Source organism: Vreelandella sp. EE27 (assembly GCF_968206495.1).
The window spans coordinates 3,335,906-3,448,642 of record NZ_OZ309109.1; the positions used below are offsets into that span (position 1 = coordinate 3,335,906).

Sequence of the window (112,737 nt, forward strand, 5' to 3'; positions counted from 1 at the left end):
ATCTGCAGCGCATTTACGATGTGGATACCCGCCAGGCCGGCAACGTGGCGCTGACCGCCAGGCGGCTGTTCGACCAGGTCAAGCGCGCCTGGCGGCTCTCCGATGAGCAGGGCCACTTTTTGCAGTGGGCGTGCCTGGTGCACGAAATAGGGCTTGCGATCTCCCATAGCCAGTTTCACCGCCACGGCGCCTACTTGCTGGAGCACTCGGATTTGGCCGGTTTCTCGCGCCCGGAGCAGCAACTTCTGGCCCACCTGGTGCGCGCCCACCGGCGCAAGTTTCCGGTCAAGGAGTGGCAAAACCTGCCCGCCGCCCAGCGCGATGCCAACGCCAAGCTGGCGCGGCTTCTGCGCCTGGCGGTGCTGATCAACCACTCCCGCCCGGAAGAGACGCCCACCACGCCGAACCTGAGTGCCAGCGAACAGACGCTGACCCTCACCCTGCCGGCAAGCGACGAACCGACGCTTTTGAGCACCGATTTAGAGCAGGAGCAGGCCTATATGCAGGCGGCGGGGTTTGCGCTAAAGCTGGTGTAAAAGCGCTCAAATAGAACGAAGGGCGGCGTCCCGGGCTTCGAGCAGCACCTGGTCTGGCCCGCCCAAAGCGCCCAGGCAGCGCTCGCCGCTCATCACCACGATCACCCGCGGGCGCTGCCAGGGCGGCACTCCCGCCTCCTGCAGCAGTCGCTTGAGATCGCGCCGCCCACGCCGGGCCAGATCGATCACCTCACCGCCCTGGCGAAAGCGCAGCGTCACCGCCTGTAACGGGTTTAGCGACACGCTCAAGGGCCCCAGGGGTGTCGCAACGCCCGCCTCGCCGTTCCACTCCACCTGCCACTCGGGCAGCGCGCCCAGCGGCGCCATGAGATAAAGCCGCCCCCGCCATAACCGCGCCTCGGCGCCGGGCCAGCTCACCTGCACGCGGGCACCCGCCGCCGCCCTTAGCTGGCTCAAAAGACTCATCAAACGCGCCCTGGGCGGGGTGGGAAGCTCGAGCGACTGACAGAGCGTGCGGATCAAAAGTCGCTGGCGGGCCGGCGAATAGGCGCCGAGCGCGGTGGCGTCGACGCATCCGGGTCCGCAGGTGATACGGGCCAGATCCTCGGCGGCGTACTCGCTTAACAGCGTGTCGGCCTCGGCGGCCAGCGCCGCGCTTTGGGCAAGCGCGGCTGGCGCCTGCCAACGCTGCGCCAGGGCGGGCATCACGGTGTGGCGCAGCCGGTTACGGTCGAGCGCGATATCCTCGTTGGTCGGGTCATCGCACCACTGAAGGCCAAGCGTCTGGGCGGCCGCCTCGAAATCGCTGCGCGCCGTATCAAGCCAGGGGCGCAAAAGCGTGCGCCCCTGCCACTGGCGCACGTAAGGCATACCCGCCAGACCGCGCACGCCGCTGCCGCGAAGCGCGGCCAGCAGAAAGGTTTCGGCCTGGTCGTTTTGGTGCTGGGCAAGCCACAGCGTATCCCCCGGAGGCACGTGCGCGGCGAACGCCTGGTAGCGCGCTCGCCGCGCGGCGGCCTCGACCCCGTCGCCCTGAACATCGACGTGGACGGTGGCCACGCTAAGCGCCACCTCAAGGGTATGGCACAGGGCCTGGCAGTGCGCCTCGAAGCCGGCGGCACCGGGCTGTAAGCCGTGGTTGACGTGCAGGGCGTGAAGGGTTCGGCCGGTCTGGCGGCATACCCTGGCGGCCAGGGTGAGCAGTAGCGTGGAGTCCAGCCCGCCGGAGAGCGCCACCCAAATAGAGCGCCCCGGCGCTGTATGCGCCAGGGCGTCGGTCAACAGCCGTTCGAGCGAATCCGAGGGCTTATGCGGTGGGCGCGCCATAGCTCATCAGGCGATCATAACGGCGCTCCAACAGCGCGTCGGTATCCATGCGCTTGAGCCGGTCGAGGCTTTCGCCCAGGGTCTGCTTGACGCGCTCGGCGGTGGTTTGCGGGTGACGGTGAGCGCCGCCCAGCGGCTCCTTGATCAGCTCGTCGACGAAGCCAAGCTCTTTCAAGCGCTCGGCGGTGATGCCCATGGCCTGGGCGGCCTCGGACGCCTTGTCGGCGCTTTTCCACAAAATGGAGGCGCAGCCTTCCGGCGAGATCACCGAGTAGGTCGAGTACTGCAGCATGTGCAGCTCGTCGCACACGCCGATGGCCAGCGCCCCGCCGGAGCCACCCTCGCCCACCACGGTCGAGATGATCGGGGTTTTCAGCCGCGACATGACCGCCAGGTTATAGGCGATGGCCTCGGATTGGCCCCGCTCCTCGGCGTCGATACCGGGGTAGGCGCCTGGGGTGTCGATGAAGGTCAGCACCGGCATTTTGAAGCGCTCGGCCATTTCCATCAGGCGACAAGCCTTGCGGTAGCCCTCCGGGCGCGGCATACCGAAGTTGCGGCGCACCTTCTCTTTGACGTCGCGCCCTTTCTGATGACCGATCACCATCACCGGGGCGTCGTCGAGGCGCGCCACGCCGCCCACCAGGGCCGCGTCGTCGGCGAAGTTACGGTCGCCGTGCAGCTCGTCGAAATCGGTGAAGATCGAGGCGAAGTAGTCCAGCGGATAGGGGCGCTGGGGGTGGCGCGAAATCTGGGATACCTGCCAGGGCGTCAAATCCTTGAAGATCGACTCGGTCAACTTGCGGCTTTTCTCTTCGAGCCGGGTAATTTCGTCGGACAGGTTGACCTGGTTGTCGGAGCTTACCAAGCGCAGCTCCTCAATTTTCGCCTGAAGCTCTGCTATGGGCTGTTCAAAATCGAGATAGTTGGGGTTCATCGGCTCTGCCTGTAAGCTGCCTGTAAAAAAACAAGCCTGATTAAAAACGTCGTCAAACGTGCATTATCGCACCCTAACCGGCGCGCGCAAGGCGCACCGGTCAAACGCTACTTGTAGCGCAGCTGAATACCGACCTGGCCTTCGACGTCGCGAAGGGTTTGCAACAGGTCGTCGCTGGGGGTCACGCTCCAGCTTTCGTCGAGTGCCAGCCACCCGGTAGCATCCGCGTGGCGGTAGTGAAGGTGTATCGGAAGCCCGGCCTCGTCGCGGTACGGGGTTAGACAATCGCGCAGGCTCTCGACCAGCCGACCGTTGATCTGCGCGGCGTCCAGGGCGATCTCCACGCCTTGCCCGTAGCGCAGCCGCGCCGCCACCATCGGCGTGACCTCCTTGCCGCGTAGCTTGAGCCCGCCGGAGAAGTCGTCGCTCGACACGTCGCCTTCGACGATCAGCACCTGGCCGTCGAGGCTCTGGCCTCTAAGCTGCTCGAACAATTCGCCAAAGATCGAGGCTTCGATGCGCCCGGTACGATCGTCCAGGGTGACGAACGCCATGGTGTCGCCGCGCTTGGACTTCATGGTGCGCATGGCGACCACCAGCCCGGCGACCCGCTGGGGCTCCCAGGAGGGCTTGAGCTCGCTGATGCGCGTGGAGACGAAGCGTTTGAGCTCCCGCTCGTACTCGTCGATCGGGTGACCGGTGAGATAAAGGCCGAGAGTATCCTTTTCGCCGGCCAGCCGCTCACGATCGGACCACTCCCGGGCGTGGCGGTATTCCAGGTAGACATCGCTCTCCTGCTCTTCCTCCACCGCAAACGCCTCGCCGAACATGTCCATCATGCCCAGATTCTGGTTGGCGTGGTTTTGGGCCGCCGCCTTCAAGGCGTCTTCCATGGCCGCAAACAGCACCGCCCTGTTGGGGCCGAGATTATCCAAGGCGCCTGAGCGAATCAGCGCCTCCAGGGTGCGCTTGTTCATCCGCTTGGCGTCGATGCGCCGGCAGAAATCGAACAGATCCTTGAACGGGCCGTCCGTCTCGCGGGCCTCGACGATGGCGCCAATGGGGCCTTCGCCGACGCCGCGAATCGCGCCCAGCCCGTAAACCACCCGGGCCTCGATATCCACGGTGAACTTGTAGCCGCCCACGTTGACATCCGGCGGGGTCACGGTAAGCTTTAAGTTGCGACACTCCTCGATCAAGGGCACGACCTTGTCGAGGTTGTCCATCTCGGTGGAGAGCACCGCGGCCATGAACGGCCCCGGGTAGTGGGCCTTGAGCCAGGCGGTCTGGTAGGAGACCAGCGCGTAGGCCGCCGAGTGCGACTTGTTGAAGCCGTAGCCGGCGAATTTTTCTACCAGGTCGAAAATGTTACCGGCCAAGTCCTTGTCGATGCCGTTGGCCGCGCACCCTTCCATGAAGCCGGCGCGCTGCTTGGCCATCTCTTCGGGCTTTTTCTTACCCATCGCCCGACGCAGCATGTCCGCCTGGCCCAGGCTATAGCCCGCCATGACCTGGGCGATCTGCATGACCTGTTCCTGGTACAGGATGATGCCGTAGGTCGGCGAAAGCACCGGTTTCAACAGCTCGTGCTGGTAATCCGGGTGTGGATAAGATACTTCGGCGCGGCCGTGTTTGCGGTTGATGAAGTCGTCCACCATGCCGGACTGCAGCGGGCCCGGACGGAAAAGCGCCACCAAAGCGATCATGTCGTCGAGTGAGTCCGGCAGCAGGCGCTTGATCAGCTCCTTCATGCCGCGGGATTCGAGCTGGAACACCGCGGTAGTCTCGGCGCGCTTGAGCATTTCAAACGTCTTGCCATCGTCGAGCGGGATGGCGTCGATGTTGAGCGAGCCTTGGCCTGCGGCGTCGCGCACCTTGTCGACCATCTCCAGCGCCCAGTCGATAATCGTAAGCGTACGCAAACCCAAAAAGTCGAACTTGACCAGCCCCGCCTCTTCGATGTCGTTCTTGTCGAACTGCACCACCAGCCCCGAGCCGTCTTCGTCGCACAAAAGCGGCGAGAAGTCGGTCAACTTGGTCGGGGCGATGACCACGCCGCCGGCGTGCTTGCCGGTGCCGCGGGTGGTGCCCTCGAGCTTGAGCGCCATCTCCCAGATCTCTTCGGCCTCGTCGTCGTTCTCGATAAACTCCTTGAGCGCCGGCTCCTGCTCGATCGCCTTGCCAAGCGTCATGCCCACTTCAAAGGGAATCAGTTTGGAGAGCTTGTCGCCGAGTGAGTAGGGCCGCCCCTGGGCACGGGCCACGTCGCGCACCACGGCCTTGGCGGCCATGGTGCCGAAGGTGACGATCTGGGACACCGCGTTACGCCCGTAACGATCCGCCACGTAGTCGATGACCCGGTCGCGCTTTTCCATGCAAAAGTCGACGTCGAAGTCGGGCATCGAGACCCGCTCCGGGTTCAAGAAGCGCTCGAATAGCAGATCGTAACCAATCGGGTCGAGATCGGTGATCTTCTGGGCGTAGGCCACCAAGGAGCCGGCGCCGGAACCACGCCCCGGGCCCACCGGCACATCGTTGTCCTTGGCCCACTGGATGAAGTCCATCACGATCAAAAAGTAGCCGGGAAAGCCCATCTGGATGATGATCTCGAGCTCGAAATCTAGCCGCTCCCGGTAGCGCTGGTCGATCTCCTTGTACTCGTCGCTGTCCCGCGGGTAGCGCTCAGCGGGAAACAGAAAATCGAGTCGCTGGGTCAGGCCGTCGTGGGAGACCTTTCTAAAGAACTCGTCCTGGGTCATGCCCTCGGGGATGCCGAACTCCGGCAGAAAGATTTCGCCCAGGCGCACATCGACGCTGCAGCGCCGGGCGATCATTACGCTGTTCTCCAGCGCCTCGGGGATATCCGAGAAGAGCTCGGCCATCTCCTCCGGGGTTTTCAGGTACTGCTCTTGTGAGTAGCGGCGCTCGCGGCGCGGATCATCGAGCGCCTTGCCCTCACCGATCGCCACCCGGGTTTCGTGGGCCCAAAAGTCGTCGCGCTCCAGAAAACGTACGTCGTTGGTGGCCACCACCGGCGTGCCGGTTTCCACGGCAAGCTTCACGCTTGCGTGCACGCAGGCCTCTTCCAGCGCGCGCCCGGTGCGCACCAGCTCAAGATAGAAGCGGTCGGGGAACGCCGCCTGCCACTGCTCCAAAAGCGCCTTCGCCTCGCGCTCGTGCTCGCTCAAAAGGTGACGGCCAATCTCGCCCTCGCGTGCCCCGGAAAGCGCGATCAGCCCGTCGCTTTGCTCGAGCACCCACTGCTTGTCCAGAATCGCGCGGCCCTGGCGCTGGCCGTCGCTCCAGCCTTTGGAGATCAGCTCGGTCAGGTTGCGATAACCCACGTCGTTCATCGCCAAAAGCGTAATACGGTAAGGGTGCGCCGTATCATGAGGGTTCGCCAGCCACAGGTCAGAGCCGATGATCGGCTTGAGCCCTGCGCCCTGGGCGGCCTTGTAGAACTTCACCAGGCCGAACAGGTTCGCCTCGTCGGTCAAGGCCAGCGCCGGCATGGCGCGGCTTTCAGTCGTGCTGACCAGCGATTTCAGCTTCACCAGGCCGTCGACCAGGGAGTATTCGCTGTGCAAACGCAGATGAACGAAGGGAGACGTCATAGGACTTTCACCACTGGATAAATAAATGGGCCGTCGTCAGGCCAGCGCTAGCTGACGCTTGACCGGCGCAAAGCTTACGCGATGTTCACTCAGCGGGCCGTGCGCCGCCAGCGCCGCGAGGTGCTCTTTGGTCGGGTAGCCCTTGTGGCGGGCGAAACCATAGGCCGGGTGGCGCGCATCGAGCGCCACCATCTGGGCGTCCCGGGCCACCTTGGCCAGAATCGAGGCCGCGGCAATCGCCGGGTGGCGGGCATCGCCCTTGACGACGGCCTGGCCGGGAAGCGCGTGGCCGGGTAAACGATTGCCGTCCACCAGCAAATACTCTGCTTGCGGGGCGAGGCCGTCAATCGCCCGACGCATGGCCAGGTGCGTGGCGTGAAAAATATTGAGTGTATCCACCTCCGAAGCGCTCGCCTCGGCCACGCAGTAAGCCAGCGCCTGGGCCCGAATCTGCGCATCCAGCGCTTCGCGTTTGGCCGCACTCAAAGTCTTCGAGTCGTTGAGCCCCTCGATAGGCGCTGCCGGGTCGAGAATGACCGCCGCGGCGACGACGCTGCCCACCAGCGGGCCGCGCCCGACCTCGTCCACACCGGCCAGGTACGCGCCGGCGTAGGGAATCTGCAAAGGCGGGTACTCTTTAGGTGTCTTGATGGCCATACGCCTCCTCGGAATCCTTGGGTAGCGGGCGGCCTTCGGCGACCGCCTCGACGGCCAGCGCCGCGCGAACGCTCGCCCCGCGTTGAAGCGCGGCGTGCATGCTGGCAAAGCGCGCCTCCAGCGCCTGGCGGGAAACGTCATCCTCCAGCAGCGCATTCAGCGCGTCGACAATCGCCTCCGGCGTGGCGGCGTCCTGAACGAGCTCTTCCACCAGCGCCTGTTGGGCGATCAGGTTGGGCAGCGAGATCCAGCGCGTCTTGACCAGCCGCCTGGCAAGCCAATGAGTGGCCGGGGCCATCTTGTAGGCCACCAGCATCGCCCGGTGACAAAGCATCGCCTCGAGTGCGGCGGTCCCGGAGGTCAGCAGCACCAGGTTGCTGGCCACCATGGCCTCGCGGGCGCGACCTTGAATGAGCGTGACCGTGGCCGCGAGCGCCGGGGTGCGGCGTAAAAGCGCCTCGAGCTCCTGGTAGCGCTGCGCGGTGGCGGCGGGAATGACCACGCAAAGCGCTGGATGGCGCTCCTTGAGCCGAGTCACCGCCTCGAGAAAGGTCTCACCCATGAAGCGGATTTCGTTGCCCCGGGAGCCGGGTAGCACCGCCAGCAAGGGGCCCTCCTCGGCAAGCCCGAGCGCCTGGCGGGCGGCGGTGCGGTCGTTTTGAAGCGCCATTTCGTCGGCCAGCGGGTGGCCGACGAAGGCGACCGGTACCTGGTGGCGTTGATAGAACGCCGCCTCGAAAGGCAGAAACGTCAGCATGGCGTCCACGGCGCGGGCGATCTTTTTGACCCGGCCCTGACGCCAGGCCCATACCGAGGGGCTGACGTAGTGGGCGGTCTTGATGCCCGCGCGGCGCAGCTTGAGCTCGAGGCCGGTATTGAAGTCCGGCGCGTCGATGCCGATCATGATGTCCGGCTGCCACTCACACGCCTCAACAAAGAGCGTGCGGCGCACGCGAACGAGTTCGGGCAGGTGCTTGACGACCTCGACCAGCCCCATGACCGAGAGGGTTTCCAGCGGAAAGCGGCTCTGCATGCCCTCGGCCTGCATATTGGGTCCACCGATACCACGAAACTCGACGCCTGGGTGGCGCGCGCGCAGCGCGCGCATCAGCCCGGCGCCCAGCTGGTCGCCCGAGAGCTCGCCGGCGACAAGGTATACACGCGCTAAGGCCATGCTCATCTTCCTGTGGCGTTGGTGGTCACGCCGTGGCAGAGCGTCACCCGGTTCTGATCTAGCGGACGATACCGCGCGTGGAGCGCTCGATCGAGTCGGCGAAGTGCGTGACCTCGGGGATATCGAAGCGCGTGCGCATTTCTTCGAGGGCCTGCTCGACGGTCATTCCCTGCCGGTAGACCAGCTTGTAGGAGGCGGTCAGCGCACTGATCGCCTCGCGGCTGAAGCCGCGGCGTTTGAGCCCCACCAGGTTGAGGCCGCGCGCCTCGGCCGGATTGCCGTTGATCATCATGTAGCAGGGCGTGTCCTTGGTGATGATCGAGCCGCCGCCGGCCATGGCGTAGTCGCCAAAGTGGCAGAACTGATGGACCGCCGAGAGCCCGCCCAGAATCGCGAAGTTGCCGACGGTCACGTGGCCGGCCAGGGTCACCTGGTTGGCAAGAATACAGTCGTCGCCGATCAGGCAGTCGTGGCCGACGTGGACGTAGGCCATGAACAGATTGCGCGAACCGATGGTGGTTTCGCCGCGATCCTGCACGGTGCCGCGATGCAGCGTCACGCCTTCGCGCACGACGTTGTCATCGCCCATCACCAGGCGGGTGGGTTCGCCGGCGTACTTCTTGTCCTGGCACTCCTCACCCACGGAGGCGAACTGGAAAATACGCGTGCGCTTGCCAAGCCTGGTGGGGCCCTTGACCACCACGTGGGGGCCGATCACCGAGCCCTCGTCGATCTCGACATCGGGGCCGATCACGCTGAACGGGCCGACCTCGACGTCGTCGGCAAGGCGGGCCGTTGGGTCGACCAGTGCGGTAGGATGTATCAAGTTACCTTCCTCTCGGCACAGATGATTTCCCCTGCGCAGGCAAGCTCGCCGTCCACCGTGGCTTCGCAGGCAAACTTCCAAATACCGCGTTTGCCACGAATCACGTTCGCCTCCAGGCGCAGCTGGTCGCCGGGCATGACCGGGCGCTTGAAGCGCACGTTGTCGCTGCCCACGAGGTAGTACACGTAGCCGTCGGCGGGCAGTTTGTTGACGGTTTTGAAGCCCAAAATGCCGCAGGCCTGGGCCAGTGCTTCGATCACCAGCACGCCGGGCATGATCGGGTGATGGGGGAAGTGCCCATTGAAGAAGGGCTCGTTGATGCTGACGTTCTTGTACGCCACGATGGATTCGCCCACAGTTAACTGCGTCACTCGATCCACCAGCAAGAACGGGTAGCGGTGAGGCAAGTATTCGCGAATTTCGTTAATATCCATAACCATCGTAACGACCTCAAAAAAGACAAAAAACCTGACAGCGAATCAGGTAAATGCCAGCGTCGACGCTGGCAAAAGGTGGCGAATTATACCCCCGCAGCCGGGTGAAGGGCCACCTGGCGCGAACCTAAAACGCGCCTCTAGTCATCGCGGCGTACTTTTTCCAACTTGTTCAGCCGCTTGGCGATCTCGTCGAGCTGTTTGAAACGCACGGCGTTCTTGCGCCACTGGGTGTTGTTCATCGCCCCGGTTCCGGAGGAGTAAACGCCCGGCTCTAGAATGGAGTTGGTCACCAGGCTCATGCCGGTGACCTGGACGCCGTCGCAGATCGTCAGGTGCCCGGAGAGCCCGACCCCGCCGCCCAGCATGCAGTGCTTGCCGACCTGGGTGGAGCCGGCAATACCCACGCAGCCCGCCAGCGCGCTGTGATCGCCGATGCTCACGTTGTGGGCGATCTGCACCTGGCTGTCGATTTTGACGTCGCGGCCGATCAACGTATCGCCCAGTGCGCCGCGGTCGATACTCGAGCAGCTGCCGACTTCCACGTCGTCGCCGAGCACGACCCCGCCCAGCTGGGCGATCTTGTGCCAGCCCGCGCCGTCGTGGGCAAAACCGAAGCCGTCACCGCCAATCACGCAGCCGCTTTGCAGGATCACCCGCTTGCCGATCACGCAGCCGTGGCAAACGGTGACGTTGGCGTGAAGGCGCGAGCCCTCACCGATCGTGGTGTCCGCGCCGATCATGCTGCCGGCGCCGACCACCACCCGCGCGCCCAGCGTGACGCCGGACTCGATCACCGCGTGGGCCTGAATCGAGACGTCTTCGCCCAGCACGACGTCGTCAGCGACCACCGCGGTTGGGTGAATACCGATCGTGTCACGCGCTTTCACGGGGTCGAACAGTTGGGAGACTTTGGCGTAGGCCAGGTACGGGTTATCGATCTCGAGGCGAGGCACCGGGCAGTTTTTGCCGTGCTCGGGGTGAAGCAGCACCGCCGCTGCCCGGGTGGTCGTCAGATCCTTGAGATAGGCGCGGTTGGCCAAAAAAGCGATCTGGTCGGGCTCGGCTTCCTTGAGCGTTGCCAATCCGCGAATCGGCTGGTCAGCGTCGCCGTCGAAGGCGATGTCCAGGTGGCGAGCGATATCAGCCAGCGTGATGGTGTGAGAAGCGTGCGTCATGGGAGCCCACAATTGCGCGGGTGCGGCAGCGCCGCACCCCATCGATTAGTTTATAGCGAGTCGAAAATCTGCGTAACTTCGTTGGTAACGTTGGGCAGATCCGTCGAGGAGTGCAGTACCCCCTGGGGCTCCACCAGCACATCGATGTTATGACGCGCCAGTACCTGCTCGACGGCTTGCTCGAGTTTGGACTCGGCGCTTTCCAGAAACTGCTGTTCGGAGTTTTGCTGGGCCTGCAGCACGTCGCGGCGCAGCTGCTCGAAGCGGCTGCCCTTCTGCTGAAGCTCGGCAATCAGCGATTCGCGCTGGGCCTGGCCCATGGTCTCGCCTTCGTTTTGCAGGCGCTGCTGAAGCTGCTGGAGCTCGTTACCCAGGCCCTGGGCTTCGCGCTGTTGGCTACCGATCTGACCTTCCAGCTGGCTCAGCGAGGTTTGTGCGGACTGCGTGTTCATCAGCGCAGCGCGCCAATCGAGTACCGCCACCTCGGAGGCAAAAGCGGGAAGCGCCATGCTCCCGAGAAGACATACCGCGGCCGTCAATTTACGCATGCTAACTCCTTTTCTTAAGCTGACGCGGGTCAGGCCGGCAAGCGCCGGCCGACCACGGGCGTATTAGAACGTTTGGCCCAACGAGAACTGGAAGAACTGCGTGTCGTCGCCGCTTTCATCGTTGAGCGGCTTGGCCACGCTGAAGGTAAGCGGCCCAACCGGCGTTAGCCAGGCAAGGCCCACACCCGCGCTGTAGCGTAGATCGCCCAGGTCGACACCAGAGCTGCAGCGCTGGCGTCCGGCGTCTTCGTCCAATACATCGTAGCAAGAGTCCAGGAAGGTGTTACCCGCATCCACGAACAGCGACGGCTGAATCGAGCGCTGATCTTCGACGAAGGGCAGCGGGAAGAGTATCTCGGCGCTGCCTTCCATCAATACGTTACCGCCAAGCGTCCGGTCACGGCCGCCTTCGCGAGCCGGCGTGGTGCGCTGGCCCAGGGTGTTGGAGGTGTAGCCACGCACCGAGCCCAAACCGCCGGCGTAGAAGTTTTCATAGAACGGGAACGGGTCGTTGGTTCCCAGCGTATCGGCGTAGCCCAAATTACCGGTGAACTTCAGCGCCCAGGTTTGCTCTTCGTTGACCGGGAAGAGCTGCTGCGCGCGGGCGCGGGCCTTGTAGTACTGGGCGTCGCTGCCCGGCACGCCGGCTTCCACCGACAGGCGCTGGTAGTTACCCGCGGTCGGCATGACGCCACGGTTCAAGTTGTTGCGGGTCCAGCTGGCGGTGAGCTTCAGACTTTGGGCATCCTTACCCTCCTCTTCCACGTAGCGGCGGATTTCCGAGGCGGTATCGAAGTAGGTCTTGACCGTCAGATCTTCGATGCTGGCGCCGAAGTTGAGCCGTGAAAGCTCGCTGATCGGGTAGCCGAAGTTGATACCCGCGCCGTAGGCGTCGGTGGAGAACGTCGAAATATCGGAGTCGGCGTAGTCGGTCTCGCGGTAGAAAACGTTATAGCCCCGCGAGATGCCGTCCAGCGTCCAGTAGGGGTCGGTGAAGGCGAAGTTGACACTGGTGAAGGTATCGCTTCGCTGAGCGCCGATGTTGACCCGGTTACCGGTACCCAGGAAGTTGTTCTGCGCCAGGCCCACGCCGTAGATGATACCGGCGCTTTGCGAGAAGCCCACGCTTGCCGACACCGAGCCCGAGGGCTGCTCTTCGACGTTATAGGTCACGTCCAGAAGGTCGGGCTGGCCGGGCACCGGCTGGGTGTCGACCTCGACCTGGCTGAAAAAGCCGAGCCGCTCGAGGCGCTGGCGGGACTGAGTGATCGAGTCGGTGGAGGCCGGCGCGCCCTCCATCTGGGTCATCTCGCGGCGCAGCACTTCGTCCTGGGTGGTAGTGTTACCGTAAAATTCGATACGCCGAACATAGGCGCGCTGGCCCGGGTCGACGGCGATCACCAGGTCCACGCTATCGCCGCTGCCGGTTTGCTCGGGCACGCCCTGCACCTCGGCAAAGGCGAAGCCTTCGGCGCCCAGGCGGCTTCGCAGCGCCTCGGTCGAGGCGTTGATCTGACCGCGGGAGAAGACGTCGCCGCTTTCCACTTCCAGCAGCTGACGCGCTTCGCTTTCGCTGATTTGCAGATCACCGGCAAAGCGGATGTCACCGACGCGAAACTGCTCGCCTTCATCCACGTTGAGGGTGATGTAGATGTCGGTTTGTTCCGGGCCGATGGAGACCTGGGTCGAGGTCACGTCGAAATTGATGTAGCCGCGGTCCAGGTAGAACGAGCGCAGCCGCTCGATATCGCCGGCCAGCGCCTCGCGAGAGTATTCGTCGTTGGAGAACCAGCCAAAGATGCGTCCGGGGCGGTCTTCGAGCTCGAACACGCTGCGCAACGTCTCGTCGTCGAAGTCGTCGTTACCGACGATGTTGATTTGGCGGATGGTCGCAACGTCGCCTTCGTTGACGTTGATGTTGACCTGAACGCGGCCTTCGTCGATCTCCTGAACGTCGGTGCTGATGCTCGCACTGTAACGTCCCTGGGACTGATAGACGCCTTCGAGCTCGCGCTGGATCTCTTCGAGTGTCGAGAGCTGCAGCACCTGGCCTTCGGAAAGGCCGGACTGGCGCAAGCCCCGGCGCAGGTCGTCATCGGCGATTTCGCTGTTGCCGGTAATGTTCAAACGCGCGATGGTCGGGCGCTCGACGACCTGGATGACGAGGACGTCACCTTCCCGGGCAAGCGATACGTCTTCGAAAAGGCCGGTAGCGAACAGATTACGCGCCGCCGCCGCCAGCTCCTGCTCGCTGACGTTGTCGTTGGCGCTGACGGGAAAGGCATTGAAGACCGAGGCGGCAGATACGCGCTGCAGCCCTTCTACACGAATGTCCGAAACGTCAAAGGATTGTGCCTGGGCGCTACCCGCCGCCGCCAGCAGGAGTGCCGCCATTCCAAGGGTCTTGATTTTCATGCAGTCAGTTCGCTCGCGTTGGTCTGCCGGTTATTAAACAGGCACCATATACATTTGTGCAGGCGGATGACAAGGCATCTTAGGCGCTACACGCGTCATTACCAAAGGCGCATCAGATCGAAGTAGAGCGCCATTACCATCAGCGTCCCTACAATGGCGAGTCCGATACGCAGCCCCACCGCCTGGGCTTTTTCCGAAACCGGGCGTCCGCGCACGATTTCGATGAAGTAGTAAAGTAAGTGCCCACCATCGAGTACCGGAATAGGCAGAAGGTTCAAAACACCGAGGCTGATGGAAAGGTACGCTAAAAAGCCCAGGAACGCTTCCACCCCCGCCCGAGCGGAATCGCCGGAGATTTGCGCGATGGTGATCGGCCCGGACAGGTTGGACGGCGAAATGAGCCCCACCAGCATCTTGCGAATCGCATCCAGGGTTAGCATGATCATTCCACCGGTGCGCGAAAACGCCTGCCCCACTGCCTCGACGGGACCAAAACGGATCTCGCGCGTGAGCTCTTCGGGCCAATCGATCTGCTCTACCCCTGCGCCAATGTACCCAACCTCGGCGCCGTTCTCCAGTGGTTTGCGCGCCGGTGTCAGCGACAACGCTGCCGGCTCCCCGTCGCGCTCATAGCGTATTTCCAGCGTCTGACCGGCGCTTTCGCGAATGATCGACACAAAAGCCATCCAGTCGGCGATGGGCTCACCGTCGATGGCGATCATCCGATCCCCGGGTTCGAGCCCGGCAACGGCTGCGGCTTCACCGTCGAGCACCGGGCCGAGCACCGCCGGTACGTCCGGGCGCCAGGGGGCGAAGCCTAAACTCTGCAGCGGCTGAGGCGGGTCCTGACGGGCGAGGTAGCGAGTCACCGGCAGAGCGTAGGTGCGCGGTGCGCTGGCGTCGTTGTCTCGTGCCTCGATGGCGAGCTCGCCGCTGTAGCCGATCAGCGAAACGAGCTTTAGGTTGATATCTTCCCAGGAACGCATGGGGTCGTTCTGGACCGCCGTGATCTCCGCGCCTTCGGGGAGGCCGGCTTCAAAAGCGGGCGAGCCCTCGACCACGTCGCCGACGATCGGCATGACCGTGGTCGTACCGGCCACGAACAGCGCCCAGTAGGCCACCAAAGCGAGCAGGAAGTTGGCGACCGGCCCGGCGGCGACGATCGCGATACGCGCCCAGACGCTTTTACGGTTAAAGGCCTGGTCGAGCTGGTCCTCGGGCACCGGCGCTTCGCGCTCGTCGAGCATCTTGACATAGCCACCCAGCGGAATGGCGGCCACGGCGAACTCGGTGCCGTGACGATCCGTCTTCGACCAGAAGGGCTTGCCAAAGCCGACCGAGAAGCGCAGCACCTTGACGCCGCAGCGCCTGGCGACCCAAAAATGACCGAACTCGTGGAAGGTGACCAGCACCCCCAGCACGACGATAACCGCTAAAACGTTCTGAACAAGCCCCACACGCTACTCCTTGGTGATCTCACGCCTCGCGGGTATCCGCGGTTTCGAGCAAGCGTCTTGCTTGCTCCCGCGCCCACTGGTCCGCCGCCAAAATTTGCTCGACGGTGTCCGCGCGGTGCGCGTGCGGCGAGGCCATGACGCCTTCCACCAGCTCGGCAATGGCGCCAAAGCGAAGGCGGCCGTCGAGAAAGGCCTCTACCGCGACTTCGTTGGCCGCGTTCAGCACCGCAGGTGCAGCGCCGCCGCGCTGCATGGCTTCCCGGGCAAGACGCAGGCAGGGAAAGCGGGTTTCGTCCGGCGCCTCGAAATCGAGCCTCGCCACTTGGAAAAGATCGAGCGTTTCCACGCCGGCCTCGATACGCTCGGGCCAGGCAAGCCCATAGGCAATGGGCGTGCGCATATCCGGGTTGCCCAGCTGGGCAATCACCGAGCCGTCGCTGTAAGCCGCCATGGAGTGAATCACGCTTTGTGGGTGCACCACCACCTGAATCTGCTCGGGGGTGGCGTCGAACAACCAGCACGCCTCGATCAGCTCGAGGCCCTTGTTCATCAGCGTGGCGCTGTCGACCGAGATCTTGCGCCCCATCGACCAGTTGGGGTGCGCGCAGGCCTGCTCCGGGGTCGCCGCCATGATAGCGGCGCTCTCCCACTGGCGAAACGGCCCGCCGGAGGCAGTCAGCAAAAGCTTTCGCACACCAAAGCGTTCGAGCCCGCCGCGGTGCTCCACCGGCAGGCACTGATAGATCGCGTTGTGTTCGGAGTCGATCGGCAGGAGCGTGGCGCCGGAGCGCGCCACGGCGTCCATGAAGAGCGCGCCGCTCATCACCAGCGCCTCCTTGTTGGCAAGCAAGATACGCTTACCCGCTTCGGCAGCGGCCAGGGCCGGTAAAAGCCCCGCCGCGCCAACGATCGCCGCCATCACCGTGTCCACTCGGGCATCCCGGGCGACGGCGCACAGCGCCTGCTCGCCAAAACTCACCTGCGTGGTAAGCCCGGCCCCTTCGAGAGCGGCCTCGAGCCAGGCGGCGTCTTCGGCGGTATCGAGTACCGCGGCCTGTGGGTGGTGCACCTTGCACTGCTCGAAAAGCGCCTCTTTCGAGGTGTGGGCGGTTAGCGCGTGGACGCGATAGCGCGCCGGATGGCGGGCGATCACGTCCAGCGTGTTTTTACCGATCGAACCGGTCGAGCCCAGCACCGTGATGCGTTGCGGATTGGCTGAGCTCATAGCGCGGTGACCTGAACGCTAAGCACTTCCACGTAGAGAAGCGCGAACAACGGAACCGCCGCGGTCAGGCTATCGATGCGATCGAGCACGCCCCCGTGGCCGGGCAGCAAATTGCTCGAGTCCTTGATGTCGCGAAAGCGCTTGAGCATGCTTTCCAATAGATCACCCAGCACCGACACGAAGGTCACCAGCGCCGTCATTGCAATCAAGATGAGGCCGCCGGTTACGCCCATCGGCTGCCAAAAAGCAAAGCCGAGCGCCAGAATAGCGGTGGCGGTCAGCGCCCCGAAGACACCTTCCCAGGTTTTGCCCGGGCTGACCCGGGGAGCCAGTTTGCGCTTGCCAAAACGCCGCCCGGCGAAATAGGCCCCGATATCGGCGCCCCACACCAGCAGCAGTACGAACAGTAGCCACACCGCGCCGCTTTCACGCAACACGTTGAAGCCCACCCAGCACGGCAGCAGCACCCAAAGGCCCATGGCCAGCCGCCAGGTGGTACTTTGCCACTGCTGGCGCTTCTCCGGGTAGTGGGCCACCCAGTAGAAGTTGACCGCCCAGCCAAGGGCGGCGACCCACAAGGGCCAGGCGGCAAAAGCCGCCCCGCCTAACCACATGGCCGCCATGAACAGCGCCGTCAACGCCACCAGCTTGAGGCGTTTTGAGCGGCGGGTAACGCCGGCCAGATTGGTCCACTCCCAGGCGCCCAGCAGTACGATGAGCGCGGTGAACAGCGCAAAGGCGCCGCCTTGTAATCCAAACAGGCCGATCAGCGTCAGAGGCGCCAACCAGGCTGCGGTGATGATCCGCTGTCTAAGCACCTTGCGCCTCTATTTGTTCATCGGTCATGCCAAAGCGCCGGCGCCGCGAGAAAAACTCGTCAAGGGCGCTGTCGAACGCCGCGGCACCGAAGTCCGGCCAAAACAAGGGGGAGAAGTAGAGCTCGGCGTAGGCAAGCTGCCAGAGCAAAAAGTTGGAGAGCCGTTGCTCGCCGCTGGTGCGAATACACAGATCCACCGGCGGCACATCACAGGTATTCATCGCCTGACCGAGGCGCGTTTCGTCGATTTCGCTTGGCTCGAGGGTACCCGCCGCCACCTGTTCGGCAAGCGCGCGGCTGGCCCGGGCGATGTCCCAGTGGCCGCCGTAGTTGGCGGCGATCACCAGGTGCATGCCGGTGTTGCTCTCGGTCAGCGTCTCGGCGCGCTGAATATGTTTTTGTATGGCCTGGGAAAAGCCCTGCTGCTCGCCGATCACCGAAAGCCTTATATTGCGCTCGTGGAGCTTTTTGACCTCGCGCTTGAGCGCCATCAAAAAGAGCTCCATCAGCGCATTGACCTCCGCCGCCGGACGCTTCCAGTTTTCGCTGGAGAACGCGAACAGGCTCAGGGTCTTGATGCCGCGTTCGGCGGCGCGCTGGATCACCGCGCGCACGGCTTCTACGCCGGCACGGTGACCGCGTACGCCGGAAAGCCCCCGGGCGCGTGCCCAGCGGTTGTTACCATCCATGATAATAGCGATATGCAACGGGCTCGACTCCCCGGCGTGAGAAGGCAGCGCGTCGCACGGCGCCTGGGTCGGAAACTGCGGCGACGTCATGAGTTCTCGCACCAACGTTCAGTCATAAATAAGCCATACAATCGCCCGGGGCGGCAAACCGCACCGGGCGTAATAAAAGACACGACTACACCTGCATCAAATCCTGCTCTTTGGCGGCCAGGGCCTTTTCGATGTCGGCAATGTACTTATCGGTCAGCTTCTGGATCTCGTCTTCCCCCTGGCGCTGATCGTCTTCGGTGATCTCTTTATCCTTGAGCAGGTTTTTGAAATCGCCGTTGGCGTCGCGACGTACGTTACGAATCGCCACCCGGGTGTTTTCGGCCTCGGAACGCGCCTGCTTGATGTAGCTTTTGCGCGTTTCTTCGGTCAGCATCGGCATCGGCACGCGAATCACGTTACCGGCGCTCGACGGGTTGAGGCCCAAATCGGCGGTCATGATCGCTTTTTCGATCTTGGGCACCATGGGCTGCTCCCAGGGCGTGACGGCCAGGGTGCGCGCGTCTTCGACGTTGACCGAGGCCACCTGATTGAGGGGCACCTGACCGCCGTAATAATCCACGGTGACGGCGTCCAGAATACTGGGGTGGGCGCGGCCGGTACGGATCTTTTTGAAGTTGGTATGCAGCGCGTCGACACTTTTTTGCATGCGCGCGTCGGCATCTTTCTTGATGTCGTTAATCACGTTTTCATCCTCTGTCTATCAGCGTGCCTTCCTTGCCCCCTACGACGAGGTTGAGCAAGGCGCCAGGCTTGTTCATGTTGAATACACGTACCGGCATGTCATGGTCACGTACCAGGCAGATAGCGGTCAAATCCATTACGCCAAGCTTTTGCTCGAGGGCGTCGTCGTAGGTCAACTGCTCGTACTTGACGGCGTCGGCATGCTTGACCGGATCCTTATTGTACACACCGTCTACCTTGGTGGCTTTAATGACCACGTCGACATCGACTTCGATACCGCGCAGGCACGCGGCCGAGTCGGTCGTAAAGAACGGGTTGCCGGTGCCGGCGGAAAACAGCACGACGTCGCCGGAGGTCAAATAGCGAATCGCCGTGCGGCGGTCGTAATGCTCTACCACGCCACTCATGGGAATCGCTGACATCACCCGCGAGCGGATGTTGGAACGCTCGAGGGCGTCACGCATCGCCAGTGCATTCATCACCGTTGCCAGCATTCCCATGTGATCGCCGGTTACACGGTCCATACCTGCTTCGTTGAGCGCCGCTCCGCGAAACAGATTACCGCCTCCGATCACGATCCCCACCTGGACACCGATGCCCACGAGCTGTCCGATCTCCAGCGCCATGCGATCCAGCACCGCCGGGTCGATACCAAAATCGTGCTCGCCCATCAGCGCCTCGCCCGAAAGCTTGAGCAAGATACGCTTGTACTTGGATTTCGATTTATCCATTTTACCGGCGATGGGGTTGGCTTCTTGAACATCACGTGACATGGCATCTCTCCAGGATAAAGAACAAAGGGGGTAGCAGGTCCTTTTAAGGGCCGAACGCAAAGGCCGGATACACAATGGCGTGCGCTTACGCGCACGCCATTATCGAACGGGAACCTGCGACCTTAGCGACGGCCAGCCTGTTCCATTACCTCTTTAGCGAAGTCGACTTCTTCTTTCTCGATGCCCTCGCCCACTTCAAAGCGCGTAAAGCGGACCACTTCACCACCGGCCGCCTTTACGAACTCGGCAACGGTCTGGTTGGGGTCTTTGACGAAGGCCTGCTGGGTCAGGCTGTTCTCGGCCAGGTACTTCTTCAAACGGCCTTGAACCATCTTCTCGGCGATCTGCTCGGGCTTGCCGGCCATGTCGGGCTGGGCCAGGATGATCGCTTTCTCTTCGTCGAGCTCGGCCTGGGGCATATCTTCCGGGTGAGAAACACTCGGATTGATCGCCGCCACGTGCATCGCCACGCCTTTAGCGGTTTCGCTGTCGCCGCCGGTCAGTACGGTCAACACGCCGATACGACCGCCATGGACGTATTCGCCCACCAGACCGCCTTCGACGGCATCGACGACGACGGCACGACGCACGCCGATGTTCTCGCCGATTTTCTGAACGAGCTGCTCACGTTCGGTTTCGATATCGCCTTCGGTGACCGCGGCCACGTCTTCGCTTTTAGCGGCGAAGAAGGCGTCGGCGACCTTTTTAGCGAAATTGATGAAGTTTTCATCGCGCGAAACGAAGTCGGTCTCGGAGTTGATCTCGACCATTACACCGTAGCTGCCGTCGTCGGCAACGCGGGTCACCACGGCGCCTTCGGCGGCGACACGGTCGGCTTTCTTGGCGGCTTTGAGACCCGAGTTCTTGCGCAGGTTCTCGATTGCCACTTCGATATCGCCACCGGTTTCGGTGAGTGCTTTTTTGCACTCCATCATGCCAAGACCGGTACGTTCGCGCAGTTCTTTAACCTGAGAGGCGCTGATAGCTGCCATGAGAAATTCACCTCTGAAAGGATTCTTGAGAGTTAGACGCGCTACAAAGTATAGACAAGGCGTATGACCGCTTTGTATCACTGCCCGTTCAGCGCAGATCATCGTTTGTAGTGCGTATGCCGGCGTCAAACCTGGCGTAATCGGCCCGCCAAGCGGGCAAAAGGGGGCAAAAGCCCCCTTCACGCGATGCGGCTAGACGGCCCGCCGCATCCACCGTGACCGTGTTACTCGGCCGCGGCGTCGGTTTCGGCGGACGCCTGCTCGTCGGTTACTTCAACGAACTCGTCCGGACGACCTTCTTTAGCGCGGCCACACGCGTCGGCAATCGCCTTCACGTAGATCTGGATCGCGCGGATGGAGTCGTCGTTACCCGGAATGACGTAATCCACGCCATCGGGGTTGGAGTTGGTATCGACCACGCCAATGACCGGGATACCCAGCTTGTTGGCTTCGTTGATCGCGATACGCTCATGATCGACGTCGATCACGAACAGCGCGTCCGGCAGACCGCCCATTTCCTTGATACCGCCGATGGAGCGCTCGAGCTTATCTTGCTCGCGGGTCGCCATCAGAACTTCTTTCTTGGTCAGCTTCGCGAACGTGCCGTCTTCGTGCATGGTCTCAAGCTCGCGTAGACGCTTGATGGACTGACGGATCGTTTTGAAGTTGGTCAACATGCCGCCCAACCAGCGATGGTTGACGAACGGCTGGCTAACGCGGTTGGCTTCTTCCTTGATGACCTTGCTGGCGCTGCGCTTGGTACCAACGAACAAAATCTTGTTGTTGGACGACGCCATCTTCTCGACCACGTCGATCGCTTCGTTCAGCGCCGGCAGGGTGTGCTCGAGGTTGATGATGTGAATCTTGTTGCGCGCGCCAAAGATGAACTTGCTCATCTTCGGGTTCCAGTATTTGGTCTGGTGACCGAAGTGAGCGCCTGCTTTGAGCAGGTCACGCATGTTAACGTGTGCCATGGTAAAACTCCTGAAACTCGGGTTAGGCCTCCACGCACCCCATGGATCCGACCGATAGTCTCGACGCTGAATCAGCGTCTAGCGAGGCTAAAGGCACCCGGGACCATGTGCCGGTGCATGTGTGTTTTCAAGGCTTGCTGTTTAGCCTCACGGGACATCCGCAGGGCTTCCTCTTGTACGCTTGCCCGCCGCCGGCTCGATCGCGGGGCGATTACGGGATGGCGATTGCAGTAAAGCGCGCGGCTTTATACCATATATCATTGTCAAGATGAAGTCGCACCCCTGGGTTTGCGTCTACTCCCGACCCAACACGCCATATCGAGAAGTCATGAACGTTCCAATCAAGACAGCGGAAGAAATCGAAAAGATGCGCGAAGCCGGCCGTCAGGCGGCCAGCGTTTTTGAAATGATCACGCCCTTTATAGCCGCAGGTGTCACCACCGGCGAGATCGACAAGCGCTGTCACGAGTACATCGTCGATGAGCTGGGCTCACAACCTGCGCCGCTGAACTACCACGGCTATACCCACGCCACCTGCATTTCGCTCAATCACGTGGTGTGTCACGGCTTTCCGGACTTCAGCAAGAAGCTGAAAAACGGCGACATCATGAACCTGGACATCACCGTCAAAACCGCCGACGGCTACCACGGTGATTCCAGCATGATGTTCATCATCGGCGAGACCATCCAGGGCGAGCGCCTGTGTCGCGTGACCCAGGAGTGCCTTTACAAGAGCATCGCCCAGGTCAAACCCGGCGTGCATCTTTCCGAGCTTGCGCGCACCATTCAAAAGCACGCCGAAGGCAACGGCTACTCGGTGGTACGCGACTTCTGCGGCCACGGTATCGGCGCCGGCTTTCACGAAGACCCGCAGTTTCTGCACTACGACGGCTACGCGCCGAGCGCGGATATCGCGCTGGAACCCGGCATGTGCTTCACCATCGAGCCGATGATCAACGTCGGCGGCTACAAGACCAAGGTACTGCGCGACGGCTGGACCGCGGTCACCAAGGACAAGAGCCTGTCCGCCCAGTGGGAGCACACGCTGCTGGTCACCGAAAGCGGCGTTGACGTGCTGACTGCGCGCAGCGACGAAGATTTCAGCTTCTTGAACTGATGCTCTTACACCACCACCGGTTCGAGCCGGACGCTACCCTGTTCGATCTTAAGGCGTTTCGCGCGGAACTCGCCGGCACGCGCTCGCCAGTGGCCCCGTTCAAGGCGGCGCTCAAGCAGCTGCAAGCGCGCCTGGACGAGCAGTTTCGGGCCGGCGGTGACATCCGCGACTTGGTGCGCGGGCGCGCCTGGTACCTGGACCAGCTACTGGCCATCGCCTGGGAGCGCCACGCCTGGCCGGATGACGCCATCGCCCTGGTCGCCGTAGGCGGCTATGGGCGCGGCGAACTTCACCCCCACTCCGATATCGATCTGCTGCTGCTGTTGGAGGGCGACGACGACAGCGCTTACCGCGAGCCGCTCACCGCCTTTATCACCTTTTTATGGGATATTGGCCTGGAGATCGGCCACAGCGTGCGCTCGCTAAGTGACTGCGAGCGCGAGGCGCGAGACGACGTCACGGTGATCACCAACCTGCTCGAATCGCGCCTGGTCGCCGGCCCAAAGCGGCTGCGCGAGGCGATGCGAAGCCGTTTGAGCCCGGCGAATCTGTGGCCGGCGGATCGTTTTTTCGAGGCCAAGTGGCAAGAGCAGATCACCCGCCACTACCGCTACAACAACTCCGAGTATCATCTGGAGCCGAATATCAAAAGCTCGCCGGGCGGGCTTCGCGATATTCAGATGATCGGCTGGATTGCCAAGCGCCACTTCGATATCGAGCAGTACGCCGATATCGTGGCCAACGGCTTCATGAACGACGCGGAGCTTCGCATTCTAAGCCAGGGCCAGGCCTTTTTGTGGCAGGTGCGCTATGCGTTGCACATGCTGACCGACCGCGCCGAAGACCGATTGCTGTTCGATCATCAGCGCACCATCGCCTTGATGTTCGGCTTTCGCGATACGCCGGAGCGCCTGGCCGTCGAGCAGTTCATGAAGCGCTATTATCGTCACGTCACCGCCCTTGCCGGGCTCAACGACATGCTGCTCCAGCACTTCGACGAGGTCATTCTGCGCGGCAAGGAAGAACTCGAAACGGTCACGCTCAACGAGCGCTTCGAGACCAAGGGCGGCTACATTCAGGCGCGCTCGCGCAGCCTGTTTCGCGACCACCCCGAGGCGATGCTCGAGCTTTTCCTGCTGATGGCCGAGCACCCGGAGATCGAAGGCGTGCGCGCCGACACCATCCGGCTGATTCGCGACCACCGCCACCAGATCGACGACCACTACCGCGACGACCCGCACCATCAGCGCCTGTTCATGGCAATCATCCGCTCGCCGGGTAACGTACCGCGCCAGCTCCGGCGTATGAACCGCTACGGCATTCTGGGCAAATACCTGCCGGAGTTCGGCCGCGCGGTCGGCCTGATGCAGCACGACCTTTTCCATATCTATACCGTCGACGCGCACACCCTGCGCCTGCTCAAGTTTTTGAACGGTTTTAGAAAACCCGAAGCCAAGGCGGACTTTCCGGTCGCCGCCCCGCTGATCCACCAGTTGCCCAAACTCGAGCTTTTGTGGATCGCCGGGCTTTATCACGATATCGGCAAGGGCCGCGGCGGCGACCACTCGATCATCGGCGCCCTCGATGTCGAGCAGTTCTGCCGCCGCCACCACGTCTCGCTGCACGACACCAACCTGGTAAAGTGGCTGGTCGAGCATCACCTTTTGATGTCCATGACCGCGCAAAAGCGGGATATCAGCGACCCGGACGTGATTCGCGACTTCGCCCTGGTGGTGCGCAACGAAACCCGCCTGGATTATCTTTACGTGCTCACCGTGGCGGATATCAACGCCACCAACCCCACGCTCTGGAACGGCTGGCGGGCGTCGCTTTTGCGCCAGCTCTACGCGGAAACCAAGCGCGCGCTGCGCCGCGGGCTCAAAAACCCGCCGGACCGGGACGACTGGATCCGCGAAACCCGCTGTGAAGCGCGGTCGCTTTTGCAGAACCTGGGGGTGGCCAGCGAGCAGATCGACACCCTGTGGGAGTCGCTGGGTGAGGACTACTTTCTACAGTACGCGCCCAGCGAGATCGTCTGGCAGGCCCAGGGCATTCTCGCCCACCAGCCCTCCCTGCTTCCGCTGGTGTTGATCAGTGCGCCCACCGAGGACATGGCCGAAGGCGGCACCAAGGTGTTTATCCACACCCGCTCGGTGGACGATCTGTTCGCCGCCACCGCCGCGGCCATGGAGCAGTTGGGGCTTTCGATTCACGACGCGCGTATCGCGACTTCGCACAACGACTGGACGCTCAACACCTTCATCGTGTTGGACAGCCAGGGCCAGCCGATTCGCGATGTTGACCGCATCGAAGAGATGCGCAGCCACCTGGTCGAGGAACTCGACGACCCGGACGACTACCCGCAGATCGTCACCCGGCATACGCCGCGCCAGCTCAAGCACTTCAAGGTACCCACAGAGGTGATCATCGAGCAGGACCCGGCCAACGAGCGCACCCTGTTGGAGCTGACCGCCCCGGACCGCCCGGGCCTTCTCGCCCGGGTGGGGCGTATCTTCATGGAGCAGGACATCGCGCTTTCTACGGCCAAGATCGCAACCCTTGGCGAGCGGGTCGAGGATGTGTTCTTCATCACTACCAAAGCGGGCGAGGCGCTGACCGACCCGGCGCGCCAGCAGCGCCTGCGCGAGCGTTTGATCGAGGAGCTGGGCGTGTGAGCGAGGAGGGCCGGTGGCGCCGGGTATAGCGCTTCTATTCCTATGGGTGCTGGCCGTGGCCTACATGGATCTTCGGAAACGCCAGATCGCCAACCGCCTCGTGTATCCGTTTTTGCTGCTGGCCGCGGGGTGGCTGGCCGTGACCGGCGAAAGCTTGATCGGGGTGGCCTGGCCCCAGGCGCTGTTCGGGGTGGGGGGCGCGCTGCTGCTCGCCATTCCCGGCCACGTAAAGGGGGTGCTGGGCGGAGGCGACGTCAAACTGCTGGCCGCCCTTGGCCTGTGTTTGGGCACGACGGGGCTGCTGGCGGTAGTGGCGCTAACGGCGGCGCTGCTCGTCGTGTGGCATACCCTCGCGCGGCGCTTGCCGGCAAAAACCCGGGCGGCCCTTGCGCACTACGCCCCGGGGATTTGCCCGCCCCCGCGCGATCACCCCCAGGACCCTCTCGTTCAAGCCCCAGATGAACCGGGCTACTATGCCTACGCCCCCTTCATTGCGCTGGCGCTCGTGCTACTGGTGCTAGGGGCCATCAGCTTCACCGGCTAGTTGCCGCTGAAACCGCCGGCGGTATCGCTTGCGTAGCGTTCGGGAATGGGGTGGTTGAAGCTATCAAGCCAGCGCTGATGAGCAAGCTCCTGCTCCCGGGGTGAAAGGGACTGGGGCGTAAGCGATGCCTGGTGGCCCTGGCGCTGAACCTGTAGCCAGTTATCCGCCGCGGTCATCGAGTGCTTGCCCGGGCCCGCGCAGCCGCTTAACAGGGCGACCATCAAAGGCGCGGCCACCAGCGCGACCAACCCCCGACCGACGCCTCTGGTTGGGGCGCCCCGCAGGCTACCCACCTTGCAATATGCCATTTCTTTATCTCCCTCGTATCGGCGCATGGACTTAACGGCGCTGCTGATCTTCCAGCTGCATCTGGTGGGCGCGGGTTTCGGCGCGCTGGTACTGTAGGGGTGTTCCCCGCCCGTTACCCAGCAGCGCGCTCGCGGCCTGGGGTCGCTGCTGATAGATCAGCAGCGTCATCAAGTTCTCCAGCGGCAGCGCGTCGTCCTGGCTTAGCTCCAGCGCGGTCATGAACTCGAACCGCGCTTTTTCGAGCTCGCGACGCTGTAGATGAACGAAGCCCAGGTCGTTACGGATCTTGAAACTGGCGGGGTAGAGCCTGGCCGCTTCGCGCATATGGGCGAGCGCCTGATCGAAGTCGCCAGCAACGACGGCCACCTGGCCAAGACCCTGGTGCGCCTCGGCGGCCACGCAGCTGTCGAGCAGCGAGCGGTAGAGCGCGGCCGCTTCCGGGTCGTCCAACTGACGCAAAATTTGCGCCTTGCGCAGGCGCACCTCGGCAATCGACTCGGGCAGCTGCTCGAGGTGGGCCAGCGCCGCATGGGGCCTCCCCTGCTCAGCCATGTCGTTGGCGAGCTCGACGGCGAGCTGCTGTTCCGGCGCCAGTTGGCGGCACGCATCGACCGGCGCGCCCGCCGTAGAGGACACCCCGGCACAGCCGGAAAGCGCCAGCGCGAGAAGCACCGTAGCGCTCGCTAAAACATGGTTCATCAATTCATCCCCGATATCGCGGCAAAAATGGCCATAAAGCCAGGCCCTGCCAGAATAATCAGCAGCGCTGGAAAGAGAAACAAGACCATCGCCCCGGACATCTTGGCCGAAAGCTTGGAGACCTTCTCCTGCTGGTCGGTGATTCGCCTGTCGTGGAAAAGCTCCTTGAGCGAAATGAGCGAGGCGACCGCCCCACCGCCCTGGCGTATCAACTGCTCGAGAATCACCACGCAGTCGTTGAGCGGATCCACATCCAGCCTTTCGGCCATGACGCTGAGCTCAGTGGCCAGGTCGAGGCCGGCGTCGACGCGGCTGAGCACGCGCCGGAGTTCCCGGGAAAGCTCGGGCAGAATGTGCTCTCCCTCCCGGGAGAGCACCCGCAGCGACTGATCCACGGTCATACCGACCTCGAAGAGCATGCGCAAAAGCGGCAGCATCGCCGACACCTCTTCGTTGATAGCGGCGTGGCGCTTTGCGACCTGCTTTTTGAGCCAGCGCTTGGGCAGAAAAAAACCAAGCGCCGCGGCGATGAATACCGCCAACAGCGATGGGCCATCGCCCCAAAGCGCGCTAACCAGGGTGGCCAGTACGCCGGTCGCGATCGGCACGCCCAACTGAAACGCGTAATAGGTGGCGCGCTGGTCGGCGCCGCGCCAGCTCAACTGCTCCATCAGCTTCGGAACTTCCGCATCCAGCTTGCCATCCAGGTAGGCAAGCTCTCCCAGCAGCGTACGCCGCGATATGCGGCCAGGGGTATCGGTCACCGCGATGCGCTGGGCAATCATGGCCGCTTTCCAGCGCTTGGTGAGCAGCACATAGCCCACCAGGCCCGCCGCGACAAAAAAAAGTAACGCACTGAGGGTCAAAAGCGTCATGGTTACATACTCTTCAGCATACGCCACAAGAGCGTACAGCCGGTCACTTGTAGCGTTAAAGAAAGTAGCAGCATGGCCTTACCGGCCGTCGTTGCCCACATATCGAGTATTAACGTCGGGTTCACCATCAAAATATAACTTCCTATGGCGATGGGCAGGCCGGCCAATACTATCGCGCTGATACGCGTCTCGCCGGTCATGGCACTCAACTGGCGGCTGGCCTGCTCCCGGTCGCGGATGATCATGATCAGGTTATTGAGCATATCGGTGGAGTTGCCGCCATAGCGCTGGTTGACCTGCACCCCCAGCGCCAGCATGTAAAACTCCTCCCGGGGGTAGTCCTCGGCAAACTCGTTGACCGCTTCCGCCAGCGGCATGCCAAGCTCTATATCCCGGCGCACGGTTTGTATCGCCTGGTTGAGCGGGTCGGGGCAGCGCTTCATGGCAAGCAGCATGGCATCGCTCAAGGTTCTACCGGATTTGATACTGCGTATCATATGATCCAACAGCGTAGGCAGCTGCGCGATCATGCGCTCCAGGCGTTTTTGCGCCCGCCACTGCCCGACGAGATAGACCACCAGCGCTATCAAGACGAGCGCAATCGGCGGCAGCATCCAGCTAATTTGGGTCAGCATCAGCGCCAGCAGAAGCACCAGCGCCGTTGCCACCGCCACCACCCAGGAGGGCAGATCGAGCCCGGCCTGGCTTAGCCAGCGCGCCATGCCTCTGGGTCGGCGCTCGCGCCGGGTCATCGATGCGCGCTCGCTTTGAAGCCGCTGGCCCACGCGCTCGCCCACCGCCTGGCGGCGGCTTAGGTTCACCAACAAAAGCCCGGCCCCTAGCAGCAAGAAGCTGCCCACCATCAGCAAAAGCGCTACGCTACCCACCGCTCGCCCCCGGTAATGCGCCCTGGAGTTTTTCGTTGACCACCTGGGTGCTCTTTTGCACAAAGCTCTGCTGGTGCCGGTCGTAGCGAAACAGCAGGTTGGTGACGTAATTGCCCTGCTCCAGCCCGCCAAGCTCGATGATCTCGCTGATACAGCGCTGGCCGTTGGGCAAACGGGACAGTTGAATGATCACCTCGATCGCCGAGGCGATCGAGCGGCGCACGGTACTCTCGGGCACCTGAACGCCGGAAAGCCCCACCAGGGTTTCGATACGCAGCAGTGAATCGCCGGCGTTGTTGGCGTGTATCGAGGTCATCGACCCTTCGTGGCCGGTGTTCATCGCCGAGAGCACATCGAGCACCTCGACCCCGCGGGTTTCGCCCAGAATGATCCGGTCGGGGCGCATGCGCAGCGCGTTGCGCACCAGGTTTCGAGCGGTCACCTCGCCGTGGCCATCCGCGTTGGGCGGGCGCGTCTCCAAACGCACGACGTGGCCGTGCTTGAGCTGAAGCTCCGCGGTATCCTCGATGGTCACCAGGCGCTCGCGCTGATCGATCAGGCTGCTCAACAGGTTCAGCATGGTGGTTTTACCCGTCCCGGTTCCCCCGCTGATGACGATATTGCAGCGCCTTTTCACCGCGCACTCAAGAAACGCCAACATGTCCTCGTTCAGCGAGCCGGCGCCGACCAGCTCCTTGCTTTGCAGCATGTCCTTACGAAACTTACGCACCGAAAGACAGGCGCCGTCCAGGGCGATAGGGGGAATCACCGCATTGACCCGGCTGCCATCCGGCAGGCGGGCGTCGACCATGGGCGAGGATTCGTCCAGCCGCCGCCCAAGCGGGGCAAGAATGCGCTGAATGACGCGCTGAAGGTGATGGTCATCGACGAACTGCAAATCGCTTTGCGACAGCACCCCACGGCGCTCGACGAAAATACGCTCACACCCGTTGACCAGGATCTCCGTTACGCTGGGATCACTGAGCAGCATTTCCAGCGGGCCGAAGCCGGTGAGCTCGTCGATCATCTCCTCGGTGAGCCGGTCGATCTCATAGCCCGATACCGCCAGCTGATGAAGCCGGGTAAAGGACTGGATATGCACGGCCAGAAACCGCCTAAGCTCGTGCCGGCTGCCTTCGACCAGGTTAGAGCCTTCATCGCCTAGCTGATCGATCAGGTAGCGGTGCAAACGCTCTTTAAGCTGAAAAAGCTGCTGGCGGCCCACTCGCTCCATAAGACGTCCTCTTTGGTGTGCAATGCAAAACCCTCATGATCTTTCCCAACCCGATACCTGGCCGGGGGTTAGCGCCGTAGCCGGGGCCATCGCCAACGCCCTCGACCCTCTTCCACCGGCTCGGGCAATAACGTTTTGGCCAGGCGCCGCAACGCTCTGGAGAGTTCGCTGTGGGGCGCCAATTCAAACAGCGGCACGCCCTGGTTGAGACTATTGAGCCGCTGCTCCGCTAGTGCCGGCAGCACCGCGGCAAGTGGCGTGGCGAAGGTGTCCGCCAGCACCTCCGGTGTGGGCGAGACGCTGGGTAAATGGCGGTCCACCAGCAAGCCCAGCCGGTTCAGAGTAATGCCTTCCGTCTTGTAGCGCTGCAGCCGCTCCAGATTGCGACGGCTGCAGGGCACGCTCTGCTGGACGTACCAAAGCACCTGGTCCGCCGCGCTTGCCAGGGCGCGCAAAAACCCGCTGTCCGCCTGGCCGCAGGCGTTGATCACGATAAAGGCGAAGTGCTGGCGCAAAACCCCCAACAAAAGGATCGCTTCCGCGTAGCTGTATTGCTCGGGATAGCGCTCGTCCTGAAGCAGCGGCAGCACGAAAAGCCCGCTTTCGTGCCGGGAAAACACGTTGGCGATGACCGCGCTGTCGATTCGCTGGGCGGAACTCATGGCGTCCTCGACGCCAAAGCTGCACTTCAGGTTCAAAAGCGCCTCCAGCTCGCCAAGCCCGGGGGCGGCATCGATCAACAAAACCGGCGAGTGCTGTTCGGCCACCGATAGCGCCAGATGGGCGGCCACCCAGGTCGTATCCGCCGTGGCGTCCGTGCCCTCCAGCACCACCACGTTGGCGCGGGGGCCGGAGCTTCCGCCGATGATCGACGGCTGCTTTCGAAGCAGCCGACGCATGAGGCTTTGCACCTCACTGCGGCGCTGACCCACGGTCAGGTAGTCCCGCGCGCCGGCGCGCATCGCACCCAGCACCAGCGCGTTCTCGGCGCTCTCCCCGACGGCGACGACGGCAAGATCCGGGCGCGACTCGACCACGCCCTCGATCACCAAAAGCGCCATGTCGCTGTTACTCGGGTCGATATAGAAAAAGATGAGGCCACTGCCCATCTGATCGGCCAAGCCGATAATGGCTTCCAACTGAGGGTTGACCGGCACCAGCCGGGTCTGCTCCACCAGGGTCGCCTTGAGCCAGCTAATCTCTGCGTCGCCGCAGCCGCATACCATGAATATCTGCATCATCGCCCCTATTGTGACAGTCCGGCGCTGCGGTTGAACGAGCCGTCCTCGAGCAGCAGCTCGTGCACGCTGGGCGCGTAATCGCGCACCTCTTCGCCGGGCAGGGAGGGCAGCGTCGCATCCGCCGCAATGGGCTGCACCAGGTGCGGCGTGACGATCATCAAGAGTTCGCGCTCTTCGCTGCGGGTTTGGCTATTGCGAAAAAAAGCGCCAAGGATCGGCACGCTTCCGATCCCCGGGAGCTGCCTCACCTGGGCACTGCGATTGGTGCTGATCAGGCCGCTGATGATGAAGCTTTCGCCGCTGGCAAGCGATACGCTGGTGTCCGAACGGCGAACCGTCAGCGCGGGCACCGTCGTTCCCGCAATGGTGACGCCGTTGGCGAAATCAAGCTCGCTGACTTCCGGGGCGACCTTGAGCGTGATCCGCTGCTCGTCGATGACCGTCGGCGTCAGCGTGAGCCGCACCCCGAACTCCTTGTACTCGATGGAGACGCTGTCGCTACCTGCACTGGGCACGGGGATAGGGAACTCGCCACCGGCCAGAAAACTGGCGCTTTGCCCGCTCAGCGCGACCAAACTCGGCCGCGCCAGGGTATAGGCGAAGCCGCTGGTCTCCAGAGCGCTAAGCGCGGCCATGACGCGCTGACTCCCACCCCCGACCACCAGGTTGAAACCGCTGCTGGAAAGCGGCACGTTGGCGCCGGGGGTCAGCGCGCCGATGGTGCCCACGCCGACGGACCCGGGGCCTACGCCTGGCGAGGCGAACAGATTGTTATTAGAAGCCCCGAACAGCGACACCCCGACTTCGCGAAGCCGGGTCCGGTTGACCTCGACGAAGCGAATGTCGGTCTGCACCTGGGAGGGCACCGGCGCACGTTGCAAGGCGCGCTCGCCAAGCGCTTGGCTCGCGGCGCCCGAAACGCTCAGGGCGATCTCGACCGGTGCATCGGCGCAGGGAGTCCAAATTGAGGCGTTGGTGACGCCGCCCGCCAGGGGGGTGATCAAAAAAGCGTTGCCGGAGGTCAGCTGCACGTTGGCCACCTCAGGATTGCCGACCGCCAGGCGCTCGATGGCGACCGGCAACGCCACCTCCCGGTGTATGCCCGGGGCCAATTCGAGCGCGGCCGGCACTTGGCTCAACTCGCTACAGCTGGACTGCGCAAGCGCCCCGGAGGAGTAGCTACCCACGCCCACCAGCACGCCGGCTAACACGCGTATCAGGTTCTTCATTGGTCTCCCTTACCCTGGCCTTTAACGCCCTGGCGTCTCGGTATTGGTTTGTCGTTATGAGTAGGTCGTTATAAGCCCAGGATGGCTGGCATGTCGTTGATAACGGCACGTCGTTACTAGGCTCTGTCTGAAAAGTGCCTGCGCTCGACAATACGGCGTTAAAAATTGGCTCAAAATACTCATTTACACATGTAAACTCCGTTTTTTCGCCAATTTTTGCCTTGTCTTGTCTTCGCTCGTCGACTTTTCAGACAGACCCTAACGCAGCAGCGGTCTAAGGCGCTTCCAGGCTTCTCACCGCCCCGCGAATCACGGCGACCGACGATTCGCTGGCCTCTGGCGAACGCGGGGCAGGGGCAGGCGCCGGCGCCTGCTGGTACGGGGGCGGCGCGGTATCATTCACGGGCACGGCCGGGGGCGGTGCAGCCGGGCGCAGGGCCAGCTGCTCGAACTGAAAAAGCTGCTGGTTGAGGTCCTGGATCGAAGAGGCGCCGGGGGCCCCGCGATGAAAATCGGCCAGACGCCGCTCCTCAGAGGCGCGCACGGCAATTCTTAGCTCGCCGACATCCGCGGCCAGGGCAAAGCGGGTGAGCAGCGTCTCGGGCACGGCGAGCACCAGCGTTCCCGAGGACGGGTTGGCGCCCCCCGAGGCGCTATCGGTTAGAGTCGACAGCGGCTGGACCGTTTCGCCTTCCGCGGTCAGCCCCAGCACGCTACCCACCGTCAATACGCGCAGGGCCGGCACGGCCACCTGCATCGTACGATCGGCGTTTTGCTCGGTCTGGGGAAGAAACAGCAGCACATCCACGTAGTCGCCGGGCGAGACATGCCCCCCGGCGCCCATGGCCGGGTTAAAAGGTACGGCAATCGCCCGCTCGTCTGATCGAATCATGCGCGCCACCGTACCGCCGCTGGCAAAGTGGCTCTCTTTCAATACCGTCCCTTGAGCGGTGTCGAGCCCCACGGAGCGCCCTATCAAAAGATCCGGATCGCTGAATCCGCCCGGCGGCATCAGGCTCAGCCGCTCTATCTGGAGATCCTCGCGAACGATTGGGTGATAAGCGCGCAGGTCCTTCGCGACCACCACGACCTCCACCCCGGGCAGGGGCTCGGCCGCTTCGCCAAGCACCGGGTCGCCGGATGCGTCAACGCCCGCGGCAGGCGCCGGCGCGGGCTGCTGGGCGATTCGAATACCCGCATAGCCCACGGCGATGGCCGCCACCACCAGCGCCACCGCAATACACATTAAAAAACGGCTACTCACTATTGTTGGCTCCCAACACTGTGCGCTTGTTTGGTCCATCGACCAGGAGGGCTAGCGTACCGGCAAAGTTAAAATCACCTTAAACCAAAAAGCCTATAAAAAACCGGCTTAATCCGTCATTAAAAAGTACCAACGATAACGTTCAATAGATACCCGACACTTTACACGACAACAAAGAAAAAGAGTGATTGCGTCTCAAACATAACGCTTTCAGCTTTATCTTTAAAACAACTAGCTAATAAAACAACCACTTAACTAAAAGCACTATCTAAAGAAGTAAAAAATTACTCATGAAAATGCGCAAGATGACGATAAATAGATATCGCTTCTTGAACAATGGCTTAAACGATCGATAACCCTCTAGCGGGCCTGCACCGCAAAACTTGAATCGGAGATTCCTAATGAAAGCATTCGTTTCTCTCTACACCTACCTGACCACCCTTCACACCGATAAAAAAGGCGCCTCGGCCATCGAGTACGCGCTGATTGCGGGTTTGATTGCGGCGGGACTGATCGCCATTCTCACAATACTGGGCGACGGTATCGTGGTCTTTTTCCAAGACATCGTGACAGGACTTAAAATTGGTAACGATACACCGCCGACCGATGGATAAAGCCCGGAAAACGATCCCGAAAACAATTGGAAAATCTCTATCGCAACCGTTATAACGCCCGTTTTATAACAATCGTTAAAAGTGATGGTTAACCCAATATTGGCTGAATATCCGTGCCTACTTTAAAAGCGCACCAAACCGGTGCCATCAGTATCGAGTTTGCACTGAGCTTCGTCTTACTACTGGGGCTCTTTTACGGTGCACTGGGGCTTGCCATGCCGTTGTTGCTGAGTGCCAGTTATCAGCAGTTGGCCTCGGATGCATTAAGAGAAGGCCTGGTTTGGAAAAACCATCATCAAGCTACTCAGGACGAGGCGGCGGCACATATCGCCTCGATCATCGACGCCGCATGGATGCCGGCGTCCTGGGTCGCGCCCTGCGCAAGCCAGGACCGCTATTTGACCGTCGCCCCCCTGGAAGGCGCCTGGCATGTCTGCCTGCATCACCCTTCACCGGACACCATACTCCCCCCCATCCGTTTGATGGGCGCTCAATTCCCCCCGCTGCCCGACCAGATAGTGGGGCGCGCCTATTTGCGGACCCTCGAGGTGGCCGTGCCGTCGAATTAGCGGTGACCTTGGGTGAGAACACACCCACCGGAAAAGCGTTTTCCTTCGTTTTGATAACAGGCAGGTGAACATGACCCCGGCTTTTTCTGGCCATCACAGCCCCTTGTATCAGCGCGGTTTCATCAGTGGCCTGACGGCCTTCGTACTGATGACGCTGCTGTTGGTCATGGCGCTATTGGTCGATACCGGGCGGCTTTTTCTCGAAAAGCGCCAGCTGCAGAAAGTGGCCGATATGGCCGCCATGGAGGCCTCTGCCCGCCTGCCGCGGGGTTACTGTGCCGGCGCCCCCGCCCTTGCCCAAACGCTCGCCCTGGAATCCGCCGCCGTTCATGGCTTCGTGCCGGATGCCCAAAGGGCGCTGTCACTGCGCTGCGTGACGCTTGCAAGCCAGGACGGGATGCGCCAGGTATCGCCGATCCCCCACGCCGCCGTCGAGGTCACGGTGAGTCGCTCGACCCCGGCGAGTCTCGTGCTACGGGGCGGCGCCCTGGTCAGTGGTGGCCTTGGTGAGAACGTCACGCTCACTGCCCGCGCGACCGCCCAGCGAAGCGATGCGGTGGCCGCCTTTACGGTCGGCAGCCAACTTCTGCGCCTGGAAAGAGAACGACCGGTGGGGCGCTTTTTGCGCGCGGCCGGGGTCGACACCACGCATCTGACGACTCTCAACGCAAGCGGCGTTGCCAGCACCTACGTAAGCCCGCTGGGGCTTTTCAAAGCGCTCGGTATCGAGACCAGCATCATGGAGTTGTCGCGTATGACGTCCCTGGAGCTGATCGCGCTCACCGATCAAAGGCTTGCCTCGTTGACGCTTGCCCAGTTGATCGACGCGATGGCCCGGAACGTCGACGATGAGAGCTTGCGCGCCTCGCTTCGCGCCTTTGGCCGCGCGATCGCCGCCAACCCGCGGCTTGGCCAGGTCAAGCTGAAACTACTGGGAAGCGACGCCACCGGGCTGATCGAGCTAAAGCGGGACGCCGTGAACAGCACCCGCGCGGTACTCGAAAGCCGCGTGAACCTGGCCGAGCTCTTGGCCGTGGCGCTGCTGACCGGCACCCGCGAGCAGACGATTGCGCTTGAAAGCCACGGGCTTTTCGGCCTCGAGGTAGCGGCCCGAATGGTCTCGGCACCGGTGATCGCCATTGGGCCGGCGGGCAGCCAGGTGCCGGGCGGCCAGCTCAGGCTCGACGTCAAACTCGATACCGCGGGTCTGGCACCGCTCGGCCCCTTTTCCGGGCTGCTGGGCGTACGAGTCAATTTCCCGATCACCCTCGATCTTGGCTCGGCCCAGGCCGAGCTCACCCGGCTACAGTGCCAGTTCGATACGCCCACCGCCGATATTGCGGTAACGACCTCGACCCTGGAGGCCTGCGTGGGGAATTTGGCTGCGCCAGGCGCAGCGCCGGGGCCCCAAAGCTGCGCCGCGCGGCTCGAAAACACCGAGTTTTTAAGGCTTTTCAGCCAGCCCATGCTCGCAGGGCGCTCACATATCAACGGCCTTCGTCACCAGGCCCTTCTGCCCGATATGCGCGCCACGGAAAAACGCACGATTCAACCCGACGCGCTGGCGTTAGGCACAAAGGTCAATCACCTGGTCGGCGATTTGTTGGACATTCTGGCCGGATTTTTCCGCCCGCCTCAGCGCCAAGAAGGGCCGTTCAGCGTTGGCGACAAGTCGCAAGACGTTCTACTCCAGCAGTTGGCCACGCAATACCTGGAGGCGACGAAAGACAGCAGTGGCTTTTATCACATCGAAGATGTGCTTTCCCTGACGCTGAGAGGAATTTCATCGAGCATCGTCAGCGGCCCGGCCCAGATCCCCATTCTCACCAATGACTTTGTCGTCGTCGGCGCGCCGCTTGGTCCGATCCTCTGCCCGCTGGGTATCTGTCCGCAACTACGCTTTGCCGAAGCCTTTAGAAACTACGCTAATTATAGACCCGGCGTACTCGGTACGGTGGCCATACCGATACTAGGCTCCCCTTACCAAGCCTGTGGCTGGACCCGTAACTCGCGCACAAACTGGAACGCCTGCCTGAGAAACAACTTGTTCCAACTGCTCAGGGCCAAGAGCAACCCACCGCTGGAGATGATCAACGTACGAGACGCGCTGATCGTGGCTGACGCCGCCAACACTACCGGGGTCTGCACGGGCAGCGTGTGTCATGTGCTGGGGCCGCTGCTGCGCTCGGTGAAACCCAGCCTGACCGGTGTGGGAACGCTGGTGAGTACGCAGTTGCCCGGGGCACTGGGCGTAACGCTTGGCCAGACCGAGGTCCACCTTCACTCCACCAACTGCGGGGTGCCCTCGATTGCCTATTAAGGCCCAACAGCGCGGCGCCGTGGCGATCGAGTTCGCGGCCATCTTCCTGCTGTTTTTCACCCTGGTGTACGGCGCTTTCGCATTTGCCCTGCCGGCCGTCGCGCGCTTGTCGTTTCAGCACTGGGCGGCGGAGGCAGCCCGCGCGGCAATGCGCGTCGACACCGACGCCCCCCACGCTATGGTGTTGGCGCGGCTGGGCGAGCAGGTGGAGCAGTCGATCACCCATAGCTGGCTTCCCGGTGCCTGGCGTGGCGGCTGCGACGCGCCGGAAAGCGCGCCCTGGCAACCCCTGCCGGGAACGAACTACGGCCACTGGGCGTACGAGGCCCACCCGGCCCCGTCGCGAAGCCCGCGCTACCTGCTTCACGTCTGCCTCCAGGCCAACGACCCCATCGTGCCCCAGGTCAGAATCGGTAACCTGTACCTGCCCCCCCACAAAGACGACAGCGGCCGCCCCTGGGTGCGCGGCTACACCATCACCTATCTTTGAGGCCTCCTCGAGGCGTAATGAGGCGGCCTGGGCGTGACCCGTTTGGCGGATGCTTATTTCCCGGTATGTTTGAGCAAGCCCTGGGGGTTGCCTATAATCGGTAGCTGACAATTTTCAGCCGCCGCCCAGGCCCGCCACGGACCCGCCATGAATCCTGATCTTAACGCGCTGCATCCCTATCCGTTCGAGAAGCTGGCCACGCTGAAAAAGGGGCTGCCCCCCCCCGCCGAGCTCGATCCCATTGCGCTCACCATCGGCGAGCCCCAGCATGCCCCGTTCAAGGGGGCGCTGGAGGCGCTAACGGCGCATCAGCACGAAATGGCCCGCTACCCGGCGACCAACGGTCTTCTGGAGCTTCGTGAAAGCATCGCCAACTGGGCAACCAGGCGCTTCCACCTTACAGGCCTGGACGCGGATCGCGAGATCGTTCCGGTCAACGGTACCCGCGAGGCGATCTTCGCCTTCGTGCAAGCCGCCCTCGATCGCAGCCGGCCAGCCAAAGTCGCGGTGCCCAATCCGTTTTATCAGATTTACGAAGGCGCGACGCTGCTCGCTGGCGGCGAGCCGCACTACCTGGCCTGCACCGCGGAAAACGGCTTTCGCCCGGATTTCTCCCAGGTGGACGCCGCCACCTGGCAAGACGTTCAGATCGTGTTTATCTGCTCGCCGGGCAACCCCACCGGCGCGGTCACCCCGCTTGCCGAGTTCAAACAGCTGATCGAACTGGCCGACGAGCACGATTTCATCATCGCATCAGACGAGTGCTACTCCGAGCTCTATCTCGACGAAGACACGCCGCCCCCGGGGCTATTGCAAGCCTGCGCCGAGCTTGGCCGTTTTGATTATCGCCGCTGCGTGGTGTTTCACTCGCTCTCCAAGCGCTCGAACCTGCCGGGGCTTCGCTCCGGGTTCGTGGCCGGCGACGCCGAACTTCTGGCCCCGTTCAAGCGCTACCGCACCTACCACGGCTCGGCCATGTCGCTGCCGCTTCAACACGCCTCGATCGCGGCCTGGCAGGACGAGGCGCACGTGCGCGCCAACCGCGACGCGTATCGAGAAAAATTCAGCGCCGTAACCGAGGTGCTGGCCCCGGTGATGGATTTTCCCACGCCCGAGGCAAGCTTTTACCTTTGGCCCGCCGTGCCCGGCGGTGACGACATCGCTTTCATGCAGCGCCTGTTTCGCGAAGAGCACGTAAGCGTGCTGCCGGGCAGTTTGATGGGCCGCGCCGATGCCAACGGCCACAACCCGGGCGCGGGTCGGCTGCGCCTGGCGCTGGTCGCCGAGTTAGCACCCACGCTCGAGGCGGCGCACCGCCTGCGCCGGATGATCGAGCAAGGCTAGCTGCGTCGAGCAACCCCCAACGACAACCGCCACGACGCTCAAGGAGACGACTTTATGCTAACGCTTTATGTAATCGACAATTGCGATACCTGCCGTAAAGCGCGCAAGGCGTTGGACGAAAAAGGCCTGGCCTTCAAGACCCACGACCTGCGCAAGGACGGCCTCTCGGCGCCCCTTTTGGAGCATATCCTCGAACAGATCCCGCTGTTGAAGGCGATCAACAAGCAAAGTAAAACCTGGCGCGAACTGCCGGAAGAGGAAAAAGAGGATATCGACGCGACCTCCGGGCGCGAGCTCATTCTCAAGCACCCGACGCTTTTAAAGCGCCCGCTTCTCGAACTCGATAGCCACCAGATCCTGGTAGGCTACAAAGAGGGCGATTACGACACTATTACCCAGTAACGGGTTCACCCAGTAACACCTTACTGGTACGCACACCGTTAGATATCGACACACTTGAAAGGAAGACGCTTTATGCTGAGCTTCGCGCTTGGAATCGGCACGCAAAACACTAAAGGCGACTGGCTGGAAATCTACTACCCGGCCCCGCTTTTCAACCCCGCCGAAAGCCTGGTGGCCGCCGCCCAGAAGGCGTTGGACGCCCCGCAAGGCACGCAAGCGATCAGCTTTTTGCCCGAGGACTGCCAGCGTCTTGCCAGCGCCTTGAAGGACGCCGGCGACGCGGAGCAGGCGGCGATTGCCGAGTCCCTTGCCGACAGCAAGCGCCCGCTGGTCGCCATGTTCATCGACACCGACCAGCCGCCGCAAAGCGCCCCGGAGGTATACCTAAAGCTGCACCTGCTCTCGCACCGCCTGGTCAAAGCTCACGGGCTCGACCTGACCGGGATGTTCGGCCTGCTGCGCAACATCGCCTGGTCGAGCGAAGGTGCGATCGATATCGAAGAGCTGCCCGCGCGGCGTTTGAAAGCGCGCCTGGCCGGCCAGCCGCTTTCCGTGGACTGCGTCGACAAGTTCCCGAAAATGACCGACTACGTGGTACCCAGCGGCGTGCGCATCGGCGACACCGCCCGGGTGCGCCTGGGCGCGTATCTGGGTGAAGGCACCACGGTCATGCACGAAGGGTTCGTCAACTTCAACGCCGGCACCGAAGGCCCGGGCATGATCGAAGGACGTATCGCCGCGGGCGTGTTCGTGGGTAAAGGCTCGGATCTCGGCGGCGGCTGCTCTACCATGGGCACGCTCTCCGGCGGCGGTAATATCGTCATCAAGGTCGGCGAAGGCTGCCTGATCGGCGCCAACGCGGGTATCGGCATTCCGCTGGGGGATCGCTGCACGGTGGAAGCGGGGCTTTACATTACCGCCGGCACCAAGGTCACGCTGCTCGATGACCAGAAAAACGATGCCGGCGTTGTCGCCGGGCGCGAACTGGCCGGTCTAAACGACCTGCTATTGCGGCGTAATTCGCAAACCGGGCGCGTCGAGTGCTTGACCAATAAGAGTGCGGTTGCGCTGAACGAGGCGCTGCATGCCCATAACTGAGCCGGAGGGGCTATCGCCCACGCTCGCGCTCGCCTTCGATCTGCTGGGCCGTGCCTCGGTCACCCCGGACGACGAGGGCTGCCAGGCCGTGCTCATCGAGCGCCTCGAGGCGCTCGATTTTCATATCGAGCGCCTGCCTTTTGGCGACGTGGAAAACTTCTGGGCGGTGCGCGGCCATCACGGCCCGGTGCTGGCCTTCGCCGGCCACACCGACGTGGTGCCCAGCGGCCCGCACACCAGCTGGGAGTTCGCGCCCTTTACGCCCTGTATCGATGATCAAGGGATGCTTTGCGGGCGCGGCGCGGCAGACATGAAAGGCAGCCTGGCGGCGATGGTCACCGCCGTGGAGCGCTTTGTCGCCCGCTACCCGGACCACCCCGGGCGCATTGCGTTTTTGATCACCGCCGACGAAGAAGGCCCGGCCATCGACGGCACCAAGGCGGTGGTCGAGCACCTTCGTGAGCGCAACGAACGGCTGGACTACTGCATCGTCGGCGAGCCCTCCTCCACCGCTTTACTTGGCGATGTGATCAAAAACGGCCGGCGCGGATCACTCGGCGGCGTGCTGCACGTCAAGGGCGTGCAGGGCCACGTCGCCTACCCGCACCTGGCGCAAAACCCGATCCACCAGGCGCTGCCGGCGCTCGACGCCTTGGTGGCCGAGCACTGGGATGCGGGCAACGATTTCTTCCCCGCGACCAGCTTTCAGATATCGAACTTTCGCGCCGGCACCGGGGCCACCAACGTGATTCCCGGCGAGATCGAGGTGGTGTTCAACTTCCGCTACTCCACCGAGGTGACCAGCGAAACGCTGAAGGCGCGTACCGAGGCGATTCTGGCACGCTTCGGGCTCGACGTTCACATCGAGTGGACGCTCAACGGCGAGCCGTTTTTGACCGCCGAAGGCGCGCTGGTGGACGCGGTGATGCAGGGGGTTAGCGAGATAACCGGCTCTGCGCCGACGCTCTCCACCAGTGGCGGCACCTCGGACGGGCGCTTCATTGCCACCCTGGGCGCCCAGGTGGTCGAGCTCGGCCCGCTCAACGACACGATTCACAAGGCGAACGAGCGCGTGCGCGCAAGCGACCTGGAGACCCTCAGCCGCATCTACGAGGCAACGCTGGGTGCGCTGTTCACGCCCGCCAACGCCCGCGAGGACGACCGATGAGTGAGCGCTTTCCCGATATCGAAGTATACATCGCCAAGCTCGACCTGGAGCGGCTGAACGCCTGGCTTGGCCACGTCATCGATGCCGCGCCGCTGGCCCCGGCGGGTAAGCACCAGTGGCGAACCCGCGGCGCACGCCAAGGGGAAGTGATTCCTGTACTGGTAATGGACAAAACCGCCGATGGCTTCGCAAGCCTTTGGTTTGACAGCGCCCATACGCCCTGGGAGAACGACCAGGCCTGCGCCCAGGCCGCCGCAGAGGCGCTTGAAACCGAAGTGCGCTGCTCGCTGGGCGGCTGGAGCCCCGGCGACGACCCGGACGCCTTTTGGCAGGTACTGCCCGACGGCCAGCAAGCGCGCATCGCTTGGCCAGACTCCGGACGCTAGCCCAAAACGCCACAGGCCCCGCGATAGCGGGGCCTGTGGTTTGAAGCGAGGCTACTTTAAAGGGCGTTCAGGATTCGATGATGCTTACATCGTCGGCCTGTAGCCCGCGGTCGTTTTGAATCACGTTGTAGCGCACGATCTGGCCTTCGGCCAGCATGCGCGGCCCGCGCCCGCGAATGGCGCGAAAGTGAACGAACACGTCCTCGCCGTTATCACGGGTAATGAAGCCGTAGCCTTTATTGGTATTGAACCACTTGACCTCGCCCTCTTCACGCCCGTCGTTGGGGTCGATCACATCCTCCGGCTCCTCGTCGGCCGGCTCTTGACGCGGCGCGGCTTTGGGCCGGGCCGGTTCAGCGCGAACGGCATCGGCATTGACCACGACCGGCGGTGCAAATGCCGCCGCCGCCAGGGTGCCGACCAGCAAAACGATAAAGCTACCCAGCGCTACCGCAACATACACGCCGGTCGTGCCGATAATGGCAAGTTCTGAAAGCCACTGTTCAGCCAGCGGCGCATCGGTTAAATGAACAAGACCTGCCAACAGCAGCGGCGTAGGAGCTGCGAGTAATACACTGATCAATAAACAACGCACAACAACTTTTGGATTCATAGATAGTAAAAGCTCTCTTGTTGTAGGAGTAACAAACAAAGGAAAATACACGAAACGATTATAGCAACCCGCCCGTAACGCGATAAACGCAAGCGCCACATCGATTTTTTAACGCCGGGCGGGTCAACCGTGTCGAGCATACACTACAAGGTATTGATCTTATCATGCTAAATGAATTATCGCCTGCCGAGCTCAGCCAACGGCTGGAGACGCTGGAAAGCAAGCTCGCCTACCAGGAGCATTGGCTGGACACCCTCGACCAGGCCGTCGCCCAGCAGGAGCGCCGCCTGGAAAAGCTCGAGCAGCTAAGCACGTTAATGCGCGACCGGCTGCGCGAGCAGCATCAGGCTTTCAACGACTCATCGAACGAAGAGGCACACCGCCCTGAAGACGATGTGCCCCCGCACTACTAGGCTCTGTCTGAAAAGTGCCTGCGCTCGACAATACGGCGTTAAAAATTGGCTCGCGCGCGAGTCCGATCAAAATACTCATTTACACGTGTAAACTCCGTTTTTTCGCCAATTTTTGCCTTGTCTTGTCTTCGCTCGTCGATTTTTCAGACAGACCCTAAGCCTTGCCCTTAAAACGTATTGCCAGCAAACGCCTGGCCATGAAACGCCCCGGGCTAGGCGCCGAGTAGCGGCCCGCTGGCGACGTACTCGAGGCCGAAGGCCTCGGCGACCGCCTTGTAGGTAAGCTTGCCGGCGTGCACGTTGAGCCCTGCCGCGAAGTGGTCGTCGTCTCTGAGCGCCTGCTGCCAGCCCTTGTCCGCCAGCGCCAGTACGAAGGGTAGCGTGGCGTTGGTCAGGCCAAGGGTGGAGGTGCGCGCTACCGCCCCGGGCATGTTCGCCACGCAGTAGTGAACGATGCCATCGACGATATAGGTCGGCTCGGCGTGGGTGGTGGGCCGGCTGGTCTCGAAACAGCCGCCCTGGTCGATGGCGACATCCACCAGTACGCTACCGGGTTTCATGCTTGCAAGCATCTTACGGGTGATCAGCTTGGGCGCCGCCGCCCCCGGGATCAGCACCGCGCCGATGATCATGTCCGAGGTCCTGGCGGCTTCATCCAGCGCATCCGCGGTGGAGTAGACCGTTTTGATGCGCCCCTGGTAGCGGTCGTCCAGGGTCTCCAGCCGGGGAATGGAGCGGTCCAGAATGGTGACGTCCGCGCCGAGGCCAAGCGCCATGCGCGCGGCGTTTTCGCCCACCACGCCGCCGCCGATCACCGTTACCTTACCCGGCGCGACGCCGGGCACGCCGGGTAGCAGCACCCCGGCGCCGCCCTGGGCTTTCTCGAGGCTGTGGGCGCCCGCCTGAACCGCCATGCGCCCGGCCACGGTGCTCATGGGTGCTAAAAGCGGCAGCCCGCCTTTACCATCGACGATGGTTTCATACGCAATGCAGGTCGCGCCGCTTTCGATCAACCCTTGGGTCAGCGTCTTCTCGGCGGCCAGGTGCAGGTAGGTGAAAAGCGTCTGGCCGGGCTTCAAGCGCGCGACCTCCTCGGGTTGAGGCTCCTTCACCTTCAGAATCAGCTCGGCGTTTTGCCAAAGCGCCTCGACGTCGGTTTCGATGCGCGCCCCCGCCGCCTCGAAATCGCCGTCCGCAAACCCGGCGCCTTCGCCGGCGGCCTGCTGAACGCTGACCGTATGGCCGCGCCCGGCAAGCTCGCGGGCACCGGTGGGGGTCAGGGCAACGCGATACTCGTGGTTTTTGATCTCTTTGGGAACGGCGATATGCATGGCAGGCCTCGTGAAGGAATCGGGTTATCTTCCTTCATTACAGCACAGTCAGGCCGTACCGCCAGAATCTGGCCCCAAAACAAGAAAAACGCCGTTAAAGGCGTTTTTCAGTAGAAAATTACCGCGTAAACGATGCTTTCACAGCAAAATCCACGCTAATTTTCCGAGCTCCTCTCACAGGCGACCCTTCCACGCTACTCTTCGATGATGGCCGCCCCGTAGATGCGCTGATACTCGTCGGGCAGGCGCTTGGGCCGCCCGTTCGACAGGGCAGCGCACACAAAGCGGGTGCGGGCGTTGAGCAGGGTTTTGTCGTCCGCCTTGCGCTTGAGCTGAAACCGCCGGGTCAGGCTGAAACGCCCGTCGCACTCGACGATCCAGGTGGCCAGCTGTAGCGCATCATTTTCGAACGCCGGGGCTAGGTAGTCGAGCTCGTGGCGGTGTACCACCATGGCCCTATCGAGCGCCCGGTAGCGCGCCAGATCGAGGCCCAGCGCCTCGGAGTGGGCCCAGCTGATTTGCTCGACCCAGCGCAGATACTCGCTGTTGTTGACGTGCTGGTAGGCATCGATGGCGCGCGCGTCAACGGTGATATCCAGCACGAACGGCTTTGGCAGTACCCACTCCATCATCGCTCCTTACTCCGCCGACCTGGCACCATGGTGGCCTATTGCTTAGTCGCGGTAAACGCGCACACCCAGCGCCTTGAGGTACGAGGTCTCGGGAATGGCCGGGTGTACCGGGTGGTCCGGGCCCTGGTGGCCCTGGTAGATCACCTGGCCGTGACGGTCCTGGTGGCGCACCGCGCCCCGCACCACGTCGACCAGCCGATCCTGGGCCAGGTGCATCGAGCACGAGGCCGAGAGCAAAAGCCCGTCGCGGCCCAAAAGGCGCATCGCTTCGCGATTCAGGCGGGCATAGGCGCGCTCGCCGTTGGGGATGTCCTTGCGCTTTTTGATGAACGCCGGCGGGTCGAGAATCACCACGTCGAACTGCTCGCCCTCGGCCTTGAGCGCGGCGAGCGCCTCGAACGCGTCGCCTTCACCAATGGCCACCTGCTCGTGTACGCCGTTGAGCTCGGCGTTGCGCGCCACCTGCTCGAGGGCCGCGCTGGAGCTATCCACGCACAGCACCTCGCTTGCACCGCTGGCCGCCGCCTGCACGCCCCAGCCGCCCACGTAGCTGAATACGTCCAGCACGCGCTTGCCCGCCACCTGGCCGTTGAGCCACGCCCGGTTGACCCGGTGATCATAAAACCAGCCGGTTTTTTGGCCGTTCAACACCGGTACCACGAAGCGCGCGCCGTTCTCCTCGATCAGCACTTCGTCGGGAAGCGTGCCCTTGACCACTTCGACCTGGGCCTCGAGACCTTCCTGGCGGCGGCCGCCGGTGTCGTTACGGAATACGATCACTTCGGGCTTGATGACCTTCTCGAGGGCGTCGACGATCTCCTCGGAAAGCGCCTGCATACCGGCGGTATTGAGCTGGACGACCAGCACATCGCCAAAACGGTCGATCACAAGCCCGGGCAGAAGGTCCCCTTCGCCGTGAATCAAGCGGTAAAAGGGCTTATCGAACATGCGCTGACGCAGCGCCAGCGCCTGGTTGAAGCGGTGGACGAACAGGGACCGGTCCAGGCGCATTTCCGGGTCGCGGGACATGATGCGCGCGCAGATCAGCGAGTGCGGATTCACGTAGGCCACGCCAATGGCCTTGCCGTTGGAGGCCTCGATCAGCGCGGCTTCGCCAGCGGCGAACTCCTTGAGCGGTGTTTCTTTGGTATCCACCTCGTTGGAGTAGATCCATAGATGTCCCGCCTTCAAGCGGCGGTCGGCATTTTTATTCAAGCGCAGGCGTTGGGTCACAGGTGTCTCCAAAAGCATCGGCAAAGCGTAGGGTTAAGTTTAGCGCTGACACCCCGGGCAGAAAACGCTGGCGCGCTGTCCCAGGATGATACGTTTGAGTGGCTGTCCACAGCGCCGGCAGGGCAGCTCCTGGCGCCCGTAAACGTTGAGCCGCTGGGCAAAGTAGCCAGGCTCGCCCTGGCCGCTGACAAAATCGCGAAGCGTGGTGCCGCCCTGGGTGATGGCGGCGGCCAGCACCTCCTTGACCGCTAACGCCAAGTCCTCATAACGCTTACGCGAGATACGCCCGGCGGCGCGGCGCGGATCGATCCCCGCGATGAAAAGCGCTTCGGCCGCGTAGATATTGCCCGCCCCGACCACCACGCGGTTATCCATCAAAAACGGTTTGACCGCCACGCGCTTGTGTCTTGAAAGCGTGTAGAGCCACTCGCCGTTGAAGGCCTCACCGAGCGGCTCCGGGCCCAGATGGGCCAGCCGGGGGTCATGGGTGCCGTCGCCGTACTGCCAATCGACGAAGCCAAAGCGGCGCGGGTCGTGATAGCGAAGCACGAAGCCATCGGCGGTCACTAGGTCCACGTGGTCGTGCTTTTTGGGGATATCGCCGACCCGGGCAACACGCAGGCTCCCGGACATCCCAAGGTGCCACAAAAGCGTTGCATCACCGGCCGCGCCTGCAAGCGGTATGCGCAAATACTTGGCCCGGCGTGCAACGCTGCCTACCCGCGCGCCGATCAGGCGCGTTTCGAAATCCTCGGGCACCGGTACGCGAAGGCGGCGGTTGCGCACCAGCACCTCGGTAATCTCCTGGCCCTCGATATAGGGCGCTATCCCCAAACGGGTGGTTTCAACCTCGGGCAGCTCGGGCATGGCAACAACCTGTGGTGGCAAAACCTTTCGTCGAAAAATGCCCCAATACCTCGGGGCGCACGGCCGCTTTAATAGCGCCATGCACGCAAAAACCCGGCTTTGAGGGCCGGGTTTTCAACAGGCATATGCCTGCGGTGAAAGCCGATCAGCGTAATCGAAATTACTTGATCTTCGCTTCCTTGTAGATAACGTGCTTGCGGATGACCGGGTCGAATTTCTTGAATTCGAACTTGTCCGGGGTGTTCCGCTTGTTCTTGTCGGTGGTGTAGAAGTGGCCTGTACCGGCACTGGACACCAAACGAATCTTGTCGCGCATGGTTCATTCTCCCAAAAAAGTCGGTGCAAAAGCGGCTTAGATAGTGCTGCCGTTTTTACGGATGTCGGCCAGTACCGTTTCGATACCTTTCTTGTCGATGATGCGCATGCCCTTGGAAGAGACGCACAGCTTCACGAAACGGTTTTCGGATTCGACCCAAAAACGGTGCGTGTGAAGGTTCGGCAAGAAACGACGACGCGTCTTACGCTGGGAGTGTGATACGTTATTACCAGTTACCGGACGCTTGCCGGTAACCTGACATACTTTGGACATGAGAGCCTCCAACCGCTTGGCCAGGACATAAGCCTGAGTGTTCAAAACTGTCGGGCAAACCGGAGCAGGGAGGAAGTCGACGCCCGTGAAGGCTTGGCTTTACCCGAATCCGTTATTCAACCCAAGTTTAAAGGTGGCACTTTATACCAGAGCACCCGGCCAACAGCAAGCAAAAGCGTGCCAAAAGGGTCAAAAAGGCCCTTTAAACGGGAAGACGCCAGGCCTTTTAAAGCCAGCCGCGCTCGGCAAAAGAGATTACATCGCCGTCCCCCACCACGAAGTGATCCAGCACGCGAACATCGAAAAGCCCTAGCGCTTGCGTCAAGCGCTCGGTGATGCGTCGGTCAGCGTCGCTGGGCTCGGCCACCCCGGAAGGGTGGTTGTGGGCCAAAATCACCGCGCCCGCGTTGAGTTCCAGGGCGCGTTTGGCAACATCGCGGGGGTACACCGATGCGCTGTCTAGGGTACCGCGAAACAGCGCTTCATAGCGAATGATTCGGTGCTGGGTATCCAAAAAAAGTACCGCGAACTCCTCGTGACCGAGATGCCGTAGCTGGGAGCGCAGGTAGTGGCGTACAAGCGACGGCGAGGTCAAGGCATTGCCCCGGGCAAGCTGAGACGCCAAATGGCGCCTGGAAAGCTCAAGCGTGGCCTGTAGCTGGGCAAACTTGGCCGCCCCTAACCCGTGGGCCTGACAAAAGGCGCCCTGGTCGGACTCCAGCAAAGGCCGTAAGCCCCCAAAGCGAGTGAGCAGGTCCCGCGCCAGATCCACCGCGGAGCGCCCCTTGACCCCTACCCGCAAAAAAATCGCCAGCAGCTCGGCATCGGAAAGTGCCTGGGCACCCAGCGTTAAAAGCTTTTCTCGCGGACGCTCGCCCTCCGGCCAATGATTGATCCCCATCGTCCCCTCCCCGTGGCGGCCGTGTGTTGTTTAATCGCCACTCCATAAAGCTCACTATACCTGGCTTTTACCCTCGGGGTCGAGCATGCCAAAACGCGCCGCCAAATGGTATGGTGAGCCCCTTTGGAGCGGGCCTTGAAGCGCCCGGCTTTTGACTTATTCAGGCGTTGTTCCTGGGGAGTGTTATGGCTTCGATACAGCCCTTGGCGGGTTCGCCGCTGGCAGGCAAGCGCATCCTGCTGGGCGTCAGCGCCGGCATTGCCGCCTACAAAAGTGCCCAGATCATTCGGCTCATCAAGCAGGCCGGCGGTGAGGTGCGCGTGGTGCTGACCGACGGCGCCCAGGCGTTCATCACCCCGCTAACCCTACAGGCGCTTAGCGGCGAGGCGGTGAGAACCTCGCTTTTAGACCCGGACGCCGAGGCCGGCATGGGCCATATCGAACTGGCCCGCTGGGCGGATGCGCTCTTGATCGCGCCGGCCACGGCGGATTTGATCGCCCGCCTGGTCCATGGCCTGGCCGACGACCTGCTGACCACGCTAAGCCTTGCCTGCGAGGCGCCAAGGCTGATTGCCCCGGCGATGAACCAGGCGATGTGGCGCCACCCGGCCAGCCAGCGCAACGCCCGGATGCTCGAGGCGGATCAGTGGCAGGTGATTGGACCCGCCGCCGGCGAGCAGGCCTGCGGCGACGTGGGCCCCGGGCGCATGAGCGAGCCCGACGAAATCGTCGAGGCGCTCGCCAAGCGCATGAGCGCCCCGCCAGCGTTTGCGCAAGCGCACCGCCCCCACGTGGTGATTACCGCCGGCCCCACGCGTGAGGCGCTCGACCCGGTGCGCTATCTCTCCAACCATAGCTCGGGAAAGATGGGCTATGCGTTAGCCGCCGCCGCTTTCGAGGCGGGTTTTCGGGTGACGCTGATCAGTGGGCCGGTGAACCTGCCCACCCCGGCCGGCGTTACCCGTATCGACGTCGAAAGCGCCCTCGAAATGCACCAACAAGCGCTCGAACTCGCCTCCCAGGCGGCGCTTTTCATCGGCTGCGCGGCGGTGGCGGACTACCGCGCCGAGCACGCCGCCGAGCATAAGTTGAAGAAAACCGACGACAGCGACACGCTCACGATCACCCTGGTGAAAAATCCGGATATTATCGCCGAGGTCGCGGCGCTGCCGAAGGAGGCGCGCCCCTTCGTGGTGGGTTTTGCCGCCGAAACCCGGGACGTGGCTCACTACGCCCGGGACAAGCTTGCGCGCAAGAACCTCGACCTGGTGGTGGCCAACGACGTCGCGCAACAAGGCCTGGGCTTTGGCAGCGACGACAATGCCGCGCTGCTCGTCTGGCGCGCCCCCGAGGGCACTGACCAGCTCAGCGCCCCACCCCAACCCAAAACGGCGCTGGCTCGTTTGATTATCGAAAAAGCGCTTTCCCTGACCGATTCAACCGCTGGAGCCGCCCCATGAGCCGCCCCCCCTTGAAGTGCAAGGTGCTCGATGAGCGCATGCTGGACTACCTGCCCACCTACGGCTCCGAAGGTGCGGCGGGTATGGACCTGCGCGCCCTGCTCGACGCCCCGCTGACGCTGGCCCCGGGGGATTGCGAGCTGATCCCGACCGGGCTTGCGATCCATATCGAAGACCCCGGCCTTGCCGGCATGATTCTGCCCCGCTCCGGGCTTGGCCATAAGCACGGCATCGTGCTGGGCAACCTGGTGGGCTTGATCGATTCGGACTACCAGGGGGAGCTGATGATCTCGGTATGGAACCGCGGCCAGGCGAGCTTCACGCTCGAGCCGTTCGACCGGCTGGCCCAGTATGTTTTGGTGCCGGTGGTTCAGGCCACGCTCGAGGTCGTCGATAGTTTCGAGGACAGTGTGCGCGGCAGCGGCGGCTTTGGCAGCACCGGCAGCCAGTAAGGAGTTCGACCATGACGGTACCCGCTTCGATATTTCGCGCCTACGATATACGCGGCGTCGTCGATGACACCCTGACCGAGGCGACCACCGCGCTGATCGGCCAGGCGATTGGCAGCGCGGCCGCTGCCCGGGGCGAGCGTACGGTCATCGTCGCCCGGGACGGGCGCCTTTCCGGGCCGCGGCTACAAAAGGCGCTCATCACGGGACTTTTGAGCGCCGGTGCCGACGTCGTCGATATCGGCATGGTGCCGACACCGGTGCTCTATTTTGCCACTCATACGCTGGGGGTGGGCCGCTCCGGGGTGATGGTCACCGGCAGCCACAACCCGCCGGCGTACAACGGCTTCAAGATCGTACTGGGCGGCGAGACGCTCTCCAGCGACACCATCACCGCGCTCTACCAGCGCATCGTCGATGGTGCGCTCGATGAAGGCGAAGGCCGCTACCGTGAAGTCGACGTACGCGCGGCGTATCTCGAGCGCATTCTTGGCGATGTGAGCGTGACGCGCCCGCTACATGCCGTCGTGGACTGCGGCAACGGCGTGGCCGGCGAGCTCGGCCCCGAGCTGATCCGCCGGCTCGGCGTTCAGACCACGCCGCTTTTCGACGAGATCGATGGCCACTTTCCCAATCACCACCCGGACCCTGGCAAGCCGGAGAACCTCGTCTCGTTGATCGAGGAGGTCGAGCGGCGCGGCGCGGATATAGGACTTGCCTTCGACGGTGACGGCGACCGGCTGGGTGTGGTGACGCCGCGCGGGCGCATGATCTACCCGGATCATCTTCTGGCGCTGTTCGCCACCGACATGCTCACCCGCCACCCGGGCGCCGGGGTGGTGTTCGACATCAAGTGCAGCCGCACCCTTCCGCGCGTCATTCTGGACGCCGGCGGCGAGCCGGAGATGTGGCGCACCGGGCATTCGCTGATCAAGGCGCGCATGATCGAAACCGGGGCGCAGCTGGGGGGCGAAATGAGCGGGCACATTTTCTTCAAGGAGCGCTGGTACGGCTTCGACGACGGCCTCTACGCCGCCGCCCGCCTTTTGGAGATTCTGGCGGCCAGCCCCCTTGATGCGGATGCGCTATTTGAGCGTTTTCCCCAGGAATTCAGCACGCCAGAGATCAACCTGCCGGTGGCGGATGAAGAAAAGTTTGGCCTGGTGGAAGTGCTTGCCAGAGATGGCGACTTCGGCGAAGGTATCAAGACCACGATCGACGGCATACGCGTGGACTATCCGGAAGGCTTTGGGCTTTGCCGGGCGTCGAACACCACGCCGGCGCTGGTGCTTCGCTTCGAAGGGGAGAGCGAAGCGGCCCTGGCCGATATACAAGCGCGCTTTGCCCGTGCGCTTGCCCGCGCCGCCCCCGCGCTCGATACCGGCCCCATCCGTTAGCCTATCGCGTCACACAGAGCGCGCTTTAAAAGCGCGCCATAAAGGCCCAAGCGCCGCTAAAAAATCAACGCAAGGGATAAAGCAATGAATGCGAACACCCACGACCCCCGGGTCGTCGTGGAGGTGCTGTCCGAAGCGCTTCCCTATATTCAGCAATTTTCCGGCAAAACGGTCGTCGTGAAGTATGGCGGCAACGCCATGACCGAAGACACGCTGATCAACTCCTTCGCCCGCGACATCGTGCTGATGAAAGAGGTCGGCATCAACCCGGTGGTGGTTCACGGCGGCGGCCCGCAAATCGGAAGCCTTTTGGAAAAACTCAACATCGAGTCGCGCTTCGTCAACGGGATGCGCGTCACCGACGCCGAGACCATGGACGTCGTCGAAATGGTGCTGGGAGGGCTGGTCAATAAAAGCATCGTCAATTTGATCAACCAAAGCGGCGGCAAGGCGATCGGGCTGACCGGCAAGGACGGCGCCCAGATTCGTGCCCGCCAGCTCAAGGTCGAGCATAAAAGCCCGGAAATGACCGCCCCGGAGATCATCGATATCGGCCACGTCGGCGAGGTCGAGTCGATCTCCACCGACCTGATCGAAATGCTCGCCCAGCGCGATTTCATTCCCGTGATCGCGCCGATCGGCGTGGACGATGCGGGCCACAGCTATAACATCAACGCCGATTTGGTGGCGGGCAAGCTCGCCGAGGCGCTCAGCGCCGAAAAGCTGATGCTGTTGACCAACGTGGCGGGGCTGATGAACGGCAAAGGCGAGGTGCTGACCGGGCTGACGACGCGCCAGGTCGACGAGCTGATCGCCGATGGCACGATCCACGGCGGGATGCTGCCGAAAATACGCTGCGCGCTGGACGCCGTAAAAGGCGGCGTCGTCAGTGCGCAGATCGTCGACGGCCGCGTGCCTCACGCCATCCTGCTCGAGATATTCACCAAGGCAGGCGTGGGCACCTTGATCAGTGACGCAGGCTAAGCACAAGGGATCAGCACCATGAGCGATGACAATAAACCTCGCCGCCGCGAACAGATCCTGCAGGCACTGGCCATCATGCTCGAAGAGGACAGCGGCAAGCGCATCACCACCGCTGCCCTGGCCCGCCAGGTCGGCGTGTCCGAGGCGGCGCTCTACCGCCACTTTCCGAGCAAGGCGCGGATGTTCGAAGGCTTGATCGACTATATCGAAGAGAACGTGTTCGCGCGCATTACGCGCATTCTCGAGGACATTCCCGAAGCCGAGCGCCGCTGCGCGACGATTCTCTCGCTGCTGCTGGGCTTTGCCGAGAAAAACCCCGGGCTTGCCCGGGTGCTCGGCGGCGATGTCCTGACCGGCGAAACCGCCCGCCTGCGACAGCGTGTTCATCAGCTGTTCGAGCGTCTGGAAACCCAGTTCAAGCAGATTCTGCGCGAGGCCGAGATCCGCGAAGGACTTCGCCCGACGATTACCGCCTCGGCGGCGGCGAACCTGCTGATTACCCAGGCCGAGGGGCGCATATCGCAGTACGTGCGCAGCGATTTCAAGCGCGCCCCCACCGAGTACTGGGAGGACCAGTGGCCGCTGATCGCAAGCGGGCTTTTACGAGAGATCGCCCAGCCCGCCTAACCGCGTTTTGAGCGCATAAAAAAGCCCCGGCGATGAGCCGGGGCTTTTTATTTCAAGGGCTTTGTATTTCAAGGACTTTGCATTTCAAGCGCTGTTCTTTTCGGGGGCTTTCAGCGCCGCCCTAGGCTGCCACGCCCTCACCCATTTTCAGACGAAGCTTTTTCATGGCGTTCTTTTCGAGCTGGCGGATACGCTCGGCGCTCACGCCGTAGACATCGGCCAGGTCGTGAAGCGTCGACTTGTCATCGGTCAGCCAACGGCGCTGAAGGATGTCCCTGGAGCGCTCGTCGAGCTCCTTGAGCGCGCCCTGAAGACGGCGCGTGGAGTCCTCTTCGAAGTCGCTGTCCTCGAGCTGGGTGGCCGGGTCGAGGGTGGCGTCGTCGAGAAACTGCGACGGGGACTGGTAGGGGCTATCTTCGTCGTCGCTTGGCGAGGCGTCGAAGCCCGCGTCGAACGCCGAAAGGCGGCCTTCCATATCGCGCACGATCTCGGGTTTGACGTCCAGATCCTTGGCAATCGCATCGACTTCGTCGTTGTTCAACCAGGCCAAGCGCTTTTTGGCGCTACGCAGGTTGAAGAACAGCTTGCGCTGCGCTTTGGTCGTGGCGATCTTGACGATCCGCCAGTTGCGCAGCACGAACTCGTGAATCTCGGCCTTGATCCAGTGAACCGCGAAGGAGACCAGGCGCACGCCCTGATTGGGGTCGAAGCGCTTGACGGCCTTCATCAGGCCTACGTTGCCTTCCTGGATCAGGTCGGCCTGGGCCAACCCGTAGCCCGAGTAGCTGCGCGCGATGTGTACCACAAAGCGCAGGTGCGACATGACCAGACGCCGCGCCGCTTCGAGATCACCGTCGTCGTGAAGGCGGAACGCAAGCTCGCGCTCCTCCTCGACGGTGAGTACGGAGATGCCGTTAACCGCTTGAATATAGCCGCCCAAGTCATTGCCTGGAGAGAGCTGCCCCACCGGTAGAAGACTAGTACCCATGCTGATGGTCTCCTCGTTACCAATCCTGGTTGACCTGCTATCGTCATCAACATGATCCATCGCGCGGCTCACGATCGACATAGCGGTGTCAGCGTTGTCGCTATGACAGCAACCAATGTATAAGGTTCATATAACCCGGGCCATGGCTCGAGCCGGGTGGCGCACCCGTGCTAAAAAACCTAGCGCGGGCGAATGCTGGATAGGTGGCGCGACACGGCAAGCCATGCCCCCAGCCAGCCCAATAGTGTACTGCAGAATAGCAAAATTGTAGAGCCTGTCACATCCAACTGCGGCAATGTGAAGCTCGCCCCGTAGCTTGCCGCCAGCGCCGCCACCGGCATCGACAGCCAGTGGTTACCCAGCGCCAGCAGCAATAGCGCAATCAAGCCCCCACCAAAGCCGTACCAGGCCCCGCTGTACAAAAAGGGCCGGCGCACGAAAGCGTGAGTGGCGCCGATCAGCATGACTACCTCGATCTCCCGGCGACGGCTCTCCACGGAAAGGCGAATGGTATTGCCCACCACCAGCAAAACCCCAAAACCGAACAGCACGGCTAGCGCCAGCGCCACTCGCCGCCCCAGGTCCGCCAAGTGGCGAAGCCGTTCCACCCAGGCCAAATCCACGCGCACTTCATCGACCCCCGACAAACCTTCCAGGCGCCCGGCGAGTTGCTCCATGGCCAGCGGCTCGACGCTTTGCGGGTTGATCACGATGCTTGCGGGCAGCGGGTTCTCCTCGAGGCCCATCAGCGTATCGTCGAGGCCCAGCGAGCGCTGAAACGCCGCCATGCCCTCCTCGGCGCTGATCAGCCGGGTCTGTAGCACGCCCTGCTCGGCGCTAACCGCCTCGTCGATACGCGCCGCCTGAGCCGGGTCCACCTCGGTTTGCAGGTAAACGGTGAGCGTGGCGCTTTCGTCGAGTTCGGCGTCGAGCAGCCGCGCGCTATCCAGCGTCAGCCAAAGCGCGGCGGGCAGCACCAGCGCAATGGCGATGGCCAGCATCGTGAGCACGTTGCCCAAGGGGTGGCGCACCAGCCGATAAAGGCTGTCACCGAGCATGGCCCGGTGGTGGCGGCCCCAGGCGCGCAACCGGCTGCCCAACCCCGGGCCCGTGGCGCGGGGCTTGGGCGGGCGCGGCGCGGCTGCCTTATGGGGAGTACTGGCGTGCCCGGCGGCCGGTCGGCTGACCGCGCCGGTGCGGCGAGCGGGGCCGCTGGGGGGCGTTGTCCGGCGCGTCATACTGCCCCCTCGTCGGCGATCAGGCGGCCGTCGCGCAGGCGCAGAATACGGTGGCGTAGCCTGGCGATCAGCGCCAGGTCGTGGCTTGCGATCATGACCGTAGTGCCGATGCGATTGAAGTCTTCGAACAGCCCCATGATATCCGCGGACAGATGCGGGTCCAGGTTGCCGGTCGGCTCGTCGGCGAGCAGCAGCGCGGGCTTGTTGACCACCGCCCGGGCGATGCCTACCCGCTGCTGTTCGCCGCCGGAGAGCTCCACGGGGAGCGCTTTCTCGCGGTGCAAAAGCCCTACTTTATCGAGGGCGGCGCGCACCCGGCGCGCGGATTCCCGCGGCTCGAGCCCCTGGATTTCCAGCGGCAACGCGACGTTTTGATACACGCTGCGATCGAACAGAAGCTGGTGGTCCTGAAAGACCACGCCGATCTGGCGCCGGTAAAACGGCACCTGGCTTGAGTGAAGCCGGGCGATATCGTGGCCGGCCACGACCACCCGCCCACGGCTGGGCCGCTCCAGGCGCATGATCAGGCGTAAAAGCGAGCTTTTACCCGCCCCGGAGTGGCCGGTCAAAAACACCATCTCGCCCTGGCCCACGCGAAAATTGAGATGCGCCAGCGCCTCGAAGCGCCCGCCGTAGCGTTTTCCCACGTGCTCAAACGCGATCATGCGCGGGCGTGGCTCTCGGGCTGGTCGAACAGCGCATTGACGAAATCATCGGCATCGAAAGGACGCAGATCATCCAGGCTCTCGCCAACGCCGATAAAGCGGATCGGGGTATTGAGCTGCTTGGCCAGGGCGAAAATGATCCCGCCCTTGGCGGTGCCGTCGAGCTTGGTCAGCGTAATACCGCTGACCGGCACGGCTTCGTTGAAGGTGCTGGCCTGGGAGATAGCGTTTTGGCCGGTGCCGGCGTCGAGCACCAGCATCACTTCGTGAGGGGCGGCGGTATCGATTTTCTGCATCACCCGGTGGACCTTCTTGAGCTCCTCCATCAGGTGGCTTTTGTTGTGCAGCCGCCCGGCGGTGTCGGCAATCAAAACGTCCACCCCGCGGGACTTCGCCGCGCTGACCGCATCGTAGATGACCGAGGCGCTGTCGGCGCCGGTGTGCTGGGCAATCACCGGCACGCTGTTACGCTCGCCCCACACCTTGAGCTGTTCCACCGCCGCGGCGCGGAAGGTGTCACCGGCGGCGAGCATCACGCTTTTACCTTCGCGCTGAAAGCGCTGGGTCAGCTTGCCGATGGTGGTGGTCTTGCCCACACCGTTCACGCCGACCACCAAAATGACGAAGGGTCCATCCCCCTCTTTGGTGAAATCGAGCGGTTTGGCGACGGACTCGAGCATGTTGCCAAGCTCTTCTTGCAAGCCCTTGTAGAGCGCGGCCGGGTCCTTGAGCTCCTTGCGCGACACCCGGGCTTGCAGGCGTTCGATAATCGCGGTGGTCGCCTCGATCCCCACGTCGGCCATCAACAGCTGGGTTTCCAGGTCTTCCAAAAGCTCGTCATCGATCTGCTTTTTGCCCAGAAACAGATCCGCCAGGCCATCGGTCAGGTTGGCCCGGGTCTTGCCAAGCCCTGATTTGATACGCGCGAAAAAGCCCTGTTTTTCCGCTTTCGCGGCCACCGGCTTTTCCTGGGTGGCGGTCCGGGCCGCGACCTGGACCGGTTCGCCCTGGGGCTCGGCAGGGGGTGGCTCTACCTCGGGCCCGGCGGGCTGCGGGTCGACCTCGGGGGTACGCGGCGATTCAGGCTCGACCTCGGGCTCCTGAGGCGTAGGCTCGACTTCCGGCTTTTGAGGTTCAGGATCGACCTCAGGCTTTTGCGGCTCGGGGTCTACTTCCGGCTCTTTGGGCTCGGGCTCTACTTCCGGCTTTTGGGGCTCGGGGTCGACCTCGGGCTTTTGCGGCTCGGGCTCGACTTCCGGCTTTTGGGGCTCGGGCTCTACCTCGGGCGTTTGCGGCTCGGGCTCGACTTCCGGCTCCTGGGGCTCGGGTTCGACCTCGGGCTTCTGCGGCTCGGGCTCTACCTCGGGCGTTTGCGGCTCGGGCTCGACTTCCGGCTGCTGAGGCTCGGGTTCTACTTCGGGCTCCTGCGGGGTCGGGTCCAGGGCGCGCTCTTCTTGAGGCGCCTGGGACTTTTGGGGATCGTGCTTTTTCTTACGTTTCAAGAAACCGAACATGGGGGTATCCAACTAAAAAGGTGAACATTGTGACCATCCTACCACCGCCAACCAAGACTTTGGATAATCGGCCCGCTACAATCAGCCATATGAAACGACAACGCCCTTCACGCAAAACCTCTGCGCCTCGCGACGCATCCAAAGCCCTCGGCAAGCTACGTATTATCGGCGGTGATTACCGCCGCCGCCAGCTTCCGGTGCTCGACCACCCAGGTCTTCGCCCAACGCCCGACCGCGTGCGCGAAACGCTGTTCAACTGGCTGGGGCCAACGCTTGCCGGCAAGCGCGCCCTGGACGTGTTCGCAGGCTCCGGCGCGCTGGGGATCGAGGCGCTTTCGCGCGGGGTCGCCCAGGCGGTGTTCGTCGAGCGTGAGGCCCGCGTGGCCGCGCTGATCGAGCAGAACCTGGCGACCCTGGGCGCCACCAACGCCGAGGTCAAAAGCCAGGATGCCACCGCTTTTCTAGCGGGCGCCTCCACGCCGTTCGATATCGTGTTCATCGACCCGCCGTTTCTAAAAGGCCTGGCCGGGCCGTGCTGCCAGGCGCTGGAAGACGGCGGCTGGCTAAGCGCCGAGGCGTCTATCTACCTGGAAACCGAGCGTGCCTTGACCCCGCAGGTGCCCGCCAACTGGCAGCTTTACCGGGAAACCACCGCCGGCGAGAGTACCGCGCGGCTTTACCGGCGCACCGCGCTTGCCCAATAGTCAGCACGGCGTTACGCTCGCACTCCCAACGCGTCATTTACTGTGGGCAGGCCCTTCTGCCCCGCTTTTTGGAGGTAGGCATGAGCCTTGAACTATTTAACCAGCTGGAACAGAAAGTCACCGATGCCGTCGAGGCGCTGGAGCTGATGAAGCTCGAAAACGAAGAGCTTCGCAAGGAGAACGCCGAGTACAAGCAAGAGCACGAAGAGTGGGAACGCCGCCTACAGGGCGTGCTGTCGAAATTCGAATCGAGCGACACCTCGGGTTCCGTTTAAGGCTGCGTGTCTAGCGCTGACATTAACAGCGCATCCTCTCGCCCGGCCCCGTTAGCGGCCGGGTAGTAGTTTTTTCGCCGCCCGTCCACGCCAAACCCCGCCGCTTCATAAAGTTTGACCGCCGCCACGTTGTGCTCGCGCACCTCGAGCAGCACCCGCTCGCTTTGCCACGCCCGCGCCTGGTCGAACACCCCCTGCACCAGCGCCCGCCCCAGGCCCTGACCGCGATACTCGCTCAAAACGCCAATGGCCTGCAGTTCGGCCTCGAAGGGAAGCCGCGCGATGAGCGCGTAGCCTGCCAGGCGCTGCTGGCGCCATAAGCCCAGCACGACCATGCTCGAATCCGTAAGCGCCTGTTCGAGCGCGCGCTCGCTCGCCCCGCTGCGGGCCTGGGCCTCCAGGGCGACCAGATCGGTGAGATGCGCAGCAGACAGCGCCTCGATCACGCAGGACGCTCCGCCGCGCCCTGGGCAAGGCGTAAAAGTTCGGGCCACAGCGCGCGCTTGGCCGCCGCACTCGTGAGCGTATCGAGCGCCGGCCCCTGCCAAACAGGCAGGCCCAGCGTATGGCTTTGACGCTCACGAAGCTCGAGTACTTGGCTTAGCGTGTGACCACCTTCGCCTGGTTCGTCGCTCTCCAAGGGGGGCTTCGCCCACCAGAGCAGCCGTTCGAGCTGCCAGCCCTGGCGCCGGGCTGCGCCTTCGATAAAGGCGGCCAGGCCTTCCCGGGCCTCACCCATCGGGTCTTCTGAGGCAAAGGCGTTGGCCACCGGCGGCCAGTTGAAGGTGATCAATTGAGGAAGCGCGCCGTCGATCAGCCCCACCGCGCTTAGCATGTTGCTTAGCAGTCGCTGCTCGCCGGGACCAGGCGCGCCCGGGTGCAGACTCAGCAAGCGCCCGTCGATGCACACGCAAGTCACGGTAAACACCACCGGCTCGGCGTGCGCCACCGGGGTGCTGGCCGGCGCTTTTTCAGGGGCAGGTTCCGGTTCGGCTCGCTCGGGAGGGGCGATATCGCCCAGCAGCGCCCGGGCGGATTTGGGCGGGGTGCTGGCGCCTGGTTCGGGCTCCGCCTGAGTGCTGGCCGGGGCCCTGGGCGGCGCAGCGCTTTGCTCTTCGAGCAGCGCGTGCAGCGCTTGGCGTGGCTCGGCGGCCGCGGCGGGCGCCTCCCATTCGCAGGCCTCGGTGGGCAGGGCGTTGGGCAGCTGGTACCGGCACGCCCAGGCCGTAATGCCCATGGCGTCCAGGTAGTGGCGTCGGCTGGCTTCCGGAGTCACTGCCCGCCGCCGCGACAATCCGGGGAATTAGGCCGTTCGCTGCCGCGGGCGGCCCACTCCTGGGGGGTATAAAGGTGCAGTGCCAGAGCGTGGACCGGCCCGCCCAGCTCGTCGGCCAGCAGCGCGTAAATCTGCTGGTGACGCTTGACCGGCATCATCGCCTCGAAGCTCTCGGAAACCAGCGTCACTTTGAAGTGGGTCTCGGAATTGGCGGGCACGTTGTGCATGTGGCTTTCGTTCTCTACGCGCAGCACGTCGGGCGAAAGCGCCGTTAATTTCTCTTCGATTTGTGTCTGCAACGTCATGACCGGCCTCCTGGGTGGATAAACGCTTTTATTGTACGCCCTTAGCGGGGCGGCGACGATGCCCGCCGTTCAACGAGCGCGCGACGCGCAAGCGAGATGCGCGACAGGCTGACCGCGAGCGCAAGGCAGGTGGTGAGTGCGCTAAACCAGAGCGTTGCCTGCACCGAAAGGCCGAGCGCCAGCGCCGCCCCGACCACCGCCACACCAAACGACTGGCCCACGGTGCGCACCGTACTCATCACCCCGGAGACATTCGCGCTTCGCTCTGCCGGCAGGCTCGCCATCATTTCGCGGTTGTTGGGCGGCTGAAATAGCCCGAAGCCGATCCCGCAAAGTGCCGTGCGCCAAAGACTTCCCGCAATGCCGGTGCTTTCATCCACCAGCGCCAGCGCCACTAGCCCGGCCATCAAGAACAAAAGCCCGATACTCGAAATCACGCTGGGGTTGAGCTTGTCCGCCAGCCGCCCGGCAAGCGGGCCTACCACCATGATGGCCAGGGGCCAAGGAGTGAAGAGCCAAGCGGTTTGAAGCGGCGTGAAGCCCATCTGATTTTGATAGAAAAGTGACAGCGCCACGAAGGTCAGCCCCTGGCCGATGAAGGCAAGCCCCGAGGCGGATACTGCCAGGGTGAAGCGCATCTCGCCAAACAGCACCAGCGGAAGCAGCGGGTAGCGCGCCCGGCGCTGGCGCCTTATGAACAGCGCAGCCGTGGTCAGACATAAAAGCGCCCACGAAAGCCCCTGCCCCGGAGCTGCGTGGCCCAGCGCGTCCATGGCGAGAAAAAAGCTTGCCAGCATAGCCATCGAGCAGAACGCGCCCCACACGTCGAAGCTGCCCTGGCGCGGCGTTTCACGAGGCAAAGCGCGGGCGGCGAACCAGAGCGAGCAGAGCCCCAGCGGCACGTTGAGCGCAAAAAGCCAGGGCCAGTTGGCGAAGGAGAGAATCACCCCGCTAAGCGTGGGCCCGGCGGAGTAGCCCCCGGCGACCACCAGCGCGCTCATCCCCATCGCGCTGCCTAACAGTCGTTTGGGAAAGATGGCCCGGTAGAGCGAGGGCCCGATGGAGAGCGTCGCCGCCGCGCCGAGGCCCTGCAGCGCGCGAAACACCAGCAGCGTTTCAAGGCTTCGTGACAGCGCCGCGCCAATCGACGCCGCCACGAACGTTGCCAGGCCCAACAGGTAGAGCCGCCGCCGAGTGATCAGCTCGCTAAGCGCTGCAAACACCAGCAAAAACGCCGCGCACACCACCTGGAAGATATTGGTGATCCACACCGAGCGCGAGGCCGAGGCGCCCAGGTCCTGGGCGATGGTGGGCAGCGCCAGGTTGATCATGGTGGTGTCCATCACCGCCATGGTGGTACCGGTCATCAGTGCCAACAGCGCAAGCGCGCGTTCGCGACCGGGCAGGCCGTCATCATTGGGGCGGGTTTCAAACAGTCGCATGGGGCGGGCGTTCCTCTCAAGAGCGCTACGGTTAAAGGCCATTACAACGACAAAACCGGCCGGAGCCGGTTTTGTCGTGAAGCGCTGAGTCGAGCCAAGCGCTAGGGCGCGTCGGTCTCGAGGGAGAGCGCGTCCTCGACGTCGGAAATTTCCAGCGCCGTTTCATCATCCAAATCGACGGCCAGGTAGCTGTGCTCGACGTGGAGAAACGATTGGAAAAGCGTCCAGTCCAGCGGCTTGGGCCACTGGCTTTCGTCCTCTTCCCAGGCGCTTAGCTCGGTTTCCAGGATATCGCTGAAGCGCTCGCGCACGAAGGTCTCGAGTGCTTCAGGGGTATCCATTTCGGGAATGAGGTAGATGGTACTTTCACGTTCGACGTCGTCCAGGGTCAGGTCGTCGTCTCCCATGGTGGGTTCCAGCGCATTGATCCAGTCGACAAAGGGCTGGGTCGGCCTGACGCTCAGAGCGGAGCGGTTAAGCAGTTTCATGGGATTCTCCTCGCCGTCGAAACGTTGACCATTATGGGCGCTATAGCGCGCCCTTACCAACTTTTACTAGCGCATTGGCGTTAATGGCTTTTTCACCAATGTTTTATTCCACTTCCGGGCGCATGGCCGGGAACAAGAGCACGTCGCGAATCGAGGCGCTGTCGGTAAACAGCATCACCAAACGGTCGATGCCGATGCCCTCCCCCGCCGTTGGCGGCATGCCGTACTCGAGCGCGCGCACATAGTCGGCGTCATAGTACATCGCTTCCAGGTCGCCGGCGTCTTTCTCGGCGGCCTGCTCGCGAAAGCGCTCGGCCTGGTCTTCGGCGTCGTTGAGCTCCGAGAAACCGTTGGCGATTTCGCGCCCGCCGACGAAAAACTCGAAACGGTCGGTGACGAAGGGATCCGCGTCGCTTCGCCGCGCCAACGGGCTGACTTCCGCCGGGTACATCGTAATGAAAGTGGGCTGGTCGAGTTTCGGCTCGGCGACCTCTTCGAAAATCTCGGTCTGGACTTTGCCCAGCCCCCAGCTCGGCTTCACCTTGATGCCAACACGCTCGGCCACGGCCCGGGCGCTTTCCAGCGAATCGAGCTCGGCTTCAGTGATGTTATCGCCATACTCGAGGATCGAATCCTTGAGGGACAAGCGGCGAAACGGCTGGCCGAAGTCGTACTCTTCGCCCTGGTAGGAAAGGAGCGTGGTGCCCAGTACCTGCTCGGCGATCGAGCGCAGCATCGCCTCGGTCATGTCCATCAGGTCGTTGTAATCGGCGTAGGCCCAGTAGAACTCGACCATGGTGAACTCGGGATTGTGCCGGGTCGAGAGGCCTTCGTTACGAAAGTTGCGGTTGATCTCGAAGACCTTCTCGAAGCCGCCCACCACCAGGCGCTTGAGATAGAGCTCCGGGGCGATGCGCAGGTACATGTCCATATCCAGCGCATTGTGATGGGTGATGAACGGCCGCGCCGTCGCCCCGCCTGGGATAGGCTGAAGCATGGGGGTCTCGACCTCCATGAACCCCCGGCCCTCGAAGAACCGGCGCATCGAACTGATCACCGCGGCGCGCGTCTCGAACGCCTTGCGCGACGCCGGGTTCATGATCAGGTCGACGTAGCGCTGGCGGTAGCGCGCCTCCTGGTCGGTCAGGCCGTGGAACTTGTCCGGCAGCGGGCGCAGGCTCTTGGTCAGAAGCTCGGCTTCGACCATCATCACGTAGAGATCGCCCTTGCCGGACTTGTGCACCGGGCCACTGGCGGCGACGATATCGCCGATATCCCAGCTTTTGATCTCTTCCAAAAGCTCAGCGGGCAGGCCCTTTTTATCCACGTAGAGCTGGATTTGGCCCGCCACGTCCTGAATGACGATAAACGGGCCGCGCTTGCGCATGATGCGCCCGGCGACCGACGCCTGGTGATCCAGCGCCTCGAGTTCGGCCTTTTCCTTGTCGCCAAGCAGATTCTCGAGCTCGACGGTGAGGCTGTCGCGGCGGAAACCGTTGGGGAAAGCGCTTTTACCCTGGGCGGCAGCGGTCTCGCGCCGTGCGGAAAGCTTGGCGCGGCGCTCGGCGATCAGGTGGTTTTCGTTGTCCAGAGAAGACGCGTCTTGGTTAGCCATCCAGCACCCTATGTATGTTCCAGGCGGGTCATGCACCAAACACGGCCTGACCCCGCAAAAAGATTACAAGCCCTGCTTGAGGCTTGCGATGATAAATTGATCCAGGTCGCCGTCCAGCACCTTGTCGCAGTTGCTCGACTGCACGCCGGTGCGCAGATCCTTGATACGCTGGTCATCGAGCACGTAGGAGCGGATCTGGCTGCCCCAGCCGATATCGGCCTTGGAGTCCTCGGCTTCCTGCTTGGCGGCGTTGCGCTTTTGCATCTCGTGTTCCCAGATCCGCGCCTTGAGCTGCTTCATGGCGAAGTCGCGGTTGGCGTGCTGGCTGCGCTGGCTCTGGCAGGCCACGACGATACCCGTCGGCTCGTGGGTGATCCGCACCGCCGAGTCGGTGGTGTTGACGTGCTGACCGCCGGCGCCGCTGGAGCGGTAGGTATCCACGCGCAAATCCGAGGGGTTGATCTCCACCTCGAAGGTGTCGTCGATCTCCGGTGACAAAAACACCGAGGCGAACGAGGTGTGACGACGCCCGCCGGAATCGAAGGGGCTTTTGCGCACCAGCCGGTGAACCCCGGTTTCGGTGCGTAGCCAGCCAAAAGCGTGGTCGCCCTGGATATGCAGCGAGGCGGACTTGATGCCCGCTACTTCGCCGGCGGAGGCTTCGATGATATCCGCCTTGAAGCCGTGGTGTTCGGCCCAGCGCAGGTACATACGCAGCAAAATGTTCGCCCAGTCCTGGGCTTCGGTGCCGCCGGAGCCGGACTGAATGTCGAGATAGGCGTTGTTCTCGTCCATTTCGCCGGAGAACATCCGGCGAAACTCGAGTTTCTCGAGCGAAGCCTGCATGCTGTCGAGCTCTTTATGAACTTCCTCGACGGTGGCTTCGTCGTCTTCCATCTCGGCCAGTTCCAACAGGTCGCGGCTATCGCCCAGGCCCTGGTCCAGCTCGTCGATGGTCGCCACGATCGTCTCTAAAGTGGCGCGCTCTTTACCCAGCTTCTGGGCGTAGTCCGGATCGCTCCAGACGTTCGGGTCCTCGAGCTCGCGGGAGACTTCTTCTAGCCGATCTTTCTTCTCGGCATAGTCAAAGATACCCCCTAAGAACGTCTGTCCGCTCAGACAAGTCCTTGATCTGGGTGTGTAGCGGGTTGGTTTCCAACATGAGTGGCCTGACCTTGTTGAGGATTCGAAAAAAGGCAAACGCCACCGGGCGGCCTTAGCACTGGTCGATAAACGCCTGCGCAAGCCCCCGAAGCGGCAAAATCGTTGGAACGCATTGTAACGAAAGCCCACGCTTCCCGCATCCACCGCGCTAAAACCACCGCCCGCCCCTTCAGAGCGACGCCATCATCACGAGTCGACGACGATGACCCCGAGTTCTTCCAGGCGTTCTCGCGTCGCGGCATCGGTCTGGAAGGTAACCGGACGCGTCAGCGACCAGAGAAAGTGGGTGCGAAACCCCGCGGCCACCGCGTCCTCGGCGCTCCACAGAACGCAAACGTCCCGCGCCAGCCCGCAGAGATAGACATCACTCACCCCGCGATCGCGAAGCCAGCCCGCAAGCCCTGTGGCCGGGCGCTGGCCGTCCGGGCCCTGGTTGTTGCGAAACGCGCTGTAGGAGTCGATCTGTGGGTCGGTGCCTTTACGGATGATGGCGTCGCAAGGCGTCCAGTCGATCGCGGGATGTAGCGCCGCGCCTTCGCTTCTCTGAATACAGTGATCCGGCCACAAGGTTTGCTGATGACCGAAGCGTTCGATGGCCTCGAAAGGCTGGTGGGGCGGGTGCTGCGAGGCGAAGGAGATATGCGCCGGTGGGTGCCAATCCTGGGTGGCGACCACGTGGCCAAAGGCACGCTTTGCCAGCAACGCCTCGATGCCGGGCAAAATGGCGTCCCCCTCGGCGCAGGCCAGCGCCCCGCCGGGCAGAAAATCCGGCTGAACATCCACGATGATCAGCGCACTCTGCGCCGCGCGCTCTTTCGCCACCAGGGCCAAAGGGTCGGCTTGCGGTTCGCGGCTTGCCGCTACGACATCATCTTCCACCATGCAACGCTCCTGAGATCCAAGACGTGAAACCCGCTAAAAGTCACTCATTCAGTATCGAGGCCCGCCCCTCGAGGCGCAAGCGGTGGCGAGCAGGCGCCTACTCGCCACCGGTTTTTGCTCAGACGAGCATCGAGGGTTTGAACAACGCCGTGCGATCGAGGGTAGTGCCCGACACCATGAACGCCCCCATGCCCTGATAGTGCAGCGACGCTTGTTCGTCCGCCCCGGGGGCGGCGTGAGCTTTGACGATCTCGAAAATGAACAGGTCGTATCCGTCGATCATGGCTTCGTCGTGCAAACGGCACTCGAAAGAGGCGTAACACTCGTCGATCAACGGCGCATCGACCTTCGAGGCCGAACCGGGCGTGAGCTCAAATGCTGCAAACTTGTCGACCTCGCTGCCGGAGCAGTTGCCGATCCCCACGACCGTGTCGAGGAGTGCCGCCGACGGGATATTGATCACGCACTCGCCGCTTTCGCGCACCATTTCGTGGGTATGATTGCCGGCGGCGATCACGCAGCCCACCAGCGAAGGGGAAAAGGACATAATCATATGCCACCCCAGGGTCATGATGTTGCTCTGCTGCTGCCAGCGGGAGGAAATCAGTACGATCGGGCCAGGCTCGAGAAAATGCCTGGCGTTCGAAACGGGGAAATCTTCTTTCACCAACGCGCGGGACATGAAAAACCTCCGGTCAGAGGGGGAAGTTGGCCAACTCGAGGATATGGCCTTTGTCCCATAAAACCAAAAGCGCTGGCAACATGGCCAGCGCTTTGTCCCTCACCCGATCACGGGTTTACCGGATTTCGGTGGATGTCCCTCGCCCAGGGCTTGGAAACGATAGAGCTTAGAAGCGGTAGGTCAGCTGGGCGCCGATACCATGAGCTTCGTTTTTGTAGTCCGCCGTGTAGGTCGCCCCACCCACCGGTACACCGCCGGTCGCCGGGCTTGCCAATAGATCCTGGCGCTCCTGGTCCACCGAGGTACTGCGCTCGGTCAGGTAGGAGTAGGCGACATCCAGGGTGAGATCCGGCGTCGGCGACCAGCCCGCACCCAGCGAGAAGATGCGCCGGTCGTCGGAGGGAATCCGCACGCTGCGGTGCGCGTCGTTGGTAGGCGTGAAGTCGAGCGTAAAGCCGGCGCGCAGCGCAAGGGCCGGGGTCAGCTGGTACTCGCCGCCGGTGGCAAACGCCCAGGCGTTGGAGTAGTTCTGGGTCTCCTGGGTGATGGTACCGCCATCGGTGCCGGTCACGCGGATCTCGTCGAACTGGCTCCAGCGCACCCAGGAGGTACCGAACATCAGCTTGAACCGGTCGCTCATTTGCTGGGTGACCGAGAAATTGACCGTCTCCGGCGTGGTCAGATCCAGCGACGCGTTGTCCGCACGCACGACGTTACCCAGCGGGTCGGTGGCGGAGAAGTTGCCATCGAGGGTGTAATCCACCTTGGAGCGGTAGGTCAGACCCAGGGTGGTTTCCGGCACCGGCTGGTAGATCACGCCCAGGTTGTAACCCCAGGCTTCGTCGTCGCCGTCCACGCGGGAGTCGACGTCGGTGGCGGCGTTAAACCCGGTGCCCGAGGGAATTTGGCGGCGCAGCTCGCCGTCGACCGAGTTGTAGGTCACGCCCGCGCCCACCGACCACTGGTCGTTGAAGCGGTAGGAAACCGTCGGCTGTGCCGAGACCACGGTCACTTCGGTGTAATCGCCGAAGTAGCGGCCCTGGAAGGAGCCTTCATAGTCGGTTTTGGAGCCAAACGGGGCGTAAACGCCGAAGCCGAACGCTAGCTGTTCGTTCACCGGATGGGCGTAAAACGCGAAGGGGACGAGCGTACCCGGCACCATATCGCCTTCGTTGGTTCCCGGGACGCTGCCGACGGGAATCTGGCTACCGTTGGGTAGACCGCCGGTCGCAACGCCGGAATCCAACGTGCGGCTGGCCTGGGCGTTACGAATTTTGGTTTTAGGATTCAGGTAGGTGGCACCCGCGGTGAACTGCGCGCGGTCCAAAAACGACATCCCCGCCGGGTTACCGTACACGATGGTCGCATCGTGTATGTTGGAGCTACGCCCGGCATGGCCGTAACCCTGCCCGCTGACGCTCTGTTCGTTGATTTGATAGCCGCCAGCGTTGGCCTGGCTTGCAAAGGTCGCCGCTGCCACGGCGGACACCATCGCCAGTTTTTTAACGTTATTATGCATAGTGAGCCTCATTTCCCAATGATCCGGCGAGGTACGCCCCGCCCGCGTTATTATTCGCCCCAGCGCTAGTTTTCGCCCAATGTCGGCGTAGGTTCAAGGGGCAAACGGTCGTTTTATTTCTTTTGGGGTTTATCCATTAGTCTTACGAGCGTTTTAAATCGGTGTTTTAGTTAACTTTACCGAGTTTTCCTGGCGTGCTTGACCTATGGGCCACCCACAGGTTTTACACTGAACATGAACGTCGACAACGGTAACGCGACCATGCAGCCAAGTGCCTCCCAAACAAGCGCCTCACAAACCGCGGCCCTCATGAAAGTCAGTGAGCTGGCCAGGCGCGCGGGGGTCAGCGCCGAAACCGTACGCCACTACAGCCGCGAAGGGCTTTTGCACCCGGCGCGCCACCCGGACAACGGCTACCAGCTCTTTTCCAGCGACGACCTGGAACGGCTCGCCTTCATTCAGCGCTCGCGAACACTAGGCTTTAGCCTGGCCGAAATCCGCGACATCCTGGCCTATGCCGACCAGGGTGACTCCCCCTGCCCGCTGGTGCGCGACCTGCTGGCGAGCCGCCTGCCCCAGATACGCGCGCGCATCGAAGAGCTCGAAGCGTTGGCCGCGCGCATGGAGCAGGCGCTTGCAAGCTGGCAGGCCATGCCCGATGCCACGCCCACCGGCCACAGTATCTGCCGACTCATCGAGAGTTTCCCGGATTCCCGCTCATGAAATCATATACCTGCGTTGGCGCATCGTTTGATAAGCGCCCCCAGCGCTTTTTAATTCGCGGCATGAACTGCGCCGGCTGCGTTAAAAGCGTGGACCGCGCGCTCGGCCAGATCCCCGGGGTCGAACACGCCACGGTCAACTTCGCCACCCAAACCGCCGAGGTGAGCGGCGAAGTATCGAACGAGGCGGTGTGCGAGGCAGTGGCGGCGAACGGCTACGTCGCCGAGCCGATCGTCGATTTCAAACAAGCCGAGCAGCGCCGCCGCGACCAGGAAGAAGCCACCTACCAAGCGCGCCTGCGCGGCGGGGTGTTGTCGCTGGCCCTGGCGCTGCCGTTGATGCTTTCCATGCTGGTTTATCACCCTGCCCCGCAAGGCATGGGCCGCATCTTCTGGCTGGTGATCGGTCTACTAACGCTGGCTATTTTGGCGTTTCCCGGGCGGCACTTTTTCACCAACGCCTGGCGACAGCTGACCCACCGCCAGGCCACCATGGATACGCTGGTCGCCCTGGGCACCGGCGCGGCCTGGCTCTACTCGATGGCCGTGGTGCTTTTCGCCCCCTGGCTGCCCGAGGCCGCCCGGGGTATTTACTTCGAGGCTTCGGCCATGGTGGTCGGGCTCATTTTGCTGGGTAACGCCCTGGAACTTCGCGCCCGGGGCCGTACCCGCCAAACGCTCGGCCAGCTTTTGGATCTGCAGGGCACGACCGCGCGTCTCGAGCGCGATGGCGATACCTTCGAAGTGAATGTCGATGACGTGGTGCCTGGTGACACCCTGCGCGTACGCCCCGGCGAACGCTTGGCCGTAGACGGCGTGGTGCTCGACGGGCAAAGCCATGTGGATGAATCGATGCTCACCGGTGAGCCCGCGCCGGTGTATAAAGCCGCTCAGGCGGCGCTTGCCGCCGGCACGGTCAACGGCGAGGGTAGTCTTTTGTATCGCGCCACCCACACCGGCCGCGACACTCGCCTTGGACGTATTACCGAGCAGGTCGCCCACGCGCAAAACGCGCGCCCACCGATTGGTAAGTTGGCCGACCGAATCTCCGGCGTCTTCGTACCCGCCGTGATGATTCTGGCCGTGCTCACCGCGCTTATATGGTTCAACCTGGGCCCGGCGCCACCAACGCTTTACATGCTGGTAACGGCGACCACGGTGCTGATCATCGCCTGCCCCTGCGCACTGGGTCTCGCCACGCCGCTTTCCACCATGATCGGCGTGGGCAAGGCCGCCGAGCACGGGGTGCTGATTCGCGACGGGGAGGCGCTGCAGCGCTCCTGCCGGCTCACCACCCTGGTGGTCGACAAAACCGGCACGCTGACCGAGGGCAAGCCCCGCGTGCTCGAGGCGGCTATTTTTCATTCCGATCGCGCCTGGCTACTGGGCGCGGTGAACGCCCTGGAGCAGCGTTCGCAGCACCCGCTGGCCAACGCGCTTTGCGCCTACGCCAGGACCCAAACGACGGAGGTCGTAGCGCTCGAGTCGTTTGCAAGCGACACCGGCGCGGGGGTGCGCGGCACCACCGAGCAGGGGGACCGTTTGCTGCTGGGTAGCGCCCGGCTGTTGGAGGAAGCCGGTATTGGCCTGGAGGCGGCGGCCGAGATGACCGCCGCGCTCGAAAAGAACGCCCGGTCGGCGGTGTATATCGCGGTCAACGGCACGCTTGCCGGTGTATTCGCCGTCAGCGACCCGGTTCGCCAGGACGCCGCCGCCAGCATCGCCCGTTTGAAACGCGATGGATTGACGGTGGTGATGCTGACCGGCGACAACCGACATACGGCGGCGGCGGTAGCCCGGGAGGTAGGTATCGATGAATTCATGGCCGGGCTTTCCCCCGAGGACAAGCTCGAGGAAATCAAGCGCCGCCAGGCGCGGGGTGAAATCCTGGGCATGGCCGGCGATGGCATCAACGACGCCCCGGCGCTGGCCCAGGCGGATGTCGGCTTTGCCATCGGCGGCGGCACGGATATCGCCATGGAAAGCGCCGGCGTTACCTTGATGCACGGCTCGCTTCACGGTGTCGCCACCGCCATCGAACTCAGCCGCGCTACCCTTGCCAACATCAAGCAGAATCTGGCGGGCGCGTTCGGTTACAACCTGCTGTGCATTCCCATCGCCGCCGGCGCGCTTTACCCACTGACCGGCATGCTGCTCTCACCGATCATCGCCGGGGCCGCGATGGCGCTCTCCTCCGTGACCGTCGTCGGCAACGCCAGTCGGTTACGCCGCTTCACCCCCACCGCCAGGGAGACGTCATGAGCGTACTGGTGAATCTAACGGGCGTTTTGCTGATCGCCCTGATCGTCTGGTGGTTTTGGATGGGGCCCTCTCGCTAGGGTCGACTTTTACAAAAGCCAGAATGTCACTCATACTGACACACATATATGTCTCTAAAGGTGACACCCATGAGCCTTGAACTAAGCCATGTCGTCAATGGAGAAGGCTTCATCATCGCCGATGCGCTGCTGGAAGAGCTGCACATCACTAAACGCGAGTTCGCGAGTGCGATCGGCCTTAGCCACAACGCCATCATTCGTAAGGAGCGTCTCCACGCGGTTTCCACACAGCAACGTCTGCGCCAGACCATGGAAATCCTCAAGCGCATCGAACCCTGGGCCGGGTCGATCAGCAGTGCCTGGTCCTGGTATCGCACCTATCCTATCCCGGCGCTGGGTGATCTAACGCCGGAAGAGCTGGTCAGTCGCGGTCGAGCCGATGACGTGCGCGCCTATCTCTCGCATATTGCCGAGGGGGGCCATGCGTGAGCTTGCTGGGGTTAGGCTTTCACTATAAAGGGATCGTCTATCGTGGCCACAACCCCCGGTGGCATCACGCCCCTGCCTCCGGTGAAGGCGCTGCACACAGCGGCGGGCGCTGGAATCCCCCGGGCTTACCCGCGCTCTACACCAGCGAGCGTTTCGAGACGGCCTGGCTGGAGGCGCAGCAGGGCTTTCCTTTCAAAACCCAGCCACTGACGCTTTGCAGCTACGAGGTCGACTGCGGCCCGCTGCTCGACCTGTGCGAGCCGGATATACAACTCCGCGTTCATCCAGACCCGGAGCGCTGGATGAGGGAGGCCTGGCTCGAGAAAAAGCTAAAACGCCAGCCCGTGATCGCTTGGCAAATCGTCGAGCGACTGCGCCACATGGGCTTCGCCGGCATTCGCGTGCCTTCGCAGGCCACGGGGGCGACTCGCCGCGACGTCAATATCGTGTTCTGGAACTGGTCGCTGAATGCACCTACCCGCGTCAGCGTGATAGACGATGAGCGGCGCTTGCAAAGCGAGCGGGACTAGACAGCGCGTGGCGGCTTGAAAATACCCGGTCAGCTCACCCCGATATAGCGCCCCGGCTTGTGGTTGAGCGCGATGATGAGGTTCAGCGTAACCGCCCCCAGCACCGAGAATGCCACCCGGTCCAGCGGCAGCTGGGTCAGCGCGACCAGCAGGATCACGCCGTCGATACCCAGTTGCACGTAGCCCGCCCGCCAGCCGTGGCGCTGCTGCAGGTAGAGCGCAAGAATGTTGATGCCGCCAAGGCTCGTGCGGTGGCGAAAGAGCATCAGCATCCCGATCCCCATCAGCGCCCCGCCCATGAGCGCGGCATAGAGCGAGGGCACGCGCTCGAAGGCGACCCACTGCTGGGTGAGCTCGGCGAATAGCGATACCAGTCCGATCGCCACGAAGGTGCGCAGGGTGAAGCTCCACCCCATCCGCTTGATCGCAAAATAATAAAACGGCAGGTTGATCGCGAAGAACCGATGTCGGAGTTCGTCAAATGCATACGTTCTCTCACTCCTGGCTAATCCTTATAGCCATGATGATCCGGGGTATCTCGGGTTCAAATACCACGAGCACAACGAACTGGTCATGATACTGAAAACCGGAAAAAGCTTGCGCGGTCACCTTCAATGCAGCGCCACTTCAAGATAATCGATTCGCATCAAGTGCTTGCGCGGATATTCCTTTACGAAATTAAAATCTCTTTCCCTCTCCTGACTATCCGCGATAAAGCCGTCTGAAATACTCGTGGAATCCGAAACGGCTGTCCAACTGAGTGCAAAAGTCGCACTCCCCGCCTGCTTTAAGTGCATGCACTTTTCCAGGTGCACTACTTGTTTTCGTCATAATTCTATTAATTATCTGTATTTAATCTGCTTTTTAGACCATGGCAAAAAAAGTGCATTCACTTTTTCGTGTGAAGATCATGGACAAAATGGCGATGACGAAAGTGAACGTAATGGACAAGAAAGCGCTATTGAGGGACGGCACTACGGTAGACGATATGGTGCGAATATTGTCAGAGGAGGTCGTTTCCGGGCAGTGGCCGCCGGAGACACGCTTGAGCGCGAAGTCGATTGCCGACCGCTTTGGTGTATCTCGCACGCCTGTCCGAGAAGCTTTCGGTCATTTGTTTGCGATGGGACTGGTGGAACGGCGTCCCAACCGGGGTGTTGTAACTGCATGTATTTCTGAGTCCCGGTTACTCAGCATGTTCGAGGCGATGGCTGAGCTCGAGGCGTCATGCGCGAGCTTATGTGCGCAACGCATGACTCTAGAAGAGCGCCGCGCCCTAAGCATCCTGCATGAATCCTCACGTGCGCTGAGCCACAGCTACTCGCCTCACGCCTATGCCGATTTCAACGACGAGTTTCACTCGCGGCTCTACGAAGGGTCGCGCAGCGAATACTTAATCGAACTGACTCAGTCAACACGAGCCCGGTTACAGCCTTTTCGCCATACCCAGTTTCAAGTCAGCCATCGTCCGGAGCGCTCTTTCATCGAGCACGAGGCGATCGTAGAAGCCATCGTGGCGAATGATGCCCATCGGGCTGCCGAGGCCGCACGCCGACATGTCCTTTCAGTAGGCACCGTATCTCAATCCTTTGTCGAGTCGCACGCGCGACCGGATGCCCACAGGAGCCATGAATAATGATGGACCTTACTATCACTGCGCTGCATGAAGCCTACCGGGCCGGTAAATTGACGCCAGCGACTCTCATCGATCAATTACTACGCAATGCAGAGAGCGTCGAGGCCGATTCCACTTGGATTACACGCCTTACACGGGAACAGCTCGAGCCCTATCTACTGCGACTGGAAGGCGAGTCCCCCGAGACCCAGCCTCTTTATGGCATTCCGTTTGCTATCAAGGACAACATTGACCTTGCGGGGATTCCGACCACGGCCGCCTGTCCTGCCTATGCCTATACGCCCATGGAAAGCGCCTTCGTGGTGCAGCAACTAGTCCAGGCCGGCGCCATTCCGATGGGAAAGACTAATCTCGATCAGTTTGCTACCGGACTTGTAGGCGAACGCAGTCCCGAGAAATACGGCACGCCCGATAATGCGTTTGATTCCGCTTATATCCCAGGCGGCTCCAGCAGTGGTTCGGCCGTCGCCACGGCGAGTGGGCAGGTGAGCTTTGCCTTGGGCACTGATACGGCCGGTTCCGGACGCGTTCCGGCCAGCTTCAATAATCTGTTTGGCTTGAAGCCGACGCTTGGCCTGCTCAGTAAGCGTGGCGTAGTACCCGCCTGTGCCACGTTGGACACTATCAGTCTTTTTACCCTGACCGCTGATGACGCTCACACCATCCTCAACATCACGGCTCGCCTTGATCCAGAATGCGCTTGGTCTCGTTCATATGATTTCAACATTGCCGGCAAACGTTATGGCCAGCCGCCAGGTTCATTTCGGTTCGGTGTACCGCCCAAATCCCAGTGGCAAACCGATTTATCGCATACCGAGGCAATGAACATTGCAATTCATGAGCTGGAATCTCTTGGCGGCGAGCGTATAGAAATTGACTGCTCCCCGATGTTGGCAGCGGCCAGCCTACTCTATGAAGGGCCTTGGATTGCTGAGCGCTATCACGCCGTGCGCGAGCTGATCGACAGGAGGCCTGAGGCGTTGCACCCCGTCACCCGAGAAATTATTGAAGGTGGCCGCATGCCGCTGGCAGTCGATTTTTTTGATGCTCACTATAAGCTCGTCAAACTCAAACATCTAGCGGATGCACAGCTCGCCCAGGTCGACGTGATGTTAACGCCGACTGTAGTTACTCATCCGACCAAGATCGAGGTGGCCAACGACCCCATCGGCCTCAACTCTCAGTTGGGCCACTGGACTAACTTTATGAACCTGCTGGACTACAGCGCTCTGGCAGTCCCCGTGTGCCTAGCTGACGGTCGACCCCAAGGTGTCACGCTGTTTAGCATGGCGTTTGATGACCTACTTCTGCTCAGCGTAGGTCGAGCACTCGAATCATCACGCACGCTGCCGCTGGGTGCGACCAATATCCCCCGTAGTCACCCTAAGCTCTTGCCACCAGCTAGTGATGGCATGTTGGAGCTTGTCGTCTGCGGTGCGCACCTCATGGGGCTGCCTCTCAATCACCAACTGACCGATCGACGTGGCTACCTGCTATCGCGGACCCAAAGCTCTGCCAGCTATCGCTTGCTTGCGCTAACTGGCGAGCCGGCGCGTCCGGCCATGGTGCGCGACGACGCCCACGGCCGCGCCATCGACGTTGAGGTCTGGCGTCTTCCCATTGAGAGCGTAGGCAGCCTGCTCTCTGGCATCGCCTCCCCTCTGGGGCTCGGCAAGGTCGAGCTGGCCGACGGGCGCTGGGTAAGCGGCTTCATCGCCGCGGCCGGTGCTTTGGAAGGGCTTACTGACACCCAAGACATCACGCATCACGGCGGCTGGCGACAGTGGTTGCAGACCCAAGCTAGCGATTCTCCCATGCCCGCTTCCGATACAACGCTTTCCCCTTAACCTCGAACAGGAGTGTTTCCATGACCCGACAGATTGCCATGGACGCCAGCCCCTACCATTGGCCCTTTGATAGCAAGGTGCCTCTAGATCGCATAGCTCTGATTGTCATCGATATGCAGACCGATTTTTGTGGCCCGGGCGGCTACGTCGATCGTATGGGCTATGACCTTTCATTGACCCGCGCACCGGTCGAACCATTACAGCGCGTGCTTGCTGCCCTGCGCAAATATCCTGAGACCATGATCATTCATACCCGTGAAGGTCATCGCCCAGAACTGGTTGACCTGCCCGCAAACAAGCTCTGGCGCAGTGAGCAGATTGGCGCCGCCATCGGTAAGCCAGGCCCATGTGGCCGCGTGTTAACTCGTGGCGAGCCTGGTTGGGAAATCATTCCCGAACTGGCCCCTGTCGACGGTGAAATCATCATTGACAAGCCTGGAAAGGGCTCGTTTTACGCCACCGATCTCGAGCATGTGCTGCGCACCTGCGGCCGCACTCACCTGATCATCGCGGGTATCACTACCGACGTGTGTGTCCATACCACCATGCGTGAAGCCAATGATCGAGGCTTTGAGTGCCTGATGCTGACCGACTGTACCGGCGCAACCGATGAGCGTCACAAAGAGGCGGCGATCAGCATGATCAACATGCAGGGCGGCATCTTCGGGGCTACGGCACCGTCGTCAAAACTTCTGGCGGCACTGGGCGAAGATTGATCAAGTGCGATCAGTGCTTATCACGATAAATGCAACAGAGGGTAATGACATGAATCCATCCACGCATTCCCACAACCCACCGGCTTCTGGCGATGAGTTCGAACACGAACCGGTCCCCGTTCATCGTCGCCACTCACTGCTTTCAGTGACGCTGGTGTGGATCGGCTTTCCGCTCGTGGTGACTGGTGGCTTCTTGGGTAGCCAGTTGACCAACGCTCTGGGCTTCTCTACGGCGCTGATCACCATCGTGATCGGCAACCTGATCCTGTTTGGCTACGTCGGGGCTCAGAGCGCCGTGGCGGCGCGAACCGGGCGTTCATTCTCGCTGCTCTCCCGTGGCGTCTTCGGTCCCAACGCAGCCCGATTAGTTTCAGGTTTCCTGTCCACGTTGGTAGTGGGTTGGTTTGCAGTGCAGACCGGTTTGGCAGGTCAAGGCCTTCACGATATGTTGGGCTGGTCATCAACACTTTCTAGCTTGGTGACCGGCATACTATTCACAGCCATGACCATGATGGGAGTGCGTGCGCTCAGCGTCATTGGGGCCATTTCCGTGCCCTTCTTCATCCTCATGGGTATTGCGGCGGTAGCCATTACCCTTAATCAGCATGACTGGGCAAACATCACTAGCTTCGCGGGAAGTCCTGATGCCAGCGCTCTGAGTATTGGCATCGGCATCACCATGGTAATTTCACTGTTCATCGATTCCGGTACGCTAACGGCGGACTTTACCCGCTGGGCCAAGAATCCGCGTCATGCGCTGATTGCAACGGCTAGCGCCTTCCCACTCGCTAACGGTATCTCAATGATATTAGGCGCCATTGTAACCGCCGCAGGTACTGCCAACGACGGCAACTTTGCTGCCGTGGTGGCAGGACAGGCTGGCTGGCTAGTGCCAATTGCCGCGGCCTTCTTCGTAGTGAACTGCGCCTCTGTCACCATGCATTGCCTTTACAACGCTGCGACTGGCTGGAGCGAAATCACCGGTCGTCGCTTCAGAATGATGACCCTCCTCTTTGGGGCCATCGGCACGGTTGCTGCTGCAGCAGGCGTCTGGGATCTGCTGATCGAGTGGTTGAGCCTTTTAGGTATCGTGGTGCCCGGCATTGGCGGCGTCATCATTGCTCACTTCTGGCGTAACGGCTTGACACTCGAACCAAACCCGCGTGCCGCAATGGGCGGCTGGGGATTCGCCATTTTAGTAGCCACCGCCACCAACGTCTGGGCCGCCCAGCTTTCGGTTGCCGTGGTCGCCATGGTAGTAGGTTTCGCGGCCCATTGGCTGCTGGACGCTGTGAGTACTTCACGCATGGCAACCTCAAAGCCTGACACCGGCTTATGAATACCCCGTTCATCGCTCACTGATTCCAACTGTTTATTCATTGAGGAGGTAATGCCATGAAAGAGCTCTGGAAACTGGATGCAGTCGCGCGTATTGACCTGATTCGCAGCCGGAAGGTATCAGTACGCGAAATGACCCAAGCGAGCCTGGAGCGCATTGAAGCTTTGGACAGTACGCTACATGCTTTTTGCACTCTAACTAGTGAACAGGCACTGGCTGATGCCGAGCGCATCGATAGAACGCTGGCCCACGGCGAAGACGCCGGTCCTCTCGCCGGTATCCCCGTTGCGGTGAAAGATTTGGTTGCGACCCGCGGCGTACGTACCACGGGGGGCTCAACCGCCTACCGCGACTTTGTGCCCGATGAAGATGATGTAATTGTTGAACGCCTCAAGGCTGCCGGAGCCATTGTAGTTGGCAAGACTAACGTCCCTGAGTTTGGCTATAGCGGGGTGGGCCACAACCCCATCTTCGAGACCACCCGTAACCCCTGGGATCCGGAGCTCACGCCAGGCGGCTCTAGCGCGGGCTCCGGCGCAAGCGTCGCCACCGGCATGACCCCGATGGCAGTGGGCAGTGATGGCGGCGGCTCAGTCCGTATCCCGGCCGCCCATTGTGGACTATTTGGCATGAAGGCCTCAACGGGCCGGGTACCGCTCTACCCGGGCTGTCGTGACGAGCGTTATCCGGGCCTGTCGAGCTGGGAGACGCTAGAGCATATCGGTCCCATGACCCGCAGCGTACGTGACAGTGCTCTAATGCTGTCGGTCATGGCCGGGCCCGATCCCCGTGATCGCCATTCGATCCCTAACGACATCGACTGGCTGGGCGCTATCAAGCAGCGCTTTCATGGCAAACGTATCGCCTTCAGCGAGGACTTTGGTTACGTCGCTGTCAACCCCGAAGTCCGGCAACTGGCACGTCGTGCACTACAGGTATTTGAGCAGGATCTAGGCTGCCAGATAGAACACGTTACTCCGGACTGGCAGGATCCCTTCAATAGCTTCTGGGGGCTGGTCGCGGGAGATAGTGACTTAGAAGGCATGCGGAGCATGTTGGCCCAGCATGGCACTGAAATGTCGCCGCACTTGGTCGACTTTCTCAACCGCCCATGGCGCGCCGAGGATATTACTGCGGCGAATCGTGAACGCAAGGCACTTTGCAATCGCATGTGGCGCATGATGCAAGGTTTCGATCTGCTTATCACGCCAACGCTAACAGTACCGCCCTTCCCGATTCATATGCAGGGGCCAGAGAAGGTCGAAGGACGTATGGTACCGCCTACCCAATGGTTGTCGTTCACCTTCCCCTTCAACATGACCGGCCAACCTGCGGCGTCCGTTCCTTCCGGCTGGACGTCAGGCGGTCTACCGGTAGGCTTGCAGCTGGTAGGGAAGCATCTTGACGACACCAGCGTACTCGCCGCTGCCGCGGCATACGAGCTGGCATCTCCTTGGGCTTCGAAATGGCCATCCATGTGTGATGCCAAAGAACAACAGATGGAGTTTTGATATGAGCGGACTTGGAGGTCTCAATAAGTCACGCAACGGTGTCGTCATAGGCATGGTTCAATTGCAGCTACCTCTTGTCGAAACGTTGGACGATCTAGCCATTCAGACACGTAAGGTCTGTGACATGGTCGACAAGGCACGCCGGCAGAATGCTGGTATGGATCTAGTAGTGTTTCCTGAGTATTCGCTGCATGGGCTGTCCATGGATACACGAGACGAGTTGATGTGTCGGGTAGATGGGCCAGAGGTTGAACAATTTCGCGACGCCTGTCGGCAGCATGCTATCTGGGGCTGCTTCTCCATCATGGAGTACAACCCCGAGGGTAACCCCTACAACACGGGGCTGATAATCGATGATCAAGGTGAAATCCGTCTCAACTACCGCAAGCTCCACCCGTGGGTCCCGGTCGAACCTTGGGAACCCGGAAATCGCGGCGTCCCCGTCTGCGACGGCCCCAACGGCTCCAAACTGGCACTGATCATCTGCCACGACGGCATGTTCCCAGAGATGGCCCGTGAGTGCGCTTACAAGGGCGCCCACGTGGCGCTTCGCACCGCCGGTTACACTGCTCCTATTCGACATGCTTGGCGCATTACCAACCAAGCTAACGCTTTTTGCAACTTGATGGCTACTGCCAACGTCTGCTTAGCCGGTTCAGATGGGACGTTCAATTCGATGGGAGAAGGCTCGATTATTAACTTCGATGGTATTCCCTTGGCCGAAGGCAATGGACTAATAGATGAAATCATTACTGCTGAAATTCGTCCAGATCTCATTGATGAGGCGCGTCATGGCTGGGGAGTAGAGAACAATATCTATCAGCTTGGTCATCGCGGCTATGTCGCCGTCGTAGACGGGGCTCAGGACTGCCCTTATACCTACATGCAGGACTTGGTAGCAGGCAGTTACCGCTTGCCTTGGGAAGAACAAGTGAAAGTAGTCGACGGTACTTCGTGCGGATTTGCGCCGCCAAATCGCACCTTTGCAGGCAATAACTCGGCCTCCAAGCAGCGAGAAAAATGATGATAAGCGTCAACGCAAAACCGCATATTTTTGGCTTCGACCCAATCAGCACGGCCTTGGTCATTATCGATATGCAGCGCGACTTTCTCGAACCGGGAGGCTTTGGCGCAGCACTAGGCAATGATGTGTCACCCCTGCAGGGGATAGTTCCCAACGTGGAAAACCTGCTGACATTGGGGAGGGCAGAAAATATGTTAGTAGTGCACACCCGCGAGTCACATTTGCCGGATTTGTCTGACTGCCCACACACCAAGCGTATCCATGGTAAACCAGGACTGTGTATTGGTGAACCAGGGCCAATGGGACGTATCCTGGTTCGTGGTGAGCCCGGCAATCAAATCATTCCACAATTGGCTCCGCAGGCTAGCGAGTGGGTGATTGATAAGCCGGGTAAGGGTATGTTCTACGCTACTGGATTGGACGAAAAGCTTGCGGCTCGGAACATCACCCATATTATATTTGCTGGCGTTACCACCGAAGTGTGTGTTCAAACAAGCATGCGAGAAGCCAATGACCGGGGTTACGCTTGTTTGTTAATTGAAGACGCAACGGAGAGTTACTTCCCTTCTTTTAAACAAGCGACGTTAGATATGATTGTGGCTCAGAGCGGCATAGTTGGATGCACGACACCGCTTGCAGCGTTTCAGGCCGCCTTTTGCGAAGACAATAATCATAAGGTGAACAAGCATGACTGAGACTACTGCCATCAATCTACCTCAAGTCGTGGCCGAAGTCATTGCGGCGTTTGAAGAGTACGAGCGTGCTCTAGTGGACAATGAATTGTCCACGCTGGATGCATATTTCTGGGAAGCACCACATACCGTACGCTATGGTGTAGCTGAGAATCTCTACGGTGCTGACGCTATTGCTGTCTATCGAAGAAGCTGCCGTCCCGTCGGCCACGGTCGTCGATTACACAATACTGTTATCACTACTTTCGGTAAAGATTATGCAACTGTGAGTACCGAATTCGAGGATGGAGAAACACCTCGAATTGGCCGCCAGATGCAAACATGGGTGCGTTTTCCAAACGGCTGGAAGGTCGTTAGTGCACATGTGAGCATCGATCTCTCGACGTTGGAATACTAGAGTTGAATGCGACAGGGCCAAGGAGAGGGGAGATCGGCATGTTAGGTGGTGCCAAGCCCCAGCAATTCCATTAACTTCACCGTGACACTAACGCCTTCGGTGACCGGCAGGCCAAGTTCTGCATCAGCCGCTCGGTAGTACCCGCCATGCCGCAGCATTCCAGCACGCCGATGCCGTCGCGACCGTCAAACACCTGCAGCAGGATGGCCTGAAAGTGGTCATGCTGACAGGTAATAATCGATATAGCGCCGCGGCAATTTGCCCGCAAAGCAGTTATTGCAACGTTCGAAGCTAGCCTGAGACCAGAGGATAAGCACTCCGATGTTGAGCGTTTAAAGCAGGTAGGCGAAATTATGGGTATGGTAGGCGATGGCATCAACGACGCCTCGGCGCTGGCCCAGGCGGATGTCGGCCTTGCCATCGCCGCCGGCGCGCTTTACCCACTGACCGGCATGCTGCTCTCACCGATCATCGCCGGGGCCGCGATGGCGCTCTCCTCCGTGACCGTCGTCGGCAACGCCAGTCGGTTACGCCGCTTCACCCCCACCGCCAGGGAGCCGTCATGAGCGTATTGGTGAATCTAACCGGCGTTTTGCTGATCGCCCTGATCGCCTGGTGGTTTTGGATGAGTTGAAGACGCATGGCCTCACTTGACCCTCCCTGTATCAAGGGAATGGACCATATGCTGCCAGAATGCCTCAACTGCCTTACTAACCTCGGGAAAACGTCTAGCAACCAAGCCAAAGTATCGATAAACGTGAGGTGACAAAGGGTAATGGCGAAGACCGCTTGTCTGCTTTGGTAGAACGGACTCGGGCACTATGGCAACCCCCATGCCTTCTCTGACCAGCGCGCAGGCGCTTGCCCAATCTTGTAACTCTACGCGGATATCGGCGAATTGGTGCCCGGCCTCTTCAGCCAGACGCACACCATTGATATGACAGCCGCCCGTTGCATGAATATAGGGCTGCGGCGTTAACGATGCGAAGTCGATTCCGAGCTCGCTTGATCGGCGCGCCATCGGATGTGCGTTAGGGACCAGCACTACCCAGGCATCGCTACCCAGCATGAGTGCATGTCGATCAGCAGACGGATTTAGCGTGACGCCCAGATCAATCGTGCCACTCTCCAGCCAAGCATCCACTTCACTATCACTTCCCTCCAGGAGAGTGATGTCGATCCCAGGGTAACGTTGGCGAAATCTCGCCAAGTGACTGACTAAACGCGTCGTAATGATGGAGGGGAAGCAGCCGATCCGCACGCTTGCCCCCTCCAATCCTTGGCGATCATCCGCAAGAGTACGGATGGCATTGAAGCTCTCCAACATGTCCTGCGCATGCTTGAGGATCTGCTCACCCAATGCAGTCGGCGTCACATCCTGACGATTACGAGTGAACAGTTTGCCACCGAGTGTTTTTTCGAGCTGAGCCAGCGCCTGACTGGCTCCTGACTGCGTCATACCTACACGCTCGGCCGCATTGGAAATATTGCCTGTTCTATCAATGGCGATCACTAAACGCCAGTGAGATAAGTTCATCATGCCATTAGCTCAACTAATACCTCATTAATGAGATATTAATTTAACAGCCACGAGCACCTTCAGCACACTTGCCAATACGCTAGTTAGATAATTTTACCGCCATTCAGGAATTGACATGAAACTGTACTACGCCCCAGATGCTTGTTCACTGGCCTCGCATATCATGTGCCGTGAACTAGAAACTAACGTTGAACTCGTGCGTGTCGACAATGTCACCAAGTTGACTGAGGATCAGCGCAACTTCTGGTTGATCAATCCCAAGGGATATGTCGCAGCCCTAGAACTTGACGATGGCACAGTGCTCACTGAAGCGCCGGTCATACTAACGTATCTCGTCGATACGGCCGCTCTTCAACGCTCGACGGCTCCTCACCTGACACGCTATCGCCTCCAGGAGTGGCTTGCTTTTATCAACAGCGAACTACATGCAGGGCTGGCACCTCTGTTCAACGCCGATTTACCTGAGGCTGCCCAACGGATGTTTCGGGATAAAACCGCGCGTCGAATCGACTACCTTGAAAGCGTTCTGGAGCAAAGAGAGTACTTGATGGGAGATACGTTTAGCTCTGCCGATGCCTATCTTTTCACGGTTTTACGCTGGTGCAGTCGCTTTCACATCGAGCTGGTTCAATGGCCATCGCTTCTTCGTTACATGAAGCAAATCGCTGAGAGACCAGCGGTGAAGACCGCGCTGGCCATTGAAGCCGCCTAAATCAACTCACCCCGATATAGCGCCCCGGCTTGTGGTTGAGCGCGATGATGAGGTTCAGCGTAACCGCCCCCAGCACCGAGAATGCCACCCGGTCCAGCGGCAGCTGGGTCAGCGCGACCAGCAGGATCACCCCGTCGATGCCCAGTTGCACGTAGCCCGCCCGCCAGCCGTGGCGCTGCTGCAGGTAGAGCGCAAGAATATTGATGCCGCCAAGGCTCGTGCGGTGGCGAAAGAGCATCAGCATCCCGATGCCCATCAGCGCCCCGCCCATGAGCGCGGCATAGAGCGAGGGCACGCGCTCGAAGGCGACCCACTGCTGGGTCAGCTCGGCGAACAGCGATACCAGTCCGATCGCCACGAAGGTGCGCAGGGTGAAGCTCCACCCCATCCGCTTGATCGCAAGATAATAAAACGGCAGATTGATCGCGAAGAACCAGGCACCGAAGCCCCAGCCGCTCATGTAGTTGAGCAAAAGCGCCAGCCCCGCGGTACTGCCGGTCAGCAGCACGGCCTGGGTGTAGAAGGTGACGCCCAGCGCCACGAAAAACGTGCCCAGCAGCATCGCCATGACGTCTTCATAGGGTTTGTGCGGGTCGCTGGGAAGATCCTCCACGCGCATGGGGCATCCATCCTTTTATCATTCGGTTGTAAACGCCCGGCCTGACGGGGCTCGCCTAAACGACGCTGGCGTGCTCGACCATCAGTTGCAGCGACTCCCGGCCGCGCCAGCGGTTGCGGTTGAGCTTGAACGCGCAGTGAAGCGAATCACCTACGTCGAAGCCAGGTAGCTCGCCGGGGGTCAGCGCGCGAAACCAGATCGCTTTCAAGGTGACCGGGCCCTGGGAGAGCTCCATCATCAGGTGTACGCCTTCGCCGCCCACCGGGCGCAGCGACTCGATGATGAACGCGCCTTCGAACAGCGGCGGATCGAACTCGCGCCCGTAAGGGCCCAGGGCCTCGATTTCATCCAGCGTCGTTAAACTCAGCTGCGCAGCGGACAGCGTGCCGTCGGTCAAAAGCCTTGGGTAACGCGGCTCATCGCCCAACTGTTCGGTCACGGCCTGCAAAAACGCCGTCTTGAACGCCTGGAGCTGCTCAAACGGTAGCCCCACGCCCGCCGCGCCGCTGTGCCCGCCAAAGCGGGGTAGCGCGTCCGGGGCAAGCTCGAAGGTGCGCTGCAGGGCGTCGCGCATATGCAGGCCCTCGATCGAGCGCCCGGAGCCGGTGAGCATGTTGGGCGCGGCGGCTTTGGTGAGCACCACCGCCGGGCGCCCGTAAGCCTGTACCAGCCGCGAGGCGACGATACCCTGAACCCCGGCGTGGCCCTCCTCCACGAACACGACCACGGCGGGTTCATCCGCCTCGATGGCGGAGGCCGCCAGGCGCTTCGCCTCTTCTGCCATTTCGGCTTCGATCGCCTTGCGCGACTGGTTGTCCTGGTCGAGCACTTCGAGCTGGCGGTTCGCTACCGCATCGCTTTCGGCCAGCATGTAGTGAAGTGCCGCGTAAGGGTCGTCGAGACGCGAGCGGGCGTTGATGCGCGGGCCCATCTGAAAGGCCAATGTTTCGGCGCTGAACGGCACGCTATCCGCGCCAAGCCTTGCCGCCATCGCTCGCCAACAGGCGGCGTCCATGCGGTTGATCAACGTAAGTCCCTGGCTTACTACCGCGCGGTTGGCGGGGCTAGCGCCGAGCGACACGCAGTCGGCCACGGTGCCGAGCGCCACGTAGGAGAGCCAGGGCGAGAGCTTGGGGGTGGCCGCATTGAGCACGCCCCACTCGATCAGCACGCCCCGGGCCAGCGACATCAAAAGCCACGCCACCATACAGCCGGCGATGGTTTTATCCGGGTAATCGCAGTCGTCTCGCGTCGGGTTGATACAGGCGTAGGCGGATTCCGGCGGGCCTTGCTGGGGCAGCGCATGGTGGTCGCTCACGACCACGTCGATGCCCGCCGCCTTGAGGCGCGCAATGCGCGGCTCATCGCTGCTGCCGCAATCCGCGGTGATGACCAGCGTCGGCAGCGGCTTGAGCGCGAGCGCGCGCTCGACCAGCGGCAAACTGATGCCGTAGCCGTCGTTGATACGGTGACCGATCAGGCTGTGAAGCCGGTACTCGGGCACGCCGAAAAGCTCGACCAACGTGCGCCGGATCACTACGTGGGAGGTAATGCCGTCCACATCGTAGTCGGTTAAAATGCCGATGGACTCGCCTTCGGCGACCGCTTTGGCGATACGCTCGGCCCCGCGACGCCCATCCATTAGCTTCTCCGGATGGGCCAGGTAGCGAAGGCTTGGCGAGACCAGCGGCGTGAGCGGGGCCTCGTAGCCTGGCAGGCGCGAGGCTAAAAGCCTGGCCTGCAGCGCAGTGAGCCCCTCGGCCAGGGCCCGGGCGTACACCGCCTCGTCCACCGGGCGCGGCGTGAGACGAGGACGGCTGGCGTTGTGTAACAGCGTAGTGGGCGCGGCGCTCAAATCGGTCATCAATACGTGCGCCGATGCTCGGCGACGAACTGCTGAACCGCGGCCAACTCCGCGGGAAGCACCGTATAGCGCTCCTCTCGCTCGAGCAGATCATCCATGTGCGTGGGCAGCGCCACGCCCTGAAAACCTGCCTTGACCACGGCCTCGGCGAATTTGGCCGGGTGGGCGGTGGCCAGCGTCACCACCGGGGTGGTTTGATCGGCGCGGGCGCGCTCGGCGGCCCGATAGCCGGTCGCGGTGTGCGGGTCGAGCATCTCGCCGGTACGGTGGTGCGCCTCGCGGATCACTTCCAAAATCGTGGCGTCGTCGACACTGTAGCTTGCGAATTTTTCGCGCAGCCGCGCAAGCGGCGCCTCGGCAAGCGCGGTAGGCTCGGTTTGGAATCGCTCCAGAAGGGCGGCCACCGCGGCCCCGTCGCGCTCGTAGGCGTCGAACAACAGCCGCTCGAAGTTAGACGACACGACGATATCCATCGACGGCGCGAGCGTGGCTGCAAGCTCCTTCTTGGAGAAGTCGTTGTCGGCAAGCGTGCGGTGGAGAATGTCGTTGGCGTTGGTGGCGATGATGAACTGCTTGACCGGCAGGCCCATCTGGTACGCCGTATACCCGGCGTAAACGTTGCCGAAATTCGCCGAGGGTACGCAGAAGCTGACCTCGCGATGCGGCGCGCCCAGGGCAACACCGGCCGCCACGTAATAGACGACCTGGGCCATGATGCGCGCCCAGTTGATCGAGTTGACCGCGACCAGCCGGGTGCCCTGCAAAAAGTTCTGGTCGGCGAAGCTCGCCTTGACCATGGCCTGGGCGTCGTCGAAATTGCCCTCGATGGCAATGTTGAAGACGTTGTTGGCCAGCACAGAGGTCATCTGGCGGCGCTGCACTTCCGAGACGCGCTGGTGCGGGTGCAGGATGAAGATATCCAGGTTGTCGCAGTGACGACACCCCTCGATCGCCGCCGAGCCGGTATCGCCGGAGGTCGCCCCCATGATCACCGCACGCTCGTCGCGCTTTTCGAGAAAGTGATCCAGCAGCCGGCCAAGCAGCTGTAGCGCTACATCCTTGAACGCGAGCGTCGGGCCGTGGAACTGCTCGAGCAAAAAGTGGTTGGCATCGAGCTGCTTGAGCGGCACGACCGCATCGTGGCTGAAGGTGGCGTAGGCCTCCTTCACCAGGCGGCGAAAGGTATCGTCATCGATCTCGCCGCCCACGAAGGGCTTCATCACGCGAAAGGCGATCTCGGCATAGGAGAGCCCGGCCATCTCGGACAGCTCTTCCCGCGAGAAGGTCGGCAGCGTCTCGGGCACATAAAGCCCGCCGTCGCTTGCCATACCAGTCAACACGACCTCTTCGAACGAGAGCGCGGGCGCCTGCCCACGCGTGCTGATGTAGCGCATGTGATTACTCTCCTTCGTCCAGACTCTCCACGCGGATGCGTGTCACGGGACCGGCGATATCCGCCATCGCTTCGATTTCGCGAATCGCGTCGTTCATGTGGCGCTCTTTGGTGCGGTGCGTCAGCAAAATGATCGGTACGAGCTCGCCTTCCGTCGCCTCTTTTTGAACCAGCGCCTCGATGGAGATGCCCTGCTCGGCCAGAATGGTCGCCACCCGGGCCAGCACGCCGGGGCGGTCGACCGCCAAAAGGCGCAGGTAGTACGCGGTGGTGATCTCTTCCATCGGCATGATACGAAGCTGGTTCGCGTCATCGTTGATGCCGCTGAAGGCCAGGTACGGCACGCGGTAGTGGTGGTCGGTGGTGATATCCCGGGCCACGTCCAGAATGTCGGCCACGACCGCCGAGGCGGTGGGCTCGGCACCGGCGCCGGCACCGTAGTAAAGCGTGGGGCCGACCGCATCGCCCATCACCGCGATGGCGTTTTTGACGCCGTGCACGTTGGCCAGAAGCCGCTCTTTGGGGATCAACGTCGGGTGCACGCGAAGCTCGAGCCCCTGGTCGGTACGCTTGCAGATACCCAGATGTTTGATGATGTAGCCCAGGTTATCCGCCTGGTCCACGTCCTCGGCGGTGATGCGCGCGATGCCTTCGGTGAAGGCTTTGTCGAACTGCAGCGGCACCCCGTAGGCGATAGACGCCAGAATGGTCAGCTTATGGGCGGCGTCGATGCCTTCCACGTCGAAGGTGGGGTCGGCCTCGGCGTAACCCAGCGCCTGGGCTTCGGCGAGCACGTCCTCGAACGCCCGGCCTTCATCGCGCATGTGGGTCAGAATGTAGTTGCCGGTGCCGTTGATGATGCCCGCTACCCAGTCGATGCGGTTGGCGCCCAGGCCCTCGCGCAGCGACTTGATGACCGGGATACCGCCGGCCACGGCGGCCTCGAACGCCACGATCACGCCCTTCTCGTGGGCGGCCTTGAAGATTTCGTTGCCGTGCACGGCGATCAACGCCTTGTTGGCGGTGACCACGTGTTTACCGTTTTCGATGGCGGTGAGCACCAGCTCCCGGGCCACGTCGTAGCCGCCCACCAGTTCGACCAGCACGTCGATATTGGGGTTGGTGGCCACCTCGAAGACGTCCGAGGTGGCGTTGATGCCGGTAATGTCGCAGTCGGGGTGAATACTGCGATGGGCGACCTGCTCGATCACGATGGGCCGGCCGGCGCGGCGGGCGATATCCTCCGCGTTACGCGTCAATACGTTGAACGTGCCGCCGCCGACCGTTCCCAAACCACAAAGGCCTACTCTTACCGGTTTCAAAATACTTCCCCTTTTGCTACGTGCTGCGTCTTAACGTTTGAATTGGCGTGCGCCACGCGTGGCGGCGTTATTCGTCTTTCAGGCTTAGTCGTCCAAGCCTAACATGCCCACCAGCCGGTCCGGGGGTACAAATCCTGGCACCATCTGGCCGTCGGGCAAAATGATCGCCGGCGTTCCCTGCACGCCCAGCGCCCTGCCGAGCTCGTACTGCTCGCCGACCGGGTTGTCGCATACGCTGCCCGCCAGGGTTTCGCGCTGCTGGGCCCGGGTCATGGCTTCACTGCGGTTATCCGAGCACCAGGCTTTTTCAAGCGTGGTGGCCGCATCGCTTTCCATGCCGGCCCGCGGGAACGCCAGGTAGTGTACGGCAATGCCGCGCTCGTTGAGCTCCGGCACGGTCTCGTGCAGGCGCTCGCAGTAGGGGCAGGTCGGGTCAGTAAAGATCACCACCGTCGCCCGCGGCTCGTCCACGCCGCGATACACGAAGCGCTCGGACTCCGGCACCTCATCGAGGGCCGCCACGCGCTGCTGGTTCTGCGCCTGCTCGGTCAAATTGACCAGCCCCTGCTCGGCGTTTTGGTACAAATCGCCAACCAAAAAGTAGCTGCCGTCTTCATTGGCATAAAAAGACTCGCCGTTTTCCAGACGCACCTGGTAGATGCCGTCCATCGGGGTCTCGTTGACCTGCTCGACCGGCATCGGCTGGCCATTGACCTCGAGGCGCTCGGAAAGGGTCTGGGCGTTGGCGTAAGCGAGCCCGGGTAGCAGGCTCGCGCCCAGTAAAAACAGTGAAGCAAGGCGCGTGTAAGGCGGCGCGACGGCCGTGAACGTGGTGCGTTGACCCATGGTCTTCAACCTCGTGGATGATGATCTGCGTGCAGTTGCTCCAGGCGCGCCTGGGCAACGTGCGTGTAAATTTGCGTCGTGGACAGGTCACTGTGCCCAAGTAGCAGCTGTACGACCCGCAAATTGGCCCCATGATTCAATAAATGCGTCGCAAAGGCGTGGCGCAACGTATGGGGCGACAGCGGGCGCGTGATGCTGGCCGTTATCGCGTGAATTTTAATCCGATGCCAGAAGGTTTGTCGCGTCATGGCTTTGTCGGCACGGCCGGGAAACAGCGCCGGCCGGGTGATGTCTTTCATCAGCGCCGGCCGAGCGTTTTTGATATAGGTTTCGAGCCACTGGATCGCTTCGTCGCCCATGGGTACCAGCCGGTCTTTATCGCCCTTGCCGCGCACGCGCACCACGCCCTGACGCAGATTCACCGCGTCGCTCGAGAGCCCAACCAATTCTGATACGCGCAGCCCGCAGGCATAAAGCAGCTCCAGCATGGTGCGGTCGCGAAGTCCCAGCGGGGTCGCGGTATCCGGCGCCAACAGTAGCCGCTCTACTTCGTCCTCTTCCAGCGTATTGGGCAGGCTCGGGCGCACCCGGGGCAGCGTCACATCCGCCAGCGGGTCCCGGGCGATATGGCCATGCAGCTGCGCCCAGCGGTAAAAGCTACGCAGCGATGAAAGCAACCTGGCGTTGCTGCGTAGCTGATAGCCCGCTTTTTGGCGCTCATCGAGTAGCCCGGTGAAACGGCCGGACTCTGGCGCCAGCAGGGGTTCGTCAAAGCGAGCCAGGTACGCTTGCCAGGCACTCAAATCGCGCCGGTAGGCCGCTAACGTATGATCGCTTGCGCCTTGCTCGAGCCATAGGGCGTCCAGAAAGATGTCGATATCGCTCATGGGTCAACGTTTCCAGGCTTTGAAGCGCGCCAATAAAAAAACCCCGCCCCGCAAAGCGGTGACGGGGTTTTGTATCCAGGCGCCGGCAAGGCGCCCGGGAAAAGCGGCGATTAAGCCAGCTTTTCCTTGATACGAGCCGACTTACCGCTACGCTCACGCAGGTAGTAAAGCTTGGCTTGACGAACGTCACCACGACGCTTGACTTCGATAGAGTCAACCAGCGGGCTGTAGGTCTGGAAGGTACGCTCGACGCCCACACCGTGAGAGATTTTACGCACGGTGAACGCGGAGTTCAGGCCACGGTTACGCTTACCGATGACCACACCTTCGAAGGCCTGCAGACGCTCGCGGGTACCTTCTTTTACTTTCACCTGAACGACGACGGTGTCGCCGGGGGCGAAGCCAGGGATCTCTTTGCTCATTTGCTCGTTTTCGAGCGCCTGGATCACCTTGTTTTTACTGCTCATGTTGCTTACTCCTGAATAACGTAATGGTTCGCCACGCAATGGTGGAAGGGGCAAACCGTGATCCCGGCGCTCGAAGCGAGCTACGCGGGAGTCGTTATGGGTGACGCAGGTGCGTTACGCCCTGCACCGCCGCCCTGGCCTACCCGTGGGCCTGGGCGTGTTCTTCGATAAACTCGTCGAGCAGACGCCGCTGCTCAGCACTTAGCTCGCGCCCTTCCAATAAATCGGGTCGGCGCTGCCAGGTTCTGCCTAACGACTGTTTCAACCGCCAGCGTTTGATGGCGCCGTGATGGCCGCTTAAAAGCACATCGGGCACGCTCTTACCGTCGATCACTTCCGGACGCGTATAGTGCGGGCAGTCCAGCAAGCCGTCGTTAAACGAGTCTTCGATGGCGGAGTCCTGATGCCCCAGTACGCCGGGTATCAGCCTTGCCGCCGCGTCGATCAACACCATGGCCGGCAGCTCACCACCGCTTAGCACATAGTCGCCAATCGACCACTCTTCGTCGATGTCACTCTCCACCACGCGCTCGTCGATGCCTTCGTAACGCCCGGCAACCACGACCAAAGGGCCCGCGTTGACAAGCGTTTCGACGCCTTTCTGATCAAGCTTTCGCCCCTGAGGTGAAAGGTAAATCACCTTGGGCACCTGACCATTGCGCGCCTGGCCCTGGGCCTTTGCATCGGCAATCGCGCCGCGCAGTGTGTCGACCTTCATCAGCATGCCTGGGCCACCGCCGTAAGGCCGGTCGTCCACGCTGCGATGCTTGTCGGTGGCATACTCCCGCGGATTCCAGAACTCGAGGGCGATCTGGCGCCGCTCGACCGCTCGGCCCACCACCCCTTGACGGGTAATGGCTTCGAACATCTCGGGAAAAAGCGATACCACGCCGATCCACATAGCGGGCGCCGTCGGCTCACTTTCCATACCGGACGTTTCGGTGCGGGAATCGATGTTCGAATCGATCATCAAAACTCAGGGTCCCACTCGACGATCATCTTGCTCTCGCCCAGGTCGACCTCACGCACCACGTCATCGGGCAGAAAGGGCACCAGCCGCTCGCGCCGGTCGATGGCGTTCTCATCACCGCGCACCACCATGACATCGTTCGCGCCGGTTTCAAACAGGTAGCTCACCTGCCCCAACCGCTCGCCTGACACCGTGAAGACCTGTAGGCCTTCGAGCTCGTGCCAGTAGTACTCGTCGTCGGCCAGTTCGGGAAGGGCTTCTTTGGGCAGCAGGATCTCGGCCTGGGCCAGCGCTTCGGCGGCCGTACGGTCATTGATATCCTTGAGCTGCACCACCAGCGCCTTACCCTGGCGACGCCCCGTAATGACCGGCATACGCGTCAGGGTCTGGCCCTGGCGCACCCACCACTCCGGGTACTCCAAAATACTGTCTATCGGATTCGTGTAGGAGTAGACCTTGAGCCAACCCTTCACCCCGTGGGGGCTTGTCAGCTTACCCAATACGACATGAGCGTCGTCAACCTGGCTGGCGTCAACACGGGTCATTCACCAACGCTCCTACTACTATATCCAGCGCCGGGGTATCCAGCACTACAGTATCTCGGTCTCCGCATCGCGTTTCTCGATACGGCACTTCTCGACAGACTTACGCCTGCTTGCTTGCTTCTTTAACCAGCTCGGCAACGCGGCCGGAAAGCTGTGCACCGTGGCCCTGCCAGTGTGCAACGCGCTCCAGGTTTACGCGCAGACGCTCTTCCTGACCACGGGCAACCGGGTTGAAAAAGCCAACGCGCTCGATGAAGCGGCCATCACGCGCATTGCGCGAGTCGGTCACGGTCAGGTGGTAAAAGGGACGCTTTTTGGCGCCACTACGTGCCAAACGAATGGTAACCATACGATAACTATCCTTCGGTTGAGGTTACGAGAGTGGAGCATGGCGCACATCGCCATCAGAACACTCATCATGCAGTTTCCGGTACGCGTTACCTGTACAGAGGTTACTAAAACCCAAGTGCCTGATACGTACCGTTTTTCCCATACTTCATGGGCAGATCGAAGCAGCGCGACTGGCGCAAAGCCCTAACACCCACGCATGAAGAGGCCGCATTCTACGCAAATGCGGCCAACTTGGAAAGTCTGGCCGCCAGAAAACTCATAAGGCGTCAACCAGACACACTCTTTTGATAGGCAAGCCTTAACGCCAGGGCAGCCCACCGCCGCCGCCCATGCCGCCGGGTCCACCCATACCGCCGGGCCCACCGGGGCCGCCACCGCCGCCCATCATGCCGGACATGCCGCGCATCATCTTCTGCATGCCGCCTTTCTTGCCGGCTTTCTTCATCATCTTCTGCATCTGCTTATGCTGCTTGAGCAGGCGGTTCAAATCCGGCACCTGAAGACCGGCGCCGGCGGCGATGCGGCGCTTGCGCGAGCCGTTGATGATGTCCGGTGAGCGGCGCTCCTTGGGCGTCATGGAGTTGATCAGCGCTTCGAGCTTGCCCATCTCTTTTTCCGGACCCGGGCCCTGGGCCATTTCAGCCATTTGGCCCATGCCGGGGAGCTTACCGAGCAAGCCCCCCATGCCGCCCATCTTTTTGAGCTGCTGGAGCTGCTCGCGGAAGTCCTCGAGATCGAAGCCGTCGCCCTTCTTGACCTTGTTGGCAAGCTGGGTGGCCTTGTCCTTGTCGACGGTGCGCTCGGCTTCCTCGATCAGCGAGAGCATGTCGCCCATGCCGAGGATGCGCGAGGCGACGCGGTCCGGGTGGAACGGTTCGAGGGCGTCGACTTTCTCACCCATCCCCATGAACTTGATGGGCTTGCCGGTAATGTGACGCACCGACAGCGCCGCACCGCCGCGGGCGTCGCCGTCGGCCTTGGTGAGGATCACGCCGGTCAGCGGCAGCGCTTCGTGGAACGCCTTGGCGGTGTTCACCGCGTCCTGGCCGGTCATGGCGTCGACGACGAACAGCGTCTCGTCGGGGGTGATCGCCTTATGCAGCGCCTGGATCTCGGCCATCATCGCTTCGTCGATGGCCAAACGGCCCGCGGTATCGACCAGCACGACATCGTGGAACTGAATTTTGGCGTGCTTGATGGCGGCGTTCGCGATGTCGACCGGCTTCTGGTCCGAGCTCGACGGGAAGAAGTCGACCTCGACCTCTTTCGCCAGGGTCTCGAGCTGATCAATGGCCGCCGGGCGGTAAACGTCCGCCGACACCACCAGCACTTTCTTCTTCTCGCGCTCGCGCAAAAAGCGGGCAAGCTTGGCAACGGACGTGGTTTTACCCGCGCCCTGCAGACCCGCCATCAGCACAACGGCGGGGGAGCTTTTAAGGGTCAGCCCTTCGTTGGCCTCGCCCATGATCGCTTCGAGTTCTTGCTGAACGATCTTGACGAACTGCTGGCCCGGCGAGAGGCTCTTGGATACTTCCTGGCCGACGGCGCGCTCACGCACGCGCTCGATGAATTCCTTGACGACGGGCAGCGCCACGTCCGCTTCCAAAAGCGCCTTACGCACTTCGCGAAGCGTTTCCTTGATGTTGTCATCGGTCAGGCGCGCCTGGCCTTTAATCGACTTCAGCGTCTGGGAAAGACGCTCGCTCAGATTCTGGAACATGGGGCCTCTGCCTTTATCGCTGCCGCCGGGCGTAGACGCCGCCGGACGTGTGTAGGTTCGATTATACGCGCTCAACGCGCGAGTCTCTATGGCTTCTCGCGATACACTGCTGTGCGACGCTTTACGATTGGTTATAGTAGGCGCTAGTCTCTCGGCCTGACTGATTATTCTTAGCCGTGTTCATCAACGACGTGTTTATCGACCACCTGGTTAGCGACGACCAGACGTATTAATCGACAACCGGGTCATCGACGACGTTTCTTAACCTTACGCGCGCGAAGCGCACGGATAGCATCATGCAGGCGCTACCTTTCGCCACCATCGCTTTTGTACTCTACATTGCCGCGGCCATCTGGCAGGGCATGACGCTGTTCCGCCGGGTCCCCCCGCGGCGGGCCATGGTGCGCCTTTTGGGCGCATTCGGGCTTTTGCTGCACATACCGGTCGTGGTCATGCTACTGGGTGAGACGCCGGGGCTTTTGCCCGGCTTTTCCACCAGTGTGACGCTTTTGATGGCCGTGGCGGTGAACGTGGTGCTGGTCGCAAGCCTATTCAAGCCGGTGCTGAACGCCAGTATCGCGCTTTTCCCGCTGGCCGGGGTCGCGCTGATTTTCGCCACCTGGCTTCCCAACCAGGGAAGCCATACCGGGCTTACGCCAGGTATTTTACTGCACGCGGCAAGCTCGGCGCTGGCCTTTGCGGTGCTGGCGATTGCCGCGGTTCAAGCCGTGCTGGTCGGGCTGCAAAACCAGGCCCTGCGCCACCACCACATTCGTGGCATCGTGCAGTCGCTCCCACCGCTGACCACCATGGAGCGGGTGCTATTCGAGCTGGTGTGGGCAGGGGTGGTGCTGCTCACGCTCTCGATTGCAAGCGGTTTGATCTTTCTCGACAACCTCTTCGCCCAGCATTTGGTGCACAAGACCGTGCTCTCGATCGCCGCCTGGGTCATCTTTACGACGCTTTTGATCGGTCGCTACCGGTTCGGCTGGCGGGGCATGCGCGCCGTGCGCTGGACGCTGGGCGGCTGTCTGCTTTTGATCCTGGCGTACTTCGGTAGTAAGTTCGTGCTGGAAATAATCCTTAACCGCTAGCCGGGCCTCGAGGGGGTGTTCTTGACAGACACCCCACGTGCTTCTAAAAACGAGCTTGATACGCCATAAAGGAACTTTCGACTTGAGCGACGATTTCCCGCTGGGATTACTGTTCGGCCTTTTAGCCTTACTGATACTGCTATCCGCCTTCTTCTCGAGTTCTGAAACGGGCATGATGTCGATCAACCGCTATCGACTCAGCCACCAGGCGGGCAGCGGCGACCGCCGGGCCAAGCGGGTCATGCGCCTTTTGACCCGCCCCGACCGGCTGATCGGCGTCATCCTGATCGGCAACAATTTCGTCAACAACCTGGCGGCATCGATTGCGACCATCATCGCCATCCACTTCTTTGGCGAGGTGTCCGGCCCGGCCATCTCCACGGCGCTTTTGACCATTGTCATCCTGATTTTCGCAGAGGTGACGCCCAAGACCTACGCCGCGATCAAGCCCGAGCGCATCGCCTACCCGACCTCGATGGCGCTGGAGCCACTGCTGAAGCTTCTCTATCCGCTGGTCTGGCTGGTCAACGCCGTTTCAAACGGCCTGCTGCGCCTGATCGGGGTCAAAAGCGTCGACAGCGGCGGTGACAGCCTGACCCGGGACGAGCTGCGTACCGTGGTCCACGAGGCGGGTACGCTGATCCCCTACCGCCACCGCGCCATGCTGCTGTCGATTCTGGATCTCGAAAACGTGACGGTAAACGACATCATGGTGCCGCGTCACGAGGTGCTGGGTATCGATTTGGACGATTCGCTCGAGGATATTCTGGCCCAGATACGTACCAGCCAGCACACCCGCCTGCCCGTCTATAAAGGGGATATCAACAACATCATCGGCATGCTCCACCTGCGCAACGCGGCGCGCTTTCTTTCCCGCGACGAAGTCACCAAGGCGGCGGTGGTACAAGAGGCGCGCGAGCCCTACTTCATTCCCGAATCGACGCCGCTGCACACGCAGCTTTTGAATTTTCAAAAACAGAAGCGGCGTATCGGCATCGTGGTGGACGAGTATGGCGACGTGGAAGGGTTGGTCACGCTGGAGGACATTCTCGAAGAGATCGTCGGCGAGTTCACCACCGACGTCTCGGAAGACGAAGAGATTCATCAGCAGGATGACGGCAGCCACGTGATCGAAGGTACCGCCAACATTCGCGAGATCAACAAGATGCTGGGCTGGCAGCTCCCTACCGACGGCCCCAAGACCCTCAACGGGTTGATTTTGGAGCATCTCGAGGCGTTCCCGGAAGGGCCGGCGTCGCTGCAAATCGGCAATACGCGCATGGAAATTCTGGAAATCCGCGACAACCTGATCACCTCGGCGCGCTGCTGGCCGCTGATCCGTCTTCCCCGGCGCTAAGCCGGTCTAGATCTTTTTCTGCGAGGCCTGGCCGCGCTGGGCGATGTCCAGCTCACCGGCGATCTTGAGTGCCTTCACGCGCGCCTCGAGATAAGGGCGCAGCGCCGCGCCTTCGGCGTCCTGGGCCATCACCGGCGGGCCGAAGGTGAGCCGAACCGGCGCACGAAAGCGCGACGGCCACTTCTTGAGCGCTTTGCCGCCGCAGTGCGACGTCCAGGAGCCCCAGAGGCCGGCAAGCCCGGCGGGAATCACCGGCACGTTGTCCCGCGCCAGCATGGTTTCCAAACCGCGCCGGAAGGCCTGCAGCTCCCCGTCCGGCGTCAAACGCCCTTCGGGAAAGATCATCACCACCTCGCCATCGCGCAGCGCCTCGCTAATCATCTCAAGCGTACGGCGAAGCCCCGCCGGCGTTCGCCGCTCGGACTCGACCGGAATCGCCCCGACCAGCAGAAACCACCACTTGAGCCAGGGCGAGTCGAAAATCGGCTGGTCCATGACAAAGCGCAGCGGCCGGGGGCTGCCCCCGCCCAACACCAGCGCATCCATGAAGCTTACGTGATTGCACACCACCAGTGCCGCGCCCTTGCGGGGCACGTGCTCGCGGCCGCGAACGCGCAGCCGGTAGCACAGCCGCATGGCGATATAGATGGCGTAGCGCAGCACGTAGCGCACCGGTTTGACGACCCGTGTCACGCGGGCGCCCCCTGAGCGCGAAGCCCGGCCAGCACCGTGCTCATTAGCTGATCCAACAGTTCGTCGACCTTGAGCTGCTGGCCCTGCCAGTACCCCAGGCGCTCGTTCAGCCCCAGCTGCACCAGACCATGCACACTGCCCCACAGCGTGCGACCCAACCGGCGCGCCTCCATGTCATCCAGCGCGGGCTGGTAGCGTTTTAACGAAGTTTCCACTTGGGTAAATAGCGCCTCGATCAAATCGCTTTGGCGCTGATCGAGCTCGCCCTCTTCGGCCAGGGGGTAGTCGAACAGCAGATGCCAGCGGTAGCAGCCCGCCTCGGCGAAGTGCCAGTAAGCGTGGGCCAGCTCGCGAAGCCAGGGCTCGGGCTCGTCTTCCGTCAGACTCTCGATGGTTTGCTGCAGCCGCGCCAGGGTTTCCACGTTGACGTGCTGCAATAAATTGTTAAAGCTGCCGTAAAGTTTGAGTAGCGTACTCGGCGCGCACCCCACGTCCCGGGCCAGCGCACGCAGCGATAAACCGTGGACAGGCCGCGAGGCCAGCCACTCGTCGCAAACGTGCATGACCTGCGCATGGAGGGTATCGGGCGCATGCTGTCGGGGACGGGCCATGGCGATCTCTTCAGGTCAGGCAAAAAGGCGAATGCCTCAACGCACTTGAGTTTGAGCAAGGGTTAATATAAGACAGGATACCTCACATCGAACACTGTTTTCGATACTAATGCACGACATTTAGCGTATTCTTGTCGCCCCGCGCCCAGCATATTTAACACGGGTTATAAGGAGACAGGCATGACGGGACGCCTACACGTGCAGCGCCTATCGCTTTCCCGCATGGTGCCCGAACTCAGTCAAAGCGACCCCTTCATTAGTTCGCCCAATTTAGCGCCGCGCCAGCCGGTATCGGCCCTTCGCCTGGAACAGGGCGTTATCCGCCACACGCCGCTTTTTTGGGGGCTAACGCCGCCCTGGCTCAAGGTGCTCGACCATGCCCCGCACTGCGCCCGGGCCGAGTCGCTCGACAAGCGGGCGATGTTCGAAGAAGCCTTCAACGCGAGGCGCTGCGTCATCCCCGTAACCGGCTTTTACGTATGGCAGCAGCGCCCCGGCGGCAAGCAGCCCTACCTGGTCACCGCGACCGACCGTGCCCCGCTGCTGCTGGGGGCACTTTGGTGTCGCTACCACACCACGCTGACCGCGTTTACCGATTCCACCGCCTTGATCAGCGTGCCGGCCAACGTCTGCTTGTCCACGCTGACCGACCGGCTGCCGCTGGTCATCGAACCCTCGGCACTGGATCGCTGGCTGGACCCGGCAAGCTCGTCAGAGCACCTTCACGCGCTGATGACCCCGGCACCTTTGGAACTGTTGGGCGCCTTTCCGGTATCAAAGAGTGTCAATAACCCCGCCAACCAGTCGGCTGCCTGTGCTCACCCGCAAGGGGCCATGCTGCGATGGACCGCGCCCGAGGAGTTTTAATGTTACGCCCACACCCTACCGCCCCTGCCTTGACCTTACGCTACGCCGCGGCCGGCATGGTACTCAGCCTGACCGGGTATGCCCCTGCCCTATGGGCTGAGGATACGCCGGTGGCCGAGGTCACCACCCCGATCACGAGCCCCTTCGATGCCCGCGACTATCGGGTCGTGACCCTGGAAAACGGCCTGCACGCGCTGTTGGTCAGCGACCCGGAGGCCGACAAGGCAGCCGCTTCGATGAACGTGCGAGTGGGCAGCGCCCAGGACCCGGACGATTTATTGGGGTTGGCCCACTTTCTCGAGCACATGCTGTTTCTCGGTACCGAGCCTTACCCGGAACCCGACGCCTACCAGAGCTACATTGCCAACAACGCGGGCTCGCACAACGCGTTTACCGCCCAGCAAGACACCAACTACTTCTTCGACGTGGCGCCGGATGCACTGCCCGGGGCGCTCGACCGCTTCAGCGCGTTTTTCCTCTCGCCGCTTTTCAACGCCGACCAGCTCGAAAGCGAGCGTAATATCGTCCACTCCGAGTACCGGGCACGCATCCGCGACGATTCGCGCCGGGAAAGCGACGTGCTCGACCAGGTATTGAACCCGGACAACGCCACCACCGGCTTTGCCGTGGGCAGCCGCGAGACCCTGGCAAGCCCCCCGGAAGGCGAAACGAGCCTGCGCGACCGGATCATCGATTTTTACCACCACCACTACGATGCCAACGTCATGAACCTGGCCGTGGTCGCCCCGCAGCCGCTCGATACGCTGGAAGAATGGGTCGTGGAGCGCTTTGCCGATATTCCGGACAACGGCCTTGAGGCGCCGGTCATCGACGAGCCGCTGGCGCTAAGCGATGACCTACCGATCTATATCAAGCGCCAATCCCTCGAGGACCGCCGCCAACTCAACTTCTACTTCCCGGTGCCGGACCCCACCAGCGATTACCGCACCAAGCCCTCGCAAATGGCCGCCCACCTGCTGGGCGATGAAAGCGAAGGCAGTCTTTTGGCCGTGCTGCGTGAGGCGGGGCTGGCCTTCGGGCTTAGCGCCGGCGTGGGCCGGGGCGACGGCGAGCACGCGCTGTTCGTGGTGTCCATCAACCTGACACAAAGCGGCGCCGAGCGCCTCGACGACGTTCAGGCGACACTCTTTGCCGCGGTGAACGAGATCAAACGCGAGGGGATCGAGGACTGGCGCTTCGAAGAGCAGGCCGCGCTTGCCGAGCAGGCGTTTCGCTTTCAGCAGCACGGCGACCCGCAAGGCGAAGCCACCCGCCTGGCCATGAGCCTTTCGCGCTACCCGGTCGAAGACGTTCAATACGCCCCCTACCGTATGGACGGCATGGATAGAGACGCCCAACAGGCGTATCTGGACGCGCTGACCCCTGCCAACATGATCCGTATCTACTCGGCGGCGGAGGTCGAAAGCGATACCGTCTCGCCCTGGTTCGACACCCAGTGGCGTAAGCTTCCCGCCCCCGAGGCGAGCGGTGAAGCGCTTGGCGGGCTGGCGCTTGCCAAGCCCAACCCCTTTATCGCCAGCGACCTGAGCCTGGAAGAGGGGCAGGACGAGAGGCCGGACGTCCTGTTGGAGTCGCCGTCGTTTACCGCTTGGCACATGCAGGATAGCCGCTTCAACACGCCAAGCGTCGAGTGGCGCATTAGTCTTCAGCACCCCAGCGCGAGCTACTCTGCCGAGGAAGCGGTGCTGACGCGTATGCTCTCGGGCTGGCTGAACGATAGCTTGAGCACCTCGCTGTATCCTGCCTGGCTTGCGGGCCAATCCTTCGACGCCTACCCCCACGCTCGGGGCATGACGCTGGCGTTTTCGGGCTGGCGCGACGGCCAAACGCCGTTTATCGAGCAGGCGATCGAGCAGTTGAAAACCGCCGAGATCACCGACGAGACCTTCGAACGGGTGCGCTACCAGCTCCAGCGCGAGTGGCAAAACGCCCCCCAGGCGCCGCTCTACAATCAGGCCGGCCGCTTGGTGGGCGAAGCGCTTCTAACACCGCAGTGGGATAGCCGCGCGCTGTATGCGGCCAGCCAGCGTCTCGAGCGCCACCACCTGGAAGACTTTCGAGAGCGCTTTTTAAGTGAGCTGTACGTCGACGCCATGGCGGTGGGTAACCTCGCGGCCGGGCAAGCCCGGGAGCAGGCCACGCTGATTCGCGATACGCTGCGCCCGCGCCTGACCCGCGAAGATATTCTGGATGTAACGCCGTTGGCCATCGATGAGGGCGGCGCGGTGCTCCACCCGGACAGCGCCCGGGACGAGTCGCTGGTGCTTCGCTACGTTCAGGGGCGCGACCAAAGCGACGACGAGCAGGCTGCGCTCATCGTCATTGCCCAGTGGCTGAATACCGCTTTCTACCAAACCCTGCGCACCGAGCAGCAGCTCGGCTACGTAGTGAGCGCCAGCTATTCGCCGCTGCTGGACGCCCCGGGCATTGCCTTTATCGTTCAGTCGGCGGATGTCGAAAGCGACGAGATCGCCCGGCGCATCGAGGGCTTTTTGGAAAGCGCCACCGACGAGCTTGAAACCCTGGATGACGAGACGCTTGCGCCTCACCGTCAGGCGGTGGCCAGCCGCTACGCCCAGCGCGATACGAGCCTTTCCGGCATGGTCAACCGTTACTGGCAGGCCACCGCGCGCACGCCGATTCGCTTCGACCGCCGCGAAACGATGGCCGAGAAGGTACTCGAGGTAAGCGCCGATGACATTCGCGCCGCCTGGCCTTCGCTTATGGCGCGCACCCTGGACGTGCGCTTCGACCCGGGTGATACCCCCAGCGACACCGCCGCCTACCGGGCAAGCCTTGAGCCCTTCCCCGAGCCCACCGATGAACGCGAAGCGCCCTAAAGCGGCGCTTTGACCTCCCCGCTCAGGCGTCGAACGCCTGAGCGGGCAGCATCGCCTCCACGAACATCACCACCTCTTCGAGCACCTGGCGCTGGTAGTCGGTCAAACGCTGCTGGTTGTAACCTTCGATTTCGCGAGCGAAGGCTTTTAGCGTAAAGCCGGAAAGCGCCGGGTCGTTCAATCGCGCCCAGCGAAACGCCTCCCACTGCTCGCGCTCTTCGCCTTCCAGGGTATCGGGGTAGTTGCGCGCGCGAAAGCGAAACAGCATCTCCTCCAGCCGTGGGTCCTGAAAGGGAAAGCGTTGACCAACCAGATCCCAGGGCGCCATTTCCCGGACCCGCTCCATCTGTTGGCGATCCGCCGCGGAAAAGAAGCTGCCCGAGTACAGCATCAGATCCGGGTCCTGGGGGGCGTCATCGAAGCCTGCGTTGAATACCTCGGCCACTTTTTGAGCAACACCCGGCAAGTCCGCGCGCAGCGCCTTCCAGTGTTCGCGGCACTGCGCGACATCCATCCCCAGGCGCGCCTGAATGTCGCCGTACTCACCCTTTTTGGGGCCTTCTACATCCTTCAACGCCGTGGCGGGAAATACCACCGGGCAGCGGTTGATGTGAATCACCTTCAGCGGAATACGCGACTCGCCCTCGGCCAGGTCCTGCTGGCTGACAAAGACCCGCTGGCGGATCTGCTCGACACTCAGCGATGTAAGCTCACCGGGGTCTGCGCTCAGGTCGAAAACGATCACGCCATTGGGGTTGGTGGGGTGTTCGGCCAGCGGCATGACCAGCGCGCTGCAGGCGCGGCTGGCCGGGTAGCGCCGGGAGATGTGCAGCACCGGCTTGGCGCTTGCCACATCGAGCTGGGCCGCCACGGCGCGCTTGCCGCGAAGCCCCATCAGGTAGTCGAAGAGTCTGGGGTTTTGGGCTTTCAAAAGCCTTGCCAGCGCGATGGTCGCGCGCACGTCTGCCAGCGCGTCGTGGGCGCCTTCGTGGGCAATGCCGTTGGCCGCGGTCAGGTCTTCGAGCTTGAAGCTCGGCGCGCCGTCTTCACGTTTGGGCCACTCGATTCCCTGGGGGCGCAGCGCGTAAAACGCACGCACCACGTCGATCAAATCCCAGCGGGAGTTGCCGTTTTGCCACTCGCGGGCGTAGGGGTCGAGAAAATTACGGTAAAAAAGATGACGCGAGACTTCGTCGTCGAAGCGCAGGCTGTTATAGCCCACCGCGCAGGTACCCGGCTCTGCCATGAGCGCCTGTATCCGGCCAGCGAACTCGGCCTCCGCCAAGCCGTGGCGCTGGGCTTTTTGCGGAGTAATGCCGGTGATCAGACAAGCAGCGGGGTGTGGCAAGGCGTCGTCACTGGGCCGGCAGTAGATCTCTACCGGCTCGCCGATCTCGTTGAAGTCGGCGTCGGTGCGCAGCGCAGCGAACTGCGCGGGGCGGTCGCGGCGCGGGTCGGCGCCGAAGGTTTCATAATCGTGCCAAAGAAAACTGGCAGGGGCGGCGTTGGCTGGCGCCATGTGCGGATACTCCCGTGAACGTATCCCGCCAGCCTACAACAACGCCGTTATACAAAAAAGTTCAAACCCGGCACGGGTCGTCATGCCCGGCCCCGCCACCCTGCTCGACTCACTTCATGCCGCCCTCTCGCTCACTCCTTGGGCAGGGTGACGTTGAGTTCGAGCACCGAGCAGTTGTCTTCGCTGTCCAGCGACACCTGAATGGCGTCGTCCGCGACGTGCACGTAGCGGCGCACTACTTCCAGAAGTTCGCGCTCGAGCATCGGCATGTAATCCGGCTGGCCACGCTGGCTGCGCTGGTGGGCCACAATAATTTGCAAACGCTCTTTGGCGACCGAAGCGGACTTCTTGCGCTCGCGCTTCAAGAATTCCAGCAGTTTCATCGACGACCTCCCCCAAACATGCGGTTCAGAAGACTTTTACGCTGTACTTCATGAAAGCGTAGCGGAATCTCTTCGCCCAAAAGACGCGAGACGGTATCGGCGTAGGCCTGACCGGCGTCGCTTGCGCCGTCGTGGGTGACCGGCACGCCCTGGTTCGACGCTCGCAGCACCGCCTCGGACTCCGGAATCAGCCCGATCAAATTGATCGCCAGGATCTCGCGAATGTCTTCGAGCGTGAGCATATCGCCGGAGGTTACGCGCGAGGGGTTGTAGCGGGTGATCAGCAGGTGCTCCCTGACCGGGTCCAGGCTCTGTTCGGCGCGGCGGGTCTTGGAGCCCAAAAGCCCCAAAATACGGTCCGAATCGCGCACCGAGGAGACTTCCGGGTTGGTCACGACCACCGCTTCGTCGGCGAAGTACATGGCCAACTGCGCGCCGCGCTCGATCCCCGCGGGCGAGTCGCACAGGATGAAGTCGAAATCGTTACGCAACTGTTCGAGCACTTCTTCCACGCCTTCCTGGGTCAGCGCGTCCTTGTCGCGGGTTTGCGAGGCCGGCAGGATAAACAGGTTTTCTACACGCTTGTCGCGGATCAGCGCCTGGTTGAGCGCCGCCTCGCCCTGAATGACGTTCACCAGGTCGTAAACCACGCGCCGCTCGCAGCCCATGATCAAATCCAGGTTACGCAGGCCCACGTCGAAGTCGATGACGACGGTTTTTTTGCCGCGCAGCGCAAGCCCGGTGGCAATGGCCGCCGCGCTGGTGGTTTTACCGACCCCCCCTTTACCTGAGGTCACTACAATAATTTTGGCCAAGAGTCATTTCCTTTAAGAGGTCGTTACATCGCGGGGGGATATTTTTATCGTCGTCGCGCGCAACGAGAACATCAATGTCAGTCAGTAGACGTATCAATACGGCCTTACTGTAACGAAAAGCAACCTGTACGTCGCTACGCCCGTCGCTCTCTACGGCAAACGGCGTATCGATTCCAGGTTTACGCCAGCAGTTTGATCTCGAGCTGCTCCTCGGAGAAGTGTACCTGGGCGGCGGCGCCTAAAAGCTTCGGGTCGATATCCTCGAGGCGCTTGTAGTTGCCCGCCACGGAAAGAAGCTCCGCTTCGAGCTCGCGACAATAGATGCCGGCATGGGTATTCCCGTGAATGCCCGCAAGCGCGCGACCGCGAAGTGCGCCGTAGACATGGATACTGCCCGCAGCCAGCACCTCGGCGCCGGCGTTGACCGCGCCGATGACGATCAAATCACCTTCGGCGGCGCTCACCTGTTGGCCCGAGCGCACGGTACCGCGAAATAATCGGGTCGCCACCGCCACGGGTTCGCTGCCCGCCTCGATAGCGGGTTCGACCGGGGCGCTGGTGGGCTCTACGCTTTCAAGGGCTCGCGCTCGGCTCTCTTCGACCGGGGCGAACCAGCCAAGGCCGAGCGCCCAGGCCGACTGGCGAACCGGCTCCGGGCCGCCGCGTACCGCGACCGGCAAAAGCTTGTGGTCGCGGCACACCGCGCAAATACGCTCCAGGGCCAGGTGCGGTTCATCGAGCTTTTCCACGCTCAGTACAACCGGTGTATGCTGAAAGAACGCGGGGGATTGTGAGAGTTTGCCGGCCAGTTGACGCCTGATCTGCTCGGGGTCGGCACTGCTTAACTCCATGACCGTCATGGGCAGCATGCCGCCTTTAAAGGTAAAGGCGTTGTCGGCACTATCGGCATTGAGGCTCATGGCCGAACTCCATGTCATGTTCAGGTAAGATAATCGTAGCGCAATCTCGCGCCGGGGATGTGAAGGCCCGCTGGATTTTGGGCGCAAAGTCACATTACCAATGGCAAAGCTAAGCGACAGCGCCGGTGACTGCAACTACCAAAGCACCGACGGCTGATTTTTTTCACGCGACGCACCTTCTTGCAGGATGATTCATGCACGGACTGTTAAGACGCCTGTTCGCGCCTCGGTGGCAGCACCCCGAGGCCGAGGTCCGCCTCAAGGCACTCCATCAGCTGGACCCACAACAATCAGAACAGCGCGAGGCCTTGAAAGCGCTTGCCGATGATCCAAAACCCGATATCCAGCTTGCCGCATTGCAGGCACTGGACGATATCGAGACGCTGGTCAGCCGCCTTCCCGATCAGGGCGAGAATGGCCCGTGGTATAACGCCGCCCTCGAACGGCTCACCGGCCGCCAGGGCCAGACCAGCCTCAACACCCGGTGTCAGCTTACCGCTACGCTGACCGATAAAGCGCTGCTAAACGATATTGCCCTGCGCGGCGACAACCTGGATTTGCGCCTGACCGCCCTGGCCGCGCTGACCGACGACGCCGATTTGATCCACCAGGCGTGCCACAACGGCGTGGCCAGCGTCCGCCACCGGGCCGCCGAGCGTATCGAAGACGAAGAGAGCCTGAAGCGGCTTTTAAAACAGGCGCGCCGGGACCGCCACGTCATGCGCCTGGCGCGGGAAAAGCTGGACAAACTTCGCCACGACAGCGCCTGGCTCGATCAGCAAAAGGCCCGCCGCGAGGAGCTTTTAACCAAGCTCGAGCAACTGGCGGGCGCCCCCTGGGAGCCGCTTTACGGCGGGCGCCTTCGCCATCTGGAGCGCGAATGGCGAAAGCTCGAACACCCGCCGAGCGCCGACCAGGAGGAGCGCTTTCATCGCGCGAGCCTGGGCGCGCGCAAGACCTTGAGCGACCACGAAACCCAGGAGCAGGCCCGCCAGCAGAGCCAACTTCGCCGCGACGAAGTGGAGACCACCCGCGAGCAGCTGCTGGCAGGGCTGGAACAGACCTTGCGCGGGCTCGATCACGCCGAGGCCGTAACGCTTCAGGATATCGACAGCCTGCGCGCCCAGCGCCAACTTTTGGGCCAGCGCTGGCAGTCACTTTCCGACCAGCACGCCGCACCGGAAACCGCCCAGGCGCGCTACACCCAGGCACTCGATGAGTACGAGCGCGTCATGGAGGCCTGGCAGCGCTGGCAAAGCCACCAGTCCGCCTTCGAAACGGCGCTGGCCAACCACGACCTGAAGACGCTTGCCGAGCTTACGTTCTCGCTTGCCTGGCCCGAGACGCTGGCCAAACCAGCGCTTCTACAGCGCGCACTCGAGCTTTTTGCGCTCGACCAGCAACAAAGCCAACGGGATACCCCCTCTTTGGAGGCGCTCGACGCCGAGCTCGATAATTTCGAGCACATGCTCGAGCGCGGCGCGTTCAAAAGCGCCAGTCGGCTTCACCAGCGCCTGAAACCCACCCTCGAGGCGCTCGACACGCCAAAGGCCAAACCGCTCAAGGCGCGCTTGAAGCACCTGGGCGCGCAGCTGGCCGAGCTTCGCGACTGGCGCGGCTTCGTGGCCGGGCCCAAGCGCGAACAGCTCTGTACGAGCATCGAGGCGCTCGCCGACGATACTTACATGGCCGAGCCGGCGCTGGACCGCCGCCACCGCCAGCTCGTCAAGGAGTGGAAGGCGCTGGGCGACGCGGCGGCCAGCCGCGAGCTTGCGGCGCGCTTTCGTCACGCATCGGAGCGTATCCACGAGCGCCTGGCCCCCTGGCGCGAGACGCTGGAGCAGACGCGCAGCGCCAACCTTCGCCGCCGCGAAGAGCTCTGCGAACAGCTCGAAACGCTTTGCGAGCAACCCTCTGAAAACGCCGACCCGGACGTGCTGCGCGAAATTCGCGACAAGGCACGCCACCAATGGCGCGAATACGACCCGGTCCCGCGCGAGGCCTCGGAAGCGGTGGGCCGGCGCTTTGGCAAGGTACGCCACCGACTGCAGGCACTGATCGACCAACGCGCCGAGCAGATCGCCGCGCAAAAGCGGGCGCTCATAGAGGAGGTTCAGGCGCTTCTACACGACGCCGAGCAGCCGCTCAACGAGCGCATTCAGCGCGCCAAGACGCTTCAGCAGCAGTGGCGAAGCCTGGGCCGGGCGCCCAAGGGCGAGGAGCAGGCGCTCTGGAAACACTTCCGCCACGCCTGTGACCAGCTCTTCGCCCAGCGCGACGCGCATAAAAACGAGCAAGCGGCCCGCCAGCAGCAGAAGCTCGACGACATGCAGACGCTCATCGACGAAATGGATAGCTGGCAGCCCGCCAAAGCCGATGACGCCACCACCCTCGAGGCTTTCATTCAACGCGCCCAACAGTTGGAGCCGCTGCCGCGCAACCGGCGAAGCGAAGGGATGCAGCGCCGCTTGAGTGGAATCGTTCGCGCTCGGCGCGACCGGCTGAGCCGCCTGGCAGTGACGGCCATCGTGGATCAGTGGCAGGCGCTTACGCCGCTGATCAAGGCGCACCTGGCCGCCGACCAGGCCGCCCTCGAGCAGTCAGCCGCCACCCCGGTGGACGCCGCTGACGTCCTGGGGGCACCGCTTTCCGGCGCGTTTTTGAAAGCCCACCAGCGGCGCAACGCCGCGCGCGGCAACGCCCAGCCCTTTTCTCACCAGGCACACCAGGCGGTCAACGAGGCGCTGGCGAAGCTTCGCGTTCACCTTTCGCTACTGGCGGTGGGTAGCGTCAAACCCCAGGACGAGCCGCTGCGCCTGGCCATTCAGGTCGAGCGTTTGAACGAAGGGTTGAGCGGCGAGCGCAGTCAGGCCGAAGAGACCCAGGCCATTCTCGAGGCCCTTTTAGCGCTCGGCCCCATGCCGAACGAGATTTGGCAACGCGAAGCCGGAGAGCTCGATAGCCTGCTGGGCCATCTGGCACAACTGCCCACGCCCTCGCCTGGCGCACCAGGCGAGCACTAAAAAAGGGAGGCTTTTGGCCTCCCCCTTTTATTTGCGCTTGTCATACGCGGGCGCCCGCGCGGACGCTATGCCCGCGACTAGCCCATGAACTGGCCGCCGTTGATATCGATATTGGCGCCGGTGATAAAGCCCGACTGTTGGTCGGCCAAAAACGCGACCAGCCGGCCGATCTCTTCCGGCGTTCCGTAGCGCTTCACGGGAATGGTTTCGCGAATCGCCTCGCGCACCTTCTCAGGGATATTCATGATCATATCAGTGGCAATGTAGCCGGGGGAGACGGTATTGACCGTAATGCCTTTGGTGGCCGTTTCCTGAGCCAGCGACATGGTGAGGCCGTGCATCCCCGCCTTGGCGGCGGCGTAGTTGACCTGGCCGAACTGGCCCTTGCGCCCGTTGATGGAGGAGATATTGATGATGCGCCCATACGCCTGCTCGAGCATGGGATTGATGACACTGCGGCAGGTATTGAACACGCTATTGAGGTTGGTATCGATGACCTCGCTCCACTGCGCCTGGTCCATCTTCTTCAACGTACCGTCCCGGGTGATGCCGGCACAGTTCACCAACACGCTGATGGGACCGTGGGTTTCGGTGATCTCCCGGGCGCCGTCCATACACGCCTGGTAGTCCGATAGATCGACACCGGAAAGCGCGATGTTGTCGAAACCGTCGGCTTTTTGGCTCTCCAGCCACGTTTTGGCTTTTTCCGGATTTCGGTACCCGGCCACGACCTGGTACCCTGCCTCGGCCAGCGACCGGCAAATCGCCGTACCGATGCCACCCGTTCCGCCCGTCACCCAAGCAACCTGGGGTTGATTAGCCATTGACTACCTCCCTGATATGACAAATGGCCTGCACCAAACGTAAACGCCCGTAGCGCCGCAAGCCACTCTAAATTGGCGCATAAACGCGTCGGCTTATCGCGCACCGTGTTGTTATCTTCTTTTCCTCGACACCCGCGCTTTGCAAGGCGTCTTAAAAGCATAGCGTTACTACGCCAATGTTGCAGCACGATGAATCAAACGGGCTTCAACAGGAAAACTTTATATAAACCATTGACGCGGGCCCAAATATGCGTAGAATACGCCACACGTTGATGCGGGGTGGAGCAGTCTGGTAGCTCGTCGGGCTCATAACCCGAAGGTCATCGGTTCAAATCCGGTCCCCGCTACCATCTTCTACGAAAAAGCCGTTACCGAAAGGTAGCGGCTTTTTTGCTTGTATATGAGACGGTGTTCCAAGGAAAGCTGCTTGTCTAGCCATCCTCTAAAACCAGGGTGCGAATTGCTAAAATTCTTCTTTTTATCAAAAGGATAGCAATGGAACACAAGATTGAAAAACCATATTACAACGACTCCCGGATCATCAAGGAAGTGTGGTATCTCCGAGGTGGCCTACTACAGCTAGATGCCCAAAAATGGAGCATGGAAGCCATCAATGTAAAGTGGCTAAGGCGCTTGAAAAGAAAAATGGTGCATGGGACAAGTATACATTGAGCGTTGCCTGGGCCATGAACGGCTGAAAGACGTCACCAAATAATAGCTTGAAACCAGCTTTTCTACGGGAGATCAGGTGGATTACCTAAAGCGGGCCCAGAGTGTTGGGCTTCGGCGAGCCTGCCGAGTCGCTTATAATCAGAGGCACCAAGTGCCGATGTAGAGCAGATACCTTTCGGCATACCGTTGGTGGCGGCTCTTCAGAGCGCCATCAGGCTTACAGCTTCAGCGAGCTATTCAAGGTGCTAAATGATGAAACACGACTGGAATCACAAGTGAGTTCATCGAACTGCACTTTAAGCTCGTACTGAAAAAGCCTGCGAAGCAAAAAAGCAGCTTTATCAGCTATTAACGATTAAGAGCTACTTATATTCCGTATCGGTTTATAAGATAGAACTCATTTTTACGATACGCTCTTTCTCCCACTTGCTCGAGAAATCGATAAAAACTTAAGCCAAAACGCTTTATTGTGCTGGAAGAAATATTCGACAGTATATTAGTGAACACGATAATGCACCTCTCTTGATTTTCCAAAGAAACGTCATTATAGCACATTTACGACCTTAGTCTAATGTCGATTACCGCAGCAGCCTTCAACTTATAAGCTATTATTAAAAAAAGAAAAGCTCGATAGGATTCCCTATCGAGCCAAACAGTAAAGCCTACGTTGATGCGAAGAGAGCTTTAGAAGGTGATGCTAATTCCTGTAGCGACGTTGTCATCGGTACTGTCATAATTAGCTACTTCTAAAAAAGCATAAACTTCTTCGCTGAAATGATGACGTACAATACCTGTTACAGCGCTGTTGCTAACTTTGTTGGGCTTATCATTCTCTGAATAACCGAGTGACATCGACCAGGATGGCGTCAATTGGGTAGACGCGTTTACTCCCCATGCATCAAAACTACGCTCTGCTGTTTTCACACGATCATCATTATGCTCGTAAACACCTCCCAGCTGGATAGCGCCAAAGTCATAGCCGACACCCAATGAGGTGCGATAAAGATCGTAGCTATCGCCTAAAGGTGTATCGATCCGGGTATGGCCGACCCCAAAATTTAAAGCATCTTTATTGTAGACCAAACGTCCAGTGACGACATCGGCATCTCTTCGGTTGTAAGCATCCGTACTCAATACCGCTCCAATGACCTGGAAGCCGCCAAATACTGGAGAGCCGTAAGTTAGCGCATTATTGCCCTGTTCCGCCTGCCCAAAAATAGCGTTTTGTCCCGTCTGACCATGAAGCCGATTGTATTCAAAAGTATCTATATTGTTATAAATCTGGTGCCAAAAACCAGAGGGCACACGAGGTTGGATGCCAAAACCACCATATTCCGTCAAAAGCACGATGCGCGCAGTGCGAATAAAAATCTCACCATTATCTTGTGCATGAGCGCCAGGCGCCCACGTTTGATCATCCACGGAATTGACTGCATTGGCAAAATCAGCAATCAAATCGTAGCGAACACGTAGTCCATCGTTGACAGTATAGTTTCCACCCACGCCCCCCTCTGCCCTAAACGCCCACACATCGACGTCACGATCTTCGACCTTGAGGGCACCTCCTGTCAGAAGACCGGAGAACTGAGGTCCTTCATGAGCGTTATCAGCCATGGCCTGTCCGGTGCAGAGAGCGGAAAACACCATCCCAAGTGATAATTTTTTTGTAGTTGTCATTGTCATGCCTTTAATTTGACGTGCTTTTACTGCGCATGACTTACCCTTACTCCGGTAAGTGAGTATCGACGTCAATCGTATGATCAAGGGTAAAATGCACATTAAGAAAGCGTGTTCGCTCTTGCACGAACACGCTAAAGTGAGCTTCTACAGATCCAAAACCAGGCGCTTGCCCTTGGCACGAGATACACAAGGGCACATCTGATCGCCAGCATCCTGCTCCTGCGCACTCAGGTAGGCATCGCGGTGATCCACTTCGCCTTCCATCACGTTGACGATGCAGGTGCCACATACCCCTTGTTCACACGACGTGTCCAGATATACATCGTGATCGGCCAAGGCATCCACGATGGATTGCTCAGCAGTGACCTCTACATCGATACCGCTACGCGCCAGATGAACGGTAAACTCACCCTTGGGCCCTTCCAGCACCGACTGATCAGCGGCAAAGTATTCCAAATGTATTGTTTCGGGCAGCCAACCAACGTTTAGCGCAGTCTCTTCCACCATATCCATGAAGGGCCGAGGTCCACACAGGTACAAATGGCCATCATCCGGGTGTACTCCCAGCCGCTCTTTTAAAGTTTGACGAACGTCATCAGGCTCTAACCCGTGGTGTATGGTGACTCGGTCCGAAAACTTTGGTGAATTTAATATGTCTCGAAAAGCCGTGTACTTATCCGAGCGAGTGAAGTACTGCAGTTCAAAGGAGGCACCCATTGCCTCAAGGTGTCGGGCCATGGAAAGTAGTGGCGTAATACCGATTCCCCCAGCCACGAGGACGTAGTGCCCCGCCCCGGCCTGTAGTTCAAAGTTATTTCTTGGAGGGCCAATTGTCAGAAGATCCCCCTCGCCAATATCCTCGTGCATCGCTCTGGACGCCCCTCGCGATTCCGGCTCGCGTTTGATCGCGATTGAGTAATAGCGATCGCCCACCGCATTGCAAAGCGAATATTGGCGCACTAAATCGGGGCCAACGTGAACGTCGATATGTGCTCCGGGCGCGAACTCCGGTAAAGG

Annotated in this window: 110 protein-coding genes, 1 tRNA gene and 1 pseudogene (2 of these 112 only partly in view); 41 read left to right on the top strand and 71 right to left on the bottom strand. The window is 61.7% G+C overall.

Features of this window, described 5'->3' with window-relative positions; all coding sequences use genetic code 11:
* Positions 1 to 536: the end of an exopolyphosphatase gene (gene ppx / locus ACWHVV_RS15630; RefSeq protein WP_447927042.1), read on the top strand. The gene continues 1,000 nt to the left of window position 1, outside the view; 536 of the gene's 1,536 nt are visible here — the last part of the coding sequence; its start codon lies beyond the left edge, outside the window; its stop codon occupies positions 534 to 536.
* A 6-nt stretch (positions 537 to 542) separates the two neighbouring features.
* Here ppx and tilS read toward each other — a convergent pair whose 3' ends face one another.
* The 18 genes from tilS to rpsB all read right to left on the bottom strand — a co-directional run bounded on the left by tilS (position 543) and on the right by rpsB (position 21,265).
* Positions 543 to 1,823, bottom strand: a complete 1,281-nt coding sequence (gene tilS, locus ACWHVV_RS15635; protein WP_447927043.1) for a tRNA lysidine(34) synthetase TilS — start codon at positions 1,821 to 1,823, stop codon at positions 543 to 545.
* Complete coding sequence (locus tag ACWHVV_RS15640; RefSeq protein ID WP_447927044.1) at positions 1,804 to 2,760, bottom strand: acetyl-CoA carboxylase carboxyltransferase subunit alpha; 957 nt, start codon at positions 2,758 to 2,760, stop codon at positions 1,804 to 1,806. The genes tilS and ACWHVV_RS15640 overlap by 20 nt, the downstream gene beginning before the upstream one ends.
* 107 nt (positions 2,761 to 2,867) lie before the next feature.
* Positions 2,868 to 6,374 (bottom strand): DNA polymerase III subunit alpha, encoded by a 3,507-nt coding sequence (gene dnaE / locus ACWHVV_RS15645; RefSeq protein ID WP_447927045.1) that lies wholly within the window; start codon positions 6,372 to 6,374, stop codon positions 2,868 to 2,870.
* 36 nt (positions 6,375 to 6,410) lie between these two features.
* Positions 6,411 to 7,031, bottom strand: coding sequence for a ribonuclease HII (gene rnhB / locus ACWHVV_RS15650; RefSeq protein WP_447927046.1), 621 nt, complete (start codon positions 7,029 to 7,031; stop codon positions 6,411 to 6,413).
* Entirely contained in the window at positions 7,012 to 8,205 is a 1,194-nt protein-coding gene (gene lpxB / locus ACWHVV_RS15655) for a lipid-A-disaccharide synthase (RefSeq protein ID WP_447927047.1), read from the bottom strand. The genes rnhB and lpxB overlap by 20 nt, the downstream gene beginning before the upstream one ends.
* Before the next feature lie 58 nt (positions 8,206 to 8,263).
* Positions 8,264 to 9,031: an acyl-ACP--UDP-N-acetylglucosamine O-acyltransferase gene (gene lpxA / locus ACWHVV_RS15660; RefSeq protein WP_447927048.1), complete on the bottom strand. Its 768-nt coding sequence runs from the start codon at positions 9,029 to 9,031 to the stop codon at positions 8,264 to 8,266.
* Positions 9,028 to 9,471, bottom strand: a complete 444-nt coding sequence (fabZ, locus tag ACWHVV_RS15665; protein ID WP_447529953.1) for a 3-hydroxyacyl-ACP dehydratase FabZ — start codon at positions 9,469 to 9,471, stop codon at positions 9,028 to 9,030. Before fabZ ends, lpxA begins: the two co-directional genes overlap by 4 nt.
* 134 nt (positions 9,472 to 9,605) lie before the next feature.
* Positions 9,606 to 10,643, bottom strand: a complete 1,038-nt coding sequence (gene lpxD / locus ACWHVV_RS15670) for a UDP-3-O-(3-hydroxymyristoyl)glucosamine N-acyltransferase (protein WP_447927049.1) — start codon at positions 10,641 to 10,643, stop codon at positions 9,606 to 9,608.
* Positions 10,644 to 10,693: 50 nt separating this feature from the next.
* On the bottom strand, positions 10,694 to 11,191 hold the full coding sequence (locus ACWHVV_RS15675) for an OmpH family outer membrane protein (protein ID WP_447529955.1): 498 nt from the start codon (positions 11,189 to 11,191) through the stop codon (positions 10,694 to 10,696).
* Positions 11,192 to 11,254: 63 nt separating this feature from the next.
* On the bottom strand, positions 11,255 to 13,606 hold the full coding sequence (gene bamA / locus ACWHVV_RS15680; RefSeq protein WP_447927050.1) for an outer membrane protein assembly factor BamA: 2,352 nt from the start codon (positions 13,604 to 13,606) through the stop codon (positions 11,255 to 11,257).
* Between the two features lie 98 nt (positions 13,607 to 13,704).
* Positions 13,705 to 15,063, bottom strand: coding sequence for an RIP metalloprotease RseP (rseP, locus tag ACWHVV_RS15685; protein WP_447927051.1), 1,359 nt, complete (start codon positions 15,061 to 15,063; stop codon positions 13,705 to 13,707).
* Positions 15,064 to 15,082: 19 nt separating this feature from the next.
* Entirely contained in the window at positions 15,083 to 16,288 is a 1,206-nt protein-coding gene (gene ispC, locus ACWHVV_RS15690; RefSeq protein ID WP_447927052.1) for a 1-deoxy-D-xylulose-5-phosphate reductoisomerase, read from the bottom strand.
* Positions 16,285 to 17,106 carry a phosphatidate cytidylyltransferase gene (locus tag ACWHVV_RS15695; protein ID WP_447927053.1) on the bottom strand — a complete coding sequence of 274 codons (822 nt, stop codon included), beginning with the start codon at positions 17,104 to 17,106 and terminating at the stop codon, positions 16,285 to 16,287. The genes ispC and ACWHVV_RS15695 overlap by 4 nt, the downstream gene beginning before the upstream one ends.
* Entirely contained in the window at positions 17,099 to 17,884 is a 786-nt protein-coding gene (gene uppS, locus ACWHVV_RS15700; protein WP_447927054.1) for a polyprenyl diphosphate synthase, read from the bottom strand. The genes ACWHVV_RS15695 and uppS overlap by 8 nt, the downstream gene beginning before the upstream one ends.
* Before the next feature lie 85 nt (positions 17,885 to 17,969).
* The gene (gene frr, locus ACWHVV_RS15705; RefSeq protein ID WP_447927055.1) at positions 17,970 to 18,527 is read right to left on the bottom strand and encodes a ribosome recycling factor; all 558 of its coding nucleotides are present in this window, start codon (positions 18,525 to 18,527) and stop codon (positions 17,970 to 17,972) included.
* A gap of 4 nt (positions 18,528 to 18,531) precedes the next feature.
* The gene (gene pyrH / locus ACWHVV_RS15710; RefSeq protein ID WP_447529962.1) at positions 18,532 to 19,299 is read right to left on the bottom strand and encodes a UMP kinase; all 768 of its coding nucleotides are present in this window, start codon (positions 19,297 to 19,299) and stop codon (positions 18,532 to 18,534) included.
* A 122-nt stretch (positions 19,300 to 19,421) separates the two neighbouring features.
* Complete coding sequence (gene tsf / locus ACWHVV_RS15715; RefSeq protein ID WP_447927056.1) at positions 19,422 to 20,291, bottom strand: translation elongation factor Ts; 870 nt, start codon at positions 20,289 to 20,291, stop codon at positions 19,422 to 19,424.
* Positions 20,292 to 20,515: 224 nt separating this feature from the next.
* Complete coding sequence (gene rpsB, locus ACWHVV_RS15720) at positions 20,516 to 21,265, bottom strand: 30S ribosomal protein S2 (protein ID WP_447927057.1); 750 nt, start codon at positions 21,263 to 21,265, stop codon at positions 20,516 to 20,518.
* Between the two features lie 328 nt (positions 21,266 to 21,593).
* On the opposite strand from rpsB, the gene map reads away from it, so the two are divergent.
* From map to ACWHVV_RS15735, 3 genes are read left to right on the top strand one after another with little or no spacing between them, the layout of a single operon-like run.
* The gene (gene map / locus ACWHVV_RS15725) at positions 21,594 to 22,382 is read left to right on the top strand and encodes a type I methionyl aminopeptidase (RefSeq protein WP_447529965.1); all 789 of its coding nucleotides are present in this window, start codon (positions 21,594 to 21,596) and stop codon (positions 22,380 to 22,382) included.
* Entirely contained in the window at positions 22,382 to 25,057 is a 2,676-nt protein-coding gene (locus tag ACWHVV_RS15730) for a [protein-PII] uridylyltransferase (protein WP_447927058.1), read from the top strand. The genes map and ACWHVV_RS15730 overlap by 1 nt, the downstream gene beginning before the upstream one ends.
* Before the next feature lie 13 nt (positions 25,058 to 25,070).
* A complete protein-coding gene (locus ACWHVV_RS15735) occupies positions 25,071 to 25,601 on the top strand; it encodes a prepilin peptidase (protein ID WP_447927059.1) in 531 nt (176 codons plus the stop codon).
* Here ACWHVV_RS15735 and ACWHVV_RS15740 read toward each other — a convergent pair.
* The 8 genes from ACWHVV_RS15740 to cpaB form a co-directional block, all read right to left on the bottom strand.
* Complete coding sequence (locus ACWHVV_RS15740) at positions 25,598 to 25,909, bottom strand: DUF3613 domain-containing protein (protein ID WP_447927060.1); 312 nt, start codon at positions 25,907 to 25,909, stop codon at positions 25,598 to 25,600. The genes ACWHVV_RS15735 and ACWHVV_RS15740 overlap by 4 nt on opposite strands.
* 31 nt (positions 25,910 to 25,940) lie before the next feature.
* Complete coding sequence (locus ACWHVV_RS15745; RefSeq protein WP_447927061.1) at positions 25,941 to 26,609, bottom strand: tetratricopeptide repeat protein; 669 nt, start codon at positions 26,607 to 26,609, stop codon at positions 25,941 to 25,943.
* Entirely contained in the window at positions 26,609 to 27,484 is an 876-nt protein-coding gene (locus ACWHVV_RS15750) for a type II secretion system F family protein (protein WP_447927062.1), read from the bottom strand. The genes ACWHVV_RS15745 and ACWHVV_RS15750 overlap by 1 nt, the downstream gene beginning before the upstream one ends.
* Positions 27,485 to 27,486: 2 nt before the next feature.
* Positions 27,487 to 28,371, bottom strand: coding sequence for a type II secretion system F family protein (locus tag ACWHVV_RS15755; protein WP_447927063.1), 885 nt, complete (start codon positions 28,369 to 28,371; stop codon positions 27,487 to 27,489).
* Complete coding sequence (locus tag ACWHVV_RS15760; protein WP_447927064.1) at positions 28,364 to 29,605, bottom strand: CpaF family protein; 1,242 nt, start codon at positions 29,603 to 29,605, stop codon at positions 28,364 to 28,366. Before ACWHVV_RS15760 ends, ACWHVV_RS15755 begins: the two co-directional genes overlap by 8 nt.
* Before the next feature lie 68 nt (positions 29,606 to 29,673).
* The gene (locus ACWHVV_RS15765) at positions 29,674 to 30,843 is read right to left on the bottom strand and encodes an AAA family ATPase (protein ID WP_447927065.1); all 1,170 of its coding nucleotides are present in this window, start codon (positions 30,841 to 30,843) and stop codon (positions 29,674 to 29,676) included.
* A gap of 8 nt (positions 30,844 to 30,851) precedes the next feature.
* A complete protein-coding gene (locus ACWHVV_RS15770) occupies positions 30,852 to 32,075 on the bottom strand; it encodes a type II and III secretion system protein family protein (protein WP_447927066.1) in 1,224 nt (407 codons plus the stop codon).
* Positions 32,076 to 32,349: 274 nt separating this feature from the next.
* Positions 32,350 to 33,339, bottom strand: a complete 990-nt coding sequence (gene cpaB, locus ACWHVV_RS15775) for a Flp pilus assembly protein CpaB (RefSeq protein ID WP_447927067.1) — start codon at positions 33,337 to 33,339, stop codon at positions 32,350 to 32,352.
* A 401-nt stretch (positions 33,340 to 33,740) separates the two neighbouring features.
* On the opposite strand from cpaB, the gene ACWHVV_RS15780 reads away from it, so the two are divergent.
* From ACWHVV_RS15780 to ACWHVV_RS15820, 9 genes are all read left to right on the top strand, one after another.
* Positions 33,741 to 33,953, top strand: a complete 213-nt coding sequence (locus tag ACWHVV_RS15780) for a Flp family type IVb pilin (protein WP_447927068.1) — start codon at positions 33,741 to 33,743, stop codon at positions 33,951 to 33,953.
* 113 nt (positions 33,954 to 34,066) lie between these two features.
* The gene (locus ACWHVV_RS15785; protein WP_447927069.1) at positions 34,067 to 34,522 is read left to right on the top strand and encodes a TadE/TadG family type IV pilus assembly protein; all 456 of its coding nucleotides are present in this window, start codon (positions 34,067 to 34,069) and stop codon (positions 34,520 to 34,522) included.
* Between the two features lie 70 nt (positions 34,523 to 34,592).
* A complete protein-coding gene (locus ACWHVV_RS15790) occupies positions 34,593 to 36,842 on the top strand; it encodes a pilus assembly protein TadG-related protein (protein ID WP_447927070.1) in 2,250 nt (749 codons plus the stop codon).
* Positions 36,832 to 37,332 (top strand): TadE/TadG family type IV pilus assembly protein, encoded by a 501-nt coding sequence (locus ACWHVV_RS15795; RefSeq protein WP_447927071.1) that lies wholly within the window; start codon positions 36,832 to 36,834, stop codon positions 37,330 to 37,332. Before ACWHVV_RS15790 ends, ACWHVV_RS15795 begins: the two co-directional genes overlap by 11 nt.
* Before the next feature lie 147 nt (positions 37,333 to 37,479).
* Positions 37,480 to 38,676: a succinyldiaminopimelate transaminase gene (dapC, locus tag ACWHVV_RS15800; protein ID WP_447927072.1), complete on the top strand. Its 1,197-nt coding sequence runs from the start codon at positions 37,480 to 37,482 to the stop codon at positions 38,674 to 38,676.
* Between the two features lie 54 nt (positions 38,677 to 38,730).
* Positions 38,731 to 39,078: a Spx/MgsR family RNA polymerase-binding regulatory protein gene (locus ACWHVV_RS15805; RefSeq protein ID WP_447927073.1), complete on the top strand. Its 348-nt coding sequence runs from the start codon at positions 38,731 to 38,733 to the stop codon at positions 39,076 to 39,078.
* Between the two features lie 72 nt (positions 39,079 to 39,150).
* Positions 39,151 to 40,176, top strand: a complete 1,026-nt coding sequence (gene dapD, locus ACWHVV_RS15810) for a 2,3,4,5-tetrahydropyridine-2,6-dicarboxylate N-succinyltransferase (RefSeq protein WP_447927074.1) — start codon at positions 39,151 to 39,153, stop codon at positions 40,174 to 40,176.
* Positions 40,163 to 41,344 (top strand): succinyl-diaminopimelate desuccinylase, encoded by a 1,182-nt coding sequence (dapE, locus tag ACWHVV_RS15815; protein WP_447927075.1) that lies wholly within the window; start codon positions 40,163 to 40,165, stop codon positions 41,342 to 41,344. Before dapD ends, dapE begins: the two co-directional genes overlap by 14 nt.
* Positions 41,341 to 41,730 (top strand): hypothetical protein, encoded by a 390-nt coding sequence (locus ACWHVV_RS15820; RefSeq protein ID WP_447927076.1) that lies wholly within the window; start codon positions 41,341 to 41,343, stop codon positions 41,728 to 41,730. The genes dapE and ACWHVV_RS15820 overlap by 4 nt, the downstream gene beginning before the upstream one ends.
* 67 nt (positions 41,731 to 41,797) lie before the next feature.
* Here the strand turns inward: ACWHVV_RS15820 and ACWHVV_RS15825 are convergent, their stop codons facing one another.
* Positions 41,798 to 42,343 (bottom strand): cold-shock protein, encoded by a 546-nt coding sequence (locus ACWHVV_RS15825; protein WP_447927077.1) that lies wholly within the window; start codon positions 42,341 to 42,343, stop codon positions 41,798 to 41,800.
* Positions 42,344 to 42,507: 164 nt separating this feature from the next.
* On the opposite strand from ACWHVV_RS15825, the gene ACWHVV_RS15830 reads away from it, so the two are divergent.
* Complete coding sequence (locus tag ACWHVV_RS15830; protein WP_447927078.1) at positions 42,508 to 42,756, top strand: SlyX family protein; 249 nt, start codon at positions 42,508 to 42,510, stop codon at positions 42,754 to 42,756.
* 212 nt (positions 42,757 to 42,968) lie between these two features.
* On the opposite strand, the gene ald is transcribed toward ACWHVV_RS15830, so the two are convergent.
* From ald to radC, 7 genes are all read right to left on the bottom strand, one after another.
* Positions 42,969 to 44,087, bottom strand: coding sequence for an alanine dehydrogenase (gene ald, locus ACWHVV_RS15835; RefSeq protein ID WP_447927079.1), 1,119 nt, complete (start codon positions 44,085 to 44,087; stop codon positions 42,969 to 42,971).
* Between the two features lie 194 nt (positions 44,088 to 44,281).
* Positions 44,282 to 44,716 (bottom strand): acyl-CoA thioesterase, encoded by a 435-nt coding sequence (locus ACWHVV_RS15840; protein ID WP_447929171.1) that lies wholly within the window; start codon positions 44,714 to 44,716, stop codon positions 44,282 to 44,284.
* Positions 44,717 to 44,761: 45 nt separating this feature from the next.
* Positions 44,762 to 45,952 carry a class I SAM-dependent rRNA methyltransferase gene (locus tag ACWHVV_RS15845; RefSeq protein ID WP_447927080.1) on the bottom strand — a complete coding sequence of 397 codons (1,191 nt, stop codon included), beginning with the start codon at positions 45,950 to 45,952 and terminating at the stop codon, positions 44,762 to 44,764.
* 39 nt (positions 45,953 to 45,991) lie between these two features.
* Entirely contained in the window at positions 45,992 to 46,819 is an 828-nt protein-coding gene (mutM, locus tag ACWHVV_RS15850; RefSeq protein ID WP_447927081.1) for a bifunctional DNA-formamidopyrimidine glycosylase/DNA-(apurinic or apyrimidinic site) lyase, read from the bottom strand.
* Positions 46,820 to 46,979: 160 nt separating this feature from the next.
* Complete coding sequence (rpmG, locus tag ACWHVV_RS15855) at positions 46,980 to 47,135, bottom strand: 50S ribosomal protein L33 (protein WP_394582617.1); 156 nt, start codon at positions 47,133 to 47,135, stop codon at positions 46,980 to 46,982.
* 36 nt (positions 47,136 to 47,171) lie between these two features.
* On the bottom strand, positions 47,172 to 47,408 hold the full coding sequence (gene rpmB / locus ACWHVV_RS15860) for a 50S ribosomal protein L28 (RefSeq protein WP_447529991.1): 237 nt from the start codon (positions 47,406 to 47,408) through the stop codon (positions 47,172 to 47,174).
* A 226-nt stretch (positions 47,409 to 47,634) separates the two neighbouring features.
* Positions 47,635 to 48,309 (bottom strand): RadC family protein, encoded by a 675-nt coding sequence (radC, locus tag ACWHVV_RS15865; RefSeq protein WP_447927082.1) that lies wholly within the window; start codon positions 48,307 to 48,309, stop codon positions 47,635 to 47,637.
* Positions 48,310 to 48,494: 185 nt separating this feature from the next.
* Between radC and coaBC the strand changes: the two genes are divergently transcribed.
* The 5 genes from coaBC (at position 48,495) to slmA (ending at position 53,226) form a co-directional block, all read left to right on the top strand.
* Positions 48,495 to 49,769 (top strand): bifunctional phosphopantothenoylcysteine decarboxylase/phosphopantothenate--cysteine ligase CoaBC, encoded by a 1,275-nt coding sequence (coaBC, locus tag ACWHVV_RS15870; protein WP_447927083.1) that lies wholly within the window; start codon positions 48,495 to 48,497, stop codon positions 49,767 to 49,769.
* Complete coding sequence (dut, locus tag ACWHVV_RS15875; RefSeq protein ID WP_447927084.1) at positions 49,766 to 50,221, top strand: dUTP diphosphatase; 456 nt, start codon at positions 49,766 to 49,768, stop codon at positions 50,219 to 50,221. Before coaBC ends, dut begins: the two co-directional genes overlap by 4 nt.
* 11 nt (positions 50,222 to 50,232) lie before the next feature.
* Positions 50,233 to 51,615 (top strand): phosphomannomutase/phosphoglucomutase, encoded by a 1,383-nt coding sequence (locus ACWHVV_RS15880; protein ID WP_447927085.1) that lies wholly within the window; start codon positions 50,233 to 50,235, stop codon positions 51,613 to 51,615.
* Between the two features lie 84 nt (positions 51,616 to 51,699).
* Positions 51,700 to 52,599, top strand: a complete 900-nt coding sequence (gene argB, locus ACWHVV_RS15885) for an acetylglutamate kinase (protein ID WP_447927086.1) — start codon at positions 51,700 to 51,702, stop codon at positions 52,597 to 52,599.
* Positions 52,600 to 52,617: 18 nt separating this feature from the next.
* A complete protein-coding gene (gene slmA, locus ACWHVV_RS15890) occupies positions 52,618 to 53,226 on the top strand; it encodes a nucleoid occlusion factor SlmA (RefSeq protein ID WP_447927087.1) in 609 nt (202 codons plus the stop codon).
* Between the two features lie 121 nt (positions 53,227 to 53,347).
* Here slmA and rpoH read toward each other — a convergent pair whose 3' ends face one another.
* The 4 genes from rpoH to ftsY form a co-directional block, all read right to left on the bottom strand.
* A complete protein-coding gene (rpoH, locus tag ACWHVV_RS15895; RefSeq protein WP_447927088.1) occupies positions 53,348 to 54,214 on the bottom strand; it encodes an RNA polymerase sigma factor RpoH in 867 nt (288 codons plus the stop codon).
* Positions 54,215 to 54,393: 179 nt separating this feature from the next.
* Complete coding sequence (gene ftsX / locus ACWHVV_RS15900) at positions 54,394 to 55,452, bottom strand: permease-like cell division protein FtsX (RefSeq protein ID WP_447927089.1); 1,059 nt, start codon at positions 55,450 to 55,452, stop codon at positions 54,394 to 54,396.
* Positions 55,449 to 56,117 carry a cell division ATP-binding protein FtsE gene (ftsE, locus tag ACWHVV_RS15905; protein ID WP_447927090.1) on the bottom strand — a complete coding sequence of 223 codons (669 nt, stop codon included), beginning with the start codon at positions 56,115 to 56,117 and terminating at the stop codon, positions 55,449 to 55,451. The genes ftsX and ftsE overlap by 4 nt, the downstream gene beginning before the upstream one ends.
* Positions 56,114 to 57,631, bottom strand: coding sequence for a signal recognition particle-docking protein FtsY (gene ftsY, locus ACWHVV_RS15910; protein WP_447927091.1), 1,518 nt, complete (start codon positions 57,629 to 57,631; stop codon positions 56,114 to 56,116). The genes ftsE and ftsY overlap by 4 nt, the downstream gene beginning before the upstream one ends.
* A gap of 89 nt (positions 57,632 to 57,720) precedes the next feature.
* On the opposite strand from ftsY, the gene rsmD reads away from it, so the two are divergent.
* Together rsmD and ACWHVV_RS15920 are read left to right on the top strand one after the other, a co-directional pair.
* Positions 57,721 to 58,335, top strand: a complete 615-nt coding sequence (rsmD, locus tag ACWHVV_RS15915; RefSeq protein ID WP_447927092.1) for a 16S rRNA (guanine(966)-N(2))-methyltransferase RsmD — start codon at positions 57,721 to 57,723, stop codon at positions 58,333 to 58,335.
* An 80-nt stretch (positions 58,336 to 58,415) separates the two neighbouring features.
* On the top strand, positions 58,416 to 58,610 hold the full coding sequence (locus ACWHVV_RS15920; RefSeq protein ID WP_447530003.1) for a cell division protein ZapB: 195 nt from the start codon (positions 58,416 to 58,418) through the stop codon (positions 58,608 to 58,610).
* On the opposite strand, the gene rimI is transcribed toward ACWHVV_RS15920, so the two are convergent.
* From rimI to ACWHVV_RS15970, 10 genes are all read right to left on the bottom strand, one after another.
* Positions 58,607 to 59,056, bottom strand: coding sequence for a ribosomal protein S18-alanine N-acetyltransferase (gene rimI, locus ACWHVV_RS15925; protein WP_447927093.1), 450 nt, complete (start codon positions 59,054 to 59,056; stop codon positions 58,607 to 58,609). The two genes, ACWHVV_RS15920 and rimI, sit on opposite strands and share 4 nt — an antisense overlap.
* A complete protein-coding gene (locus ACWHVV_RS15930) occupies positions 59,053 to 59,886 on the bottom strand; it encodes a hypothetical protein (protein ID WP_447927094.1) in 834 nt (277 codons plus the stop codon). Before ACWHVV_RS15930 ends, rimI begins: the two co-directional genes overlap by 4 nt.
* A complete protein-coding gene (locus ACWHVV_RS15935; RefSeq protein WP_447530006.1) occupies positions 59,883 to 60,191 on the bottom strand; it encodes a BolA family protein in 309 nt (102 codons plus the stop codon). Before ACWHVV_RS15935 ends, ACWHVV_RS15930 begins: the two co-directional genes overlap by 4 nt.
* 41 nt (positions 60,192 to 60,232) lie before the next feature.
* On the bottom strand, positions 60,233 to 61,633 hold the full coding sequence (locus tag ACWHVV_RS15940; protein WP_447927095.1) for an MFS transporter: 1,401 nt from the start codon (positions 61,631 to 61,633) through the stop codon (positions 60,233 to 60,235).
* A 101-nt stretch (positions 61,634 to 61,734) separates the two neighbouring features.
* Complete coding sequence (locus ACWHVV_RS15945) at positions 61,735 to 62,121, bottom strand: hypothetical protein (protein WP_447530008.1); 387 nt, start codon at positions 62,119 to 62,121, stop codon at positions 61,735 to 61,737.
* Between the two features lie 103 nt (positions 62,122 to 62,224).
* On the bottom strand, positions 62,225 to 63,736 hold the full coding sequence (gene lysS, locus ACWHVV_RS15950) for a lysine--tRNA ligase (protein ID WP_447927096.1): 1,512 nt from the start codon (positions 63,734 to 63,736) through the stop codon (positions 62,225 to 62,227).
* Between the two features lie 63 nt (positions 63,737 to 63,799).
* Positions 63,800 to 64,898, bottom strand: a protein-coding gene (gene prfB / locus ACWHVV_RS15955) for a peptide chain release factor 2 (RefSeq protein ID WP_447530010.1) whose coding sequence is annotated in 2 segments (ribosomal slippage) — positions 63,800 to 64,822 and positions 64,824 to 64,898 — 1,098 coding nt in all. Because the reading frame shifts where the segments join, the coding sequence is not laid out codon by codon here.
* Between the two features lie 188 nt (positions 64,899 to 65,086).
* On the bottom strand, positions 65,087 to 65,782 hold the full coding sequence (locus ACWHVV_RS15960) for a nicotinamidase (protein WP_447927097.1): 696 nt from the start codon (positions 65,780 to 65,782) through the stop codon (positions 65,087 to 65,089).
* Between the two features lie 118 nt (positions 65,783 to 65,900).
* Positions 65,901 to 66,464 (bottom strand): flavin reductase family protein, encoded by a 564-nt coding sequence (locus tag ACWHVV_RS15965; protein ID WP_447927098.1) that lies wholly within the window; start codon positions 66,462 to 66,464, stop codon positions 65,901 to 65,903.
* Between the two features lie 166 nt (positions 66,465 to 66,630).
* A complete protein-coding gene (locus ACWHVV_RS15970) occupies positions 66,631 to 67,983 on the bottom strand; it encodes an OmpP1/FadL family transporter (RefSeq protein WP_447927099.1) in 1,353 nt (450 codons plus the stop codon).
* A 309-nt stretch (positions 67,984 to 68,292) separates the two neighbouring features.
* On the opposite strand from ACWHVV_RS15970, the gene ACWHVV_RS15975 reads away from it, so the two are divergent.
* From ACWHVV_RS15975 to ACWHVV_RS15990, 4 genes are all read left to right on the top strand, one after another.
* The gene (locus ACWHVV_RS15975) at positions 68,293 to 68,706 is read left to right on the top strand and encodes a MerR family transcriptional regulator (protein WP_447929172.1); all 414 of its coding nucleotides are present in this window, start codon (positions 68,293 to 68,295) and stop codon (positions 68,704 to 68,706) included.
* Complete coding sequence (locus tag ACWHVV_RS15980; protein WP_447927100.1) at positions 68,703 to 70,967, top strand: heavy metal translocating P-type ATPase; 2,265 nt, start codon at positions 68,703 to 68,705, stop codon at positions 70,965 to 70,967. The genes ACWHVV_RS15975 and ACWHVV_RS15980 overlap by 4 nt, the downstream gene beginning before the upstream one ends.
* Positions 70,968 to 71,113: 146 nt before the next feature.
* Complete coding sequence (locus ACWHVV_RS15985) at positions 71,114 to 71,473, top strand: XRE family transcriptional regulator (protein WP_447927101.1); 360 nt, start codon at positions 71,114 to 71,116, stop codon at positions 71,471 to 71,473.
* A complete protein-coding gene (locus ACWHVV_RS15990; RefSeq protein ID WP_447927102.1) occupies positions 71,470 to 72,003 on the top strand; it encodes an RES family NAD+ phosphorylase in 534 nt (177 codons plus the stop codon). Before ACWHVV_RS15985 ends, ACWHVV_RS15990 begins: the two co-directional genes overlap by 4 nt.
* A gap of 29 nt (positions 72,004 to 72,032) precedes the next feature.
* On the opposite strand, the pseudogene ACWHVV_RS15995 reads toward ACWHVV_RS15990, so the two are convergent.
* A pseudogene (locus ACWHVV_RS15995) lies at positions 72,033 to 72,464 on the bottom strand (YitT family protein); the annotation flags it as partial.
* Between the two features lie 150 nt (positions 72,465 to 72,614).
* Positions 72,615 to 72,800, bottom strand: a complete 186-nt coding sequence (locus ACWHVV_RS16000; RefSeq protein WP_447927103.1) for a hypothetical protein — start codon at positions 72,798 to 72,800, stop codon at positions 72,615 to 72,617.
* A 74-nt stretch (positions 72,801 to 72,874) separates the two neighbouring features.
* On the opposite strand from ACWHVV_RS16000, the gene ACWHVV_RS16005 reads away from it, so the two are divergent.
* From ACWHVV_RS16005 to ACWHVV_RS16045, 9 genes are all read left to right on the top strand, one after another.
* Positions 72,875 to 73,639, top strand: a complete 765-nt coding sequence (locus ACWHVV_RS16005; protein WP_447927104.1) for a GntR family transcriptional regulator — start codon at positions 72,875 to 72,877, stop codon at positions 73,637 to 73,639.
* Positions 73,639 to 75,486, top strand: coding sequence for an allophanate hydrolase (gene atzF / locus ACWHVV_RS16010; protein ID WP_447927105.1), 1,848 nt, complete (start codon positions 73,639 to 73,641; stop codon positions 75,484 to 75,486). Before ACWHVV_RS16005 ends, atzF begins: the two co-directional genes overlap by 1 nt.
* A gap of 20 nt (positions 75,487 to 75,506) precedes the next feature.
* Entirely contained in the window at positions 75,507 to 76,202 is a 696-nt protein-coding gene (gene biuH / locus ACWHVV_RS16015) for a biuret amidohydrolase (protein ID WP_447927106.1), read from the top strand.
* Between the two features lie 49 nt (positions 76,203 to 76,251).
* On the top strand, positions 76,252 to 77,541 hold the full coding sequence (locus ACWHVV_RS16020; protein WP_447927107.1) for a purine-cytosine permease family protein: 1,290 nt from the start codon (positions 76,252 to 76,254) through the stop codon (positions 77,539 to 77,541).
* A 56-nt stretch (positions 77,542 to 77,597) separates the two neighbouring features.
* Complete coding sequence (locus ACWHVV_RS16025; protein WP_447927108.1) at positions 77,598 to 79,052, top strand: amidase; 1,455 nt, start codon at positions 77,598 to 77,600, stop codon at positions 79,050 to 79,052.
* 1 nt (position 79,053) lies between these two features.
* Positions 79,054 to 80,076, top strand: coding sequence for a formamidase (locus ACWHVV_RS16030; RefSeq protein WP_447927109.1), 1,023 nt, complete (start codon positions 79,054 to 79,056; stop codon positions 80,074 to 80,076).
* Positions 80,073 to 80,771, top strand: a complete 699-nt coding sequence (locus ACWHVV_RS16035; RefSeq protein ID WP_447927110.1) for a cysteine hydrolase family protein — start codon at positions 80,073 to 80,075, stop codon at positions 80,769 to 80,771. The genes ACWHVV_RS16030 and ACWHVV_RS16035 overlap by 4 nt, the downstream gene beginning before the upstream one ends.
* Complete coding sequence (gene hpxZ / locus ACWHVV_RS16040) at positions 80,764 to 81,165, top strand: oxalurate catabolism protein HpxZ (RefSeq protein ID WP_447927111.1); 402 nt, start codon at positions 80,764 to 80,766, stop codon at positions 81,163 to 81,165. Before ACWHVV_RS16035 ends, hpxZ begins: the two co-directional genes overlap by 8 nt.
* Before the next feature lie 353 nt (positions 81,166 to 81,518).
* Positions 81,519 to 81,731, top strand: coding sequence for a hypothetical protein (locus tag ACWHVV_RS16045; RefSeq protein ID WP_447927112.1), 213 nt, complete (start codon positions 81,519 to 81,521; stop codon positions 81,729 to 81,731).
* An 80-nt stretch (positions 81,732 to 81,811) separates the two neighbouring features.
* On the opposite strand, the gene ACWHVV_RS16050 is transcribed toward ACWHVV_RS16045, so the two are convergent.
* Complete coding sequence (locus ACWHVV_RS16050) at positions 81,812 to 82,705, bottom strand: LysR family transcriptional regulator (RefSeq protein ID WP_447927113.1); 894 nt, start codon at positions 82,703 to 82,705, stop codon at positions 81,812 to 81,814.
* A gap of 115 nt (positions 82,706 to 82,820) precedes the next feature.
* Here ACWHVV_RS16050 and gstA point away from each other — a divergent pair, with 115 nt between their 5' ends.
* Positions 82,821 to 83,417, top strand: a complete 597-nt coding sequence (gstA, locus tag ACWHVV_RS16055; RefSeq protein ID WP_447927114.1) for a glutathione transferase GstA — start codon at positions 82,821 to 82,823, stop codon at positions 83,415 to 83,417.
* Position 83,418: 1 nt separating this feature from the next.
* Here gstA and ACWHVV_RS16060 read toward each other — a convergent pair whose 3' ends face one another.
* From ACWHVV_RS16060 to ffh, 11 genes are all read right to left on the bottom strand, one after another.
* Positions 83,419 to 84,036, bottom strand: a complete 618-nt coding sequence (locus tag ACWHVV_RS16060; protein WP_447530015.1) for a YitT family protein — start codon at positions 84,034 to 84,036, stop codon at positions 83,419 to 83,421.
* Between the two features lie 55 nt (positions 84,037 to 84,091).
* Positions 84,092 to 85,900 (bottom strand): single-stranded-DNA-specific exonuclease RecJ, encoded by a 1,809-nt coding sequence (locus tag ACWHVV_RS16065; RefSeq protein WP_447927115.1) that lies wholly within the window; start codon positions 85,898 to 85,900, stop codon positions 84,092 to 84,094.
* A complete protein-coding gene (gene thrC, locus ACWHVV_RS16070) occupies positions 85,900 to 87,294 on the bottom strand; it encodes a threonine synthase (protein WP_447927116.1) in 1,395 nt (464 codons plus the stop codon). Before thrC ends, ACWHVV_RS16065 begins: the two co-directional genes overlap by 1 nt.
* 4 nt (positions 87,295 to 87,298) lie before the next feature.
* On the bottom strand, positions 87,299 to 88,615 hold the full coding sequence (locus ACWHVV_RS16075) for a homoserine dehydrogenase (RefSeq protein ID WP_447927117.1): 1,317 nt from the start codon (positions 88,613 to 88,615) through the stop codon (positions 87,299 to 87,301).
* 84 nt (positions 88,616 to 88,699) lie between these two features.
* A complete protein-coding gene (locus tag ACWHVV_RS16080) occupies positions 88,700 to 89,461 on the bottom strand; it encodes a DsbC family protein (protein ID WP_447927118.1) in 762 nt (253 codons plus the stop codon).
* Positions 89,462 to 89,466: 5 nt separating this feature from the next.
* Positions 89,467 to 90,348 (bottom strand): site-specific tyrosine recombinase XerD, encoded by an 882-nt coding sequence (gene xerD, locus ACWHVV_RS16085; RefSeq protein ID WP_447927119.1) that lies wholly within the window; start codon positions 90,346 to 90,348, stop codon positions 89,467 to 89,469.
* A gap of 110 nt (positions 90,349 to 90,458) precedes the next feature.
* Positions 90,459 to 90,815: a 50S ribosomal protein L19 gene (gene rplS, locus ACWHVV_RS16090; protein WP_447927120.1), complete on the bottom strand. Its 357-nt coding sequence runs from the start codon at positions 90,813 to 90,815 to the stop codon at positions 90,459 to 90,461.
* 139 nt (positions 90,816 to 90,954) lie between these two features.
* Positions 90,955 to 91,716: a tRNA (guanosine(37)-N1)-methyltransferase TrmD gene (gene trmD / locus ACWHVV_RS16095; RefSeq protein ID WP_447929173.1), complete on the bottom strand. Its 762-nt coding sequence runs from the start codon at positions 91,714 to 91,716 to the stop codon at positions 90,955 to 90,957.
* 68 nt (positions 91,717 to 91,784) lie between these two features.
* On the bottom strand, positions 91,785 to 92,330 hold the full coding sequence (gene rimM / locus ACWHVV_RS16100; RefSeq protein ID WP_447927121.1) for a ribosome maturation factor RimM: 546 nt from the start codon (positions 92,328 to 92,330) through the stop codon (positions 91,785 to 91,787).
* Between the two features lie 100 nt (positions 92,331 to 92,430).
* Entirely contained in the window at positions 92,431 to 92,679 is a 249-nt protein-coding gene (gene rpsP, locus ACWHVV_RS16105) for a 30S ribosomal protein S16 (protein ID WP_447530023.1), read from the bottom strand.
* Positions 92,680 to 92,979: 300 nt separating this feature from the next.
* Positions 92,980 to 94,401: a signal recognition particle protein gene (ffh, locus tag ACWHVV_RS16110; protein WP_447927122.1), complete on the bottom strand. Its 1,422-nt coding sequence runs from the start codon at positions 94,399 to 94,401 to the stop codon at positions 92,980 to 92,982.
* A 296-nt stretch (positions 94,402 to 94,697) separates the two neighbouring features.
* Here ffh and ACWHVV_RS16115 point away from each other — a divergent pair, with 296 nt between their 5' ends.
* Together ACWHVV_RS16115 and ACWHVV_RS16120 are read left to right on the top strand one after the other, a co-directional pair.
* Positions 94,698 to 95,495, top strand: coding sequence for a cytochrome C assembly family protein (locus ACWHVV_RS16115; RefSeq protein ID WP_447927123.1), 798 nt, complete (start codon positions 94,698 to 94,700; stop codon positions 95,493 to 95,495).
* Positions 95,496 to 95,577: 82 nt separating this feature from the next.
* The gene (locus ACWHVV_RS16120) at positions 95,578 to 96,852 is read left to right on the top strand and encodes an HlyC/CorC family transporter (RefSeq protein WP_447927124.1); all 1,275 of its coding nucleotides are present in this window, start codon (positions 95,578 to 95,580) and stop codon (positions 96,850 to 96,852) included.
* A gap of 6 nt (positions 96,853 to 96,858) precedes the next feature.
* Here the strand turns inward: ACWHVV_RS16120 and ACWHVV_RS16125 are convergent, their stop codons facing one another.
* The gene (locus ACWHVV_RS16125) at positions 96,859 to 97,545 is read right to left on the bottom strand and encodes a 1-acyl-sn-glycerol-3-phosphate acyltransferase (protein ID WP_447927125.1); all 687 of its coding nucleotides are present in this window, start codon (positions 97,543 to 97,545) and stop codon (positions 96,859 to 96,861) included.
* Positions 97,542 to 98,156, bottom strand: a complete 615-nt coding sequence (locus tag ACWHVV_RS16130; RefSeq protein ID WP_447927126.1) for a TetR/AcrR family transcriptional regulator — start codon at positions 98,154 to 98,156, stop codon at positions 97,542 to 97,544. The genes ACWHVV_RS16125 and ACWHVV_RS16130 overlap by 4 nt, the downstream gene beginning before the upstream one ends.
* Positions 98,157 to 98,336: 180 nt before the next feature.
* On the opposite strand from ACWHVV_RS16130, the gene ACWHVV_RS16135 reads away from it, so the two are divergent.
* Together ACWHVV_RS16135 and ACWHVV_RS16140 are read left to right on the top strand one after the other, a co-directional pair.
* Positions 98,337 to 99,023: an SOS response-associated peptidase gene (locus ACWHVV_RS16135; RefSeq protein ID WP_447927127.1), complete on the top strand. Its 687-nt coding sequence runs from the start codon at positions 98,337 to 98,339 to the stop codon at positions 99,021 to 99,023.
* The gene (locus ACWHVV_RS16140) at positions 99,023 to 101,884 is read left to right on the top strand and encodes an insulinase family protein (RefSeq protein WP_447927128.1); all 2,862 of its coding nucleotides are present in this window, start codon (positions 99,023 to 99,025) and stop codon (positions 101,882 to 101,884) included. The genes ACWHVV_RS16135 and ACWHVV_RS16140 overlap by 1 nt, the downstream gene beginning before the upstream one ends.
* Positions 101,885 to 101,906: 22 nt before the next feature.
* Here ACWHVV_RS16140 and sbcB read toward each other — a convergent pair whose 3' ends face one another.
* The 4 genes from sbcB to minC form a co-directional block, all read right to left on the bottom strand.
* The gene (gene sbcB, locus ACWHVV_RS16145) at positions 101,907 to 103,403 is read right to left on the bottom strand and encodes an exodeoxyribonuclease I (RefSeq protein ID WP_447927129.1); all 1,497 of its coding nucleotides are present in this window, start codon (positions 103,401 to 103,403) and stop codon (positions 101,907 to 101,909) included.
* Between the two features lie 131 nt (positions 103,404 to 103,534).
* Positions 103,535 to 103,786 carry a cell division topological specificity factor MinE gene (minE, locus tag ACWHVV_RS16150; protein WP_447530032.1) on the bottom strand — a complete coding sequence of 84 codons (252 nt, stop codon included), beginning with the start codon at positions 103,784 to 103,786 and terminating at the stop codon, positions 103,535 to 103,537.
* The gene (gene minD, locus ACWHVV_RS16155; RefSeq protein WP_447927130.1) at positions 103,783 to 104,601 is read right to left on the bottom strand and encodes a septum site-determining protein MinD; all 819 of its coding nucleotides are present in this window, start codon (positions 104,599 to 104,601) and stop codon (positions 103,783 to 103,785) included. The genes minE and minD overlap by 4 nt, the downstream gene beginning before the upstream one ends.
* A gap of 179 nt (positions 104,602 to 104,780) precedes the next feature.
* Complete coding sequence (gene minC, locus ACWHVV_RS16160; protein ID WP_447927131.1) at positions 104,781 to 105,521, bottom strand: septum site-determining protein MinC; 741 nt, start codon at positions 105,519 to 105,521, stop codon at positions 104,781 to 104,783.
* Between the two features lie 194 nt (positions 105,522 to 105,715).
* Between minC and ACWHVV_RS16165 the strand changes: the two genes are divergently transcribed.
* Positions 105,716 to 108,544: a DUF349 domain-containing protein gene (locus ACWHVV_RS16165; protein ID WP_447927132.1), complete on the top strand. Its 2,829-nt coding sequence runs from the start codon at positions 105,716 to 105,718 to the stop codon at positions 108,542 to 108,544.
* Between the two features lie 77 nt (positions 108,545 to 108,621).
* On the opposite strand, the gene phbB is transcribed toward ACWHVV_RS16165, so the two are convergent.
* Entirely contained in the window at positions 108,622 to 109,368 is a 747-nt protein-coding gene (gene phbB / locus ACWHVV_RS16170) for an acetoacetyl-CoA reductase (protein WP_447894423.1), read from the bottom strand.
* Positions 109,369 to 109,641: 273 nt separating this feature from the next.
* On the opposite strand from phbB, the gene ACWHVV_RS16175 reads away from it, so the two are divergent.
* Positions 109,642 to 109,718, top strand: a tRNA-Met gene (locus ACWHVV_RS16175).
* 1,006 nt (positions 109,719 to 110,724) lie between these two features.
* Here the strand turns inward: ACWHVV_RS16175 and ACWHVV_RS16180 are convergent.
* Positions 110,725 to 111,717 (bottom strand): porin, encoded by a 993-nt coding sequence (locus ACWHVV_RS16180; RefSeq protein ID WP_447927133.1) that lies wholly within the window; start codon positions 111,715 to 111,717, stop codon positions 110,725 to 110,727.
* A gap of 147 nt (positions 111,718 to 111,864) precedes the next feature.
* A protein-coding gene (locus ACWHVV_RS16185; RefSeq protein WP_447927134.1) for a cytochrome P450 crosses the window boundary here: on the bottom strand, positions 111,865 to 112,737 show its 3' end. 1,359 nt of this gene lie beyond the right edge of the window; 873 of the gene's 2,232 nt are visible here — the last part of the coding sequence; the start codon falls outside the window, past its right edge — the gene reads right to left on this strand; it ends in the stop codon at positions 111,865 to 111,867.

What these genes read in the sequence shown, in the direction of transcription:
- tilS (WP_447927043.1), bottom strand. Translation starts at nt 1,823, where the DNA reads ATGGCGCGCCCACCGCATAAGCCCTCGGATTCGCTCGAACGGCTGTTG.
- ACWHVV_RS15640 (WP_447927044.1), bottom strand. Translation starts at nt 2,760, where the DNA reads ATGAACCCCAACTATCTCGATTTTGAACAGCCCATAGCAGAGCTTCAG.
- dnaE (WP_447927045.1), bottom strand. Translation starts at nt 6,374, where the DNA reads ATGACGTCTCCCTTCGTTCATCTGCGTTTGCACAGCGAATACTCCCTG.
- rnhB (WP_447927046.1), bottom strand. Translation starts at nt 7,031, where the DNA reads ATGGCCATCAAGACACCTAAAGAGTACCCGCCTTTGCAGATTCCCTAC.
- lpxB (WP_447927047.1), bottom strand. Translation starts at nt 8,205, where the DNA reads ATGGCCTTAGCGCGTGTATACCTTGTCGCCGGCGAGCTCTCGGGCGAC.
- fabZ (WP_447529953.1), bottom strand. Translation starts at nt 9,471, where the DNA reads ATGGTTATGGATATTAACGAAATTCGCGAATACTTGCCTCACCGCTAC.
- lpxD (WP_447927049.1), bottom strand. Translation starts at nt 10,643, where the DNA reads ATGACGCACGCTTCTCACACCATCACGCTGGCTGATATCGCTCGCCAC.
- ACWHVV_RS15675 (WP_447529955.1), bottom strand. Translation starts at nt 11,191, where the DNA reads ATGCGTAAATTGACGGCCGCGGTATGTCTTCTCGGGAGCATGGCGCTT.
- bamA (WP_447927050.1), bottom strand. Translation starts at nt 13,606, where the DNA reads ATGAAAATCAAGACCCTTGGAATGGCGGCACTCCTGCTGGCGGCGGCG.
- ispC (WP_447927052.1), bottom strand. Translation starts at nt 16,288, where the DNA reads ATGAGCTCAGCCAATCCGCAACGCATCACGGTGCTGGGCTCGACCGGT.
- uppS (WP_447927054.1), bottom strand. Translation starts at nt 17,884, where the DNA reads ATGACGTCGCCGCAGTTTCCGACCCAGGCGCCGTGCGACGCGCTGCCT.
- pyrH (WP_447529962.1), bottom strand. Translation starts at nt 19,299, where the DNA reads ATGTCACGTGATGTTCAAGAAGCCAACCCCATCGCCGGTAAAATGGAT.
- tsf (WP_447927056.1), bottom strand. Translation starts at nt 20,291, where the DNA reads ATGGCAGCTATCAGCGCCTCTCAGGTTAAAGAACTGCGCGAACGTACC.
- rpsB (WP_447927057.1), bottom strand. Translation starts at nt 21,265, where the DNA reads ATGGCACACGTTAACATGCGTGACCTGCTCAAAGCAGGCGCTCACTTC.
- map (WP_447529965.1), top strand. Translation starts at nt 21,594, where the DNA reads ATGAACGTTCCAATCAAGACAGCGGAAGAAATCGAAAAGATGCGCGAA.
- ACWHVV_RS15730 (WP_447927058.1), top strand. Translation starts at nt 22,382, where the DNA reads ATGCTCTTACACCACCACCGGTTCGAGCCGGACGCTACCCTGTTCGAT.
- ACWHVV_RS15740 (WP_447927060.1), bottom strand. Translation starts at nt 25,909, where the DNA reads ATGGCATATTGCAAGGTGGGTAGCCTGCGGGGCGCCCCAACCAGAGGC.
- ACWHVV_RS15745 (WP_447927061.1), bottom strand. Translation starts at nt 26,609, where the DNA reads ATGAACCATGTTTTAGCGAGCGCTACGGTGCTTCTCGCGCTGGCGCTT.
- ACWHVV_RS15750 (WP_447927062.1), bottom strand. Translation starts at nt 27,484, where the DNA reads ATGACGCTTTTGACCCTCAGTGCGTTACTTTTTTTTGTCGCGGCGGGC.
- ACWHVV_RS15760 (WP_447927064.1), bottom strand. Translation starts at nt 29,605, where the DNA reads ATGGAGCGAGTGGGCCGCCAGCAGCTTTTTCAGCTTAAAGAGCGTTTG.
- ACWHVV_RS15765 (WP_447927065.1), bottom strand. Translation starts at nt 30,843, where the DNA reads ATGCAGATATTCATGGTATGCGGCTGCGGCGACGCAGAGATTAGCTGG.
- ACWHVV_RS15770 (WP_447927066.1), bottom strand. Translation starts at nt 32,075, where the DNA reads ATGAAGAACCTGATACGCGTGTTAGCCGGCGTGCTGGTGGGCGTGGGT.
- ACWHVV_RS15780 (WP_447927068.1), top strand. Translation starts at nt 33,741, where the DNA reads ATGAAAGCATTCGTTTCTCTCTACACCTACCTGACCACCCTTCACACC.
- ACWHVV_RS15790 (WP_447927070.1), top strand. Translation starts at nt 34,593, where the DNA reads ATGACCCCGGCTTTTTCTGGCCATCACAGCCCCTTGTATCAGCGCGGT.
- dapC (WP_447927072.1), top strand. Translation starts at nt 37,480, where the DNA reads ATGAATCCTGATCTTAACGCGCTGCATCCCTATCCGTTCGAGAAGCTG.
- ACWHVV_RS15805 (WP_447927073.1), top strand. Translation starts at nt 38,731, where the DNA reads ATGCTAACGCTTTATGTAATCGACAATTGCGATACCTGCCGTAAAGCG.
- dapD (WP_447927074.1), top strand. Translation starts at nt 39,151, where the DNA reads ATGCTGAGCTTCGCGCTTGGAATCGGCACGCAAAACACTAAAGGCGAC.
- dapE (WP_447927075.1), top strand. Translation starts at nt 40,163, where the DNA reads ATGCCCATAACTGAGCCGGAGGGGCTATCGCCCACGCTCGCGCTCGCC.
- ACWHVV_RS15820 (WP_447927076.1), top strand. Translation starts at nt 41,341, where the DNA reads ATGAGTGAGCGCTTTCCCGATATCGAAGTATACATCGCCAAGCTCGAC.
- ACWHVV_RS15825 (WP_447927077.1), bottom strand. Translation starts at nt 42,343, where the DNA reads ATGAATCCAAAAGTTGTTGTGCGTTGTTTATTGATCAGTGTATTACTC.
- ACWHVV_RS15830 (WP_447927078.1), top strand. Translation starts at nt 42,508, where the DNA reads ATGCTAAATGAATTATCGCCTGCCGAGCTCAGCCAACGGCTGGAGACG.
- ald (WP_447927079.1), bottom strand. Translation starts at nt 44,087, where the DNA reads ATGCATATCGCCGTTCCCAAAGAGATCAAAAACCACGAGTATCGCGTT.
- ACWHVV_RS15840 (WP_447929171.1), bottom strand. Translation starts at nt 44,716, where the DNA reads ATGGAGTGGGTACTGCCAAAGCCGTTCGTGCTGGATATCACCGTTGAC.
- mutM (WP_447927081.1), bottom strand. Translation starts at nt 46,819, where the DNA reads ATGCCCGAGCTGCCCGAGGTTGAAACCACCCGTTTGGGGATAGCGCCC.
- rpmG (WP_394582617.1), bottom strand. Translation starts at nt 47,135, where the DNA reads ATGCGCGACAAGATTCGTTTGGTGTCCAGTGCCGGTACAGGCCACTTC.
- rpmB (WP_447529991.1), bottom strand. Translation starts at nt 47,408, where the DNA reads ATGTCCAAAGTATGTCAGGTTACCGGCAAGCGTCCGGTAACTGGTAAT.
- radC (WP_447927082.1), bottom strand. Translation starts at nt 48,309, where the DNA reads ATGGGGATCAATCATTGGCCGGAGGGCGAGCGTCCGCGAGAAAAGCTT.
- coaBC (WP_447927083.1), top strand. Translation starts at nt 48,495, where the DNA reads ATGGCTTCGATACAGCCCTTGGCGGGTTCGCCGCTGGCAGGCAAGCGC.
- dut (WP_447927084.1), top strand. Translation starts at nt 49,766, where the DNA reads ATGAGCCGCCCCCCCTTGAAGTGCAAGGTGCTCGATGAGCGCATGCTG.
- ACWHVV_RS15880 (WP_447927085.1), top strand. Translation starts at nt 50,233, where the DNA reads ATGACGGTACCCGCTTCGATATTTCGCGCCTACGATATACGCGGCGTC.
- argB (WP_447927086.1), top strand. Translation starts at nt 51,700, where the DNA reads ATGAATGCGAACACCCACGACCCCCGGGTCGTCGTGGAGGTGCTGTCC.
- slmA (WP_447927087.1), top strand. Translation starts at nt 52,618, where the DNA reads ATGAGCGATGACAATAAACCTCGCCGCCGCGAACAGATCCTGCAGGCA.
- rpoH (WP_447927088.1), bottom strand. Translation starts at nt 54,214, where the DNA reads ATGGGTACTAGTCTTCTACCGGTGGGGCAGCTCTCTCCAGGCAATGAC.
- ftsX (WP_447927089.1), bottom strand. Translation starts at nt 55,452, where the DNA reads ATGACGCGCCGGACAACGCCCCCCAGCGGCCCCGCTCGCCGCACCGGC.
- ftsE (WP_447927090.1), bottom strand. Translation starts at nt 56,117, where the DNA reads ATGATCGCGTTTGAGCACGTGGGAAAACGCTACGGCGGGCGCTTCGAG.
- ftsY (WP_447927091.1), bottom strand. Translation starts at nt 57,631, where the DNA reads ATGTTCGGTTTCTTGAAACGTAAGAAAAAGCACGATCCCCAAAAGTCC.
- rsmD (WP_447927092.1), top strand. Translation starts at nt 57,721, where the DNA reads ATGAAACGACAACGCCCTTCACGCAAAACCTCTGCGCCTCGCGACGCA.
- ACWHVV_RS15920 (WP_447530003.1), top strand. Translation starts at nt 58,416, where the DNA reads ATGAGCCTTGAACTATTTAACCAGCTGGAACAGAAAGTCACCGATGCC.
- ACWHVV_RS15935 (WP_447530006.1), bottom strand. Translation starts at nt 60,191, where the DNA reads ATGACGTTGCAGACACAAATCGAAGAGAAATTAACGGCGCTTTCGCCC.
- ACWHVV_RS15940 (WP_447927095.1), bottom strand. Translation starts at nt 61,633, where the DNA reads ATGCGACTGTTTGAAACCCGCCCCAATGATGACGGCCTGCCCGGTCGC.
- ACWHVV_RS15945 (WP_447530008.1), bottom strand. Translation starts at nt 62,121, where the DNA reads ATGAAACTGCTTAACCGCTCCGCTCTGAGCGTCAGGCCGACCCAGCCC.
- lysS (WP_447927096.1), bottom strand. Translation starts at nt 63,736, where the DNA reads ATGGCTAACCAAGACGCGTCTTCTCTGGACAACGAAAACCACCTGATC.
- ACWHVV_RS15960 (WP_447927097.1), bottom strand. Translation starts at nt 65,782, where the DNA reads ATGGTGGAAGATGATGTCGTAGCGGCAAGCCGCGAACCGCAAGCCGAC.
- ACWHVV_RS15965 (WP_447927098.1), bottom strand. Translation starts at nt 66,464, where the DNA reads ATGTCCCGCGCGTTGGTGAAAGAAGATTTCCCCGTTTCGAACGCCAGG.
- ACWHVV_RS15970 (WP_447927099.1), bottom strand. Translation starts at nt 67,983, where the DNA reads ATGCATAATAACGTTAAAAAACTGGCGATGGTGTCCGCCGTGGCAGCG.
- ACWHVV_RS15975 (WP_447929172.1), top strand. Translation starts at nt 68,293, where the DNA reads ATGAAAGTCAGTGAGCTGGCCAGGCGCGCGGGGGTCAGCGCCGAAACC.
- ACWHVV_RS15980 (WP_447927100.1), top strand. Translation starts at nt 68,703, where the DNA reads ATGAAATCATATACCTGCGTTGGCGCATCGTTTGATAAGCGCCCCCAG.
- ACWHVV_RS15985 (WP_447927101.1), top strand. Translation starts at nt 71,114, where the DNA reads ATGAGCCTTGAACTAAGCCATGTCGTCAATGGAGAAGGCTTCATCATC.
- ACWHVV_RS16000 (WP_447927103.1), bottom strand. Translation starts at nt 72,800, where the DNA reads ATGCACTTAAAGCAGGCGGGGAGTGCGACTTTTGCACTCAGTTGGACA.
- ACWHVV_RS16005 (WP_447927104.1), top strand. Translation starts at nt 72,875, where the DNA reads ATGGCAAAAAAAGTGCATTCACTTTTTCGTGTGAAGATCATGGACAAA.
- atzF (WP_447927105.1), top strand. Translation starts at nt 73,639, where the DNA reads ATGATGGACCTTACTATCACTGCGCTGCATGAAGCCTACCGGGCCGGT.
- biuH (WP_447927106.1), top strand. Translation starts at nt 75,507, where the DNA reads ATGACCCGACAGATTGCCATGGACGCCAGCCCCTACCATTGGCCCTTT.
- ACWHVV_RS16020 (WP_447927107.1), top strand. Translation starts at nt 76,252, where the DNA reads ATGAATCCATCCACGCATTCCCACAACCCACCGGCTTCTGGCGATGAG.
- ACWHVV_RS16025 (WP_447927108.1), top strand. Translation starts at nt 77,598, where the DNA reads ATGAAAGAGCTCTGGAAACTGGATGCAGTCGCGCGTATTGACCTGATT.
- ACWHVV_RS16030 (WP_447927109.1), top strand. Translation starts at nt 79,054, where the DNA reads ATGAGCGGACTTGGAGGTCTCAATAAGTCACGCAACGGTGTCGTCATA.
- ACWHVV_RS16035 (WP_447927110.1), top strand. Translation starts at nt 80,073, where the DNA reads ATGATGATAAGCGTCAACGCAAAACCGCATATTTTTGGCTTCGACCCA.
- hpxZ (WP_447927111.1), top strand. Translation starts at nt 80,764, where the DNA reads ATGACTGAGACTACTGCCATCAATCTACCTCAAGTCGTGGCCGAAGTC.
- ACWHVV_RS16045 (WP_447927112.1), top strand. Translation starts at nt 81,519, where the DNA reads ATGGGTATGGTAGGCGATGGCATCAACGACGCCTCGGCGCTGGCCCAG.
- ACWHVV_RS16050 (WP_447927113.1), bottom strand. Translation starts at nt 82,705, where the DNA reads ATGATGAACTTATCTCACTGGCGTTTAGTGATCGCCATTGATAGAACA.
- gstA (WP_447927114.1), top strand. Translation starts at nt 82,821, where the DNA reads ATGAAACTGTACTACGCCCCAGATGCTTGTTCACTGGCCTCGCATATC.
- ACWHVV_RS16060 (WP_447530015.1), bottom strand. Translation starts at nt 84,036, where the DNA reads ATGCGCGTGGAGGATCTTCCCAGCGACCCGCACAAACCCTATGAAGAC.
- ACWHVV_RS16065 (WP_447927115.1), bottom strand. Translation starts at nt 85,900, where the DNA reads ATGACCGATTTGAGCGCCGCGCCCACTACGCTGTTACACAACGCCAGC.
- thrC (WP_447927116.1), bottom strand. Translation starts at nt 87,294, where the DNA reads ATGCGCTACATCAGCACGCGTGGGCAGGCGCCCGCGCTCTCGTTCGAA.
- ACWHVV_RS16080 (WP_447927118.1), bottom strand. Translation starts at nt 89,461, where the DNA reads ATGGGTCAACGCACCACGTTCACGGCCGTCGCGCCGCCTTACACGCGC.
- xerD (WP_447927119.1), bottom strand. Translation starts at nt 90,348, where the DNA reads ATGAGCGATATCGACATCTTTCTGGACGCCCTATGGCTCGAGCAAGGC.
- rplS (WP_447927120.1), bottom strand. Translation starts at nt 90,815, where the DNA reads ATGAGCAGTAAAAACAAGGTGATCCAGGCGCTCGAAAACGAGCAAATG.
- trmD (WP_447929173.1), bottom strand. Translation starts at nt 91,716, where the DNA reads ATGTGGATCGGCGTGGTATCGCTTTTTCCCGAGATGTTCGAAGCCATT.
- rimM (WP_447927121.1), bottom strand. Translation starts at nt 92,330, where the DNA reads ATGACCCGTGTTGACGCCAGCCAGGTTGACGACGCTCATGTCGTATTG.
- rpsP (WP_447530023.1), bottom strand. Translation starts at nt 92,679, where the DNA reads ATGGTTACCATTCGTTTGGCACGTAGTGGCGCCAAAAAGCGTCCCTTT.
- ffh (WP_447927122.1), bottom strand. Translation starts at nt 94,401, where the DNA reads ATGTTCCAGAATCTGAGCGAGCGTCTTTCCCAGACGCTGAAGTCGATT.
- ACWHVV_RS16115 (WP_447927123.1), top strand. Translation starts at nt 94,698, where the DNA reads ATGCAGGCGCTACCTTTCGCCACCATCGCTTTTGTACTCTACATTGCC.
- ACWHVV_RS16130 (WP_447927126.1), bottom strand. Translation starts at nt 98,156, where the DNA reads ATGGCCCGTCCCCGACAGCATGCGCCCGATACCCTCCATGCGCAGGTC.
- ACWHVV_RS16135 (WP_447927127.1), top strand. Translation starts at nt 98,337, where the DNA reads ATGACGGGACGCCTACACGTGCAGCGCCTATCGCTTTCCCGCATGGTG.
- ACWHVV_RS16140 (WP_447927128.1), top strand. Translation starts at nt 99,023, where the DNA reads ATGTTACGCCCACACCCTACCGCCCCTGCCTTGACCTTACGCTACGCC.
- sbcB (WP_447927129.1), bottom strand. Translation starts at nt 103,403, where the DNA reads ATGGCGCCAGCCAACGCCGCCCCTGCCAGTTTTCTTTGGCACGATTAT.
- minE (WP_447530032.1), bottom strand. Translation starts at nt 103,786, where the DNA reads ATGAAACTGCTGGAATTCTTGAAGCGCGAGCGCAAGAAGTCCGCTTCG.
- minC (WP_447927131.1), bottom strand. Translation starts at nt 105,521, where the DNA reads ATGAGCCTCAATGCCGATAGTGCCGACAACGCCTTTACCTTTAAAGGC.
- ACWHVV_RS16165 (WP_447927132.1), top strand. Translation starts at nt 105,716, where the DNA reads ATGCACGGACTGTTAAGACGCCTGTTCGCGCCTCGGTGGCAGCACCCC.
- phbB (WP_447894423.1), bottom strand. Translation starts at nt 109,368, where the DNA reads ATGGCTAATCAACCCCAGGTTGCTTGGGTGACGGGCGGAACGGGTGGC.
- ACWHVV_RS16180 (WP_447927133.1), bottom strand. Translation starts at nt 111,717, where the DNA reads ATGACAACTACAAAAAAATTATCACTTGGGATGGTGTTTTCCGCTCTC.